88 protein-coding genes and 1 pseudogene (1 of these 89 only partly in view) are annotated in these 115343 nt (G+C 61.5%); 50 read left to right on the top strand and 39 right to left on the bottom strand.

Annotated features, from left to right (window positions below; all coding sequences use genetic code 11):
• The 3 genes from AC0Z8Z_RS06775 to AC0Z8Z_RS06765 form a co-directional block, all read left to right on the top strand.
• Positions 1-795, top strand: the 3' end of a protein-coding gene (locus tag AC0Z8Z_RS06775; RefSeq protein WP_485618536.1) for an ABC transporter ATP-binding protein. Its footprint begins 969 nt before the window's first position; 795 of the gene's 1764 nt are visible here — the last part of the coding sequence; its start codon lies beyond the left edge, outside the window; its stop codon occupies positions 793-795.
• Between the two features lie 217 nt (positions 796-1012).
• Complete coding sequence (locus AC0Z8Z_RS06770) at positions 1013-1507, top strand: CinA family protein (protein WP_485618534.1); 495 nt, start codon at positions 1013-1015, stop codon at positions 1505-1507.
• A gap of 180 nt (positions 1508-1687) precedes the next feature.
• Positions 1688-3037: an APC family permease gene (locus tag AC0Z8Z_RS06765; protein ID WP_485618532.1), complete on the top strand. Its 1350-nt coding sequence runs from the start codon at positions 1688-1690 to the stop codon at positions 3035-3037.
• Between the two features lie 43 nt (positions 3038-3080).
• Here the strand turns inward: AC0Z8Z_RS06765 and AC0Z8Z_RS06760 are convergent, their stop codons facing one another.
• The gene (locus AC0Z8Z_RS06760; protein WP_485618531.1) at positions 3081-3263 is read right to left on the bottom strand and encodes a hypothetical protein; all 183 of its coding nucleotides are present in this window, start codon (positions 3261-3263) and stop codon (positions 3081-3083) included.
• Positions 3264-3541: 278 nt separating this feature from the next.
• On the opposite strand from AC0Z8Z_RS06760, the gene AC0Z8Z_RS06755 reads away from it, so the two are divergent.
• From AC0Z8Z_RS06755 to AC0Z8Z_RS06745, 3 genes are read left to right on the top strand one after another with little or no spacing between them, the layout of a single operon-like run.
• A complete protein-coding gene (locus AC0Z8Z_RS06755; RefSeq protein ID WP_485618529.1) occupies positions 3542-6376 on the top strand; it encodes a type VI secretion system Vgr family protein in 2835 nt (944 codons plus the stop codon).
• Positions 6373-10941 carry an RHS repeat-associated core domain-containing protein gene (locus AC0Z8Z_RS06750; RefSeq protein WP_485618528.1) on the top strand — a complete coding sequence of 1523 codons (4569 nt, stop codon included), beginning with the start codon at positions 6373-6375 and terminating at the stop codon, positions 10939-10941. Before AC0Z8Z_RS06755 ends, AC0Z8Z_RS06750 begins: the two co-directional genes overlap by 4 nt.
• Positions 10938-11198: an Imm32 family immunity protein gene (locus AC0Z8Z_RS06745; protein ID WP_485618527.1), complete on the top strand. Its 261-nt coding sequence runs from the start codon at positions 10938-10940 to the stop codon at positions 11196-11198. The genes AC0Z8Z_RS06750 and AC0Z8Z_RS06745 overlap by 4 nt, the downstream gene beginning before the upstream one ends.
• Positions 11199-11580: 382 nt before the next feature.
• Here the strand turns inward: AC0Z8Z_RS06745 and AC0Z8Z_RS06740 are convergent, their stop codons facing one another.
• Positions 11581-12741: an aminotransferase class V-fold PLP-dependent enzyme gene (locus AC0Z8Z_RS06740; RefSeq protein ID WP_485618526.1), complete on the bottom strand. Its 1161-nt coding sequence runs from the start codon at positions 12739-12741 to the stop codon at positions 11581-11583.
• Positions 12742-12947: 206 nt separating this feature from the next.
• Between AC0Z8Z_RS06740 and AC0Z8Z_RS06735 the strand changes: the two genes are divergently transcribed.
• A complete protein-coding gene (locus AC0Z8Z_RS06735; protein ID WP_122536251.1) occupies positions 12948-13409 on the top strand; it encodes an Lrp/AsnC family transcriptional regulator in 462 nt (153 codons plus the stop codon).
• Positions 13410-13520: 111 nt separating this feature from the next.
• Here AC0Z8Z_RS06735 and pcsA read toward each other — a convergent pair whose 3' ends face one another.
• Positions 13521-14240 carry a phosphatidylcholine synthase gene (pcsA, locus tag AC0Z8Z_RS06730; protein ID WP_122536229.1) on the bottom strand — a complete coding sequence of 240 codons (720 nt, stop codon included), beginning with the start codon at positions 14238-14240 and terminating at the stop codon, positions 13521-13523.
• A 287-nt stretch (positions 14241-14527) separates the two neighbouring features.
• On the opposite strand from pcsA, the gene AC0Z8Z_RS06725 reads away from it, so the two are divergent.
• Positions 14528-14857: a hypothetical protein gene (locus AC0Z8Z_RS06725; RefSeq protein ID WP_122536230.1), complete on the top strand. Its 330-nt coding sequence runs from the start codon at positions 14528-14530 to the stop codon at positions 14855-14857.
• A 54-nt stretch (positions 14858-14911) separates the two neighbouring features.
• Here AC0Z8Z_RS06725 and AC0Z8Z_RS06720 read toward each other — a convergent pair whose 3' ends face one another.
• Entirely contained in the window at positions 14912-16906 is a 1995-nt protein-coding gene (locus AC0Z8Z_RS06720) for a peptidase U32 family protein (protein WP_485618525.1), read from the bottom strand.
• 122 nt (positions 16907-17028) lie between these two features.
• Entirely contained in the window at positions 17029-17409 is a 381-nt protein-coding gene (locus tag AC0Z8Z_RS06715; RefSeq protein ID WP_485618524.1) for a RidA family protein, read from the bottom strand.
• A gap of 451 nt (positions 17410-17860) precedes the next feature.
• Here AC0Z8Z_RS06715 and AC0Z8Z_RS06710 point away from each other — a divergent pair, with 451 nt between their 5' ends.
• On the top strand, positions 17861-18718 hold the full coding sequence (locus AC0Z8Z_RS06710) for an SDR family oxidoreductase (RefSeq protein WP_485618523.1): 858 nt from the start codon (positions 17861-17863) through the stop codon (positions 18716-18718).
• Positions 18719-18814: 96 nt separating this feature from the next.
• Here the strand turns inward: AC0Z8Z_RS06710 and AC0Z8Z_RS06705 are convergent, their stop codons facing one another.
• The 11 genes from AC0Z8Z_RS06705 to AC0Z8Z_RS06655 all read right to left on the bottom strand — a co-directional run bounded on the left by AC0Z8Z_RS06705 (position 18815) and on the right by AC0Z8Z_RS06655 (position 29061).
• A complete protein-coding gene (locus AC0Z8Z_RS06705) occupies positions 18815-19696 on the bottom strand; it encodes a DUF3618 domain-containing protein (protein ID WP_485618522.1) in 882 nt (293 codons plus the stop codon).
• Positions 19623-20372 carry a hypothetical protein gene (locus tag AC0Z8Z_RS06700; protein ID WP_485618521.1) on the bottom strand — a complete coding sequence of 250 codons (750 nt, stop codon included), beginning with the start codon at positions 20370-20372 and terminating at the stop codon, positions 19623-19625. The genes AC0Z8Z_RS06705 and AC0Z8Z_RS06700 overlap by 74 nt, the downstream gene beginning before the upstream one ends.
• Before the next feature lie 293 nt (positions 20373-20665).
• Positions 20666-20884, bottom strand: coding sequence for a PLD nuclease N-terminal domain-containing protein (locus tag AC0Z8Z_RS06695; RefSeq protein ID WP_485618520.1), 219 nt, complete (start codon positions 20882-20884; stop codon positions 20666-20668).
• Positions 20885-20910: 26 nt separating this feature from the next.
• Positions 20911-22146 (bottom strand): zinc-dependent alcohol dehydrogenase, encoded by a 1236-nt coding sequence (locus tag AC0Z8Z_RS06690; protein WP_485618519.1) that lies wholly within the window; start codon positions 22144-22146, stop codon positions 20911-20913.
• A 210-nt stretch (positions 22147-22356) separates the two neighbouring features.
• Positions 22357-22581, bottom strand: a complete 225-nt coding sequence (locus AC0Z8Z_RS06685) for a DUF2188 domain-containing protein (protein ID WP_172612280.1) — start codon at positions 22579-22581, stop codon at positions 22357-22359.
• A gap of 20 nt (positions 22582-22601) precedes the next feature.
• A complete protein-coding gene (gene ligD / locus AC0Z8Z_RS06680) occupies positions 22602-25298 on the bottom strand; it encodes a DNA ligase D (protein ID WP_485618517.1) in 2697 nt (898 codons plus the stop codon).
• A 74-nt stretch (positions 25299-25372) separates the two neighbouring features.
• Positions 25373-25615, bottom strand: coding sequence for a hypothetical protein (locus tag AC0Z8Z_RS06675; RefSeq protein WP_205483302.1), 243 nt, complete (start codon positions 25613-25615; stop codon positions 25373-25375).
• Positions 25616-25757: 142 nt separating this feature from the next.
• Positions 25758-26273: a DUF4142 domain-containing protein gene (locus AC0Z8Z_RS06670; RefSeq protein WP_485618515.1), complete on the bottom strand. Its 516-nt coding sequence runs from the start codon at positions 26271-26273 to the stop codon at positions 25758-25760.
• A 126-nt stretch (positions 26274-26399) separates the two neighbouring features.
• Positions 26400-26723 carry a hypothetical protein gene (locus tag AC0Z8Z_RS06665; protein ID WP_485618683.1) on the bottom strand — a complete coding sequence of 108 codons (324 nt, stop codon included), beginning with the start codon at positions 26721-26723 and terminating at the stop codon, positions 26400-26402.
• Entirely contained in the window at positions 26723-27709 is a 987-nt protein-coding gene (locus tag AC0Z8Z_RS06660) for a methyltransferase (protein WP_485618514.1), read from the bottom strand. Before AC0Z8Z_RS06660 ends, AC0Z8Z_RS06665 begins: the two co-directional genes overlap by 1 nt.
• Complete coding sequence (locus AC0Z8Z_RS06655; protein ID WP_485618513.1) at positions 27706-29061, bottom strand: iron-containing redox enzyme family protein; 1356 nt, start codon at positions 29059-29061, stop codon at positions 27706-27708. The genes AC0Z8Z_RS06660 and AC0Z8Z_RS06655 overlap by 4 nt, the downstream gene beginning before the upstream one ends.
• Positions 29062-29429: 368 nt before the next feature.
• On the opposite strand from AC0Z8Z_RS06655, the gene AC0Z8Z_RS06650 reads away from it, so the two are divergent.
• From AC0Z8Z_RS06650 to AC0Z8Z_RS06620, 7 genes are all read left to right on the top strand, one after another.
• The gene (locus AC0Z8Z_RS06650) at positions 29430-31358 is read left to right on the top strand and encodes a bifunctional sugar phosphate isomerase/epimerase/4-hydroxyphenylpyruvate dioxygenase family protein (RefSeq protein WP_485618512.1); all 1929 of its coding nucleotides are present in this window, start codon (positions 29430-29432) and stop codon (positions 31356-31358) included.
• Between the two features lie 88 nt (positions 31359-31446).
• Entirely contained in the window at positions 31447-32118 is a 672-nt protein-coding gene (locus AC0Z8Z_RS06645) for a TetR/AcrR family transcriptional regulator (protein WP_122536245.1), read from the top strand.
• A gap of 48 nt (positions 32119-32166) precedes the next feature.
• Positions 32167-33561 carry a DHA2 family efflux MFS transporter permease subunit gene (locus tag AC0Z8Z_RS06640; RefSeq protein ID WP_485618511.1) on the top strand — a complete coding sequence of 465 codons (1395 nt, stop codon included), beginning with the start codon at positions 32167-32169 and terminating at the stop codon, positions 33559-33561.
• A 139-nt stretch (positions 33562-33700) separates the two neighbouring features.
• Positions 33701-34468, top strand: coding sequence for a 3-hydroxyacyl-CoA dehydrogenase (locus AC0Z8Z_RS06635; RefSeq protein ID WP_485618510.1), 768 nt, complete (start codon positions 33701-33703; stop codon positions 34466-34468).
• 14 nt (positions 34469-34482) lie between these two features.
• Positions 34483-35694 (top strand): acetyl-CoA C-acyltransferase, encoded by a 1212-nt coding sequence (locus tag AC0Z8Z_RS06630; protein WP_485618509.1) that lies wholly within the window; start codon positions 34483-34485, stop codon positions 35692-35694.
• Between the two features lie 85 nt (positions 35695-35779).
• Entirely contained in the window at positions 35780-36553 is a 774-nt protein-coding gene (locus tag AC0Z8Z_RS06625; RefSeq protein WP_485618508.1) for an enoyl-CoA hydratase, read from the top strand.
• Positions 36554-36745: 192 nt separating this feature from the next.
• Positions 36746-37450 carry a YebC/PmpR family DNA-binding transcriptional regulator gene (locus tag AC0Z8Z_RS06620; protein WP_485618507.1) on the top strand — a complete coding sequence of 235 codons (705 nt, stop codon included), beginning with the start codon at positions 36746-36748 and terminating at the stop codon, positions 37448-37450.
• A gap of 268 nt (positions 37451-37718) precedes the next feature.
• On the opposite strand, the gene AC0Z8Z_RS06615 is transcribed toward AC0Z8Z_RS06620, so the two are convergent.
• Entirely contained in the window at positions 37719-39002 is a 1284-nt protein-coding gene (locus AC0Z8Z_RS06615; RefSeq protein WP_485618506.1) for a leucine-rich repeat-containing protein kinase family protein, read from the bottom strand.
• An 89-nt stretch (positions 39003-39091) separates the two neighbouring features.
• Entirely contained in the window at positions 39092-39640 is a 549-nt protein-coding gene (locus AC0Z8Z_RS06610) for a TetR/AcrR family transcriptional regulator (protein WP_485618505.1), read from the bottom strand.
• A 105-nt stretch (positions 39641-39745) separates the two neighbouring features.
• On the opposite strand from AC0Z8Z_RS06610, the gene AC0Z8Z_RS06605 reads away from it, so the two are divergent.
• Positions 39746-40951: an MFS transporter gene (locus AC0Z8Z_RS06605; RefSeq protein ID WP_485618504.1), complete on the top strand. Its 1206-nt coding sequence runs from the start codon at positions 39746-39748 to the stop codon at positions 40949-40951.
• A gap of 6 nt (positions 40952-40957) precedes the next feature.
• On the opposite strand, the gene tspO is transcribed toward AC0Z8Z_RS06605, so the two are convergent.
• Together tspO and AC0Z8Z_RS06595 are read right to left on the bottom strand one after the other, a co-directional pair.
• Entirely contained in the window at positions 40958-41398 is a 441-nt protein-coding gene (gene tspO / locus AC0Z8Z_RS06600) for a tryptophan-rich sensory protein TspO (protein ID WP_485618503.1), read from the bottom strand.
• Between the two features lie 110 nt (positions 41399-41508).
• Positions 41509-42444 (bottom strand): aromatic alcohol reductase, encoded by a 936-nt coding sequence (locus AC0Z8Z_RS06595; protein WP_485618502.1) that lies wholly within the window; start codon positions 42442-42444, stop codon positions 41509-41511.
• 47 nt (positions 42445-42491) lie between these two features.
• Here AC0Z8Z_RS06595 and AC0Z8Z_RS06590 point away from each other — a divergent pair, with 47 nt between their 5' ends.
• Positions 42492-42983 (top strand): winged helix-turn-helix transcriptional regulator, encoded by a 492-nt coding sequence (locus AC0Z8Z_RS06590; protein ID WP_485618501.1) that lies wholly within the window; start codon positions 42492-42494, stop codon positions 42981-42983.
• On the opposite strand, the gene AC0Z8Z_RS06585 is transcribed toward AC0Z8Z_RS06590, so the two are convergent.
• On the bottom strand, positions 42958-43206 hold the full coding sequence (locus AC0Z8Z_RS06585; protein WP_485618500.1) for a hypothetical protein: 249 nt from the start codon (positions 43204-43206) through the stop codon (positions 42958-42960). The genes AC0Z8Z_RS06590 and AC0Z8Z_RS06585 overlap by 26 nt on opposite strands.
• A 215-nt stretch (positions 43207-43421) precedes the next feature.
• Positions 43422-44486, bottom strand: coding sequence for an aldo/keto reductase (locus AC0Z8Z_RS06580; RefSeq protein WP_485618499.1), 1065 nt, complete (start codon positions 44484-44486; stop codon positions 43422-43424).
• Positions 44487-44642: 156 nt separating this feature from the next.
• Here AC0Z8Z_RS06580 and AC0Z8Z_RS06575 point away from each other — a divergent pair, with 156 nt between their 5' ends.
• Entirely contained in the window at positions 44643-45542 is a 900-nt protein-coding gene (locus tag AC0Z8Z_RS06575; protein WP_485618498.1) for an AraC family transcriptional regulator, read from the top strand.
• A 145-nt stretch (positions 45543-45687) separates the two neighbouring features.
• The gene (locus tag AC0Z8Z_RS06570; RefSeq protein WP_485618497.1) at positions 45688-47283 is read left to right on the top strand and encodes a lactate dehydrogenase; all 1596 of its coding nucleotides are present in this window, start codon (positions 45688-45690) and stop codon (positions 47281-47283) included.
• A gap of 58 nt (positions 47284-47341) precedes the next feature.
• Here AC0Z8Z_RS06570 and AC0Z8Z_RS06565 read toward each other — a convergent pair whose 3' ends face one another.
• Positions 47342-48088, bottom strand: a complete 747-nt coding sequence (locus AC0Z8Z_RS06565) for an anti-sigma factor family protein (RefSeq protein ID WP_485618496.1) — start codon at positions 48086-48088, stop codon at positions 47342-47344.
• Positions 48085-48597 carry an RNA polymerase sigma factor gene (locus AC0Z8Z_RS06560; RefSeq protein WP_485618495.1) on the bottom strand — a complete coding sequence of 171 codons (513 nt, stop codon included), beginning with the start codon at positions 48595-48597 and terminating at the stop codon, positions 48085-48087. Before AC0Z8Z_RS06560 ends, AC0Z8Z_RS06565 begins: the two co-directional genes overlap by 4 nt.
• 186 nt (positions 48598-48783) lie before the next feature.
• Here AC0Z8Z_RS06560 and AC0Z8Z_RS06555 point away from each other — a divergent pair, with 186 nt between their 5' ends.
• Positions 48784-49869, top strand: coding sequence for a catalase family peroxidase (locus tag AC0Z8Z_RS06555; protein ID WP_485618494.1), 1086 nt, complete (start codon positions 48784-48786; stop codon positions 49867-49869).
• Positions 49866-50411, top strand: a complete 546-nt coding sequence (locus AC0Z8Z_RS06550) for a cytochrome b (protein WP_485618493.1) — start codon at positions 49866-49868, stop codon at positions 50409-50411. Before AC0Z8Z_RS06555 ends, AC0Z8Z_RS06550 begins: the two co-directional genes overlap by 4 nt.
• 91 nt (positions 50412-50502) lie before the next feature.
• Here the strand turns inward: AC0Z8Z_RS06550 and AC0Z8Z_RS06545 are convergent, their stop codons facing one another.
• The 3 genes from AC0Z8Z_RS06545 to AC0Z8Z_RS06535 all read right to left on the bottom strand — a co-directional run bounded on the left by AC0Z8Z_RS06545 (position 50503) and on the right by AC0Z8Z_RS06535 (position 53255).
• Entirely contained in the window at positions 50503-51645 is a 1143-nt protein-coding gene (locus tag AC0Z8Z_RS06545; protein ID WP_485618492.1) for a M14 family metallopeptidase, read from the bottom strand.
• Between the two features lie 166 nt (positions 51646-51811).
• The gene (locus AC0Z8Z_RS06540; protein WP_485618491.1) at positions 51812-52351 is read right to left on the bottom strand and encodes a FecR/PupR family sigma factor regulator; all 540 of its coding nucleotides are present in this window, start codon (positions 52349-52351) and stop codon (positions 51812-51814) included.
• Between the two features lie 436 nt (positions 52352-52787).
• Positions 52788-53255: an Lrp/AsnC family transcriptional regulator gene (locus tag AC0Z8Z_RS06535; RefSeq protein WP_282373096.1), complete on the bottom strand. Its 468-nt coding sequence runs from the start codon at positions 53253-53255 to the stop codon at positions 52788-52790.
• Between the two features lie 211 nt (positions 53256-53466).
• Here AC0Z8Z_RS06535 and AC0Z8Z_RS06530 point away from each other — a divergent pair, with 211 nt between their 5' ends.
• Positions 53467-56952 carry an indolepyruvate ferredoxin oxidoreductase family protein gene (locus AC0Z8Z_RS06530; RefSeq protein ID WP_485618490.1) on the top strand — a complete coding sequence of 1162 codons (3486 nt, stop codon included), beginning with the start codon at positions 53467-53469 and terminating at the stop codon, positions 56950-56952.
• 346 nt (positions 56953-57298) lie between these two features.
• On the opposite strand, the gene AC0Z8Z_RS06525 is transcribed toward AC0Z8Z_RS06530, so the two are convergent.
• From AC0Z8Z_RS06525 to AC0Z8Z_RS06495, 7 genes are all read right to left on the bottom strand, one after another.
• Positions 57299-59275, bottom strand: a complete 1977-nt coding sequence (locus AC0Z8Z_RS06525; RefSeq protein ID WP_485618489.1) for an acetyl/propionyl/methylcrotonyl-CoA carboxylase subunit alpha — start codon at positions 59273-59275, stop codon at positions 57299-57301.
• Positions 59275-60096, bottom strand: a complete 822-nt coding sequence (locus tag AC0Z8Z_RS06520; RefSeq protein ID WP_485618488.1) for a gamma-carboxygeranoyl-CoA hydratase — start codon at positions 60094-60096, stop codon at positions 59275-59277. The genes AC0Z8Z_RS06525 and AC0Z8Z_RS06520 overlap by 1 nt, the downstream gene beginning before the upstream one ends.
• Positions 60097-60112: 16 nt before the next feature.
• Positions 60113-61720 carry a carboxyl transferase domain-containing protein gene (locus tag AC0Z8Z_RS06515; RefSeq protein WP_485618487.1) on the bottom strand — a complete coding sequence of 536 codons (1608 nt, stop codon included), beginning with the start codon at positions 61718-61720 and terminating at the stop codon, positions 60113-60115.
• Between the two features lie 16 nt (positions 61721-61736).
• Positions 61737-62900 (bottom strand): isovaleryl-CoA dehydrogenase, encoded by a 1164-nt coding sequence (locus AC0Z8Z_RS06510; protein ID WP_485618486.1) that lies wholly within the window; start codon positions 62898-62900, stop codon positions 61737-61739.
• A gap of 686 nt (positions 62901-63586) precedes the next feature.
• A complete protein-coding gene (locus tag AC0Z8Z_RS06505) occupies positions 63587-64486 on the bottom strand; it encodes a hydroxymethylglutaryl-CoA lyase (RefSeq protein WP_485618485.1) in 900 nt (299 codons plus the stop codon).
• 54 nt (positions 64487-64540) lie between these two features.
• The gene (locus tag AC0Z8Z_RS06500; RefSeq protein WP_485618484.1) at positions 64541-64921 is read right to left on the bottom strand and encodes a MerR family transcriptional regulator; all 381 of its coding nucleotides are present in this window, start codon (positions 64919-64921) and stop codon (positions 64541-64543) included.
• Positions 64922-65230: 309 nt separating this feature from the next.
• A complete protein-coding gene (locus tag AC0Z8Z_RS06495) occupies positions 65231-66178 on the bottom strand; it encodes a LysR family transcriptional regulator (protein WP_485618483.1) in 948 nt (315 codons plus the stop codon).
• 157 nt (positions 66179-66335) lie between these two features.
• On the opposite strand from AC0Z8Z_RS06495, the gene AC0Z8Z_RS06490 reads away from it, so the two are divergent.
• Positions 66336-67568 (top strand): acyl-CoA dehydrogenase, encoded by a 1233-nt coding sequence (locus tag AC0Z8Z_RS06490; RefSeq protein WP_485618482.1) that lies wholly within the window; start codon positions 66336-66338, stop codon positions 67566-67568.
• A 254-nt stretch (positions 67569-67822) separates the two neighbouring features.
• On the opposite strand, the gene AC0Z8Z_RS06485 is transcribed toward AC0Z8Z_RS06490, so the two are convergent.
• Both AC0Z8Z_RS06485 and xthA read right to left on the bottom strand, forming a co-directional pair.
• Positions 67823-69169 (bottom strand): substrate-binding domain-containing protein, encoded by a 1347-nt coding sequence (locus tag AC0Z8Z_RS06485; RefSeq protein ID WP_485618481.1) that lies wholly within the window; start codon positions 69167-69169, stop codon positions 67823-67825.
• Positions 69170-69309: 140 nt separating this feature from the next.
• On the bottom strand, positions 69310-70122 hold the full coding sequence (xthA, locus tag AC0Z8Z_RS06480; RefSeq protein ID WP_485618480.1) for an exodeoxyribonuclease III: 813 nt from the start codon (positions 70120-70122) through the stop codon (positions 69310-69312).
• 221 nt (positions 70123-70343) lie between these two features.
• On the opposite strand from xthA, the gene AC0Z8Z_RS06475 reads away from it, so the two are divergent.
• From AC0Z8Z_RS06475 to AC0Z8Z_RS06430, 10 genes are all read left to right on the top strand, one after another.
• Complete coding sequence (locus AC0Z8Z_RS06475; protein ID WP_485618479.1) at positions 70344-70994, top strand: GNAT family N-acetyltransferase; 651 nt, start codon at positions 70344-70346, stop codon at positions 70992-70994.
• Positions 70995-71060: 66 nt separating this feature from the next.
• Positions 71061-72791: an autotransporter assembly complex protein TamA gene (locus AC0Z8Z_RS06470; protein WP_485618478.1), complete on the top strand. Its 1731-nt coding sequence runs from the start codon at positions 71061-71063 to the stop codon at positions 72789-72791.
• 5 nt (positions 72792-72796) lie between these two features.
• Complete coding sequence (locus AC0Z8Z_RS06465) at positions 72797-76480, top strand: translocation/assembly module TamB domain-containing protein (RefSeq protein ID WP_485618477.1); 3684 nt, start codon at positions 72797-72799, stop codon at positions 76478-76480.
• A 103-nt stretch (positions 76481-76583) separates the two neighbouring features.
• Complete coding sequence (gene tpx / locus AC0Z8Z_RS06460; RefSeq protein WP_172612236.1) at positions 76584-77084, top strand: thiol peroxidase; 501 nt, start codon at positions 76584-76586, stop codon at positions 77082-77084.
• Between the two features lie 197 nt (positions 77085-77281).
• Positions 77282-78622 carry an MdtA/MuxA family multidrug efflux RND transporter periplasmic adaptor subunit gene (locus AC0Z8Z_RS06455; protein ID WP_485618682.1) on the top strand — a complete coding sequence of 447 codons (1341 nt, stop codon included), beginning with the start codon at positions 77282-77284 and terminating at the stop codon, positions 78620-78622.
• A complete protein-coding gene (locus AC0Z8Z_RS06450; RefSeq protein WP_485618475.1) occupies positions 78619-81714 on the top strand; it encodes an MdtB/MuxB family multidrug efflux RND transporter permease subunit in 3096 nt (1031 codons plus the stop codon). Before AC0Z8Z_RS06455 ends, AC0Z8Z_RS06450 begins: the two co-directional genes overlap by 4 nt.
• 112 nt (positions 81715-81826) lie before the next feature.
• Positions 81827-84934 carry an efflux RND transporter permease subunit gene (locus AC0Z8Z_RS06445; protein WP_485618474.1) on the top strand — a complete coding sequence of 1036 codons (3108 nt, stop codon included), beginning with the start codon at positions 81827-81829 and terminating at the stop codon, positions 84932-84934.
• Between the two features lie 8 nt (positions 84935-84942).
• Entirely contained in the window at positions 84943-86421 is a 1479-nt protein-coding gene (locus tag AC0Z8Z_RS06440; RefSeq protein WP_485618681.1) for an efflux transporter outer membrane subunit, read from the top strand.
• A gap of 125 nt (positions 86422-86546) precedes the next feature.
• Positions 86547-88637 carry a putative bifunctional diguanylate cyclase/phosphodiesterase gene (locus AC0Z8Z_RS06435; protein WP_485618473.1) on the top strand — a complete coding sequence of 697 codons (2091 nt, stop codon included), beginning with the start codon at positions 86547-86549 and terminating at the stop codon, positions 88635-88637.
• A gap of 48 nt (positions 88638-88685) precedes the next feature.
• Complete coding sequence (locus AC0Z8Z_RS06430; RefSeq protein WP_122535241.1) at positions 88686-89432, top strand: SDR family oxidoreductase; 747 nt, start codon at positions 88686-88688, stop codon at positions 89430-89432.
• 173 nt (positions 89433-89605) lie between these two features.
• On the opposite strand, the gene mapR is transcribed toward AC0Z8Z_RS06430, so the two are convergent.
• Entirely contained in the window at positions 89606-91042 is a 1437-nt protein-coding gene (mapR, locus tag AC0Z8Z_RS06425) for a GntR family transcriptional regulator MpaR (RefSeq protein ID WP_485618472.1), read from the bottom strand.
• Between the two features lie 232 nt (positions 91043-91274).
• Here mapR and AC0Z8Z_RS06420 point away from each other — a divergent pair, with 232 nt between their 5' ends.
• Complete coding sequence (locus AC0Z8Z_RS06420; RefSeq protein WP_172612231.1) at positions 91275-91820, top strand: MgtC/SapB family protein; 546 nt, start codon at positions 91275-91277, stop codon at positions 91818-91820.
• Between the two features lie 160 nt (positions 91821-91980).
• Here the strand turns inward: AC0Z8Z_RS06420 and AC0Z8Z_RS06415 are convergent, their stop codons facing one another.
• Positions 91981-92157, bottom strand: a complete 177-nt coding sequence (locus AC0Z8Z_RS06415; protein WP_163022162.1) for a hypothetical protein — start codon at positions 92155-92157, stop codon at positions 91981-91983.
• A gap of 340 nt (positions 92158-92497) precedes the next feature.
• Here AC0Z8Z_RS06415 and AC0Z8Z_RS06410 point away from each other — a divergent pair, with 340 nt between their 5' ends.
• The 6 genes from AC0Z8Z_RS06410 (at position 92498) to AC0Z8Z_RS06385 (ending at position 104548) form a co-directional block, all read left to right on the top strand.
• Complete coding sequence (locus tag AC0Z8Z_RS06410; protein ID WP_485618471.1) at positions 92498-94534, top strand: alpha-1,4-glucan--maltose-1-phosphate maltosyltransferase; 2037 nt, start codon at positions 92498-92500, stop codon at positions 94532-94534.
• Between the two features lie 16 nt (positions 94535-94550).
• Positions 94551-97871, top strand: coding sequence for a maltose alpha-D-glucosyltransferase (gene treS, locus AC0Z8Z_RS06405; protein WP_122535248.1), 3321 nt, complete (start codon positions 94551-94553; stop codon positions 97869-97871).
• A gap of 2 nt (positions 97872-97873) precedes the next feature.
• Positions 97874-100123 carry a 1,4-alpha-glucan branching protein GlgB gene (gene glgB, locus AC0Z8Z_RS06400; RefSeq protein WP_485618470.1) on the top strand — a complete coding sequence of 750 codons (2250 nt, stop codon included), beginning with the start codon at positions 97874-97876 and terminating at the stop codon, positions 100121-100123.
• A gap of 443 nt (positions 100124-100566) precedes the next feature.
• A complete protein-coding gene (locus tag AC0Z8Z_RS06395; RefSeq protein ID WP_485618469.1) occupies positions 100567-101250 on the top strand; it encodes a TIGR04211 family SH3 domain-containing protein in 684 nt (227 codons plus the stop codon).
• 194 nt (positions 101251-101444) lie between these two features.
• On the top strand, positions 101445-103172 hold the full coding sequence (gene ggt, locus AC0Z8Z_RS06390; protein WP_485618468.1) for a gamma-glutamyltransferase: 1728 nt from the start codon (positions 101445-101447) through the stop codon (positions 103170-103172).
• A 191-nt stretch (positions 103173-103363) separates the two neighbouring features.
• A complete protein-coding gene (locus AC0Z8Z_RS06385) occupies positions 103364-104548 on the top strand; it encodes an acetyltransferase domain-containing protein (protein WP_485618467.1) in 1185 nt (394 codons plus the stop codon).
• Between the two features lie 36 nt (positions 104549-104584).
• Here AC0Z8Z_RS06385 and AC0Z8Z_RS06380 read toward each other — a convergent pair whose 3' ends face one another.
• Positions 104585-105727, bottom strand: a complete 1143-nt coding sequence (locus AC0Z8Z_RS06380; RefSeq protein ID WP_485618466.1) for a MalY/PatB family protein — start codon at positions 105725-105727, stop codon at positions 104585-104587.
• A 248-nt stretch (positions 105728-105975) separates the two neighbouring features.
• Between AC0Z8Z_RS06380 and AC0Z8Z_RS06375 the strand changes: the two are divergent.
• From AC0Z8Z_RS06375 to AC0Z8Z_RS06335, 9 genes and pseudogenes are all read left to right on the top strand, one after another.
• Positions 105976-108366: pseudogene (locus AC0Z8Z_RS06375) on the top strand (type VI secretion system Vgr family protein); the annotation flags it as partial.
• A gap of 72 nt (positions 108367-108438) precedes the next feature.
• A complete protein-coding gene (locus AC0Z8Z_RS06370; RefSeq protein WP_485618680.1) occupies positions 108439-110001 on the top strand; it encodes a T6SS phospholipase effector Tle1-like catalytic domain-containing protein in 1563 nt (520 codons plus the stop codon).
• Positions 109998-110636, top strand: coding sequence for a DUF2931 family protein (locus tag AC0Z8Z_RS06365; protein ID WP_485618465.1), 639 nt, complete (start codon positions 109998-110000; stop codon positions 110634-110636). Before AC0Z8Z_RS06370 ends, AC0Z8Z_RS06365 begins: the two co-directional genes overlap by 4 nt.
• Positions 110623-111300: a hypothetical protein gene (locus AC0Z8Z_RS06360; protein WP_485618464.1), complete on the top strand. Its 678-nt coding sequence runs from the start codon at positions 110623-110625 to the stop codon at positions 111298-111300. The genes AC0Z8Z_RS06365 and AC0Z8Z_RS06360 overlap by 14 nt, the downstream gene beginning before the upstream one ends.
• Positions 111297-111935 carry a DUF2931 family protein gene (locus AC0Z8Z_RS06355; RefSeq protein ID WP_485618463.1) on the top strand — a complete coding sequence of 213 codons (639 nt, stop codon included), beginning with the start codon at positions 111297-111299 and terminating at the stop codon, positions 111933-111935. The genes AC0Z8Z_RS06360 and AC0Z8Z_RS06355 overlap by 4 nt, the downstream gene beginning before the upstream one ends.
• Positions 111936-112053: 118 nt before the next feature.
• A complete protein-coding gene (locus AC0Z8Z_RS06350) occupies positions 112054-112599 on the top strand; it encodes a hypothetical protein (protein WP_485618462.1) in 546 nt (181 codons plus the stop codon).
• Positions 112596-113234: a DUF2931 family protein gene (locus AC0Z8Z_RS06345; protein WP_485618461.1), complete on the top strand. Its 639-nt coding sequence runs from the start codon at positions 112596-112598 to the stop codon at positions 113232-113234. Before AC0Z8Z_RS06350 ends, AC0Z8Z_RS06345 begins: the two co-directional genes overlap by 4 nt.
• Positions 113235-113577: 343 nt before the next feature.
• A complete protein-coding gene (locus AC0Z8Z_RS06340) occupies positions 113578-114549 on the top strand; it encodes an IS110 family RNA-guided transposase (RefSeq protein WP_485618460.1) in 972 nt (323 codons plus the stop codon).
• A 237-nt stretch (positions 114550-114786) separates the two neighbouring features.
• Entirely contained in the window at positions 114787-115050 is a 264-nt protein-coding gene (locus tag AC0Z8Z_RS06335) for a PAAR domain-containing protein (protein WP_122537003.1), read from the top strand.
• Positions 115051-115343: the final 293 nt, after the last annotated feature.

Below are 115343 nucleotides of genomic sequence, written 5' to 3'. Positions count from 1 at the left end.
AACATCATCGCCCAGCCCCATGCGCTCAGCGATGCTCCCGAGGAACTGGCGCCACCCCGTGGGCATATTCAACTTGTGGACGTCGGCTACACATACCCCGGCGGCGTGCAGGTATTCAGTCACCTGGGCGTGGACATTCCTGCAGGGCAGAGCGTCGGCATCGTCGGTGCGTCTGGATCTGGAAAGTCCACGCTGATCAGCCTGCTGCAGCGTCTTGATGATGTGGGCAACGGCGCGATCCTCATCGACGGACGCGACATCCGCTCGGTCAGCCAGGACAGCCTGCGTCGGCAAATTGCGGTGGTTCCGCAAGAGCCGGCGCTGTTCAACCGCACCGTGCTGGAAAACATTGGTTATGGCCTGCCCGACGCCAGCGAGGAGCAAATCGTCGCCGCTGCGCGCCAGGCCTATTGCGATGAATTCATCCGCGCACTGCCCCAGGGTTACCGAACGCAAGTTGGGGAGCGCGGTGTCATGTTGTCGGGTGGACAACGGCAGCGCCTTGGCCTGGCTCGCGCGTTTCTGAAGGACGCACCCATCCTGATTCTTGACGAAGCCACCTCGGCGCTGGACTCCGATTCCGAAGCGATCATCCAGCGGGCCCTGGCCGACTTGATGCGCGGGCGCACGGTGCTGGCCGTAGCACATCGGTTGTCGACGATTGCCGGTTTTGACCGGGTACTGGTTCTGGAAGGCGGGCAACTGATTCAGGACGGTCCGCCACGAGCGCTGCGGGAGGCGCCGGGTCAGTTTCGCACGCTGTGGCAGCTGCAGAGCATGGCGCCGGAGCGCTGATGCGGGTTCGAGTGGCTCATGGTGATGAGGAGAATGCCGGCAGGCGGCTTCTGGAACGTCTGCTGCGAAGTGCCGGGCCGCCCCGAACTAGCCGGTTTAACGCGGGCCACTGCCTTTCATCTCCTGATTGTCACGCAATCGCAACGCTGCACCGGCGGCAAGGTTCCAGATGCCTGTATCCACAAGGCAATACCGCCGTCATAGGGGGAGCTTAACGATGTCTGCCGAATCCGTTCTGGACTATCTCCGGGAGCATGCGCTCTTGTTGGCCACAGCCGAGTCCTGCACTGCCGGGATGATCATGGCGCTGCTGGCGAAAGTGCCGGGCAGCGGCTCGCTGGTCGAGTGCGGCTATGTGGTGTATTCGCCCGAAGCCAAGCAGCGTTTGCTTCACGTGAGCCCTGAAACCATCGAGCGATGCAACCTCACCAGCGTTGAAGTCGCCGAGGAGATGGCCGTCGGCGCATTGCGCGACAGCCCCGCTAATGTCGCGGTCGCGACAACGGGCGTGTGCGGTCCGGATGACATGGACGGCATTCCCGCCGGCACAGTGTGTTTTGCCTGGGGATTCCTGCATCACGGGGAACTGCGGGTCTCCAGCGAGCAGCGTCTGTTTTCGGGAGATCGGGCGTCGGTGCAACATCAGGCAGCGGTGTACGCGCTTGAGCAGATCCGGCTCCGTCACCAGCGATTGGTCGAAACCCCGCGTTAGATGGACCGAAGCGCAGCGGTGCGGGCTCGCGTTGGGCGTGCAGGCATTGGGCGGTGCCTGAACGTCGGCCTTGGAGATCACCACTCATCGTCGCCGTATCGCCCTGCCACAACTTCCCCGTGCTCAACGGGTCAGCCTTAAGATCATTCCTTTACTATCGCAGCACAGCGGAGCGACCCCATGAGCACACCTCCACACCCGCCAAGCAGGGCACTGAAACGCGCAGTCACTGGCCCGATGCTGCTGCTGTTCATCCTTGGCGACGTCCTTGGTGCCGGGGTTTACGCGTTGGCCGGTACGATTGCCGGTGAAGTGGGCGGTGCGATCTGGGTACCGCTGCTCATTGCGCTGTGCTTTGCCATGCTCACTGCAGGCTCCTACGCCGAGCTGGTCACCAAATACCCCCACGCCGGTGCTTCAGCGGTGTTTGCCGGCAAAGCCTTCAAGTCGCCATTGATCTCGTTTCTGGTGGGCTTCTGCATGCTGGCGGCAGGCGTGACCAGTGCAGCAGGCCTGTCCCTCGCGTTTGCCGGCGACTACATGGCGCCGTTTATCGATCTGCCGGCTCACGTTGTCGCGTTGATTTTCCTGGTGGTCATCGCCTTGCTCAACGCACGTGGCATCAAGGAGTCATTGTCCGCCAACCTGGTGATGACGGTCATCGAAGTATCGGGCCTGCTCCTGGTCATCGTCGCGGCCATCTGGTTCTTCCGCTCCGGCGACGCGGATCTGTCCCGCGCCGTGCAATTCAAGGAGGGGGTCAACCCCGCGTTCGCCGTGCTCGGGGCGGCGTTGCTGGCGTTCTACTCGTTCGTCGGCTTCGAGACCTCGGCCAATCTGGCGGAGGAGGTGCGCAACGTGCGCACCGTCTATCCCCGCGCGTTGTTCGGTGCGCTGTTGATTGCCGGGGCGATCTACATGGGTGTCGGCGTCGCCGCCGCCACCGTCATGCCCATTGAGCAACTGGTGCACTCGTCGGCACCGCTGCTGGAAGTGGTCAAGGCGTCGAACCTCGGGATTCCACCTCGGCTGTTCGCCTTTATTGCGCTGGTTGCCGTGGCCAATGGCGCGCTGCTGACCATGATCATGTCCAGCCGTCTGGCGTACGGCATGTCGCGCCAAGGCCTGCTGCCCCACGTGCTGTCGAACGTGCTGCCGGAACGACGGACGCCGTGGGTGGCCATTGTCGCGACGACAGTGGTCGCGATCATCCTGACACTCACCGGCTCATTGGCAACCTTGGCGGAGACCGTGGTCCTGCTGCTGTTGTTCGTGTTCATGAGCACCAACCTCGCCGTGCTGGTCCTGCGCAAGGACACCGTCGACGTTGACCACTTCCGCGTGCCGACCTGGGTGCCGGTACTGGCGATCGTGTCATGCCTGATCCTCCTGACGCAGCAGAGCGCCGAAACCTGGCTGCGTGCCGGGGCACTGATGCTGGTGGGGGTGGCGCTGTACTTCCTGGCCCGTGTAGGCGGGACGCGGCCAGCGTTCAACACCCATCTGGCGGATGCCGACGCCGAGTATTGATCCAGCGTCCTGAAGATCGGCGGTGCAATCCCGCCGATCCTGATCAGCCGCTTGAACGGCCGGTGCGCGTGCTCACAACTCTGTAATTCCCCATCGCCATCATGCGCAAAAAGTTGCGCAGTCCATGCGCAAAAAAAGCCTGACCATCGCCCTGCAGGCCGCGTATTTGGAGGCCTGCAGAGCAGTGCGCAAGAAGTTGCGCAGAGGTGCGCAACTTCTTGCGCACATTTCCCCGGATTCCTTACCGAATCACCCCCTGATCCCCTTAAGCATTTACCGCAAACCCTTGTGACAGAAGGGCTGCGCCCGCGCTGGCACGCCCCTTGATATCTCCGTCGTCCTCTGGAAACGCGAATACACCCGATCACTCGCGATTTCCGGAAGGCGGAGAGCGCCGTCGACGCCGGCAACGGCAAGGCGGTTCGCTGTCCTTCCACGCATTTGCAGTCGTTGATTGCCCCCTCGGCATCGACTGCTGCCGCAACAGCGCATAAGGAACACGGGATGTTCGCACCGGCCAACCAAGCCTCATTCAGCCTGACCCTCAACGGGCAGGACACGCTGTTCCAAGTGCTGTCCTTCACCGGCCGGGAGCGCCTCAACCAACCGTTCGAATTCGAGGTGGAACTGGTCAGCGAAATGGCTGCGTTGGACCTTGAAAGCCTGCTGCACGGGCAGACGTTTCTGCAACTGGCCGAAGACGGCACCGGTGTCCACGGGCTGGCCTACAGCATCGCCCAGGGCGATGCCGGCAAGCGCCTGACCCGCTACCGGATTTCCCTGCGGCCGCAGCTGGCGTACCTGGCCCACCGGATCAACCAGCGCCTTTTCCAGCAGATGACGGTGCGGCAAATCATCAGTCAGGTGTTGGAAGAGCACGGCATCCTCTCCATCGACTACCGGTTCCAGCTCGGCGCGACCTATCCCGAGCGCGTTTATTGCGTGCAGTACGACGAATCCGACCTGCATTTCATCCAGCGTTTGTGCGAAGAGGAAGGCATTCACTTTCATTTCCAACACAGCGCCAAGGGCCATGTGTTGGTGTTCGGCGACGACCAGACGGTATTTCCGAAACTGGCGCCGGTGCTCTATCAGCAGGACACCGGACTGGTCGCCGACGTCCAGGTGATCAAGCGCTTCGGCCTGCGCATGAACACCCGCACCAGCCGCACGACGCGGCGTGATTACGACTTCACCAAGCCGAAGTTCCAGCTGGAAGGCAGCGCCAACAGTGTGGCCGTCCCGGACCTCGAAGATTATGACTACCCCGGCCGCTTCGCTGATCGCGAACGTGGCCGCCATCTGGCCAATCGCGCCCTCGAGCGCCACCGCAGCGACTACCGGCTGGCCGAAGGCAGCAGCGATCAGCCACGCCTGGTCAGCGGTCATTTTCTCGCCCTGACCGGACACGCCAACCCGCTGTGGAACGACCTGTGGCTGCTGACCGAGGTCTTCCACGAAGGCAAGCAGCCGCAGGTACTGGAAGAAGTCATCATCAGCGACGTCACTGACCTGAAGAGCGATTTCCATCAAGGCTATCGCAACCGTTTCAGCGCCACGCCGTGGGACGTTCATTACCGGCCACCGCTGGAGCATCCGAAGCCGAAGGTGCTGGGCACACAATCCGCCGTGGTCACCGGGCCCGAAGGCGAAGAGATTTACTGCGATCAGCACGGCCGGGTGAAGGTGCAGTTTTTCTGGGACCGGGAAGGGCAGCACAACGACAAGTCCAGCTGCTGGATGCGCGTGGCGTCGAACTGGGCCAGCCAGCACTTCGGGGCGATCAATCTGCCGCGGGTCGGCATGGAAGTCCTGATCACCTTCCTTGAAGGCGACCCCGACCAGCCCCTCATCACCGGTTGCCTGTACCACGGCGCCCACTTGCCGCCGTACAAACTGCCCGATTTCAAGACCCTGGCCACGGTCAAGAGCAAGGAATACAAGGGCAGTCGCGCTAACGAATTGCGCATCGACGACACCACCAGCGAGATCAGCATTGCGCTGCGCAGCGATCATGGCGCCAGTGCCATCAACCTCGGCTACCTGACCCATCCGCGGCCCGCCGGCGGCCAGCCCCGGGGCGAAGGTTTCGAGCTGCGCACCGACCGGCACGGCGCTGTCCGGGCCGCCGCTGGCTTGCTGATCACCACCGAGCCGCGTCCCCACGAATCGAAGCACCACAAGGACCTGCCGGAAACCGCCGAACGCCTGGCCACTGCCGCCGATCAGCAAGACGGCTTCGCGGTGCAAGCCAAGGAATCTCAGGCACAGGAACCTGGGGATCAGGATGACGTCGCCAAAGCCCTGCACGCCCAGCATCAGGGCGTGCTCGGCAGCGGCCCTGCCAACGCAAGTGGCAACGAGTTCCCCGAGTTCACCGAAGCGCATCTGGTGCTCGCCAGCCCGGCGGGCATTGCCCTGACCACACCGCGCTCAAGCCACATCGCCACCGGCGAACACCTGGCGTTGAGCAGCACGGGGCACACCAGTTTTTCCGTGGGTAAACGCCTGCTCGCCAGCGCCAGCCAGGGCATGCGCCTGTTCGTGCAAAGCCTTGGCTGGCGTTTGGTCGCGGCGTCCGGCGACATCGACGTGCGGGCCCTGAAGGACAGCATCAACCTGCTGGCCAAACTCAACATCACCGCCAACGCCGAGCGCATCACCCTCACCGCGAAAACCGAACTGGTGATCCAGGGCGGCGGCAGCGCCACCACCTACAACGCGGCCGGCATCACCCACGTCACCACCGGGCCGTACACCGCCCACGCCGCCAACTTTGCCTACACCTCGGCGCAAAACCTGGCGGGCGTGTTCCCCGAGCCACCAAAGCCGGGCGAGGGCGACCTTGAGTTGTTCAACCAGTACGCGGGGCAGCAAGGCATTCAGGGCGGCGGTTACGAGGTGATCGATGCCCTGGGTAAACGCGTCACAGGGGCGCTCGACGGCAAGGGTTTCATGACCGTTTCCGGTGCTGCGCCGGGGCCGGGAAGGGTGACCTTTGGCAAAGACCCCGCAGACACCTGGACGGATGGCAGCGTCATCGGCAAGCCCGAATGGCCAGCTACGCCGCCCAGTGCGGGAGCCGTTCCGGCGCAGTTGGAGGCGGCAGTCACGGAGGGGTTGCCGAGCAAGAACTGGGATGTGCTTGAGCACGGATTGGCGGCGGTGCAGGGCGCCGGAGCGAGTTTGCCGGCGCAGGCCACCGCACTCGCGCCTCTTGTTTCGAGCGTTCTGAGTGGCGTGATCAAAAGCGGGAAGCTCCCGAGCCTGCCGGCGCCAACTGAGCTGGAGAGCCTGCTTGAGGCTCCGGACTTGCTGGCCGGCGAGAAGTTGTCATGAGCGCGGATATGGGAGCGCGCGAGCCTCAGGTGGCGGTTGTACCGCTTGATCAGATCCAGTTGGAAGACGTTGGTCTTGGCGCGGCGAATGTCGATGCCTGGCTGCAGGAGATCAGTGGCGGGGTTGTCACGCTTGAGCGGATCAAGACCGTGGCCGGCGGGCTGCCGGTGGTGGGCAACATCATGGCGCTGGTTGATGCGCTGAATGACATCGTCCGGCTGGCGACCAGTGACAAGCGCGACCCGCTGGATTGGGTCAGTTTGGGCATCAACCTGATCGGCATGGTCCCCATCCCGCCGGGCATGGCGGCGGCTCGGATGAGCTTGCGGCCGATGCTTTTTTTGGTGCGTCAGGAGATGCGGCAAGCCGGCAAGATGCTGCTGGGTGACGCGCTGATCGAGATTCTGATCGGGCACCTCAATGCCACCATCGTCGGGACCCTTGATGATTTCGTGACCCAGGCGCAGGGGAAGCTGCCCGGGATTCTTGAGGATGCCGGGAAGCTGGGCGAAGGCGTGCTGCTTCAGATCGCTGCTGGCTTGGAGAGCTTGGTAGACCCAAAACTGAACGCCAAGGCCGATTTGCTTGAGGCGGGGCAGTTAGTTCATGCCGCAGGCGATCTTTGGGCCTACGACCCTCAGGCGGCGATTGGCAATATTTTTGTGGCAGCGGCGGAGGTGTGCACTGCTGCGGGCAAGGGCGCAGTTAACGGCGCCGTCGAGCATTTGGTGCCTGACGCAGTCAAGGCGGAGGTGGTTAGACAGGCCAAATTGTTGCGCGCCATGGGGTCAGAGCTTCGGGCCCAGATTAATGGTCTAGCGGATCCTGGGGCTCAAAACTCGATTGGAGCGTTGCTGCAGACGTTGGCTGGAGCGGTTGTAAGTTGGCGTTCCCGCAATGGGCATGGTCAGTCTTTCAACATCAAACCGGGGGTGGTTAATCAGGCCAAGCGACGGGGCAGCGAAGGCAAACTCGAAGTTGTTCAGCGTGAGAAGCCGGCGAAGGGCCGGCCCAACGTACTGAAGAAGTGCACCTGTGCCTGTCCTTGCGCCTGTAACTGCGGCTCAACGGGGAACAGCATCAGCTTTGCGATGGGCTCGGAGTCGGTCAGTCATACCGATTTCAGTTTGCCGGGGCCTTTTCCCATTGAGTGGACGCGCACCTATTGTTCGAGTCTGGATGCTTACGATCAGGATGTCATTGGTGCGCGTTGGATCACGCCGTTTACCACTCGGTTTGATTGTGTGGGTGACGGTTTGGTGTTTCATGACGCCGACGGACGCAGCCATGAATTTCCTCTGCCCAAGTTAAAACTCTTTCACTTCAACGCCATTGAAAACCTGACGGTCGTTCGCCTCAGCAAAGATCGGTTATTGCTGATGCGTGGCCTGAATCATCGGGAAACCTATGTTCGGCGGGGTGATCGTTTTGTCCTGATCAACAAAGTTTTGCCTAATGGCGCCGGGGTGATGCTGCATTACGAGCATCGGCATGATGGGCAATTGGTGCTCTCCGAGCTGGTGACTTACTCCGAAAAAGATGCCAACAAAGTCCATCTTCGCCTTGGCACTTTGATTGATGATCAGGGGCGTCTGACCGGCCTGTGGGAAGTTCGTGACGGCGCCGTCAAACGCCAACTTTGCGCGTATCAGTACGACAATTCTGGCGATCTTGTTCTGGCTCAGGATGAGAACGGCTCGGCCTGGCGTTATCAGTATCAAAATCACCTAATCACTCGCTACACCGACCGTACGAATCGCGGTTTGAATCTTCAATGGCAAGGCTCCGGTCCCGATGCGAAGGCCATCCGCGAATGGGCTGACGACGGCAGTTTTGACACGCGATTGGCGTGGGATGAAAACATCCGTCTGACCTACGTCACTAACGCTTTGGGTCACGAAACCCGGCATTACTACGACGGCCTCGGTTACACCTATCGCATCTGCCACGCCGACGGGCGCTCGGAATGGTTCTTCCGTGATGCCGCCAAGAACATCATCCGCCACGTCCACACCGACGGCAGCACCGACCGCTATCGTTACGACAAGCTCAGCAATCTGACTGAGCACACCCGCGCTGATCACAGCGTGATGAATTACGCCTACGACGACAAAAGCCACCTGATCAAGATCAGCGATGGCGAAGGCGGGTTGTGGAAACGGGACTATGACCATCGCGGAAATCTCGTTGAAGCGATTGATCCGCTAGAGAACGTTACCGAATACGCCTACAACATGTTTGGCCTTCCTACAGCAATCAAGGACGCCAACGGCAATACAAAGGCGTTGGTCTATAACGACGCCGGACAACTCGTTAAGTACACCGACTGCTCGGGTAAGGTCAGTGCGTGGGAGTACGACGAACGCGGCCAAATGGTTCGCTTCACCGATCCTGCTGGGCACAGCACCACATACGAGTACAAAGCCGGCCAGTTGGTCCTGATCAAACATCCGGACAAGACCGAAGAACGCTTTAGCCGCGACGCTGAAGGTCGTTTGCTGGCCCACTCCGATGGCCTTGAACGCTGCACCACATGGCGTTACACCGCCGCCGGTTTTATCGCCGAACGCGTCGACGCCGCCGAGCAAACCCTGCGCTATCGCTGGGACAAACTCGGTCGTCTTGTTGCGCTGGAAAACGAAAACGAGCGCCGCGCGCATTTTCACTACGATACTGTGGGCAGGCTGCTGGAAGAGCGCGGCTTCGACAATCGCTCGACTCGCTATCAGTACGATCCCGAAACCGGCCGCCTTGCCGAGACTATTAACGGCCAGCGCAAGATCGCGCTGACCTTCGACCCAGTGGGCCGTCTCACCGAGCGCCGCGCCACCCTCGGCGAAAAGTCCCAGAGCGAAACCTTTGCCTACGACGGCAATGGCCATCTAGTCATGGCCACCAATACCGCCAGCCGGTTGCAATGGTTCCATGACCCCGCCGGCAACCTAGTGCGCGAGCACCAGCATTATTCGAATCTGGATAAACCCCTGGTTGCCGTCTGGCAGCACGAATACGACGCCCTTAATAATCGCGTCGCGACCATCCGCCCGGACGGGCATCGCGTCAGCTGGCTGACTTACGGCAGCGGCCATCTGCTGAGCCTGAAGCTGGACGAACATGAACTGCTCAGTTACGAGCGCGATGACCTGCACCGCGAGATCAAGCGGCATCAAGGCAATAGCCTGCTGCAAACCCAGTCATGGGACCCGGCGGGGCGTCTGCACGAACAACTGCTAGGACGCACTGACGACAAATCCACGCTCATAAAGCGCGCTTACACCTACGACGCCGCCGGCCAGCTCACCGACATCCACGACAGCCGTCGCGGCCAATTGAGTTACCGCTACGACCCAGTCAGTCGCCTGCTCAGCGCCACGAGTCGCCTGGGTACAGAAACCTTCGCCTTCGACCCGGCCAGCAACCTGCTCAACGACAGCGCCGTCCCCGTCCGTCGTCCACTCGACCCCGAACCTGTCCGCCATAAACTCGTGGACAACCTGCTGCGCGACTACGCCGGCAACCACTACGAGTACGACGAACGCGGCAACCAGACAACGCGCTGGACCAACGGCCTGCGCAGCGAACTGCACTGGGACCTCTTCGATCGCCTCGCGCATTTCCGCGATCCGCGCCTCACCGTCGACTTCGGCTACGACCCACTCGGACGTCGCCTCTACAAACTCTCAAAAGCCCATTACCGCCCACGCCCGGAAGCCGGCACCGGCTGGAACGAAAACGAACACGCCCGCAAAGAACGCGAGCTTGGCTGCGGCTTCACGCTTTACGGCTGGGATGGCGACAACCTGGCCTGGGAAAGCAGCCCGCCGCCATACGTCGGCGCCCTCGGCCGCACGGTGCATTACATCCACGAGCCCGGCACCTTCGTTCCCGTGGTCCAAGCCATCCGACACGAGACCATCCGCCTCGTCAGCCAACCGACTTACACCGGACGCTACAACTTCAAAGAAGACCCGCTGTGGAACTACAAACCCGTCGCGCTACCGATTGATGCACTCGCCTGGTACCAATGCGACCACCTCGGCACCCCCCAGGAAATCACCGACCAGAACGGCAACACCGCCTGGAGCGCGCAATACAAAGCATGGGGAGAAGCAACCGAACAGCGCTCCGAGTTCGCCCAACAAGTCGGCCTGACCAACCCGATTCGATTCCAAGGCCAATACCACGACCACGAAACCGGCCTGCACTACAACCGGCATCGGTACTATGATCCAAGGGTCGGGCGGTTTATCAGTAAGGATCCGATCAGCTACGCGGGCGGATTGAACCTCCATGTTTATGCGCCGAACCCGATATCGTGGATTGATCCGACGGGCTTGGCGAGTTCGGGGCGTTGGGAACCGGTAGGTACAGGCCGAATACGACTCGACCCGCCCCATGTGGAAAACACTAATCAGCAGGTTCATGCTCACTGCCAATGCAAGTCCAGAAAGAAAGAAATTGTTGTAAACCGAGACGGCTCACAGAGTCACGGCTCACGTGGTGATGTGGATGATTTGACGCGTAAAGAGAAAGATTACCTTCGATCGCAGGGATTCAACCTATGAAAAATCTTACGGCTTTTACCGTACATGGCACGGCCATTGGCAGTAATAAAAATATTCAACTTGATGAGATATCAATTATCGCGGATTCCGAAACCATGAGAGCTTTAGGGAATTTTCTAATCAATGCGGCGGACGAAATGGCACAGTTCGGCCTGGAGCACCTCCACCTCCAAGACATAGTTGAAGATTTTTCCCATGAAACCCATGTCGATTTCATCGCCCTGAACCGTGAAATTGTTGAGCCTAAAAAAGGCTAGCCAATGGCTAAAGGGGACAGCCCCTTATGCTGACGAGGATTTAAAGGGGACGGACCCCTTCAACTCGCTAACCAACCATAATGCGGAGGATAAAGGGGACGGATCCCTTTATCTCGTAGGGACGCAATGAAGAGCGCGCAGCGACACGCCCAGGTCCCGCCAGTAAGCAAAGGCGGAGCACGTACAGTGGGGACACACGTACAGTGGGGACAGATTTATTTACAGTAAAAGGGGACGGACCCCTTTAATTGCGCAGATACGAGGGGCAGGGCGCCGCTCCTTAAACTGGCTCAAAGCATCATCGGGGACAGATTAATTTACGGTGAAGCGTTGTAAATAAATCAGTCCCCTATCTGACCTACTCCTTTCTGACTTCAACCCCTCACCAAAACGTCGTAGCCGGCGCGTTCACCTTACCGGCAATCACCGCAATCGCCTTCTCCACATCACCCACTTCGGTATACCGCCCCAAACTCAGCCGCAAGCTGCTGCCCGCCTGAGCCTGACTCAGCCCCAGCGCCAGCAACACGTGGGAAACGCTACTGCTCGCCGAGTTGCAAGCAGAGGTCGAGGACACCGCCAGTTCACTGGCAAGGCTGGCAACGTTAAACCCCGGGCTGTCGATGCAGACGTTCAGGGTGTGGGGAATGCGCTGTTGTGCATCGCCGTTGAGGCTCACGCCGCTCAAGCCGAGCAACCCTTCACGCAGTTGCGCCGATAAGGCGCTGATGCGCCTCACTTCCTCGGCCATTTCAGCGCTGGCCAGTGCGTATGCCGCGCCCATGCCGACGATCTGGTGAGTGGCAAGGGTGCCGGAGCGGTAACCCTGTTCGTGGCCGCCACCGTGCATCTGCGCTTCGAGCAGCGGCTGTGCGCGTTCGCCGACATAGAGCGCGCCGATGCCTTTCGGGCCGTAGGTTTTGTGCGCGGAAAAGGACATCAGGTCCACTGGCAGCGTGCTCAGGTCGATCGCCACTTTGCCAGCGCCCTGGGCAGCGTCGACATGGAACAGGGCGCCGTGGTCACGGACCTGTTGGCCGATGGCGGCGATGTCGGTCACAGTGCCCAGTTCATTGTTGACCAGCATCAGCGAGACCAGCAGGGTGTCGTCGCGCAGTGCCTGGCGCACGGCGTCGGGGTGAATCAGGCCGCGGTTGTCGGGTTCGAGCCAGGTCACCGGGCAACCGGCCTGCTCGAGCTGGCGGACGGTGTCGATGACGGCTTTGTGTTCAATGGTGCTGGTGATGAGGTGGGGGCGGGCGCCGTTGCGTGGGTTGAGCGCGATACCCTTGATCGCCAGATTGTTGGACTCGGTCGCGCCTGAGGTCCAGACCAGCGCGTCGGCACTGCAGCCCACCAGTTCTGCAACCTGACGGCGGGCCAGTTCAACGGCCTGGCGGGCTTGATTGCCGTAGGCGTGAGAAGAGGAGGCCGGATTGCCGAAGGTGCCTTCGCGGCCCAGGCACGTAACCATGGCCTGAATGACGCGGTCATCCACCGGTGTGGTGGCGGCGTAATCGAAATAGCAAGGAAGTGTTTTCATGGGAATTTCTGCGCTGTCCGTCGTGCAGAAAATACTACTAGCGTCAGGATGAAAAAAAATTGATTCCTCCACGGAGATTTACCGTATTTGTAGAATCTATTTCCGATAATGGGGTGCTCGGCGGAATATCATTCCCGGCGCTGTCCATTTTGACCTATCTTTATCACTTCCCGGCATATGGCATCACTGAGGTCACCGCGCATTCCATGGACAAATTCGACCAGGCCATCCTGAGCATCCTGCAAAACGACTGCACCCGCCCGATTGCAGACGTCGCCGACAGTGTCGGGCTTGGCAGCACCGCGTGCTGGCGTCGAGTGCAGAAGCTCGAAGAGCAGGGCGTGATTCGTGGCCGGGTTGCGTTGCTTGACCCGGCGCAGTTGAACGTCGCGGTGACAGTCTTCGCCGCAATCCGCACCAATCAGCACAACGCCCAGTGGCTGGGTCGGTTTCACGACCTGATCGCCACGTTGCCCGAGGTGGTCGAGTGCTACCGCATGGCGGGTGACACCGATTACATGCTGCGAATCGTGGTGCCGGACATTGCAGGCTACGACGCCGTCTACAAAAAGCTCATTCAGCTGTCGGGCATCACCGACATGAGTTCCAGCTTCGCCATGGAGCAGATCAAGTCCACAACCCAGCTGCCGCTGAGTTACACGTCGTGAAATTCGCGGCGCGGTGAATTAACAACACCTGGTCCAAATCCCGCGCAAAAAAAACAGCCATACGACGATGGCTGTTTTTTTATGGCATGGAAGAAGATGGCTTGAGGGAAATCAGACGCGGGCTTTGTCGATCCACTCCATCGAAGTCCGCCAGATGCAGATCCCCAGGAAGTACGCCGACATCGCCAGCCAGACGAACAAGGTTACCGACGCGTTGTACGGGTGGTTCATGACCAACAGGAAGCTGCAGAAAAACCAGACGGCGGTGACTGCGATATTAAGGGCCATGAATCGGCGAACGCGGAAGGGGTGCAGGAACTTCATGCGTGTGACGGTCAGCAGCGCCAGACAGATCACGGTGATAAACGTCAGCCACGGCGCCGGGGAAAGGATGTAGACACACAAGGCGACGACGTTCCAGGCGGCGGGGAAGCCCTGAAAGTAGTTGTCCTTGCTCTTCATCTCGACGTTGCAGAAACAGAACAGCGACGACACCAGGATGATCGAGGTGGTCAGCAACAGGGTGTATTCCGGCAGCGGGATGTAGCGGTAAATGAACAGGGCGGGGATGAATACGTAGGTGAGGTAATCGATCACCAGGTCTAGCACGGAGCCGTCAAAATGCGGCAGCACCGACTGCACGTTCAGCTTGCGCGCCAGTGAGCCATCCACGCCGTCGACGATCAGGGCAAATCCCAGCCACAGCAGGCACGCCTTGGGTTGGTTATCGAACAGGGCAATGGTCGCGAGAAAGGCGAGCACCACCCCCGTGGCGGTAAAACCATGGGCGCCCCAAGCCTTGAGCCAGGCGATGCGTTGGATAGGAATCATGAACGGTCCTTCTGAAAATAAGCGGGTTCGGTCGGGTACGGCAGCGGTCGACAGAACCAGAGGTGCATCTATCGACCGGGGATCGGTCGATAAGGTTCATACGTAGCCCCTACACGGTAGCAGGCGGCGCAGGCTTTCGTTACTCAAATGTGACGCGAGGCCCTTAGACCGCGGCGGCGCAGATGTCATTGGTCGGCTGATCGGGAAAGCAGGCAAAATGCTGGCCCCTCGTTCTGACCTATGCGTTCAGAATCCGCGCCTTATCAGTCAGTTAGGCAGGGAATCGCATGTCGTTTATCAGGATCGCATTAACCTTCTGCCTCCTCGCCACGGTGACTTCCCAAGCGCTGGCCCGGAGCCCCAGCAAGAACGAACGCGATGTCTGCACCTGGGGCGCCGGCATGGCAGCCACCGCTCAGCGGTACAAACTGTCCGGCCTGACGCTGTATGGCGCTCGCAAGAAAATGCAGGCCCAGCACTTTGCGCAGCAATGGATGCGCATGAGCGCGCTGGGTATCACCGAGCAGACCTACGACAGCCCGTCGCGGCTGCGGCCGGAAAGCGTCAAACAGGTGTATTACGAAGGCTGCATCAAGCACGAAGTCGCGCGGCGCTGATCCATCGCGCTGCAGCCCGAAGGGGCGCAGCGCGATAAGCCGGTCGATCCGGAATCAGTGCGGCGCGCGGGGAATGGTCTTCAGCAGGTCCGCCGGGCTGATATGGCCCACCACCTGAACGCCGCTGCCTGGGTGCGGCAGTCCGAGAATGTGGCCTTTGATCTTGCCGATCACGTGCATCTCGCACGGCTTGCAATCGAACTTCAGCGTCAGCACTTCATCGCCATGCACCAGCTGCATCGGCGCCACCTTGGTGCGCACGCCTGTCACGCCCTTGGCCTGCTTGGGGCACAGGTTGAAGGAGAAGCGCAGGCAGTGTTTGGTGATCATCACCGGCACTTCGCCCTTTTCTTCGTGGGCCTCGTACGCGGCGTCGATCAGCTGCACGCCATGACGGTGATAGAAATGCCGCGCCTTCTCGTTGTACACGTTGGCCAGGAACGACAGGTGCGCCTCGGGGTAAACCGGCGGCGGCGAGGTCTCCGGCTTGCGGGCTCCGCGCGGATGCGCCTGGATGCGAGCGGCAGTCAGTTTCTCGATAACCTCACGGCGCAAGGCCTTGAGCTGCGAGTTCGGAATGAAGAACGCCTGCGGCGCGTCCAGTTCGATGGCGGTCGCGTGGTACTCAGTGGTGCCGAGCTGGCCGAGCAGGTCGTGAAGTTGCTCCAGCGCCTGCTCCGGTTTATTGGCAACGCCAAACGGACCGTTCAGCTCGACGCGGGCGCTGATGCCTTCTTCGCTGGTGGCGACCAGTTCCAGACGCTCTTCTCGCAGGCGCGCGACCCATGACAAACCGATGCGGCGTTCCGCCGACGTCTTCTGCAAGGCCTGCTGCCAGTTGTGATCGAGGTTGCGGCTGAGGGGATGGTTCGGCCGCAGTTGCAGGCCTTTGGGCATCTCGTTGGGCTCGACGCGGTAGCGGTAGCGCTTCTCGCCGTCTTCCTCGAACTCGCCCTTGGGCTCGGCAATGTTGGCGCGGAAACCCACCACTTCGCGCTTGACCAGCACATTGAGGCCGTCGCCATTGGACAGCGGCTCATGGGTCACCACCTGCAAATCACGCTTGCCGACTTTCTCGACCACGCCGACCAACAGGCCGGTGAAGGTCGGCGAATCGAAGGCGCCGATGTCGATCTTGCGGTCGGTGACGAAGTAGTCGGTGCTGCCCCGGTGGAAGGTTTTGTCCGGGTCGGGCAGGAAGAAGTGCGCGGTGCGGCCGCTGGAGGCGCGGGACAGGTCCGGGCGGTCTTCCAGAATGTCGTCCAGACGCTGACGGTAGTAGGCCGTGATGTTCTTAACGTAGCCCATGTCCTTGTAGCGGCCTTCGATCTTGAACGAGCGCACGCCGGCGTCTACCAGTGCGCGCAGGTTGGCGCTCTGGTTATTGTCTTTCATCGACAGCAGGTGTTTTTCGTAGGCAACGACGCGGCCCTGATCGTCTTTCAGCGTGTAGGGCAGACGGCAGGCCTGGGAACAGTCGCCACGGTTGGCACTGCGCCCGGTATGCGCGTGGGAAATGTTGCACTGACCGGAGAAGGCCACACACAACGCACCGTGAATGAAGAACTCGATGGCGGCATCGGTTTCGTCAGCGATGGCGCGGATTTCCTGCAGATTCAGTTCACGGGCCAGCACCAGTTGCGAGAAGCCGGCCTGATCGAGAAAGCGTGCGCGCTCCAGCGTACGGATATCGGTCTGGGTACTGGCGTGCAGCTCGATGGGCGGAATGTCCAGCTCCATCACGCCGAGGTCCTGCACGATCAGAGCGTCGACGCCTGCGTCGTACAGCTGATGGATCAGCTGGCGTGCCGGTTCCAGCTCGTTGTCGTGAAGGATGGTGTTGATGGTGGTGAAGACGCGGGCGTGGTAACGGCGGGCGAACTCGACCAGTTGGGCGATTTCGCTGACGTCGTTGGCCGCGTTGTGGCGCGCGCCGAAGCTTGGGCCGCCGATGTAGATCGCGTCAGCGCCATGCAGTATGGCCTCGCGGGCAATGGCCACGTCGCGGGCGGGGCTGAGCAATTCCAGGTGATGTTTAGGCAGAGACATATGTTTTTAGTCGGCACGGTCACGGTCAAGGCGCGCATTGTAGCGGCGAAACGCTTGACCGGCACCCGTCTGCTGCCCGATGGCGCCTGCGGGTGGAGCGGGGCGCCAGAATCACCGCGTGATCAGCCCTTGGCGGCCATCGCCGTGACTTCCACGCGCATGCCTTCGACGGCCAGCGCGGCAACGCCAACCGCAGCGCGCACGGGCCAGGGTTTGGCGAAAAAGCGTGTGTAGACTTCGTTAAATGCGGCGCGATCGGCCATGTCGGTAAGGTAGATGGTCAGGTGCAGGACGCGGTCCATGGAACTGCCGGCCCTTTCCAGCGCCACTTTCAGCGCCTGCAGGGTGCATTCGCTCTGCTCGACGATCCCGCCCAGTTCCAGACTGCCGTCGGCGCGGGTGGGGATCTGTGTTGAAACCAGCAGACCGCCGAAACCGGCGACGTCCGAGGAGATCGAGTCGGCGTCTGGGTCGGGCGTGAAGGTGATGTCGTGATTGGCCATGGAGGAGGTCTCTTCAACGAGTAGGTGGATGACGGGCCGGGAAACGGCCGGCGGTCATGATGTCCGACTCGGAAGGGAAAAGGGAGGCTTGACAGGGTTGCAGCCTCCCGGTTCGACACGGGACCCGATCAGAACGCTAGCGGATGGATCAAGGGGGGGCAGCGCACAAAAGCGAGCCGCCCTCACGTTATCTCTGACGTGAAGGCGGCTCCGGGGGGGGTTGTCAAATCGGCGGATTTAACGTGTTTGAAAGTAGCAGTGGCGTATACCGTTAGCTAGCTATCATTTCGCAATACAGTATTGCCGATGCGGAAATAATCGAGCCCCTCGCTCGCGCACCTCGCGAAACCGCCCGGTGCCACTGCTGCAAAAAACTCCGAACTCATCCCCCGGTCGTTCAGTCCACCCTTAACGCTGACCGTTTGCGTTGGACTATTTCGAGGAGAGCCCCATGACTGATTACCCGAAACCGCCTTTCAAACCTCAACAGCAAACCGTTCCTGGCGATCAGAGCAGAATGGACCCTTACCCGGATTGCGGCGAGACCACCTACAAGGGCTCAGGCCGCATGAGCAACAAGATCGCGCTGATCACTGGCGGCGACAGTGGCATCGGGCGCGCCGTGGCGATTGCCTATGCCCGTGAAGGCGCCGACGTGGCGATCTCGTACCTCGACGAACACGAAGACGCCAAGGAAACCGCGCGCTGGGTGGAGGAGGCGGGCCGTCAATGCCTGCTGCTGCCGGGCGATCTGGCCGAGAAAGCCCAGTGCCTGTCTATCGTCGACGAAACCGTGAAGAAATTCGGCCGCATCGACGTGCTGGTCAATAACGCGGCGTTCCAGATGTCCCACAAAACCCTCGAAGAAATCCCTGACGAGGAGTGGGTGAAGACCTTCGATATCAACATTACCGCGATGTTTCGCATCTGCAAGGCCGCCGTGCCCCACATGGCCGCGGGCAGTTCGATCATCAACACCAGCTCGGTCAATTCCGATTCGCCGAAGCCGACGCTGCTGCCCTATGCAGCCACCAAAGGCGCCATCGCCAACTTCACCGCCGGGCTTGCCCAGTTGCTGGGTGAGCGCGGTATTCGCGTGAACAGCGTCGCGCCCGGCCCGATCTGGACGCCGCTGATCGTGTCGACCATGACCGACGAAGACGTGAGAAGCTTCGGCGAAGAAACGCCACTTGGGCGGCCGGGTCAGCCGGTTGAAGTCTCGCCGATCTATGTGCTGCTGGGCTCCGACGAAGGCAGCTATATCTCGGGGACACGTTATGGCGTGACCGGCGGCAAGCCGATCTTGTAACGGCTCCAACCGCTGCGCATACCTGCTCGGCGAGTAGCGCGCATGAAAAAGGGCTGCCAACGCAGCCCCTTTTTTCGTCCCTCGTTGCGTTCGCCGTCAAACGCCTTTAGCAGTGTTCTTCAGGTCGTCGGCCATGTTCTTGCCGGCGTCCGATACCGTTTCCCATGTCTCGCTGACCGTCGCCTTGGCTTTCTGCGTAAGGTTGTCACTGGCCTTGCCGAACGCCTTGTTTTCCTTCTCCGTGCTCGGCAACGCAGCGCCGAGGGCCGCCCCCAGCGCGATGCCCATCGCGGCGAGTGCCAACGGTTGCTCGCGCAGCATGTACTGGAAGGTGCCTTGCAAATTCCGACCCTGCCGCAGAAGCGCTTCCTGGGCATTGCCGGCTGAAGATGACAGCGTGTCTTTCATTGCCGCCGTCTTCTCGCTGGCCTGATGCATGAGATCGTCCAGGGTGTGGCTGGCGGATTCACCAAACTCCCCGACCTTGTCGCTGGCCTGGTGCGCCGATTCCCGTGCCTGATCCGTCGCGCCGCTGAACGTCTCGCTCACGCTCTGCGCAGCACCGCTGAGCTTCTCGCCCAGTTGCCCGAACATTGACGCGCCACCACTGCTGCCTGACGTATGGCCGGGCTTTTGATTCTGCCCAAGCATCAGCCAGGAAATGCCCACGGTGGTCAACAGCATCGGCATCGGGTTGTTCTTGATCGAGGTGCCGAGGTTGCCGAAAAACTCGCCGCCGTTTTCCCGGGTGAATGCCAGCGCCTGATCAATCAGTTGCCCGGGGGACAGCTTGCTCTCCAAGGCGTCGACCAGGTTTTCAATGTTGGCCCTGCGCGCATCGATGTTGCGCTCGATCGCGTCCGGACTTTTCGCCAGGAGCGGGTCGGGGATGTCGCGGTTCAGTTCATCTTCGCTGGCAAAGCTGCTGTCGAGGTGAATGGGTGGGCGCCGGGCTGGAGGCTGTTCCGGGGTCAGCATTGAAACTGCCCAGTTCCGCGCCGGATTGCTGAATCCCGCCGTCAACATCTGTGGCGGCTGAACCCTGGGCGGTGGGGTTGTGTGGGGCCAGTGGATCCGGCGTCTGGATCGGTGTGCCGCGGGAGGCAGCACCTTCGTACGGGTGACGAGCATTCAGACCTTCGTCTTCGCCTGCCTTGAAGCCGCCATCGCTTTCCCCTGAAGGGTATTGCGGCGAGTCGGGGGCGGAGGACGACGTGGATGAGGTCGACGCCGTCAAGTCCGGGCTGCTGGCGCGGAGGAATCGGGACAGCCCGAAGCCTACCGCAACACTGCCGGTCACAAACAGCGCAGGGTTTTCCCGTGCCAGACGACCCGCCTGCTGCAGCATCTCCTCGGCGCTTTTGCCGCGCATGCTCGTCGCGAACGCGCTCAGGCTCTCGGCGATGTCGCTGATGTAATGGGAGATGCCCAGGGTGTCCTTGTCCTGCAGCTCTTCCGCCGCAGCGCTCGCCGTTTTCGCCAGGTTTTCGATCTGCTCGGCAGCGCTGTCGCGGTAACTGCCAAACTGCTCGGTGCCGTGTTCGCGGGCCGTGCCGAGCAAGTCTTTTGCGTTGTCTTGCAGAGTGTGCAGCGCCTCGCCTGGAGACGCGGGGCGCGGTTGAGCGCCTGCGGTGTCTTCGCTGAATGTAGGCATTTGATCATCATCCTTAAATCAATCGGGACATCATTCGCGGCAAAGGCACACTCGGGGACGGGCGCACCTGGCCATCTCACGCTGCAGGGAATCTGCGCGCTGTGTAAGGGTGGAGGGGCTTGGCGAAGCGGGAGTTCGGGGGCGGAGACGAACGGTTGCACGGTTGATCCGAATGAGGGAAACGTGCGGGGATAATCGAGCCGTCAGTGCGCAGGTCGATTCAAGTGAGGGGAAGGGCGCAGTAAGCAAAGGCGCGCGATCATTGCGATCGCGCGCCGGATCAAAGGCCAGCCTCAGCCTTTGCTGTGCTCGTTGGACGTTGGCGCTTCGGCGATCCCCCGTGGCCCGGCGATGCCCCAGATGGCGACGCCAATGACCGGGAAGATAAAGATCAGCACCGCCCAGCCGATTTTCGTGCCGGACGATTTGGTGCTGCGCCAGACACTGGCGATGGCCCACACGTCGACCAGAAGGATGATGACCGCCAGGGCGATCGAGAAGAGCGTTTCCATTGCGTGTACCTCTCTACCGCAAGCGGTTACATGGCAGGGATGCCGGTCACCGTCTGGGTGCCAGTGGCGGTTTCAGTCAGGGGGATTTCAGGGCTGCCGGGGGTCAGAATGACCTTGCGGCAGTCTTCCTGTTTCTTGTCGAAAATCTTGTAACCCTCGGCGGCCTGCTCCAGGGACAGGCGATGGCTGATGATTGCTTCCGGCGCGAGACGGCCGGCTTCGATGTGTTCGAGCAGTTCCGGCAGAAAACGCTGGACATGGGTCTGGCCCATTTTGAAGGTCAGGCCCTTGTCGAAGGCATCGCCAAACAGGAAACCGTGAATGAAGCCGGCGTACACGCCCGGCACGCTGACCACGCCGCCACGGCGAACTGCCGCGATGCACTGGCGCAACGCCTTGCCGCTGCTGCCTTCCATCTTCAGATTGGTCAGGATGGTTTCCGTGGTGCTGCCCTTGGCTTCGAAACCTACCGCATCGACTACGCCGTCAACGCCGCGCATGCCTTTGGTCTGACGGATGATGGTGTCCGCCGGATCGTCGTCTTCATCGAAATTGATCGGAATCACGCCATAGGTCGCCTGAGCGTATGCCAGGCGGTAAGCGTGGTGGTCGACCATGAAAATCTGATCGGCGCCCAGCATCCGGGCCACGGCCGCGGCCATCAAACCAACAGGCCCGGCGCCGTAGATGGCGATGCTCGAACCCTGGCCGATGCCGGTATTGAGGACTGCCTGATAACCGGTGGGCAGGATGTCAGACAGGAACAGCACTTTCTCGTCCGACAGCGTGCCGGGGACCTTGAACGGGCCGGTGTTGGCCTTGGGCACGCGCACGTATTCGGCCTGGCCGCCCGGAATTCCGCCGTAGAGGTGGCTGAAGCCAAACAGCGCAGCCCCTGGCGGAATGGCCTTTTTATTCATGATCGCGCCGCGACCGGTGTTGGTGGTCTCGCAGGCGGCGTACAGGTCCATGTTGCAGAAGAAGCATTCGCCGCAGGCAATGACAAAGGGAATCACGACCCGGTCACCGCGCTGCACGGCGGTCACGGACGAACCGGTGTCTTCGACGATGCCCATGAATTCGTGGCCGAAAATATCGCCGTGTTCAACGGTAGGGATCTTGCCGCGGTACAGGTGCAGGTCAGAACCGCAGATCGCCGTGGCGGTCACGCGCAGGATGATGTCGTCAGGTTGCTCGATGACCGGGTCCGGAACCGTGTCGACTTTCACATCATGGGCGCCGTGGTAGGTAAGTGCTCTCATTGTGGTTTTTCTCCGCGATTAAGAATGAACATCTAAATAGCGGAGCAGGCCACGAGGGGTTTAGTTCAGGTCATAGCAGAAGCGGGGGGATTAGCGGTAGGTAAATGCCCCATCAGCCCTGCCACGGGCCTTTCCGGTCAAAGCCGGTCCTGCCGAACGGCGTGTCCGGAGGAACGGCTTAGCCCGGGAAGAGGCGAGCTGGAAGCGATCTCAGCCCTTGGTTTTGGTAGGGTCGGCGCTGCGTGGGTAGGTGCGCTCTTCCTGAATGGTGCCGTCCTCCTTGTGGATCTTCAGCGAGGCTGTCTTGCCGTCGAGAAATTCACTTGCCGCACTGATGATCTCAGCCTTGGTGTCGGCGGTTTTCGACGCGCGGGCGGCGCCTTCCCGGGTCAGCGCCCAGCCATTCTCGGATTTTGTGATGTGGTAGTTATCCATAGCATTCTCCAGTTGATGAATCATTTAAGGCCGACGCGCTTGCGCATGTCTGCCGTGATGGTCTGTCGGGTTTTGCCCAGGTCCGCCCAGGGGTCGCTGTCGAGTTCGGCGAGGCGTTCGTGGACGGTGTGGATGTCCCAGGCGTTGGCACCTTTGATTTCCAGCAATTCTTCGCGATAGATCGGCACTGACACCGGCAGGCCCTCGCGTGTGCGCACCGAGTACGCGCAAATGGTGGTAGCGCCGAGGCCGTTGCGCAGGTAATCGATGAAGATCTTGCCAATGCGGTTCTTCGGCCCCGACACCGCCGAAAACCGCTCCGGCAGCAGCCGGGCGATGTGCTTGACGATGGCGTGGCTGAAGTCCTTCACAGCGTCCCAGTCGGCCTTCGGCGTCAGCGGTACGACCACATGAATGCCCTTGCCGCCGCTGGTTTTCAGGAACGATTTGAGCCCCAGTTCATCCAGCACGGCGAGCGTCAGCTGCGTGGCTTCCACCATGGTTTTCCAGGGCAGCGCCGGATCAGGGTCGAGGTCGAGAATGAAACGGTCCGGCCGCTCAAGGTTCTTGGCGACCGCGTTCCAGGTGTGCAGCTCCATGGCGCTCATCTGCACGGCGCCGATCAGCGCCTCAACGTTATTGATCAGCATGACCGGATGGCCGGTGTATTCCTTGCCCATGGTCTCGATGCCGGGGATGGCGAGGCGGTCGGCGTTTTTCTGGAAGAACAGTTCGCCGCCGATGCCCTCCGGCGCCCGCACTAGCGCGACGGGGCGTTGGGCCAGTTGCGGCAGGAGCCAGTCGGATATGCGGACGTAGTAATCGGCCAGATCACGCTTGGTCGCGCCGCTGATGGGATCGATCACCCGCTCGGGGTGGGTCAGGCGGATCTTGCCGGTTCTGGTATCGGCGGCGTCGGATTCACGCGGACCCACTTGCGCTTTGACAGGTTTGGATGCCTTCGCGCGATTGCGTGGGGGCGCAGGTGTTGGCGTGTCTTCCAGCTGTTCTTCTGGCACGTCTGACGCCTGCGCGGACTCCGACGATTGATCGTCAGAAGGCGCCGATGCCGGAAGCTCTTCGGTGATCGATTCCGCAGGTTTGTCGGTGCGCAGGCCATGGAACACCGCGTGGCGCACCGATCCTTCTTTGGTGATCTCGGCGAAGGCGACTTCCGCCAGCAACGCCGGTTTAAGCCAGTGCACGCCTTTGGCCTCGAAACCGGTGGGTGGATTGACCACCGCGGCCTTCTTCGCGTGGAGCGGTGTCAGCTGGTCGTAAATCGTGCCCAATGTCGCTTCATTGAAACCGGTGCCGACCTTGCCGGCGTACCGCAGCTCGCCACTGTCGGCGTCGTGCAAACCCAACAGTAATGCGCCGAATTTGCTGCGTGCGCCCTTCGGATCGGTGTAGCCCACAACAACGAATTCCTGGCGACGTTTGCACTTGAGCTTGATCCAGTCACCGCTGCGGCGCGACACATAAGGGCTGCCGGCGCGCTTGCCGATCAGCCCCTCCATCTTCATCTGGCAGGCGCTGTTGAGCAGGACTTCCGGCACTTCGGCGAAGTCTTCGGAGTACCTGAGCACCTCGTCGTCAGTCCGCTCAAGCACCTTGGACAGGGCGGTGCGGCGCTGTTCCACCGGCACCTCACGCAGGTCCATGCCGTTCAGAAAGGGCATGTCGAACAGGTAATAGATGATGTTGCCGCTGCGGCCGGCTTCGAAGGCGTTCTGCAGGGCCTGGAAGTCAGGCACGCCGTCATCGTTGGCAACGACCATCTCGCCGTCGAGCCAGGCCGACTCCAGACCCAGACCGGCGATGGCCTCGGCCGGGCGCGGCAGCTTGTGGGTCCAGTCATGGCCATTGCGGGTGAACAGCTGCACCTTGCCGTCGGCGACCCGAGCCATGACCCGGTAGCCGTCGAATTTGATCTCGTAGCGCCAGTCGCCTTCAGGGGCAGATTCCACCAAAGTGGCCAGTTCGGGCTTGATGAGATCCGGCAGCTCGGCGGGCTCGGCGCCCACCAGCTGCGCCTTGGCGGATTTTTTCCGAGGGGCGGGGACTTTCTCCACGGGCTCTGGCTTCTCAGCCGTGGACTTCGCCGACTTGGCAGACGCTGGCTTTGCGCCGCGCTTTCTGGGAATCAAAGTGCGCTCGCTGAGCACGCTGTCGGGCAGCGCCTTGACCACATCGTAGTCAGCTTCCGGGCGGGCGAATTCGTCCTGATGCTTGATCAGAAACCACTGCTCCTGCTTGCCGGGGATATGGGTCTTGACCAAGTTCCACACGCCGCCAAGCTTCTCACCCTGCAATTCAAATTTGAGCTTGCCCTTGGCATAGGCGTCGGCAGGGTCGGAGAGGGGTGTCCACACGCCGCGGTCCCAGACGATGACGTCGCCCGCACCGTAATGCCCCTCGGGAATGTTGCCCTCGAAGGTGGCGTACTCAACGGGGTGATCCTCGACGTGCACCGCCAGGCGTTTGGCCTTGGGGTCCAGCGACGGCCCCTTGGGCACGGCCCAGCTTTTCAGGGTGCCGTCGATTTCGAGGCGGAAGTCGTAATGCAGGCGAGATGCGTCATGTTTCTGGATACAGAACTGCAGGGCGTGCGCGGCCTTCCTGGACGAGGCGCGTTTTTTCTTCGTGTTGCCTGACGGCTCAGATGTCGCGTTGAAATCGCGCTTGCGGTTGTATTCGTCCAGTCCGGCGCTCATGGAAATCCCTCACACTGCGGCAATGTCTGTTAAACCCAGAGTGCGCGGCACGCGCAGAGTTCCGGTCATGCCGCTCAGACAACTCCACGCTGCTCGGTCGCTTCCGCCAACATGGCCAGGGTTTGTTCCATGTCCAGAATGGAGGCTTCCAGGGTGGCGAAACACTGGTTGATGCTCTGTTTATCGTCCACGGTCTGGTGCCCGGTTAATTCCGTGACTTCAGATAGCTCCAACCTGAACAATTCGTTCACGCTGCCTCGAAGTTCGTTTAATTGATTGAGGACAACAGCCATTTGATTGCGGGTGGCATTGCTCATGTCGGGCCTCACATTAGAGTGGCGCGTAGTCGGTCGGGCGTGTGGTGCAATGCCCCTGTGACAGATATGAAAAAGGCAGAGTCTCTAGACCCTGCCTTTCTCAACTAGACATTCGAGCCGCCTGTGACAGGCGTGATCCGAATTATTTGGCAGCGTCACCACCGTGCGCCTTGGCCAGAGCTTTAGCGTGGGTCAAATGCTCTTCCAGCTTAGGCAGGGTTGCAGTCGCAAACGCTTTCAGATCAGCGTCTTTGCCTTCAGCCGCTTCTTTCTTGAACAGCGCGATGGTTTGTTCGTGAGCAACAACCTGGTTGTTCGCGTAAGCCTGATCAAACGACTTGGCGCTGCGCAGTTCGAGGATCATCGCCTTGGCTTTGTCCATCAGCATGGCGTTGTCGGAAACTTCCAGCTTTTTGGTGTCAGCAATGCCTTTCAGTTTGTCGTTCGCCGCAGTGTGATCTTTGACCATCATTTTTGCGAATTCTTTAACGTCGGCGGAAGTGCCTTTTTCAAGCGCAAGCTTACCGGCTTCGACTTCTGCCACACCTTTGGCGGATGCATCTTCAACAAAGTCATCATTGTCCTGCGCCGCGAAAGCGCCTTGGCTGCCAACAGCCATCAACAATGCGAATGCAGAAGTCTTGAATAGATTTGTCATCGTGAAGTTCCTCTTCTTTTAAAGTGACGCGGGGTAAGTGCCCGTATTGTTTCCGACTGGAAGCAACGGCCAATCGTTCAGAGAATTTTTAAAAAACACCGCGGATGGGCAAGTTGCAGCGTCCGGTCAGGCATCTTGCTCTTCCAGTCCCTCAAACCAGTCCCGGTAGGGCGTATTGACCGCCTTGTAACGGTTGAAGTCGGGTGTGCCATCCGACCACCAGACCGGACCGCGTTCACCCAATGCAATCTTCGCAGCGTTGACCGAGCCCCGCGCCGCCTTGAGTGCAGCAGCGTCCTCGGCGCGTTTCGCGGCTTTGACAGCCTGCCGAGCCTTCATCAGGTCGTTAACCCGCGATTGGCGCGCTTCCTCGTCAAGTGCCGGATTGCTACAGCGCCACAGCTGGCCCTTGACGACAAAATAGCGACCGTCCGGCGTGGTCGGATAAATCACTGGATTCGCGTGACCGTCAGCACCACCGCAGCAATGCGGTCAGCCTCGTGATAGGTCTCGGTTTCCAGCTCCTCACCAAACACATCGGGGTCCATCTCGCGGTAAGACCAGGCGAGGTCAGCCCGGTCGATGAGCTTGCGCGCCTGTTCAAGGAAGAGGTCAACGCCATCGACCGAAGGCGCACCGGTGTACAGCAACACGCTGCCGCCCGGCGCCAGTCGTTCGATGGCTTGGGCCAGAATACGAACGGACAGTTGCGAACCCAACTGATCGCCTCCGTGGCGATAGGCACGCTCCTGACTGTCCTTCATGTACGGCGGATTGGCGACGATCAGGTCGAATTCGCCTGTGGTGCCCGACAGGATGTCGCTGTGATAGGCGACCACATTATCCGCCTTGGCCAATGATGCGTTGACTGCCGTGAATCGCAGGGCCGTCGGATTAATGTCGACCGCGAGCACCTGAGCATCCCGCCGGGCACGCCCGATGAGGATCGCGCCGACGCCACTGCCGCAGCCGATATCAACGGCGGTGCGAATGGAATGCGTCGAGGTGCGCAAGTGCTCTTCAATGGCTTGGGCGAAGCGGTAGGTATCAGGCCCGAAAAATACTGAATCGTGAGCCACGGTAGGAAAGGCGGAGTGCACGAACAGTAAGTCGTCCAGGCTCGACCAGCGCACTTCGCTAGCCCACATCCCGGCGTGGGCCCGTAACACGCCGGCGGCCAGCAACGTTTCGAGTTCGGCTTCGTCCAGCAAGCCCGTCTCGAAAGGGCGGCTCCAGCCAAACACATCCCGCAGGCTACGCGCTTTGCGGTTCTGCTCACGCCCGTTGACCCGCTGATGAGTCAGCGGTGTAACGGTCATGAAACGATAATCCTCGGACTGGAGGCGTTGCCCCAACTGCAGCAGGGCGAGGTCATGGTTTTCGTCGGTCGTTTCCAGTGTATCGAACGGGCTCTCAAGCGCAGTCTGCGTGCTCATCGTGTCAGGCTTCCTTGCGCCAGCTGGCGGGCGTAGATCCGGGTCGCCGCCAGACCTTCCGGCGTCGGGTGTGCGTCGGGCGCGATCAGTTCGACCAGTTTCTCCAACGGCAGTGAAGAGGTGTTACGCGGCTGTGGGGCATCATTGCTCCCCACATGGCGACGACGGAAACGCGTGCGGAACGGGTTGCTCTGCTCCGACGCCTGCCAGTCGCCCGCGATCCAGTCCTTCAGCAGCTGCATTTCATAACCGCTGAACACACCGAACATCACCGCACCGGGTCCATCGATCAGCTGCCAGAAACGGCTGTCCTGCGGGTCCTGGTTGCGCTTGATCCAGCCACGGTCCTCCAGCGCGCTCAACAGCTGACGACTCTGGCCTGGGGTGGCAAGCCAGTCATTGATCGTGCGGCCTTCGAGGCGGCAGTAGTCGGAATGCATGTGCTGGCCGAAAGTGCTCTTGGTCTCCAGCATCGAGACCACTTCTTCTTCCAGATCGAAGGCGCGGACGATATCGGTCGAGCCGATCCCCAGATCGTTCAGCAAATAGCCGGCGCGCAGACGCTTGAGGAATTCATCCTTGCTGTCGTCATTCGGCAACAGATCCAGCACCGACTGCACGGCCTTCTGGGCGTGGCCCGAGCTGGCATTGTCGATGGTCACGTGCAGGGTGAAGTAATAGGGATCGATACCCAATTCACTCAGCTCGAAAGCGGTGATCAGCAAATGCAGCGGCAGTTGCTCGTAGCCCAGGTTGTAGCCGAGCACTTCCGGCAGGAACTCGTCGCTCAAATGGCCGAGGCCCAACTGGATGGCGCCTTGCAGATACAGGGCATCGTCGAGGGGCGCGATGGGGGCACAGTCGTGTTCAGTCAGCAGGTTGCGGTACAGGACCACATGGTTCAACGCAGGCTCGCCGTCACCCAGCTCTTCGAGGTAGGTGCGGATCAAGCCATGGTAGCGCCAGTCGTCCGCATGCTTGACGGTGCCATACAGCCACGCGCCATCCACCAGCTTGCTTGGCGCAACGCTTTGCAGGAAATACAGCGCGTGAGCTTTGTTGGTGAAGAATTGTCGAGGCCTGCCGGCGCGGCGTTCCTCCAAATAGACGCGGTAACGCTCGGCCACCGCATGACTGTTGCCGGCTACCCAGGTGGACAGGTCGTTCAAGTCAGCAGGCAGGTTCGACGGCAGCGTTTTCGCGATTTCCAGGTGCTCCTGGAGAAAATCACGGACGTTATCCCGCTCTGCTGCCACCTGTCCACGCAGCAAACGGGAGTACAGCGAGTAATGGGCACCGGTGGATAGGTGCGCCGTGGCAGAACGCTCGGAAAGTAGCTGTAAAGAGGTCATGGGTAGCCTGCTGACTTTTCTTGATATGTAGGTCAGAGAGAGGCAGTTCCCGAAAATTCCATCGAGTTGCACCACAGTCGATGATCGACACTTGCGCCGGACGAAAGGCCTGGATTCTCGATTCGATCGACTACTGAATGCACACCAATCGTACAGGCCAGGCAACCAACATTTCTCCAGGTCTCAGTCTGGCACGTGGCGCCGATCAAGGCGGTGAATACGCAAAGTCCGAACAGGCGCAAAACTAACCGGACGGTTCATTTCATTTGATCTGCTGGCCAGCGGCGCGAATAATCCCCCGCACACTCGCCAGGCTCGGGCCCTCATTTAGGTGCCGGGCGCCCTGTATTTATCCGGAGTTCCCCCGCATGCAGCGCTCGATCGCCACCGTTTCCTTGAGCGGCACCCTGCCGCAAAAGCTGCACGCTATCGCCGCGGCAGGTTTCGATGGCGTGGAGATCTTCGAAAACGATTTGCTCAATCACAACGGCGGCCCCCGCCAGGTGCGGCAGCTTTGCGCTGATCTCGGCATCGCCATCACGCTTTTTCAGCCTTTCAGCGACTTTGAAGGCTGTCGCCGCGAGCATCTGCAGCGCCACCTCGACCGCGCCGAGCAAAAATTCGACCTGATGCACGAACTGGGCACCGACCTGATGCTGGTGTGCAGCAACACGGCCACGGATTCACTGGGCGACCACGACCTACTGCTTGAGGACTTGGGGTTGCTGGCCGAGCGGGCGGGCGCGCGTCAACTGCGCGTGGGGTATGAAGGGCTGGCATGGGGACGTCACGTCAACACCTGGCAGCAGGTCTGGGATCTGGTCCGGCAGGTCGACCATCCGGCCCTCGGCGTGCTGCTCGACAGTTTCCACACACTGTCGCTCAAAGGTGACCCGAGCGCCATCGCGCAGATCCCCGCTGAGAAGATCTTCTTCGTGCAGATGGCCGATGCGCCACGGCTGAACATGGGCGTGTTGGAGTGGAGCCGGCATTTTCGTTGTTTCCCGGGGCAGGGCGCGTTTGATTGTCCCGGTTTTCTCGCGGCGATTCTGCGCAGCGGGTACACCGGCCCGCTGTCGCTGGAGATTTTCAACGACGTGTTTCGCGCCGCGCCCACTCAGTCAACCGCCGCCGACGGCTTGCGTTCGTTGTTGTACCTGGAAGAGAAAACACGCGGGCTGCTGGAGCAGCAGCCTCAAACCGTTGCGCCGTCATTATTGTTCCATCCGCCGGCGCCGAGCCCCTGCCACGGCGTGGAGTTTCTCGAGTTCGCCGTTGATGACGGCCACGGCGCACGGCTGACCCAATGGCTGCACGGCCTGGGCTTCTGCACGTTGGGTCACCACCGGAGCAACGCCGCGACCTTGCTGGGGCAGGGCGATATCAGGATTGTGTTGACCGCCGGGCATGATTCCCTCGCTGAGTCGCTCTTCGCTCGACCGCCCTTTGCCCAGTCTCACCTCGAAGTCCACGGCGCGTCGCTGCGCTCAATGGCGTTGCAGGTGGACGACAGCGCTGCCGGGCTGGAGCGGGCGCGTCAGTTCAACGCCGAAATCTGCGGCGGTCCCCTCGGCTCTGATCAACCAGGATTTCCAGCCGTGCGCGCGCCGGACGGCAGCCTGATTTATCTGGTCGAGCCCGCCCCACCGGGGCAATCGTTCTGGGACAGGGACTTCACGTTGAGGCCGCTCCCTTCGGCGCACAACGGTTTGCAACGCGTCGATCACGTGGCCATGGCGTTGCCGGCCGACGGCCTGGACAGTCAGGTCCTGTTCTTCAAGAGCGTGCTGGATTTCCAGGCCGATGCCGACGTGCTGCTGTCCGACCCTCATGGCCTGGTGAGGAGTCGGGCGTTGCGCAGCCGCTGCGGCAGCGTGAGCCTGCCGCTGAACACGTCGGATCGTGGCAACACCGCGATCGCCCGCGCGTTGAAGAGCTACGGCCGCTCAGGTGTTCATCACATTGCTTTTGCCTGTGACGACATCTTCGTGCAAGTAGCCCGCGCCAAGGCGGCGGGCGTGCCGTGGCTGGCGATTCCGCTGAACTACTACGACGATCTGGCGGCGCGCTTCGGTTTTGACGAGGCGTTCCTCAGCAAGCTGGCTGCTCACGACGTGCTGTACGACCGCGACGCCGACGGTGGCGAGCTGTTCCACGCTTACACCCAGGCGTTCGAGGAGCGATTCTTTTTTGAAATCCTTCATCGCAGGAACGGCTACGCCGGCTATGGCGAGGCGAATGCATCGGTGCGCCTTGCAGCGATGGCCAGGGCTTGCGGCGATTCAGCCTCGCTCTGATGGCTCGCACCGCGTTCGTACGCGCCGCTTCCGTAACGCTCGGGTGCAGCTCATAATCCCGCGATTACCCCGTGGTTGTGAGCCCCGCATGAAAACCGTTGACGACAGCCTCGCCGACCTGCCCGTAGAGGCGCCCCGCAAGACCCGCAAGCACAATCCGGAAAAAACCCGCGACGACATCCTTCAGGCGGCCGTCGCCGAGTTTGTCTCCCAGGGGCTTTCCGGCGCACGAGTGGATGCCATTGCCGAGCGCACGCAAACCTCGAAACGGATGATCTATTACTACTTCAACAGCAAAGAGCAGCTCTACACCGAGGTGCTCGAGAAACTGTACGGCGACATCCGCAACACCGAGAGCAGCCTCAGGCTGGACGTCCTCGCGCCGGAAGAGGCGATCAGGCGGCTGGTGGAATTCACCTTCGATCACCACGACCGGAACGTCGATTTCGTGCGCATCGTGTGCATCGAGAACATCCACAACGGCGCCAACGTCAAACAGTCCTCGACCATCCGCGCGCTCAGCCGCAACGTGCTGCAGGCGCTGGACGAGACGCTGCGCCGGGGCGAGCAGCAGGGTGATTTCCGCCCAGGCGTTCAGGCAGTGGACCTGCACATGCTGATCAGCTCGTTCTGTTTCTATCGGGTCTCCAACCGTCACACCTTCTCGGAAATCTTCCAGATCGACCTCGAAGATGCGCAGATCAAGGCACGCCAGAAGGCCATGATCTGTGACTCGGTGGTGCGCTATCTGATCCCGTGACCAGGCGAGCACTGAAGCGTAACGCCACGCCTGCCTGAGGACCCAACGATGTCGCAACGCCAATCCACGCTGATCGCCTTGCTGGTGGCCGTCACCTTTTTCATGGAAAACCTCGACGCCACGGTGATCGCCACGGCGATGCCGGAAATGGCCCGGACGTTCGGCGTCGCGGCGGTGGACCTGAATATCGGCATGAGCGCCTACATGCTGGCAATCGCCGCGTTCATTCCCCTCAGCGGCTGGCTCGCGGACCGTCTCGGTTCACGGCGGGTGTTCGGCGGCGCCATCGTGTTGTTCACCCTGTCTTCGATGTTGTGCGGCCTCAGCGACAGTCTGGAAACCTTCGTCGCCGCCCGCGTCCTGCAAGGCATGAGCGGCGCGATGATGGTCCCGGTCGGGCGCCTGGCGGTCATGCGTGCCACCGAAAAGAAGGACTTGGTGCGGGCGATCTCGCTGATCACCTGGCCCGGGCTGGTGGCGCCGATACTTGGGCCGCCCTTGGGCGGGTTCATCGTCACCCACGCATCCTGGCCGTGGATTTTCTACCTCAACCTGCCCCTCGGCGTGCTGGCGTTGGCCGCTACGCTGGTCCTCATTCCCAAGCGCAATGAAGTCAGCAACCGGGCGTTCGACCTGAAAGGTTTCCTGTTGCTGGGCGTGGCCTGCACGGCGCTTTTGTTCGGGATGGAACGGCTGGGGCAGGGCCATGGCAGTCAGTGGCCCGGCCTATTGATAACGGCGCTCGGGGTGGTCTGTGGCGTGCTGGCCTGGCGACACATGCGCCGGCACCCGCAGCCGCTGCTGAACGTCGAGGTGGTGCACATCCGCACCTTCAGCGTCAGCCTGCTGGGCGGTTCGGTGTTTCGGATCGCCATCAGTACGCTGCCGTTCCTGCTGCCGCTGATGTTCCAGCTGGGTTTTGGTCTGTCCGCATTCGACGCCGGGCTGCTGGTGCTGGGGGTGTTCGCGGGCAATCTGGCGATGAAGCGCTTTACCAGCAGCATCATGCAGCGCTGGGGCTTTCGTCAGGTCCTGCTGGTCAATGGTTGCATCGGCGTGGCAGCGATTGCCGCCTGCGCGCTGCTCGATCAGGCCATGGGCTGGCCGCTGATCCTGCTGATTCTGTTCATCGGCGGGCTGTCGCGCTCGATGCAGTTCACCGCGTTCAACACGCTGGGTTTCGCCGACGTACCCAAGCCGCAGATGAGCGATGCCTCGACGATGTTCAGCATGTGCTTCCAGCTGAGCATGGGCCTGGGTGTCGCCATCGCCGCTTTACTGTTGCGTGGTGCGATGGTCCTGCATGGCAACGACGGGCACGCCGTGACGGCGGATTTCCAGCTGACCTTTATTGGCGTTGCGCTGATCGCCGCCCTGGCCCTGCTGGATAATCGACGGGTCTCGGCGCAGGCCGGCGCCGCGCTGCTGCAACCCAAGGCCTGACCCGCCGGCAACCCGCTGACCCTGACGCGCCACTGGCCGAAACCACCAGACGTTCTGCGCGCTTTGACTATTGCCCATCGGCGCTGCAGAGCGGAGTATTTCGCCACTCCAACAATAAAAGTGTAAGGACGACACAATCATGCAGATCGAAGGCAAGGTGTTTCTGGTCAGTGGCGGCGCGTCCGGGCTGGGTGCGGCCACCGCACGGATGCTCGTCGACGCAGGGGCCAGCGTGATGCTGGTGGACGTCAACGCCGAAGCGCTTGCGGCACAGGTGGAAAAACTCGGCGGCAACGCCCGCGCCAGTGTCAGCGACATCACCCAGGAAAGCGCCGTTCAGGCCGCAGTGGATGCGGCGCGCGTTGCGTTTGGCCAGATCAACGGCGTCATCAACTGCGCGGGCATCGTCGGCGCCGAAAAAATCCTCGGTAAAGAAGGCCCCCACGGCCTCGACAGTTTCAGTCGGGTGATCAACGTCAACCTCATCGGCAGCTTCAACCTGATGCGCCTGGCCGCCGTGGCCATCGCCGAAAGCACGGCGGATGCCGGCGACGAGCGTGGCGTCATCATCAATACCGCTTCAGTGGCGGCCTATGACGGCCAGATCGGCCAGGCGGCGTACGCGGCCTCCAAGGGCGCCATTGTCAGCCTGACCCTGCCCGCCGCCCGTGAACTGGCCCGCTACGGCATTCGCGTCATGACCATCGCTCCGGGCATTTTCGAAACCCCCATGATGGCCGGCATGACTCCGCAAGTGCGCGAAAGCCTGTCCGCTGGCGTGCCATTTCCGCCACGCCTGGGCCAGCCCGAAGAATACGCCGCGCTGGCGCGACACATCATCGAAAACAGCATGCTCAACGGCGAGGTGATCCGTCTGGACGGCGCCTTGCGCATGGCCGCTCGCTAATCGAGGAAACCATTATGTCTTTGAACAAACGCCAGACGTTGAACGACGACCCCGTGGTGATCGTGAGCGCTGCGCGCACGCCCATGGGCGCCTTTCAGGGCGATCTGAAAAGCCTGACCGCGCCGCAACTGGGCGCCGCTGCGATTCGCGCTGCCGTCGAACGAGCCGGCATCGAGCCGGGGCAGGTCGATGAGGTGCTGTTCGGTTGTGTATTGCCCGCAGGGCTGGGACAAGCGCCGGCGCGCCAGGCGGCATTGGGTGCCGGGCTCAGCGACGCCACGACCTGCACGACCCTGAACAAGATGTGCGGGTCGGGGATGCAGGCCGCGATCCTCGGCCACGACATGTTGCTGGCGGGCAGCGCCGACGTGGTCATCGCCGGCGGCATGGAAAGCATGTCCAACGCACCCTATCTGCTGGAAAAAGCCCGCAGCGGTTACCGCATGGGCCACGGCCAGATCATCGACCACATGTTTCTCGACGGCCTGGAAGATGCTTACGATCGAGGCCGCTTGATGGGCACCTTCGCCGAAGAGTGCGCCGGGCTTGAAAATTTCAGTCGGGAGGCCCAGGACGGTTTTGCGGTCGCTTCGCTGACCCGGGCCCAGGAGGCCATGACCCGGGGCTGGTTCGACGCTGAAATCGTTCCGATGGAAGTGACCGTTGGCAAGGAGCGCAAGACCATTCGCCAGGACGAGCAGCCGCCCAAGGCGAAGCTGGACAAGATCCCGCAGTTGAAACCGGCGTTTCGCGAGGGCGGCACCGTCACGGCGGCCAACTCCAGCTCAATCTCCGACGGCGCTGCGGCCTTGACCCTGATGCGTCAGTCCGAAGCGCAACGACGCGGGATCAAGCCGCTGGCCGTCATCCATGGCCACGCCGCCTATGCCAACGAACCGGGTCTGTTTCCCACCGCACCGGTCGGCGCCATTGACAAGCTGATGAGCAAAACCGGTTGGTCCCCGGACGAGGTGGACCTGTTCGAGATCAACGAAGCATTCGCCGTCGTCGCGCTGGTCACCATGGCCCGCCTGGAACTGCCCCATCACAAGGTCAATGTGCATGGCGGCGCTTGCGCGCTGGGTCATCCCATTGGTGCATCGGGGGCGAGGATTCTGGTGACCTTGCTGTCGGCGTTGAAGCAGCGGGGACTGAAGCGAGGTGTCGCGGCCATCTGCATCGGCGGGGGCGAGGCAACTGCTATGGCTGTCGAGCTTGTCGTTTAATATCAATGGGTTGCGCCATGTTTCGCAGGTTGGATCTGGAATAGCGGATGACTGGCGCTCTACATAATAAAAGGTCTATAAAACAATGAATTACACGACAATCCTCAAAGAGGTCAAAGGTCGCGTTGCACTCCTGACCCTCAATCGTCCAGAGGCGCTTAACGCCCTGAATGCGCAGCTGATTAGCGAACTTAACCATGCCCTCGATGAGCTGGAGCGCGATCATGGCATCGGCTGCATCGTCCTGACGGGCTCGGCGAAAGCGTTCGCTGCCGGGGCGGACATCAAGGAAATGGCCGAACTCAAGTACCCGCAGATTTACCTGGATGATCTGTTCAGCGACAGCGATCGGGTGGCCAACCGCCGCAAGCCGATCATTGCCGCCGTCTCGGGCTTTGCCTTGGGCGGGGGCTGCGAGCTGGCGCTGATGTGCGACTTCATCCTCGCCGCCGACAACGCGCGTTTTGGTCAGCCGGAAATCAAACTGGGCGTATTGCCGGGCATGGGCGGCACCCAGCGCCTGACCCGCGCGGTCGGCAAGGCCAAGGCCATGGAAATGTGTCTGACCGGGCGCCTGATCGACGCCGTCGAAGCGGAGCGTGCCGGGCTGGTGGCGCGCATCGTGCCGCAGGATCAGCTGCTGGATGAGGCGATGAACGTCGCGGCCGGCATTGCGGCTAAGTCATTGCCAGCGGCCATGATGGTCAAGGAAAGCGTCAATCGCGCTTTTGAAGTCAGCCTGGCCGAGGGTATCCGTTTCGAACGCCGTGTGTTCCATGCAGCGTTTGCCAGCGAGGACCAGAAGGAAGGCATGGCGGCGTTCATCGAGAAGCGCGAGCCGGCGTTCAAGCACCGCTGAGTCAGGTCAGGGTGGTGGTGCGTTTCAGGGGTGTCTTCTGGCCTCAGCCTGTATAAAATGCGCCGGTCGCCGCGGCTCACCCCCGGCCTGTCATCATCGATCACCCTATTTTCAGCGTTTATCGTCATCGGCCCGGCGTGCAAGACGCGTCGGATCCGAGCGATCTATCGCCACCGGCACAAGAGAACAGTCATGGGCGCACAGTGGAAGGTCAAACACAAAGAAGCGGCAGCCAACGCCAAGGGGCGTATTTTCGGCAAGCTGTCCAAGGAAATCATGATTGCCGCGCGCTCCGGCGCTGACCCCGACATGAACGCGCGCCTGCGTCTGGTGGTCGAGCAAGCCAAAAAGGCGTCGATGCCTCGCGAAACTTTGGAGCGCGCCATCAAGAAAGGTGCCGGATTGCTCGGCGAGCACGTGCACTTCGAAAAACTCACCTACGAAGGCTTTGCGCCGCACAAAGTGCCGGTCATCGTGGAATGCCTGACCGACAACATCAACCGGACTGTCTCCGAGATCCGCGTGCTGTTCCGCAAGGGCCAACTGGGCGCTGAAGGTTCAATTGCCTGGGATTTCGACCACTTGGGCATGATCGATGCGGTTGCCGCATCACCCGAAGCCGACGCCGACGAGGCTGCCATCGAAGCGGGCGCTCAGGACGTTGAACAAGGCGAAGAGGGCGTTGCGACGTTTTACACCGACACCACCGACCTCGACGCCGTGTGCAAGGCGTTGCCTGAGTTCGGCTTCACCGTTGAGTCCGCCAAGATCGGCTACCGCCCGAAAAACCCGGTGGAAGGCCTGAGCGAAGAGCAGATGGCCGAGGTGGAAGCCTTCCTCGAAGCCATCGACAGCCATGATGACGTGCAAAACGTCTACGTCGGTCTGGCGGGGTAAGGCTGACCGGGCCAGTTGATTGAATTCGCTGGTTGTAGGACCGGCTTTAGCCGGGAAAGCGTCGGTGGGCACACCGCGAAACTCAGGATGTTCACGCTGGCCTCTTCCCGGCTAAAGCCGGTCCCACAGGTGCGCGGCGTGCTCAAAGCTGGGTCCCACAAGTTGCGCGGCGTGCTCATGACAGGGGCTCACTGACACGCCGCGTGCGGTTAGTGGGACCGGCTTCAGCCGGGAAAGCGTCGGTGGGCACACCACGAATATTCAGGCCTCAAAACTGCCGCTCGATCTCCGCAAAACCAGGCCGCTGCATCACATCAGCCTGCACGCACCGCCGCTCCAGCTCCCGCCACCTGGCAACTTGCGAATCATTATCCTCGCAGCAGTCCACCAATTCCCCCAGCAATATCCCGAACGCCCGCACCTCTATGCGCTCCAGCCTCCTGCCCGTTTCTTCATCCGGGTAGAACGCCGCCGCGCCGAAATCCCCCAGCAGACTGTCTCCGGACTCGTTCCAGAGAATGTTGTGGGCATACAGGTCGCCGTGGTTAATGCCGTGGCCGTGTAAATGGGCGCAGGCCGCTGCGATCCCGGCGGCCATGCGCTTCACGGTCGAAACGCTCAGTCGTGCGCCTGCGTAAGTGTCGCGTGTGCAGGATTCCAGGGTCGGCGGGCGGGCGAGGGTGAGGAAAGAAGGAGAAATCAGCGCCATCACCAGGCCGCGAGCGCCCTGCGGGTGGTCCTGAATCTGCCCGAGCACCGGAATCAGATGGTCATGACGCCCGGCCGCAATGCACGCCTGCATCTCGTTCAAGGGCGAGCCGTCGCTGGTGACGTCGCCCTTGTACAGCTTCACCGCAACGTCCAGCGCGGCGGCCTCTTCATTGGCACGCCATTGCGCCTGCTGGATTACACCGGACGCACCTTCGCCCAGCACCTGTTGCAGCGCCAGTTGCGGCCACGGAATCTGCCGGATCGGCTCTTCGGTGTGGATGTCGTTCAGCGGGTTGCCGGCAAACGCCAGCCAGGCCAGCGCGGGCATTTCCAGCAGCCAGCGCGGCAGTTCATGGAAATCGTTGACCGCGATCCGCACCAGTTCCAGGCGCTGGCAGCGTGCCAGTGATTCCGGCAATTGCCGCAGCCGGTTCCCTGCCAGCATCAGCTTCTGCAAGTGTGAACAGTCGCCTATCGCTTCGGGCAGGGTCTCGATGCAGTTATCGGTCAGCACCAGCGAGCGCAGCGAGGGTGGTAGCGCTTTAGCAGGCACATTGACGATCTTGCAGGCCTTGAACCCGACGAAGAACAGCTGCTCGCACTGGCCCAGGCATTCCGGCAGGCGGGTAAAGGGATTATTGGAACAGAACAGGATTTTCAGGCGCTTGAGGCGGTGGAGGTCGGCGGGCAGTTCGGTCAGCCGATTACCGCTGAGGTCCAGCACCTCCAGGGAATCGGCGAGGCTGAAGATTTCCTCAGGGAATTCGCCGAGGTCGGCACTGAGAGTGAGCCGCGTGATGCCTGCCAGTTTGCCGGCACGCAGGTCTGCAAGGGTGTGCATGGGGGGAAGGGCGCCAGTGATCAATGAGCGGCCATGATACCCAGTCGTCGGGGCCAGTGCTCGTTGGTCGCGGCGCGACGGGAGACGAATCAGCTCAGGCAGCGGTCCAGCAATTGATGCATCCGCTCAAGGGACGGTGCCGACTCGGCGTACAAAATGCGGTAAACCATGGGCGCCACAACAGCGTCGACCAGTTCATCGGCCGAGGGACTCTGTTCCCCGCGTTCCCGGGCCCGGTCGATGATGATCTGCAGTTGATCGCGAACCATGTTCAGGCACTTGCCGGAGCACAGGGTCGCGCTGCTGGCGACCACGTCGCGCATCATTTCGCGGCCTGGCGCCGAGTTCGTTTCTTCAAGATAGACATCAACCCACGTGCGCAAGTCGTCACGCAAGTTGCCGCAGTCCACGGGTTCGTCCGGACGCAGACGCTCGACAGCGGCATCGGCGAGCAGCGAAGTCAGGTCACCCCAGCGCCGATAGATGGTGGACGGCGTGACACCGGCGCGGGCCGCAATCATGGGCACGCTGAGGGCCGAACGCTCCTGCTCCTGAAGCAGATCGCGAACCGCCGCGTGAATCGATGTCTGCACCCGGGCACTGCGGCCGCCGGTGCGAATGCCTTCTTTGATAGCCATGCTGCGGACCCTAACACAAAGTATTTGCTTTAAGCAGACGCTGCTTGCACACTGCTAACGCTAATTCATAGCTTTTGTGGCGTGCTTTTTCGGGAGAGTGTACTCGTGTCTGATTCTTTGCAGAACCCGCAAGTCGATGGTCGGGGGACGAGCCACTTGGGATTTCTGGCGTTCGTGCTGCTGTGTTTCTTCGCGGCGTCCAGTGCGCCTACGCCGCTTTACCACCTCTATCAACAGGCGTGGGGCTTCTCTCCGGTGCTGTTGACGGTGATTTTTGCGGTCTACGCCCTGAGCCTTCTGGCAACGCTGCTGGTCTTCGGCTCGCTGTCGGATTATCTCGGACGTCGCCCGGTCATCTGGATCGGACTGCTGCTGGAGATCGTCTCGATGCTGCTGTTCATCGCCGCCACCGACGTCACCTGGCTGATCGCCGCCCGGGTGCTGCAGGGCGTGGCGACCGGCATTGCCACCAGCGCGTTGGGCGCCGCGATGCTCGACAGCGACGCGCAGCAAGGGCCGCTGCTCAACAGCATCACGCCGATGTTCGGCATGGCGCTGGGTGCACTGGGCACCAGTTCGCTGGTGGAATACGCGCCGCTGCCCATGGGCCTGGCCTATGGTTTGCTCCTCGCAGCATTCGTGGGCCAGGCGTTTTACCTGCTGCGGGTGGCTGAAACCGTGACGCCGCAGCCAGGCGTGCTGAAAACCCTGCGCCCGCGGCTTGCCGTGCCGGCGCAGGCGAGGGGAACGTTGTTACTGGTGTTGCCGGCCGACATCGCGGCCTGGGCGCTGGGCGGATTTTTCCTGTCACTGGCGCCGTCGCTGCTGACGGCCGCGACCGGTTCGACCTCGGTACTCAACGGCGGCTTTGCCGTGGCAGCGCTGACCCTCAGTGGCGCGATTTCTATCCATACCCTGCGCCTGCGCGCGCCCCGGCTGGCGTTGCTCGTGGGCTGCAGTTTTCTGGCGATCGGGGTTTCGGTGATTCTGGCGGCGGTGAACCTGGGCTGGTTGTGGCTGTTCTTCACCGGTGCCGTGGCGGCGGGGGTCGGCTTCGGGGCAAGTTTCCTCGGCGCCCTGCGGATGTTGCTGCCGCTGGCCCACGCCCACGAGCGGGGTGCGCTGATGGCGGCGTTTCTGGCCCTGAGTTATCTGGCGTTCTGCATTCCGGCGCTGCTGGCCGGCGTGTCGATCAAAACGGCGGGGCTGGTGACCACCACCAATGTCTACGGTGGCGTGGTGGTCTTGCTGGCGGTGTCGGCGCTGGCCGGTCTGCTGATTCAGCAGGCCGGCCGGGCCAGGGCTGCCTGATCCGCGTTACCGGTTATGACGCAGAATCGAAAAATTCAGCGCCGAGGCTATGGTGAGCCACACCAGATAGGGGAACAGGATCAACCCGGTGATGAGGTCCAGCTGAATCCCCAGCACGACCATGGCCGCGACCACCAGCCACAGCAGCGAAATGATGATCATGCCCGCCAGGATGCGGTGGGCGCCAAAGAACACCGGCGTCCACAGCGTGTTCAAGGCAATCTGCGCCGCCCACAACGCCAGCACGGTTTCGCTGCCGGGAATCAGGGTCAGGCGATAACCGGCCCAGGCCAGCAGCAGATAGATCGTCGTCCAGGCCACCGGAAACAACCAGTTTGGCGGGGTGAATCGTGGCTTTTGCAGCGATTCATACCAGCTGCCCGGCTTGAAAATGATGCCGGTGCTGGCCGCAGCGGCGCAGGCGATGAGGAAGATATAGAACGTCATGTGGGGTCCTTTGCTGAAACCATTCGAAGTGCAGGCCGTGGGGCCGTCTCGGCATTGGATACATCTGCGCGGGAAAAATCCTGTGCGTACTCAGAGAGATTGACCGCGAGTCAGCCGCGAGCCAGGTTAAGCCGTGCCCAACCCTCGGCATCGGTCACCGCAATACCGTGCCGCCCATTGAACGTCTGCGCCACATCCCACGCCACGCCTTGCCCCAGGGCGAACACCGCCCGGTACTTGCGCAGATTGTCGTCGGGCATTTCCTCAAGGGCCGCCAGTAACTGCTGCACGCTGGAGGCTCGGCGGCAGAATGTCCGTCCGGTAACGCGCTCAAGTACATCCGCCAGATCATCGTAGGTCAGGGTGTCGCCAGCGGTGTACACCACCTGATTGATCAAGCGAGGGCTGTGCAGGACGATCGCGGCGGTGAGGGTGCCGATGTCTTCCGGCGTGGTTACCGTCACCGCCGTGTCCAGACTGCCCAGGGCATTGACCCGCCCGGCCTGCAGATCCACCACCCCGAATGCCGGATCGAACAGAAAGCTGGTGAACATGCCGGTTGAGATGATCAGCCATTCCGTGCGGGACTGGGCGCGCAACAGGTCGCGCACCTCCAGTTGCTCATCGAAGAGGTCTTGGGGGCTGCCGCGTCCGATCACGTCGTAGTCGACACCGAATTGCCAAGGGACGTAGCGCTTGACGCCCGAAACGAGGGCAGCCTCTGTGAGCTTGCGCTGGGTGCCCCGACCGGCACCGAAACCCACGCAACTGATCACCGTGTCGAAGCGGCCGAGCACCGCCGCCAGTTCCGCCACCGAGGCGTCGGCGATGTCGGCCACCTCAATGGCTACACCGAGAGACCTGATTGCGGCGATTTCCTTTTGCTTTTCCAGAGACGGACTCTCCACGCGGGTCTGGCGCAGGAGCACGCTGATACTCCCTGATTCAGTCCCGCGCGCGGTCAGTCCACGCAGTACGGCAAGACCCAGTTCGCCGGCGCCGAGGACCAGAATGTGTTGTTTGACGTTTGAAATACCAGCCTGCATGGTGAGCCCCTGTTTGACGCACTTAACGTGAGGCTGGGGATCTTGTCATGGACATCGGCGGGCAAAAAGTAGGCACAGCGGTGATACCGAGCGGCCTGGATGCTCAGGAAATCGTTCGGCGTTCGCAGGACGCCTGTCGTGCGCTCAGCGACGATGAAGACGGGCTCAAGCGCGATATCCTCGGCCACTCCGGCAACCGGTGGTCACTGGGCGTGGTGCATGCGCTCGGCGTGAGCAGCCCGTTGCGTCACGCCGAGTTGCGGCGACAGCTGCACGGCGTCACCCAACGCATGCTGACCCACACACTGCGGCAGTTGGAGCGCGACGGGCTGATCAGTCGTCATGACTTCGGCGAGAAACCCTTGCGCGTCGAGTACGGGCTGACCGAACTGGGCATGGGCTTGCTGGTGCAGATGATCCCGCTGTGGACCTGGGTCATCGAACAGGCGGAGGGCTTTACGGCTGCGCGCGAACGCTACGACGCGCAGGTGAGGGGGGTTGCGGCCAATCCGGTCAGGACCGATCCGCCAGTTGGCTGAGCCGTGCCTGCACGGCGTCGTCAAAGATCATGTACAGCGTTTCTACATCGGCCGGGCGCAGGCGTTTGCTGGTCTCAAGGCTGAGGATGAAGCTGATTTCCATGGCGGCCTCGCGTTCGAGTTCTTCCTTGGTGGTGGCGGCGTTCAACGCGCGCACCAGATCATCGATCGCACCTTGAATGGGTTTGGGAAGCCGAAGTGCAGCGATTCGCTCTTGAGGCATTGTTGAGTCCTGGGGGTGTCGGGTTTTGCGGCGAACCGAAAGGCGTAAAGCCCTGGAGCCTGGGATCGGTGCGTATTGTGGCCGAGTTAGGGCGCAGATCCCACCAGCGGAAACAAAATAATGAAGTGACACCCCTTGCTGCCATCGCTTTCGGCGTTTTATTGCGATCAAGAGGGCCATCAAGTGCCCCCCCCACGTGAGGGGGGCGCTCCGGTTTATTTGCGCACGGGGGCGCCGCCGAATATCAACTGCTGAACCATCGGCTGGTTGACGAATCGGCCCGGGAATATCGGCTCCGGCGTGCTGGCCTCGTTCAGGCGCGCGACGTGTTCGGGGTTCAGACCCAACGCCAGAGCCCCAAGGTTGTCGTGGGCCTGGGCAAGGGTTCTTGCGCCCATGACCGGCGCGACCACCGCCGGGTTGAGGAGCGTCCAGGCCAGAGCCACCTGGGAGGGTGTGGCGCCGATGTCATGAGCGACGTCGACCACGGCGCTGGCGATCTGCAGGGACCGCTCGTTCATATGGCCCGACGAGCTGATCACTCCTTTGCGGGTCGCGGATACGCCGGCTTCGCTCGGTTGCTGCAAATCTTCTCGGGTGTATTTGCCGGTCAGAATGCCGCCGCCCAACGGCGACCACGGCAACACGCCAAGGCCCATCGCCTGTGCCATGGGCATCAGCTCATGCTCGACACTGCGCTCGACCAGGCTGTATTCGATTTGCAGGGCCACCAGCGGCGCCCAGCCCCTGAGGGTTGCGAGGGTCTGCAGCTCGGCGACTTTCCACGCCGGGGTGTTACAAATGCCGAGGTACAACACCTTGCCGGCGCGAACGAGGTCATCCAGTGCACGCATGACGTCATCGGCAGACGTGGTGAAATCCCACGCATGCAGGTAGAGCAGCTCGATCCGGTCGGTGTCCAGTTGCTTCAGGCTGGTCTCCACCGAACGAGTGAGGTTCATCCGATGATTGCCGCCGGAGTTGGGATCGCCCGGGTCGCGAGCCATGGTGTACTTGGTGGCGACCACCAGACGATCCCGTTTGTGCTTGAGAAACTGGCCGAGGATTCGCTCGGACGCGCCGTTGGTGTAGTTGACGGCGGTGTCGATGAAGTTGCCGCCGTGGTCGACGTAGGTGTCGAAAATCTGCCGGGCCTCGGCTTCATCGGAACCCCAGCCCCAGTCGGAGCCGAACGTCATGGTGCCAAGGGAAAGGGGTGAAACGCGCATCCCCGATCGTCCGAGCAGGCGGTAGTGGTCGAGTGCATTGAGAGTGGGCATGATGGCTTCCTTGAGTGATGGAGTGGAATGCTTCAGGGCCTCAGTCTGCCGAACACTGCGAATCACGCCGTAGGCGGATCGTCCCGCGCTCTTGCACGATTATCCGATCGGTGGCTTCTTTGCCGGCCTCTGCTTTATCCGTACAACGGAGCAACCATGACCGCGTTGTCCACACTGGTTGACCTCATCAGCCGCCATGCTGCAGAGGATGGCCTGCATTCAACGGCCATTCCGGGCGTAAGCCTGGCGCGGGCCGCTGCACCTACCGTGGCGATGCCAGTGGTCTACGAACCGACGCTGTGCCTCATCGCCCAGGGTCGCAAGCGCGTGATCGCCGGCGGCCGGTCTTTTGTCTACGACGCCGCCAGTTACCTGGTGGCCTCCATCGACGTTCCGGTCATGGGCTCGGTGATTGAGGCCAGCGAGCGCGAGCCTTACCTGTGTCTGGTGCTTGACCTGGACATGACGGCCCTGAGCGATCTGGCGTTGCGACACCCGGCGCCAGCTGACAGGAGCGCCGTGCCGGCGGCCGGTATCGAACTCAACGACACCAGTCCCGAGCTGTTCGAGGCGGCAGTGCGGCTTGCCCGCCTGCTGGACACGCCCCAACACATCGACGAGCTCGCACCCCTGGCCGTGCGCGAGATTCTCTACCGGTTGCTGACCGGCAGCGGCCACGGCGTGCTCCGCCAACTGGCCAACGCCGACAGCCGTCTGCGCCAGATTGCCAAGGCCATCGCCTGGCTGCGCGGGCATTACACGGAGGGCTGTCGGATCGAGGACATGGCCGAGGTGGCGGGCATGAGCCGCTCGACCTTTCACACGCATTTCAAAGCAGTAACGTCCATGAGCCCGCTGGCGTTTCGCAGTCAATTGCGACTGCAGGAAGCGCAACGGCTAATGGTGGCAGAGGCTGTTGATGCGGCGGCCGCTGGCTACCGCGTCGGGTATGAAAGCCCGTCGCAGTTCAGTCGGGATTACCGGCGCCTGTTCGGTGTGCCACCGGCACAGGATGCGCGACGTCTGCGTCAAGAGGCGCCGGTGGCCCTGTCCTGAGTTGACTCCGGTTTCAATCTCGAGAGGCCCACTGCACGACGCTCACCGGTGCCGGTGTGGCTCGGGTTTGTATCGCTCAAGTTACAAAAGTGTCCGCCGACACCCTGTTCAGGAAGTCTATTACTCACTTGAACAGGGAAGTGCCATGTCAGCGATTTCTTCGGTCATTTCAACCGCCCAGTTGATGCCGGTGATCAAGCCGGCGGCCACCGTCGCGCTCAATGAGAACGCCGCTGCTGCCACCACCAGTGCCACGCCGTCGTCCGTTGTCATGCTCGGACAGGACAACACGGTCAGCGCCCCGTTGGTCTACAACGTCCGAGGCCTGATGCCCGACGCCAGCGTCCCGCCGGCCTGGGAGTACACCCGGCAGGACAACGTCTCGCTGGCCATGACGGGCAATTTCAGCACCTCCGCTACTGCGGGTCGCTTCCAGGGCCTGGGTGCAACGCTGCTCAGTCAGTTGGCCCAGACCGGCCAGAATATTTCCCAATCGGTGCTGCGTTCCTCCACCGGTAAAGCGCTGGAGCCTGCAGAGCTCGCTGCTGCCCAGGACCGCCTGCGCAGTAATCCGGCCAACAGCATCAGCCTGACCCTGAAAACCGCCAGCGGCAAAACCATCGAGCTGAGCCTTTCCAGTCAGGACGACGGTCTGGCGGTGCAGGCCCAAGTGAGCGGCGGCGACCTCAGCGACGACGAGATGAGCGCACTGAACGCCATGGCGGACGGTTTTCAGTCGGCCATCGACGGCCTGACCTCGAAACCGCCGACCCTGAAGCTGGACGCCCTGACCCATTTCGACGCCAAGGCTTTCGCCTCCGTCGATTTGAAAACCAGCCTCAAGCTTGAAGACGGCAGCGCCCAGACCCTTGAACTGCACGCCGATGCCGACCAGCGTTCGGTGCGCATGAATGGCGCGCTGGGCAATCTCGATCTTTCGGTGGACCTGAAAAACGCGGCCATTCGTGGTGACAGCGGCCAGCAGGCCAGGGCGCTGGAGGGCTATGTCAGCCAGATCGACGCGGCGCGCAAACGCGGTGACGGCGACGCGCAGCTGCTGTCCATGTTCGAGGACGCGTTCAAAACGCTGCACTCCAATTACCCCGAAACCCGCGTTTCAGCAGCGCCGCAGACGGTGAGTTCCATCGAGCTGACCGACACGGACCACGGCCTGTTGACCGGGCTGGGCGACTTCAGCGCGTCGGTCAGCGAGAAGAGTGTCGAAGGCAACCCGGGTCGGCCCGGTGAGCTTGATTCCTTTGCCTATACCTTGTCCCAGGCGACCCAGTCCAAAGGCCGCGACCAATTGAATCGCACCATTGTCCAGGCCCAGCAATCCCAGCTCACGGCGAGTTTTCACAAGCCACTGCCCGGCGGGCAAAAGCTGGACCTGAGCACCGACCCGAAAACGCAGAATTACCTGTATTACCAGATCAGCGACCAGGCCAGCAGCAAGACCAGCATCGGCTATAAGAAAGGCGAGCTGGTGGACGCGACGGTGAGTCAGTCGGCCAGCCAGTCGACGCGTATTTCCAAGTATGTGCTGGGCCGCCTGGAAAAAGAGACGCACACGCCGATCTCCACCTCCAAGACCCAGAACTTCCTCAGCGTGCTGCAACAGGCGTTGCAACAGGACAAAGAAGCCAGACAGGGCCGCGGGACCTCGACCCTGAAAGACACCCTGGCCGGGATTCATGCCAGGGTGCTGCTGCAGAGCGAGCCGTCGAGGCTCAATGGCTGACAGCGCTACAGCCTCGGTTGTGCAGCGCGCTGTCCGACACCTTCCCGGCCAACGCCGCTCAAAAAGCCCGGCGCGCCGCCTGCGCCGCCGGGTCGTCGGCGGGTCCGACCACTGCATAGTTATAGCCACCGCCTGACCAGTAATCCGCTTGCAGGTCGCCGTCGCGACGGGAGCCACGGGGGAGCAGCTTGTTTAATTCGCCGGGCGGGCGGATGTAAAAACTCAAGGCGCGACCCTGTTCGTCCCGGTACACCACCATGGCTGCCGGGCCCTGTTCAGTGGTGGTGAGGCGTCCGCTGACCGGTTTAAACCCTGCCGACGCCAGATCCGGCAGCCGATTGGCCCGGGCGAAGTGGGTGTCGAGCCAGCCCTGTACGTCGCGGGTTTTCGTGGCGCTCCAATCGCTTGCCATCTCCGCGTTGCCCGCGAACAACCGGTAAGCCTGCACGGCATCGGCCATCGGCGGATTGGCGTGGCCTATGGACATATTCCTCGCTTGCCAGCCGCCGGCGCCGCCGAGACTCACGGCAACCAACAGCGCTGCCGCCGTTGCAATCCGACGCGTACGTTGCTGTGCGATCCGCCGGCGAATCGCGCTCGGGTCCAGCTGCGGATTGGGCATCCGATGCAGCTCGCCGCTCAATCCGGCGCGCAGGCTGTGGGCGTCCTGCTGCCAGCCTTGAAGCCGTTGCAACAACGCCGGGTTTGCGGCGAGGTAAGTGTCCATCGTCGCCCGGTCGGCCTCATTGAGCTGGCCATCGACGTAAGCATTAAGATCGCGTTCGCTAGGGGGCAGTGTGATCATTTGAGTATTCGCAGGGCAGGGGTGGTGATCTCGCCTTCGCTGAGCAGGCGCAACGCCTGACGCGCGCGGGACAAACGAGACATGACGGTGCCAATGGGCACATCGAGCATCAGCGCCACTTCCTTGTAGCTCAAGCCTTCGACCGAAACCGCCAGCAGCAGCGCGCGCTGTTCGGCGCTCAGGCTCTCGAACGCCTGCAACGTGGTCTGAGCCACGATCGTGCGCTCCGCCGACGGCGTGTGTGGGTCGTGCGAATTCCCGGTAAACAACTCCAACATCCGGCTATATCGGCGCGAGCGCCGATGGGCGTCGAGAAATTGCCTATAAAGAATGGAGAACAGCCACGCACGCAGGTCACCCTCGGGCCGTTTGCCGCTCCAGGATGACAGGGCTTTTTCGAGACTCGACTGGACCAGATCATCGGCACTGCTGGGGTCACGGGTCAGTGAAACCGCGAAACGGCGCAGGCGTGGCAGCAACTCGCGTAGTTGGTCATCGACATCGTGCATGGGCGTTTCCTGAGCGATCGACAGGATCGGTAGGCCGTAGTAGCGACCTGGCAAAGTAGAAAGACGCACAACGCAGCAAGATATTCCCTTGTTGCAGAAATAAAGTTCGGTGCCTGGAATAAAGACGTGCTCAGTGCGTCCCACATCACCCGCAGTTCAAGAGGCTAGAAGCCCGGAGTATTATCGATGATTGACCGTGAACCACCATCCCCCCGTAAACCGCCGTTGAGCACATCGGCAAAACTGGCGCGCCTGGGCGGCATTGGCCTGATCGTACTGATTGCTGCAGGTGCTTTCGCCTACGTCAATGGCAGCCTCGACCCACAGCGACTGACGCCGGCGCGCGTCGTTGACGTGTTCGAACGCAACAATGGTGTCCACCCCGGTTACCGTCGCAACCACCCGAAAGGCATCTGTGTTGCTGGCTACTTCGAGAGCAACGGCGCCGCTGCCAGCCTGTCCAAAGCTGAAGTTTTCGCCAGCGGGCGCACCCCGGTGATAGGGCGTCTGGCGGTGCCCACCGGCAACCCTTATTCCCCCGACAGCGCCGCGCCGTTGCGCAGCTTTGCCGTGCAGTTCACCCAGCCCAACGGTCAGCAATGGCGCACCGGCATGAACAGCATGCCGGTGTTTCCGGTCGCGACGCCCGAGGCGTTTGTCGATCTGCAGATCGCCACCGGGCCTGACCCGAAAACCGGCAAGCCCGACCCGGCGAAACCCCCGGCGTTCTTTGCCGCGCACCCGGAAGCCCAGCCGTTTCTGGCCTGGGTCAAGACCGCCAAGCCTTCGGCCAGCTTCGCCACTGAAACTTACAACAGCATCAACGCATTCGTGCTGGTGGATGCCAGCGGCAAGCGTCAGGCCGTGCGCTGGAGTCTGGTGCCGGAAGCCACGGATACGGCGCCTGCGCCCGACGCCAAGGAATATCTGGACAAGGACCTCAGCGAACGACTCGCCAGTGGCCCGCAACGCTGGAAGCTGGTGCTGACGCTGGCCAACCCTCAGGACCCGACCAACGATGCGTCCAAGGCCTGGTCCGGTGAGCACAAGACCGTCGACGCCGGGACGCTGGTCGTCAATGCCGACAGCCCGCAACTGAGCGGCGACTGCCGCGATATCAATTACGATCCGTTGATCCTGCCCAATGGTATTGAAGGCTCGGATGACCCGCTGCTCGCTGCGCGTTCGGCCGCCTACGCCGCGTCGTACATGCGTCGCACCGGTGAAGTCGATCAGCTGAAAGCCGAACCTGCCCAGGAGAAACAGCCATGAGTACGCCCGTCAAGCATTTCGCCCCACTGGCGCGGCTGTTGCACTGGCTAATGGCGCTGATGGTCATCGCCATGCTGTTCATCGGCGCCGGCATGGTCGCCTCGGTGTCCGAGCGGCACGAGTGGCTGCTGAACCTGCACAAGCCCTTGGGCATCGCGATTCTGCTGCTGGTCATCGTCAGGATCATCGTCCGTGTGACCACTCAGACGCCGCCGCTCCCGGCTGACTTGCCGGCCGTGCAGGCACTGGCGGCCAAGCTGTCCCATTACGTGCTGTACGCGCTGATGCTGGCGATGCCGCTGATTGGCTGGGCGATGATTTCCGCCGCCGGGGATCCGGTCATGCTCGGCAGTTCGGTGCGCCTGCCGTCCATCGTCTCGGCCAACCCGGACACCTTCGCGCTGCTGCGCAAGGCCCACGCCTATTTGGCGTACCTGTTTTTCCTGACAATTCTGGCGCATCTGGCCGCCGCGCTGTTTCACGGCTGGGTGAGGAGGGATGAGGTGCTGGACAGCATGCTGCGGGGGAAATCGCGGGATTAATGCGTGTCGTCACTGCGATTGACGCCATCGCCAGCGGGCACACCCTGCTGGCGATGCTGTTTCTGGATGCTGAGAACTGTCAGCTCACGCCTCAGCGCAGCACCGACACCATCTGCCCCAGCGTGGTCAGCACATCACGGGCCAGCTGTTTCGAGCGCTGGCCTGACCAGCCGGTGACGACATCCGGCGCGTCATCGTTGTCCTTGAACGGCATTTCCAGGGTCAGCGACAGGCACTTGTAGCGCTCGCCGACGCTGTTGCACGCCAGGTTCATGTTGGCCTGGCCCGGCGCCGATTTCGGATAGCCATATTTGCTTTGAAAGTCCCGGGTCAGGCCGCTCAACCGCGCGCGGAAATCCGCTTCCAGTTGCGCCTGCTTGTCGGTGTACCCCGGATTGCCTTCGCAGGCAGCGGTGAAGACGTAGGGGATTTCCTCATCGCCGTGGACGTCGAGGAACATGTCCACGCCATATTTTTCCATCTGCGCTTTGACGAAGAACACTTCCGGGCTGAGCTCGGGGGTCGTGTCCTGCCATGCGCGATTAAGGTCCTTGCCGTGGGCGTTGGTGCGCAGATGCCCGTGGAACGAACCGTCCGGGTTCATGTGCGGCACCAGATACAGGTCCGCCGAGGCCAGCAAGGCCTGCAACTCAGGGTCGTTTTCCTGTAGCCGTTCGATGATGCCTTCCATGAACCACTCGGCCATGTGCTCGCCGGGGTGCTGCTGCGCGATGATCCAGATGTTGCGTTTGCCCGCAGCGCCGTCGCCCTTGCGCAGCAGCGGAATGTCTCGGCCCTCGACGCTCTTGCCGGTGGCCAGCAGCTCGGTGCCGGCCTTGTTCAGCGCCTCTTCCACCAGCCAGTCGTGGCGCTCGCGGCTGTAGGGTTCGAAGTAGGCGAACCACACCTGGGATTCGCTGGGCGTCAGCTCGAAGTTCAGCGCCTTGCCGTTGAACTGGCTCGGTACGCGGAACCAGGTTTTCTGGTCGTAGGAGGCCACTGCGTTGTAGCCGGTCCAGGCGCCGTTGTAGCTGGACTCGCCGGCGTTGGTCAGGCTGAAGCCGTGGGGCTCGCCGATGTGCAGGCCTTCAGCCTTGAAATGGAACCACTGGAAGTGCGCGCTCTTGGTGTCAGGGCGAATCGCCAGTTGCACCGCTTTCGGGTTGCTGGCGTCGAGCATGACGATGTTACCGCTGTCGAAATCGGCGGAGATGGTAAGGGCGGTTTGAGTCACGGGAGCGTCCTGAGTACGTGGTTATCATTGCGAGGCCGTCGCAACGCCATCGGGAGGCAATCGACGCAGGGCCTGATTGTCTCGCTGGGCTGTTATGACGGTTACTTTACACGCATCAGGTTGAAGGACCGCGACAGAATATTTCGCGAAAGAGTCAGGGTTTGCCTCAGCTGTAGGCCTCGGCGGTGACCAGCAGACCACACAGCAGCACCGTGACCAGCAACCAGCCGACGTAGGCGCGCGGTTTGCGCCGATGCCAACCACTGGCACCCAGAATCGCGGCCGGTGCATGGAGCGTGCGCCAGAACTGCTCGCTGTGCTGAAACGCCGCCAGGTGCCGAGGGTCGGCGTCGAGCCAGTGACGAAACTCGATGCGCTGACTGGCCGTGGCCTGGGGACTTTGCAGGTGCACGTACCAGCGCAACGCTTGCAGCAGAATCGCACGGGACGGGTCATGTCCGGCGGTCTCGCTGACGCAGTGCTCAAGCGCAACCGTCATGCAGCGTTCGACGGTGCTGGCGTCCACGTCAAGCAGGCGGGCGATATCGGTGTAAGACAGGTCGTCGAGGCGGCTCAGCAGAAAGACCTGCTGAACCCTGCGCGGCAGACGCTGCAGACGGCGTCGGTACAGGTCGGTTTCGGCGCTTGTGCCCAAGGCGGGCGACACGGGAGAGTTGGTTATCAACGAGTCGAGGAGCTGAGTCATGGCGTCTTGCTCACTGTTTGAATAGCGGCGGTCGCGGAAAACAACGTCGTGAATTCGGAAGTTCTTACTGAATGTGTCAATTTTTGACAGCGGCAACAGCCCATCGCTCGATCCATTTGCTATGATGCGCGCCATCGAAAAGACAGATCACTGTCGAACCCTCTTCATTAGCCTGAAGACGCAACACCCGACCGAACCCAGACCCGAAAAGGGCATAAAAAAAAGACCCGGCTATGAGCCGGGTCAAAAACCGTGATTAGCCTGATGAGGAGATAATCCGGAAGCCGACCTAAGGCTTCTGGGTTACCAACCAGTCTCGCGACCGGTTGCGCTCAATAATAATCATTCCCATTTGAGAGTCAATGCTTTTTTCGCGCCCCAGTGAAAAGAGTTTTCCCGTGGGCGGCTTTTGCCTCCGCCTCAGTCCATCGGCAGCCTAGTCGATTGGCAATTCTGTCGTGCGCTTCACCACGCTCATCGCAATGTTCGAATGCGCTTCGTGCACATGGGGGCTCTGCAGCAGGTGATCGCGCAGAAATCGCTCGTAGCTGGCGATGTCCTGCACCACCACCTTGAGCAGGAAATCCATGTCCCCGGCCATGGTGTAGCACTCCAGCACTTCGCGAAATCCGGTGATCGCCTCTTCAAATTCGGTCAGGTATTTGCGCCCGTGGCCGGACAGCTTGACGTCGACGAACACGGTCATGGTCAGCCCGAGCTTGGCCGGGTTAAGCAGGGCGACCTTGCGTTCGATGATGCCTTCTTCTTCCAGACGATTGATGCGCCGCCAGCAGGGGGATTGGGAGAGTTCGACACGCTCGGCGATCTCCGCGGCGGAGAGATTGGCGTCGTGCTGCAACAGACGGAGGATCTTGCGATCGATGGGGCTGAGCTTAACCTGCATGAATTGACCCTTTTTTATTCTTGAACGGGAACGGGCATGCACGATATGAGCAGATTTGCATCGATTTAGGAAGAAAAAGCCTCCGTCGGGCAGGCAGTATTTTGTCTGTGACCGTTGGGCTGAACCGTCCTGACGGCGAGGCGCTCGTAAGGCTGCAAACGCCGCTGGCGCCGCATTCAAAACGCACTAATAAAAATAAAGGAGTGCCTGAATGTCCCTGGCCGATATTCGTCTGGACGATAAGTACCGACTCGCAACCGGCAATCTGTACCTGACCGGAACCCAGGCGCTGACCCGCCTGCCGATGCTGCAGAAGCAGCGCGACGAAGCCCGCGGGCTCAACACCGCCGGCTTTATCTCGGGCTATCGCGGCTCGCCGCTGGGCAACCTCGACAAGAGCCTCTGGGACGCCAAGGATTATCTCCAGCAGAACGCCATTCATTTCCAGCCCGGCGTCAACGAAGAGCTCGCCGCGACGGCGGTCTGGGGCAGTCAGCAAGTCAATCTATTCCCACACGGCAAATACGACGGCGTCTTCGCCCTGTGGTACGGCAAGGGACCGGGCGTTGACCGTTGCGGCGACGTGTTCAAGCACGGCAACTCGGCCGGCGTCGCCGAAAAGGGCGGGGTGCTGATCCTCGCCGGCGACGACCACGGCTGTAAATCCTCGACCATTGCGCACCAGAGCGAACACGCCTTCATCGCCTCGATGATCCCGGTGCTCAACCCCAGCAACGTCCAGGAAATCCTCGATTACGGCATCATCGGCTGGGAGCTTTCGCGCTACAGCGGTTGCTGGGTGGCGATGAAAACCATCGCCGAAAACGTCGATTCCTCGGCCGTGGTTGAGGTCGATCCGCTGCGCATCCAGACGCAGATCCCCGAAGACTTCCAGATTCCCGAAGGCGGCCTGCACATTCGCTGGCCCGACCCGCCCCTCGCTCAAGAGGCGCGCCTCAACACCTATAAAATCTACGCCGCCCGCGCGTTCGCCCGGGCCAACAATCTCAACAAGGTGGTGATCGATTCGCCACAGCCGCGCCTGGGCATCATTACCACCGGCAAGTCGTACCTCGACGTGCGTCAGGCCCTGGAAGAGCTGGGCATCGACGAAGACCTGTGCGCGTCGGTGGGCATTCGTGTGCTCAAGGTCGGCATGAGCTGGCCGCTGGAGCCGGTGTCGGTGCACGGCTTCGCGGAAGGCCTGGACGAGATCCTGGTGGTCGAGGAAAAACGCAGCGTGATCGAGGATCAGCTCACCGGTCAGCTGTACAACTGGCCGGTGGATCAGCGCCCCCGTGTGGTCGGTGAGTTTGATGAAGAAGGCCGTTCGCTGTTGCCGAACCTGGCCGAACTGACGCCGGCGATGATCGCCCGGGTCATCGCCAAACGCCTTGCGCCGATCTACAGCAGCCCGAAAATCGACGCCCGCCTGCAGTTTCTCGCCGACAAGGAGAAAGCCCTGGCCGCGCCGCTGTTCAAGACCCAGCGCACGCCGCACTTCTGTTCAGGCTGCCCGCACAACACCTCGACCCGCGTACCGGAGGGCAGTCGCGCCCTGGCCGGTATCGGCTGCCATTACATGACGATCTGGATGGACCGGGAAACCGAGACGTTCACCCAGATGGGCGGCGAGGGCGTGACCTGGATCGGCCAGGCGCCGTTCACCGAAACGCCCCACGTGTTTCAGAATCTGGGCGACGGCACCTACTTTCACTCCGGGCATCTGGCGCTGCGGGCGGCGGTCGCGTCCAAGGTCAACATCACCTACAAGATTCTCTATAACGACGCCGTCGCCATGACCGGCGGCCAGCCCATCGACGGCGTCTTGCGCGTCGATCAGCTCAGCCGGCAGGTGTTCAACGAGGGCGTACAGCGTATTGCCCTGGTCTCGGACGAGCCGGAGAAATACCCGAGCCGCGAGCAGTTTGCGCCGATTACCACTTTCCACCATCGCAGCGATCTGGACGCGGTGCAGCGCGAGTTGCGTGAGTTCAAAGGCGTGTCGGTGATTATTTACGATCAGACTTGCGCCACGGAAAAACGCCGTCGCCGCAAGCGCGGCACGATGGTCGATCTGGACAAGCGCGCCATCATCAACCCGGCCGTGTGCGAAGGCTGCGGCGATTGCGGCGTCAAGTCGGGCTGTCTGTCGGTGCTGCCGAAGGAAACTCCGGAAGGGCGCAAGCGCGAGATCGACCAGAGCGCGTGCAACAAGGACTTCAGCTGCGTCGAGGGTTTTTGCCCAAGCTTTGTGACCGTCCACGGCGGCAAGCTGCGCAAGCCGCAGTTGCCCAAGCAGGCCCAGGCGTTCGCTGAACTGCCGCAGCCGACGCTGCCAAGCCTCGCTGAGCCCTACAACATTCTGTTGCCGGGAGTGGGCGGTACGGGCGTGACCACCGTGGGTGCGATGCTCGGTTACGCGGCCAATCTGGAAGGCAAGGGCTGCAGCGTGCTCGACCAGGCCGGTCTGGCACAAAAGTTCGGCCCGGTGGTCAGCCACATTCGTATCGCCGCGCGCCAGGAAGATCTGTTCGCCGTGCGCATCGCGGCCGGTGAGGCGCATCTGCTGCTGGGTTGTGATCTGCTGGTGGCATCAGGCCCTGATGCCATCGCCAAGCTCAACAGCGCAAAAACCCATGCGGTCATCAACAGTCAGCAGACGCCGACCGCTGAGTTCACCCGAAACCCCGACGCGGAGTTCCCCGCCGAAGCGATGATGCAGACCATCCGCGAAGCCGTCGGCGCCGACAAAACGCACTTTGTGCAGGCGACGGACCTGGCGACCAAATTGATGGGCGACAGCATTGCCAGCAACCTCTTTATGCTGGGTTATGCCTTTCAGCTGGGGCTGATTCCGTTGACCTCTGCGGCCATCGAAAAAGCCATCGAGCTTAACGGCGTGGCGGTCAATCTGAACCAGCAAGCGTTTCTGTGGGGGCGCCGTGCAGCGTTTGACCTCCCTGCGGTGCAAGCGGCCGCCAATCCGCAGAGCCAGCCAACGCCGGACCCCGAACACCTGACCCTTGAGGAGCGCGTCACACGCAACGTCCATGGTTTGATCGCCTATCAGAACGGCGCGTTGAGCGAGCGTTACCTGACGCTGGTGAATCGGGTGCGGGATGCCGAAGCGCGGCTGTTCCCGGGCCAGCCGCCTGCGTTGACCGAGGCGGTGGCCTTCAACTACTTCAAGCTGCTGGCCTACAAGGACGAGTACGAAGTGGCGCGGCTGTACAGCAACGGCGACTTCACCCGTCAGCTTGAAGCGCAGTTTGAGGGCGATTACCGCATCGAGTTTCACTTGGCACCGTCCTGGCTGGCCAAGCGTGATCCGAAGAGTGGCGTGCCGCGCAAACGCAGCTTCGGGCCGTGGATGTTGAAGGCATTCGATGTGCTGGCGCGTTTCAAATTCCTGCGCGGCACGGTGCTCGATCCGTTCGGCCGCAGCGTCGAGCGTCGCCAGGAGCGCGAGCTGATTGATGCGTACGTGGGCGACATCGAGCTGATCCTCGGCCACCTGAGCGCGAGCAACCGGCAAACGGCACTGAGTCTTGCGCGGCTCCCGGAACGCATTCGCGGTTATGGTCACGTCAAGGAAAGCGCCATGAAGGCAGGGGCACTGCAGGCGGCGCGGATGCGCCAGAGCCTGGTCAGTGGCGAAGTTGAAGTGCTTAAGTTGTATGAGGTAGCGGCATAAGGAATGGGAGGAGGTCGGTCAGGCCTCCTCCTACCGCAATGGATGCATCGCTTGGTAGGACTGGCTTTAGCCGGGAAGAGGCCAGTGTGCGCACCCTCAATCTCGCGGTGCAACCACTGTCGCCTTCCCGGCTAAAGCCGGTCCTACATTTGAGTTCACGCTCGATCTCATTGCATGCCCGCGATGCGTGGGTGAAACCCACACAATCTCACTGGTTGCACGCTGTGCAATAGTAGGACCGGCTTTAGCCGGGAAGAGGCCAGTGTTAACACCCTCAATTGTGTGGTGTCCCCACTGCCGCTTTCCCGGCTGAAGCCGGTCCTACATTACGGGAGTCGGCAGCCTGTCATTCGCCGTCTACCACAGCGGCGAGCTCCACCAGCACTGTCCCTTCCTTGACCATCTCGCCTTCGGCACAATACAGCGCTGCAACGGTGCCCGCTGCGTTCGCGCGGATGCTGTGTTCCATTTTCATTGCTTCCAGCACCACCAGCGGCGTGCCGATCTGCACCTGTTCGCCCACGCTGACCAGCACCCGAACGATGCTGCCGTTCATGGGGGCGGTGAGGCCGCCTTGATGACCTTGGCTCACATCCACCTCGGCAATCGGGTCAACCGAGCGGATCGCATGCACATCGCCCTGCCATTGCAGGTAAAGCGTGTCGGCCCGACGGATTGCGATGGTCTGCCGGCGCACGCCATCCCGCTCGATCACCAAGTGCTCGCCGCTCAAACGAACGCCTTGCTGCGAATCACTCCGCATCACCATGCTTCGGGACTCTGCACCACACGCCAGGTGCAATGTCACTTCGCTTGGGCCGCCAAGTCGCAGACCGCGGGTGGTCAACCACGGCGAATGGGCGTCGTCGGATCTGATCGTCACCGCCGCAGTGATCAGGTACGCCTGCGCCGCCAGCTGCCAGAATTCCTCGGTCAAGCCCTCGGCCGCTGGCAGCAGATCTTCCTGGTAACGAGCGATAAATCCGGTGTCCAGCTCGGCTTGGGCGAAGGCCGGGTGCGCGATAATGCGGCGCAGAAACGCAAGATTGGTCCTCAGGCCGCCGATGGCGAATTCGTCGAGCATCGCCAGCAGCCGCAAGCGCGCTTGTTCACGGGTCTCGCCCCAGGCGATCAGTTTGCCGAGCATCGGGTCGTAGAACGGCGAAACTACGTCACCTTCCGCGACGCCGCTGTCGACGCGACGGCCCGGCCCCGGCGACGATTCGCGATACAGCGCCAGCGTCCCGGTGGCGGGCAGAAAGTCGTTGGCCGGGTCTTCCGCATACAACCGCACTTCAATCGCGTGACCGTTCAGCGGCACTTCGGCCTGGGTGATCGGCAGCGGCTCGCCCTCGGCCACCCGAATCTGCCAGGCCACCAGGTCCAGCCCGGTAATCGCCTCGGTCACCGGGTGCTCGACTTGCAGGCGCGTGTTCATTTCCATGAAGAAGAAATCGCCCCGGGCGTCCAGCAGAAACTCCACCGTGCCGGCACCGACGTAGCCAATCGCCTGAGCCGCACGCACCGCCGCTTCGCCCATGGCCTGACGCATCTGTGGTGTCAGGCCCGGCGCCGGGGCTTCTTCGACGACCTTCTGGTGACGGCGCTGAATCGAGCAGTCGCGCTCGTTGAGGTACAAGCAGTGCCCGTGCTGGTCAGCGAATACCTGAATCTCCACGTGGCGTGGCTTGAGCACGTACTTTTCGACAAGCATGCGGGAATCGCCGAAGGACGACTGTGCCTCCCGTTGCGCCGAGGCCAGCGCTTCGGCCAGGTCCTCGTCGCGCTCGACCACCTTCATGCCTTTACCGCCACCGCCGGCCGTGGCCTTGAGCAGCACCGGATAGCCGATGCGGGCGGACGCTTCGCGGAAGGTCGCGGCATCCTGCGCGTCACCGTGGTAGCCGGGCACCAGCGGCACGCCAGCGGTTTCCATCAGCGACTTGGCCGCCGATTTGCTGCCCATGGCGTCAATGGCCGAGGCGGGCGGGCCGAGGAAAATCAGTTCGGCCTGTTCCACTGCCCGGGCAAAGCCTGCGTTTTCCGAGAGAAACCCGTAACCGGGGTGAATGGCCTGGGCGCCACTGGCCTTGGCGGCCTCTATCAGCTTGTCAATTTGCAGGTAGCTCTCGCTGGCCTTGCTGCCACCGAGATTCACTGCGATGTCGGCCTCGCGAACGTGCCGCGCGTTGCTGTCGGTGGCGCTGTGCACGGCGACAGTGGTCAGGCCCATGACCTTGGCCGTGCGCATGACGCGGCAGGCGATTTCGCCGCGGTTGGCGATCAGCACCGAAGTCAGCGGTTGGGTGTGCGGGACGCTCATCAGTGCGACTCTCTTTGTGGGTTGCGTGGCTGGCCGCGCCAGGCGGGCTCGCGCTTTTGCAGAAACGCCCGCAGACCCTCCTGGCCTTCGGCGCTGACGCGGATGCGCGCAATGGCGTTTTCGCAATAGCGGCGCAGGGCAGGGGTCAGCTCACCGTCGGCGACTTCGCGCAGCAGGCCTTTGCTGACCCGCATGGCCTGGGGGCTGTTGAGCAGCAGGTTGGCGATCCAGTGTTCCAGGTGCTGCTCCAGCTCGGCGGCCGGGTAACACTCGGCTAAGAGGCCGATTTCCCGCGCCCGGGTGCCGTCGAAGCGTTCGGCGGTCAGCGCATAGCGTCGCGCATGACGTTCGCCGATGGCTTGCACCACAAACGGGCTGATCACCGCCGGGGCGAGCCCGATCTTCACTTCCGAGAGGCAGAACTGGGCGTCTTCAGCGCCGATGGCCATGTCGCAGCAACTGATCAGGCCCAGCGCGCCACCATAGGCCGCGCCTTGCACCACGGCGAGGGTCGGCGCCTTGAACTTGGCCAAGTTGTACATCAACTCGCCGAGTTCGCGGGCGTCGCCCAGGTTGGTGTTGTAGTCGAGGTTGGCCGACTCCTGCATCCAGGCGAGGTCGGCACCGGCGCTAAAGTGTCGGCCGCGTCCCCGCAACAGCAGAAATCGCAGGCTGTCGTCCCGCTGCAGCTGATCCAGAGCAATGATCAGCTCGCGAATCATCTGCGCGTTGAACGCGTTGTTCTTCTCCGCCCGATTGAGCCAGAGCGTGGCGAACCCGCGTGGGTCGAGGGCGATGTCGAGGGTGGCGAAATCATTCATGGGCGATTCTCTCGGGTCACATCCGGAACACGCCGAAGCGGGTCGGTTCGATGGCGGCGTTGAGCGAGGCGCTGATGGCCAGGCCGAGAATGTCGCGGGTCTGGGCGGGGTCGATGACACCGTCGTCCCACAGCCGGGCGCTGGAATACCAGGGATGACCCTGATGCTCGTACTGATCGAGAATCGGCTGGCGCAGCGCGGCTTCTTCCTCAGCGCTGAAGGTCTGGCCGCTGCGTTCAGCCTGCTCGCGCTTGACCTGCACCAGCACCCCGGCCGCCTGTTCGCCACCCATGACGCCGATCCGCGCGTTGGGCCACATCCACAGAAAGCGCGGGTCATAGGCGCGGCCGCACATGCCGTAGTTACCTGCGCCGAAGCTGCCGCCGATGATCACTGTGAACTTGGGGACTTTCGCACAGGCCACGGCGGTGACCAGCTTGGCGCCGTGCTTGGCGATACCGCCGGCCTCGTACTTCTGGCCAACCATGAAGCCGGTAATGTTCTGCAGAAACAGCAGCGGAATGCCGCGCTGGCAGGCCAGTTCGATGAAGTGCGCGCCTTTCTGGGCAGCCTCGGCGAAAAGGATGCCGTTGTTGGCGAGGATGGCGATCGGGTAACCGTGCAGGTGGGAGAAGCCGCAGACCAGCGTGGTGCCGAACAGCGCCTTGAATTCATCGAACACCGAACCGTCCACCAGCCGCGCGATGACTTCTCGCACGTCGAACGGCTGCTTGGCGTCTGCCGGGATCACGCCGTACAGCTCGTCATCGGCATACAGCGGTGCCTGGGGCGGGCGGGTCTGCAACTGGCCAAGCTTGCGCCAGTTCAGGTTGGCCACGCAGCGTCGTGCCAGGGCCAAGGCGTGATCATCGCTGTCGGCGTAGTGATCAGCAACGCCGGAAACCCGGCAATGCACATCGGCCCCGCCAAGGTCCTCGGCGCTCACCACTTCGCCTGTGGCGGCTTTCACCAGCGGCGGCCCGGCAAGGAAGATGGTTGCCTGCTCGCGGACCATGATGGTTTCGTCGGCCATGGCCGGCACATAGGCGCCGCCAGCGGTGCAGGAGCCCATGACCACGGCGATCTGGGCGATACCTTCGGCGCTCAGGTTGGCCTGATTGAAGAAGATCCTGCCGAAGTGTTCGCGGTCCGGGAACACTTCGTCCTGGCGGGGCAAGTTGGCGCCACCGGAGTCCACCAGATAGATGCACGGCAAGCGGTTTTGCTGGGCGATGGTCTGGGCGCGAAGGTGTTTTTTCACCGTGAGCGGGTAATACGTGCCGCCTTTCACCGTCGCGTCGTTGGCGATGATCATGCATTCGACGCCTTCAACCCGGCCAATGCCGGCGATCAGCCCGGCGGCCGGGACGTCTTCGCCATACACGTCATGGGCGGCGAGCTGGCTGAGTTCGAGGAAGGGCGAGCCGAGGTCGAGCAAGCGATTGATCCGCTCCCGGGGCAGCAGCTTGCCCCGGGAGGTGTGGCGTTCCTGCGCCTTCGCACCGCCACCGCGCTGGACGTGGTCGAGCAGGCTGTGCAGGGCGTCGAGTTGCGTGCGCATGGCGTCACTGTTGCTGGCGAATTCCGGCGAACGCGGGTTGATCCGGGTGTGCAGAATGGTCATGGAGCCTCCGGCGCGGTCAGCGGGTTTCGTTGAACAGCTCGCGGCCGATCAGCATGCGGCGGATCTCGCTGGTGCCGGCGCCGATCTCGTAGAGCTTGGCATCACGCAGCAGTCGTCCGGCCGGGAATTCGTTGATGTAGCCGTTGCCGCCGAGAATCTGGATGGTGTCCAGGCCGAACTGGGTCGCCCGTTCGGCGGTGTAGAGGATCACCCCGGCGGCGTCCTTGCGCGTGGTCTCGCCGCGCTCGCAGGCCTGGGCTACGGCGTACAGGTAGGCGCGGCTGGCGTTGAGCTGGGTGTACATGTCAGCGACCTTGCCCTGGATCAGCTGGAACTCGCCGATGCTCTGGCCGAACTGTTTGCGGTCGTGAATGTACGGCAGCACCACGTCCATGCACGCCTGCATGATCCCGACCGGCCCGCCCGAAAGCACAACGCGCTCGTAATCCAGGCCGCTCATCAGCACCTTCACTCCACCGTTGAGCGTGCCCAGCAGGTTTTCTTCCGGCACCTCGACGTCATCGAAGAACAGCTCGCAGGTGTTGGAGCCGCGCATGCCGAGCTTGTCGAACTTGTTGCCGCGAGAGAAGCCGTGCCAGTCGCGCTCGACGATGAACGCGCTGATGCCGTGGGCGCCTTTTTCCAGGTCGGTCTTGGCGTAGATCACGTAAGTGTTGGCGTCAGGGCCGTTTGTGATCCAGGTTTTGCTGCCGTTGAGCACGAAACGGTCGCCGCGTCGGTCGGCGCGCAGCTTCATCGAGACCACGTCGGAACCGGCGTTGGGTTCGCTCATGGCGAGGGCGCCGACGTGCTCGCCGCTGATCAGCTTGGGCAGGTAGCGGGCTTTCTGTTCGGGCGTGCCGTTGCGGTTGATCTGGTTGACGCAAAGATTGGAGTGAGCGCCGTAGGACAACGCCGCGGAGGCGGAGCCCCGGCTGATTTCTTCCATGGCGATGACGTGGGCCAGGTAGCCGAGGCCGGCGCCGCCATACTGCTCATCGACGGTAATACCCAGGAGGCCCATGTCGCCGAACTTGCGCCACATGTCGGCGGGAAAGAGATTGTCTTTGTCGATCTGGGCAGCGCGCGGGGCGAGCTCGGCGGCCACGAAGGCGCGCACTTGGTCGCGCAGCATGTCGAGGGTTTCGCCGAGGCCGAAGTTGAGCGTGGGGTAATTCATGAACTGCATCCCGTGTTGTTATTGGAGGGCTGTCAGGAGGGAATAAACGGTGTCACCTTTACGTTAACGTAAGCCTGCGGTCGGGTTGATGTCAACGGGGGCGAGGTGCTGGCCGCTGGAACAGGTAGAAGGGGAGGTTTACAAATGCCGGATAGCACGAAGGGGAGCCTGGGCTCCCCTTCAATTTCAACTGCATGCTCTTTTTATTATTAGGTGGCCTGTTGTTATTTTTGGCAGCCAGCCTTTTTTGCTTTTTTTGAGCGACCCCATAGGGGGCCAAGAGCAAACGTATTTTTTTGAGCGCTGATCCGCTTCGATCTTTCGATCCGACTCGCCTGGTAGCTGCCTGAACGCAGTTTTATTGTTCTCAGTACGATCGTGAGGCCAAAGCCCCAAGTAGAGCGATCCACTCCAAAAAAATCAGTTAGCTGCGTCTCTGTCCGTGTTGTTCTTGTTATGTCAGAGCCGATACGTCTTGTTTTTATTGGGTTATTGCATTTGTTATTTTTGTTGTACGTAAGACATAGCAGAAGCCATGCCAACTTTTCAGAGTTCCCGGATTCCGGGGCTTTGCGGATTTCACCGGCCTGGATTCACTGCTGAATCTGTGCCGGGTGTTTCCGTGTTACCCGTTTCCCTGAACGTGATGGCGGGCAGGGTAACACTGTGTGACAACTTGTCGCACATCAGGCCGACAAACGTGCCTTTGCCACCCGCGAGCCGTTTGCTCGACCGAGGATGTCGCTGATGCGTTGACCGGCGGTAATGAGCTTGTCCAGATCGATACCGGTTTCGATGCCAAGGCCGTGCAGGAGGTAAACCACGTCCTCACTGGCCACGTTGCCGGTCGCGCCTTTGGCGTAAGGGCAGCCGCCGAGGCCGGCCACCGAGCTGTCGAACACGTGAATTCCTTCCAGCAGGCTGGCGTAGATATTGGCCAGTGCTTGGCCATAGGTATCGTGGAAGTGCCCGGCCAGCTTGCCGCGCGGAATCTGCCCGGCCACCACGTCGAACAGCGTGCGGGTGGCGCCCGGCGTGCCGGTGCCGATGGTGTCGCCGAGGGAAACCTCGTAGCAGCCCATGGCGAACAGCTCGTTGGCGACTGCCGCCACTTGCTTCGGCGCGATGTCACCTTCATAGGGGCAACCGAGCACGCAGGACACGTAGCCGCGCACGCTGATGCCGTGCAATCGCGCGGCTTCCATGATCGGCAGAAACCGGTCCAGGCTTTCGCTGATCGAGCAGTTGATATTGCGCTGGGAGAATGCCTCCGAGGCAGCGGCGAAGACGGCCACTTCTTTCACGCCGGCGGCCAGCGCGTCTTCGAAGCCGCGCAGGTTGGGGGCCAGCGCGGCGTAGATCACGCCGTCCTTGCGCTGAATGCCGGCGAACAGTTCAGCGGAGCCGGCCATCTGCGGCACCCATTTCGGCGACACGAAACTGCCCGCTTCGATGTAGCTCACGCCAGCGTCGGTCAAATCCTGAACCAATTGAAGTTTGTCGCTGACGCTGACTGGGTGGGATTCGTTCTGAAGGCCATCCCGAGGGCCGACTTCAACCAGACGCACACGTTGAGGGAGAGACATAGCGGCATCGTTCCTGAGAGTTTTGACTTTAGGTTCTTGTGCTAGCGGGTTGAATCAACTGGATGTTTCCAGTGCGGCCTTGCAGCGTTCCTCTGCCGTGTCGAGCTCCAGCTGCATCTGCTGAATATCCAGCAGCTGCTGATCCAGTTGCGCGCGACGCTCGGCGATTTTTTCGAGCATGGTGCTCAATTGTTTGTGATTGCCACCGGCAGGGTCATACAGACCGATGAGGTCGCGGCATTCCGCCAGGGAAAAGCCGATGCGCTTGCCCCGCAGAATCAGCTTGAGGGTTACCTTGTCGCGGCCCGAATAAACCCGCTCCAGCCCACGGCGTTCGGGGCTGAGCATGCCTTGTTCTTCGTAGAAGCGAATGGTGCGGGTGGTGATGTCCAGTTCGCGGGCGAGGTCGGAAATACTGTAGGTGGTAGCGGTCATGGCAGTGCTCGATACAGAAGGCATGGGCGTAACGTAAGTTGGGCTTTACGTTAACGTCAAGGGGCGTTATCAAACACTGCACAGCTTTTGCCAATCGTAGGACCGCGTTTTAAATGTAGGACCGGCTTCAGCCGGGAAAGGGCCAGCAGCCACACCGCATAATTGATGGTGTCTACAGCGACCTCTTCCCGGCTGAAGCCGGTCCTACAAAGGCCGCGTCGGCGGCAGCACCTCAAAATTGATGGTGCTCATACGGGCGTCTTCCCGGCTAAAGCCGGTCCTACAGTGGCCGCATGCGCCGCTGAACGCCTACTTCACCGCTGCTTCAAGGGTCTTGCCCAACTTGCGCTCCTGCGCAGTCACCAACTGACAAAGCTCGATGATCTGCTCGCGCATCCAGCGGTTCGCCGGGTCCTGGTCGGTGCTTTCGTGCCAGTACAGGTGCGTCTCCACGGTCGGCACGTCGTTCACCGGCAAATACACGAAATGCAGGTCATTGCGTCGGGCGAAGCGCTCGGGGACGGTCATCACCATGTCGGTCTGCTGCAACACTTGCGAAGCCATCAGGTAGTGCTGCGAACGCAACGCGACCTTGCGCTGAATGCCCATTTTTCCCAAAGCCAGGTCCACATAACCCAGGCCACTGCGTCGACTGGAAATATGAATGTGCGCAACACCGAGGTAGTCATCCAGGCTGATGGCCTCCTTGTTTGCCAGCGGATGGCCGCGGCGCATGGCGCACACATAGTGGTCTTCCATCAGCTTGACGTGGCGCACTTGTGGGTCGGTGTTCAGCGGCGCATCCACCGCGAAATCCAGCCGGCCCGCCGCGAGTTCCTTGGTCGTTTCCCGGCGCTTGGACAGAAAGCTTTCGATGGTGACTGTGGGCGCCAGCCGCCGCAGCCGCTGGAAAAGCGCCGGCAGAATCACTGCCTCGGTGAGGTCGGTCATGCTGATGCGGTAGTTCTTGTTGGCCTGCAGCGGATTAAAGATCCGGCTTTCCTGCACCGACACCCGCAGCAACGAGAGGGCATTGCGCACCGGGCCGATGATGTTCTGCGCCATGGGCGTGGGCACCATGCCCTGGGCCGTGCGCACGAACAGCGGATCGTTGAAGGTTTCGCGAAGGCGCGACAGGGCGTTGGACACTGCAGGCTGGGTGATGCCGACGATCTGGCCGGCGCGGGTCAGGTTGGCTTCAGTGTAGATGGCGTCAAACACAATAAAGAGATTGAGATCGACCTTGCTCAGGTTCATTGCTGTGCGCCTCGTGCGTTTCTTGTTGTTTGGAATGCGCCGAATCATATATCGGTTATGAATGTTAATACACGCCGAGAATAGGTTAGATAAATGGGGATCGCTGTTCTAGCATCGGATCACGACCTGACAACACCTCATAGAAGGCAGCAGCCCCATGGATTTCGCTTACTCCCCCAAGGTTCAGGCACTGCGCGAGCGCGTGACCGCCTTCATGGACGCCTACGTGTATCCCGCCGAGCCGGTGTTCGAGCGTCAAGTGGCCGAAGGCGACCGCTGGCAGCCAACCGCCATCATGGAGGAATTGAAAGCCAAGGCAAAAGCCGAGGGGTTGTGGAACCTGTTCCTGCCCGAATCCGAGCTCGGGGCAGGGCTGTCGAACCTCGAATACGCGCCGCTGGCGGAGATCATGGGCCGCTCGCTGCTGGGACCGGAGCCCTTTAACTGTTCCGCGCCGGACACCGGCAACATGGAAGTGCTGGTGCGCTACGCCAATGACGCGCAGAAGCAAGAGTGGCTGGAACCCTTGCTGCGCGGCGAGATTCGCTCGGCGTTTGCGATGACCGAACCCGACGTGGCGTCCTCGGATGCCACCAACATGGCCGCTACGGCAGTGCGCGATGGCGATGAGTGGGTCATCAACGGCCGTAAATGGTGGACCTCCGGGGCCTGCGACCCGCGCTGCAAGATCATGGTGTTCATGGGCCTGAGCAACCCGGACGGCCCGCGTCACCAGCAGCATTCAATGATTCTGGTGCCGACTGACGCGGCCGGCGTGAAGATCGTGCGACCGCTGCCAGTCTTCGGCTACGACGATGCCCCCCACGGTCACGCCGAAGTGCTGTTCGAAAACGTGCGCGTGCCGTACGAAAACGTTCTGTTGGGTGAAGGACGTGGCTTCGAAATCGCCCAGGGTCGCCTTGGCCCGGGAAGGATTCACCACTGCATGCGCTCGGTCGGCATGGCGGAACGCGCGCTGGAATTGATGTGCAAACGCTCGGTTCAGCGCACGGCGTTCGGGCGGCCGCTGGCCCGACTGGGCGGCAACATCGACAAGATCGCCGACTCTCGGATGGAAATCGACATGGCGCGCCTGCTGACGTTGAAGGCCGCGTACATGATGGACACCGTCGGCAATAAGGTGGCAAGAAGCGAGATCGCGCAGATCAAAGTGGTCGCACCGAACGTTGCGTTGAGGGTGATCGACCGGGCAATCCAGATGCACGGCGGAGCCGGGGTGTCCGGCGATTTCCCGCTGGCCTATATGTACGCCATGCAGCGCACCTTGCGCCTGGCCGACGGCCCGGACGAAGTGCACCGCGCGGCGATTGGGAAGTTTGAGATCGGCAGATATGTGCCGAAGGAGATGATGCGCAGCGAGCATCGGTGATCGATGGGCGGAGTCGCCAGCGAGCGGGATTTCATCGAGCGCGGCGGCACCGCAAATTTTTCTGATGGCAAGCAATTTGTGGGAGCGAGCTTGCTCGCGAAGAAGTCGGTAAATCTTTCACGTTTTCAGCGCCTGAAATGCCTTTTTCGTGAGCAAGCTCACTCCCATATAGACCCCGTTCGCAGCGCGATTGCGGAGGTATCCCACGACAGGATAGTGAATGGTTTGCACAGTAACTGCGTGCCTCAACCGCATCACTCCACCCAAACCTCCACCCGGCGGTTCTTGATCCGGCCTTCATCGCCATCGTTGGCAGCCACGGGCATTTCGTCGCCGAACCCGCGCACGTCACGCAGCACCACCTGATGTTTCAGCAGTTCCCGGCGCACGGCCATGGCCCGCAGTTTTGACAGCAATTGCGCCCGCGCCGGGTCGCTCTTGGCATCGCCAAACCCCGCCAGCGTTACCTTCTTATCCAGCTTGTCATGGGCCTTCAGGTACTCGACCACTCGCTTCAGATCGAGCATTGCCTTGGTGTCCAGCGCCGCGCTGCCCTGGGCAAAACGGAAATTCACCGACAGCCGCTCGGCCTCACGGGCAAGGTTCTGATATTCCAGCGGCATCTGTGCTGTCGCCCGCACTTTCACCGCTTGAACCGTCTGCGCCACAAACCCGTTCTGCGCGACGATGGACTGGCCCTGTGGACTCTGGGCGAACCGCACCAGCGCCTTGGCCCAGCGCTGCCTCGAATCGGGCGGCAAGTAGAAATACAGGCGGCGAGACAGTGGGTAATCTTCGGTGGCAATCAGGCTGGCCGTGGGCAGCATCGGTTTCGACTCACCGTCGATGATCGCCACGGCTTTGGCCTGGCGGATGTAGGGAAGGCCGATGAAGCCGATGCCCTGACGGTCCTGACTGACCTGATCGGACAATTCCTCACTGGACTCGAAGCGCCTGGCCTCCTTCGACAGCGTCTTGCCTGACCTGGCCAGCACCAGCTCATTGAAGGTGTCGTACGTGCCGGACTGCTGATCCCGTGCGTATAAATGGATAGGCCCGGACGGGCCACCCAATTGCTCCCAGTCGCGAATCTCCCCGGAAAAGATTTTCGCCAGTTGCGCCGTGCTCAGTTCGCGCAGCGGGTTGCCGGGGTGAAGGATCACTGCAACGCCGTCGATGGCGATCACCTGTTCGGCCTCATGACTGCGCAGATCGCCCAGGGCCGCCAAGTCGGTGGCTTCGTTGTTCTTGATGGGGCGTGAAGACGCGGCCACATCGGCAAGCCCGTCCTTCAGCGCCACAAACCCGGTGCTCGATCCGTGGGCAGCGATGTCGATGCTGACGTCCTGGCCCGAGGGCAAACGAGCGATGAGACGCATCTCGTTGGGGTTCGGGCCGGGTTGTTCCTGAACTGCCTGCGCGCCTTGCTGAGCCAGCAAGCCTTTGACCAGCGCCGGCCCCAGCTGCGCACCAATCGTGTTCGAGCCCTGAATGCGCAAGGCGGGTGAGCCGTCAGTGGGCGCGGGCAGGGCAGCCGCGTGCGTGTCTATTGAAAGCGCGAAAAGCGAAGCGAGCAGAACGAATACACGAGTGCGCAGCATGTGCGGCATCTTTATGTGAAAGGAAGTGGTCGGAGAATAAGACAGGCGAATGACGGCCAGATGACAGCTCGCGGCTTGTTGCGCGTTGGACGATCGAGCCGCACGCACGGCGCCGCGCGGCTCATCGTTTAAAGGTCCGGTTACTCCAGCTCAAGCCAGATCGGCGCGTGGTCGGACGGTTTGTCCATCGACCGCAGGTGATAATCTACGCCGGCGGCCTTGATGCGCGGTTGCAGCCCGTGGGACGCAAGGATCAGGTCGATGCGCAGGCCGCGCTTGGGCTCGTCTTCAAAACCGCGACTGCGGTAATCGAACCAGCTGAATTGATCGACCACTTCCGGGTACAGGTGGCGGAAGCTGTCCACCAAGCCCCAACTCTTGAGTTTGCCGAGCCACTCGCGCTCTTCCGGCAGGAAGCTGCACTTGCCGGTTTTCAACCAGCGCTTGGCATTGTCGGCGCCGATGCCGATGTCGCTGTCCTCAGGGGAAATGTTGACGTCGCCCATCACCACCAGCGGCTGGTCATTGCTGAAACGCGTCTCCAGCAGGTTCTGCAAATCCGCATAGAAACGCAGCTTGGCCGGGAATTTAGTCGGGTGATCACGGCTTTCGCCCTGTGGGAAATAGCCATTCATGACCGTCACCGGATTGCCGTTGCGATCGGCGAACGTGCCCCAGATGAAACGGCGCTGGGCCTCCTCATCGTCGTTGTCGAAGCCCTTGTGAATAGACAGTGGCGCCTGACGCGAAAGGAGGGCGACGCCGTAATGACCTTTCTGACCGTGGAAATGCACGTGGTAACCCAGCGCTTCGATATCGGCCTGGGGAAATTGCTCGTCGGAGACCTTGGTTTCCTGCAAGCCAATGACGTCGGGTTGATGCTTCTCGATCAACGCCGCCAGTTGATGCGGTCGGGCGCGAAGGCCGTTGATATTAAAAGACACAAGTTTCATGGGCGGCGCTCCTGGCAGCTCCTTACAAATACAAACGGCGATGCTAGCCGACCTGCCGGGCGACGGCCAGCGCCCGGTTCACTCGGCAGGATCGCAAACGGCGGGTGGGCATTTCTGAACGATGGCCACATCGCGGGAACTGCGCTTGCAGGCGGCGACTCGAACCCTTGAAGACCACTACCCGAGCGGCCGCCCCGGGGCTCATCAAAAGGACGAACACCATGCCAGAACTGCCTAGCGAAACGGCGGAGATCCGTCAGCTCGACAGCGGCTACTCCCGCGAAACCCGCTCGCTGCTGTACCTCGCCTACCGTCAGGAGCCAAGCTTCGCCCACCTCTTCGAATCTGGCCGATCCGGTTACGAGCACCGGGTCAGGTCGACCATCCGCCAATTGGTCAAGCAGCACTTTCTTCAGGAAATGCCTGCGTTGGGCCTGTTCGTCGCAGACCGGCTGGTAGGCGCTGTGCTGATTGCCCCGCCGCAACGGCGGCTGGGCATCACCGAAAGCTGGGCCTGGCGCATTCGCATGTTGATGAGCACCGGCCTGCGTGGAACCCAGCGCTATCTGGAGTATTACCACGATGTGCTGGCCTGCGCGCCGTCCGAAGCGGTGCACGTGCTGCCGTTGTTCGGAGTCCACCCTGATTTCCAGGGCCAGCGCTACGGCGAGCAGTTGTTGCATGCGCTGCATGACTGGTGTGCCGAGGACAAGAACTCGGAAGGGATCGTTCTCGACACCGGTAATGGCCACTACCTGGAGTTCTATCAACGACAGGGTTATGAGGAAATCGGCGAGGTCACAGTAGGACCTGTCCGAGAACGCATATTTTTCCACCCAAACCCCCAGGTTTCATTGGGTTCTGTGGCTTGAGCTACGCAAGCTCCTCAATTTCAGCGGGTTCCAGCAGCCCGCGTTGCTCGTGTAGCATTCGCGCCTATGAAGTTTCCCCGTCGATACACCAGTGGCTTTGTCTTGATGTTGTCCAGCTGCGCGGCATTCGCCGATGCGCAGCTGGAGGTCCGGATCAAGCCGTCCAATGCCGCGCTCAAATCCAACATCGAAGGGTATGTGGGCAGTCTCGGCGAGCGCGACGAGCCGGCCCTCGAACGCTTCAGCGTGGGGGCCGTCGAGCAGGCGCTGAAGGCTGCTCAGGCCCTTGGCTATTACCAGGCGCAGATTGACAGCGAAGTCCGCCACGTCGACAACAACCTGCGACTGCTGCTGAAGGTCGAGGCCGGCGAGCCTGTCCACCTGCGCAACGTGTCCATCCGCGTAACCGGGCAGGCCACCCAGCTCAAGAGCTTCCGCGTGCCTAAAGGCGACGCCCTGAAACCCGGCGCAGTACTCAACCATGGTGTCTACGAGGACGCCAAACACCTGATCGAAACCCAGGCCGCGCGCTATGGCTTTTTCAATGGCCGGTTTGTGACCCAGCGCCTGTCCGTTGACCCCCGTGCCGGTGTCGCAGACATCGAGCTGGTTTACGACAGCGGGCCACGTTTCTCGCTGGGGAAAGTGACCTTCAGCGGCGACGCGCCGTTCGATGAAGACTTGCTGCAGCGAATGGTGCCTTTCAAGCAGGACACGCCCTACGACTCTGAACTGATCGCCGAACTCAACCAGGCCATGCAGGCGAGCGGCTATTTTGAAGGCGTGCGAGTCAATGCAGCGCCTACAGACGCCCAGGCTCAGGTCATTCCGGTCGACGTCCAACTGCAGACCCGCAAGCCGCGGACCATGGGACTGGGCGTGGGCTATTCGACCGACGTCGGCCCACGGGTGAAGGCCAACTGGACGCGCCACTGGGTCAATCCACAAGGCCACAGTTATGGCGCTGAAGCCGAAATCTCCGCCCCTCGGCAGAACGTCGGCCTGTTCTACGACATTCCGCTGGACCCGCCCCTGACCGACAAACTGCGTTTCGCCGGTGGCTACCAGTATGAAGAAATCGCCGACACCGACAGCCTGAGCAAACTGCTGACCGTCGGGCCCGAATGGCACAGCAAGCTGCCCAGCGGCTGGGAGCGGGTGATCTCGCTGAAGTGGCAGCGCGAAGAATACCGACTGGGCAATGACGAAGGCCTGAGCACCTTGCTCATGCCCGGTATCAGCTACTCATACCTGCGCAGCGATAACCGGATCGACCCTCACAATGGCTACCGGCTGCAGTTCGACACCCAGGTCGCCAAGGAAGGGCTGGGCTCGGATGCCAACCTCTTGCACGGTACGGTCATGCTCAAAGGGCTGACCACCGTGGCGCAGAATCACCGCTTCCTCGGCCGGGTGCAGGTCGGCGGCAGCGCCACCAACGGCTACAAATCCATCCCGCCGTCCCTGCGCTTTTTTGCCGGTGGTGACCAGAGCGTGCGCGGCTATGACTATCAATCGCTGTCACCGGAAAACTCCGACGGCGACAAGATTGGCGGCCGCTACATGATCGCCGGCAGCGCCGAATATCAGTACTCGATCGCCGAAAAGTGGCGCGTGGCGGCATTCGTCGATCAGGGCAACTCGTTCAATTCTCTGGACCTGCCAAGCCTCAAGACCGGCGTGGGCATCGGTGTGCGCTGGGTGTCACCGGTCGGGCCGCTGCGGCTGGACCTCGCCCACGCGCTGGATGAAGAAGGCGGTATTCGTCTGCACTTCTCGATGGGACCTGAACTGTGACGAACATGGCTGTTTTGAAACGCACCCTGGCTATAACGGCGATTACGCTGCTGTCGTTGGCGATCCTCTTGGGGCTGACATTAACGCTCCTTCTCGGCACTCAAAGCGGCAGTCGATGGGCTCTCGGGCTTGTTCCGGGCCTGTCGGTCGAGGGGTTTTCGGGTCGGCTCGGCGGCGCATGGCAGGCGGATCACCTGGTCTGGCAGCAAGACCAGAGCAAGGTCGAAGTCGACGCGCCGGTATTCGACTGGTCCCCGGCGTGCCTCGCCCGCATGACGCTGTGCATCGACAACCTGCAAACCGGCGACATCCGCCTGCAATTCCCGCCTTCGAGCGACGAAGCCAGCAGCGGCCCCATTAAACTGCCGGATCTCAAGCTGCCCCTGGCGTTGCAACTGGGGCGCGTGCAGATCGGCAGCCTGCACCTGGACGGCACCGAACAGGTCCGCGACGTGCAACTGGCGGCGCACTGGACTGCTGAAGGCCTGAGAATCGACTCGCTGCACGCTGGTCGTGATGACATCGCGCTTGACCTGACAGGGCTGCTCAAACCAGAGGGGGACTGGCCGCTGACCGCCGAGGGGCAGCTGAAACTGCCAGACGTCAGCGGTCAGCCGTTATCTTTGGCGCTTAATGTTCAGGGCGATCTGCTCAAGACATTGACGCTCAATGCGCAGAGCAAGGGCTACATTGACGCTCATCTCGTCGGTGAGCTGCAGCCCTTGGTTGAGCACCTGCCAGCAAACATCGCCATCACCAGCGACGGGTTCAAACCGAGTGCCGAGTTGCCGGACACGCTGCAGCTCAATCAGTTGGTTCTCAACGCCAAGGGCGACCTTTCTCAAGGCTATGCCATCACCGGCAGCGCAAGCCTGCCTGCTGAAAAAGGCCCGGTGGCGTTGGCGTTGCAAGGCCGGGTCGACGCCAAGGGCGCGGACATCGCGGCGCTGGACCTGACCGCCAGCGAAAATCAGCGTCTCAAGGCCAGCGGCAAGCTGGACTGGCAACAGGGCCTGCGCGCCGACGCAAAAATCGACTGGCTCGACTTCCCCTGGCATCGCCTGTACCCGCTGATCGACGAGCCGCAGGTCAGCGTGCACGCGTTCACTGGGGAGGTGTCCTACACCGACGGCAAATACCTCGGCCATTTCTCCGGTGACTTCAAAGGCCCGGCCGGCCCCTTCACGTTGCAGAGTCCGTTCAGCGGCGATCTGCAGCAGATCTTCCTGCCTCAGCTCGAACTGGCGGCCGGGCAGGGCAGGGCGAGCGGTCATCTGAACCTGCAATTTGCCGACGGCATCGCCTGGGACACGGCGCTGGATCTCAGCGCCATCGATCCCGCGTACTGGGTCGCAGAACTGCCAGGCTCCCTGGCGGGTCCGCTGCGCAGCAAAGGGTCGCTGCGTAACGAGCAATTGAACCTGAACGCCGTCCTGGATCTGAAAGGTCGCCTGCGTGGTCAGCCTGCGGTGCTGCAGGCCAAGGCCGATGGCGCCGACAACATATGGAATCTCAACGCCCTTGAGATTCGCCTGGGCGATAACCGGATTCAAGGCTCGGGCAAGCTGCAGCAGAAAATCGCCGGACAGCTGGACATCAACCTCCCGCGACTCGGTCAGCTGTGGCCCGGGTTGCAAGGCCAGATGAAGGGGCGCGTCGACGTTGCCGGCACCGTGCAGGCGCCCCAGGGGCAACTGACTTTGCAGGGCACTCAACTGGCCTTTGAGGCGAACAAGCTGCAGGCCCTTACGTTGGCGGCCAAGCTCGACAACGCCCAGCGCGCGACCTTTGATCTGAAGACCACCGGCATTCAAGCGGGCGACACCGCGCTGGGTGCCTTGAATGTGAACGGCCAGGGCGACATCAAGCGTCAACAAGTCAAATTCGATCTTAAAGGGCCGCTGCTCAAACTGGCCCTTGCGCTGGATGGCAACCTGGACAAAGGCAACTGGCGCGGGCGTCTGGCCAGCGGTGACATCCAGAGCGGCGGGCAGGACTGGAAGTTGCAGCAGCCGGCCAAACTGGAGCGCCTTGCAGACGGCAAGGTCAACTTCGGTGCCCATTGCTGGGTGTCGGGGCCTGCGAGTCTGTGCGGCGAAGATCAGCGTCTGATGCCTGAGCCGCGCCTGCGTTACCACCTCAAGCGCTTCCCGCTGGAAAGCCTGGCGCAATGGCTGCCCAAGGATTTCGCCTGGAAGGGTGCATTGAATGCGGATATTCAGCTAGACGTGCCGGCTGCCGGCCCCAATGGTCAGGTGGTCATCGACGCCAGTGGCGGAACACTGCGGGTCAAGGACAAGCGCCAGTGGCTGGACTTCCCCTACGACACGCTGAAGTTGACCAGCAGCCTGACGCCGAAGAAAGTCGACACCAGCCTGAATTTTCGTGGTGGCAAGCTCGGCGAGTTGTTGGCCCGATTGAGCATCGACCCGATCGCCAAAAACAAGCCCGTCACCGGCGACTTCAACCTGAGCGGCGTGGACGTGTCGGTTGCACGGCCGTTTGTGCCGATGGTGGAAAAACTCAATGGCAAGCTCAACGGCAGCGGTCGGGTTTCGGGCGGCTTGCTGGCGCCGCAGATCAACGGCAATGTGGCACTCACCGACGGCGAGGTCTCCGGTCCGGAGGTACCCGTGAGCTTTGAAAAGCTCAACGTTCAAGCCCTGATTGCCGGCGAGCGCGTCGATTTGACCGGCAAATGGAACAGCGGCCCGACTGGTCAGGGCAGCATTGGCGGGCATGTGGCCTGGGCCGACGCACTGGATGTCGACGTAGCGTTGAAAGGCACGCGCCTGCCGATAACGGTTGAACCCTACGCCAAGCTGGAGGCGGCCCCGGACCTGAAGATCACCCTGCAGGGCGACCGGCTTGCGGTGTCGGGCAAAGTCCTGATTCCGAAAGGCGAAATCACCGTGCGTCAGTTGCCGCCCTCGACCGTGAAGGTCTCCGATGACACGGTGATCGTCGGCCAGCAGACCAAACAGGGCAAAACCCCGCTGGCCATCGCCATGGACGTCAACGTCGAAGTGGGCCAGGAGACCTTGAGCTTCACAGGCTTCGGCCTGACCGCCAATCTCGCCGGCCACGTGCACATCGGCGACAACATGGACACGCGGGGCGAGTTGAACCTCAACGACGGCCGCTACCGCGCGTACGGTCAGCGCCTGACCATCCGCAAGGCCCGCCTGTTGTTTGCAGGGCCGGTTGACCAGCCGTATCTGGACATCGAAGCCATCCGCCAGACTGACGACGTGATTGCCGGCATCCGCCTGAGCGGCAGCGCCGAACAGCCCACCACCACGGTGTTTTCCGAACCGGCCATGAGCCAGGAGCAGGCGTTGTCCTATCTGGTGCTGGGCCGTCCGCTGAGCACAAATGGTGAAGACAGCAACATGGTCGCCCAGGCTGCGCTGGCACTGGGCCTGGCCGGCGGTTCGTCGACGGCGGGCAAGCTGGCGTCCGGGCTGGGCATTCGGGATTTCGATCTGGACACCTCGGGCAGCGGCGACAAGACAGCGGTAGTCGCCAGCGGCAAGATCACCGACAAGCTCAGCCTGCGCTATGGCGTTGGGGTATTTGAACCGGCCAACACCCTGACCTTGCGCTACCTGTTGAGCAAGAAGGTGTATCTGGAGGTCGCAGGCGGCGTGGCGAGCTCTCTGGATATTTTTTACAAGCGTGATTTTTAACGGCCGCGGCACTGTCAGAATATTCATTCCCGGCGGTAGGTGACCCTGTGTTTTCATGGTTAACTTCCGCCCTTGCATGCCACCTCAAACAAGGAATCAGCTCATGCCACAAGTGACTCGTAAAGGCTCCCCGGTACAGATCAGCGGCGAACTGCCGAACGTCGGAAGCAAGGCGCCCGCCTTCACGCTGGTGGCGGGCGACCTGTCTGACGCAACCCTGGAAACCTTCGCCGGCAAGCGCAAGGTGCTGAACATTTTCCCGAGCGTCGACACGCCGACCTGCGCCACCTCCGTCCGCAAATTCAACGCCCAGGCCAACGAGCTCAGCAACGCTGTTGTGCTGTGCATCTCCGCCGACCTGCCGTTTGCCCAGGCACGTTTCTGTGGTGCGGAAGGTCTGGAAAACGTGAAGAACCTGTCCACCATGCGCGGCGCGCAGTTCATGCAGGATTACGGCGTTGCCATTGCCGACGGCTCCATGAAGGGCCTGACCACCCGTGCCGTGGTGGTGCTGGACGAAAACGATATTGTCCTGCATAGCGAGCTGGTACCGGAGATCGGCCAGGAGCCGAACTACGACGCAGCGCTGGCCGTATTGAAGTAAGCTCCCCGACGGCGTATTGCCATCATTGGATGGCAATACCCGGCAACCTCCAGGCGGCCTGACTCCCTCAGGCCGTTTTTTATTGGTACGTCAGCACCTTATCCAAAGTAAGCACTAGGTAAATTGCCGGTAAAGGCCCTTTGCCCCGCTGATTTCTGTGCTTATTGTTCAGCTTCCCGAAGACGCTCACGCGCACACTGGTTGATTTATTCATGCAATCGTCTGGCCCCCGTAATTCCCGTCGCTGGCTGATAAGCCTGTTGGTTCTGTTGATCGTCGCTGGCCTGTGCTGGCGCTTCTGGCCAGGCTCTGCGTCGAAGCCGGACACTGCCGCTCAGAAAACCGATCAAGCCCAGGCCAGCGCGAGCCGCAGCAGCGGGAACGGCAAAGCGGCGGCCAAGCGTCCCGGTTTCGGCGGCTCGACCGTTCCAGTGCCGGTGCGGGTGGCGGCTGCTACCACCGGTGATTTCCCCATCTACTACAAAGCCCTCGGCACCGTGACGGCGCTGAACACGATCAATGTGCGCAGCCGCGTGGCGGGGGAATTGATGAAGATCAATTTCCAGGAAGGCCAGCAGGTCAAGGCCGGCGATCTGCTGGCGGTGATCGACCCGCGCAGCTACCAGATCGCGCTGCAGCAGGCGGAGGGCACGCTGATGCAGAACCAGGCGCTGCTCAAGAATGCTCAACTCGACGTACAGCGTTATCGGGGCCTGTACAAAGAAGACAGCATTGCCAAGCAAACCCTGGACACGGCCGAGTCCCTCGTCGGTCAGTATCAGGGAACCATCAAGACCAATCAGGCGGCCGTGGGCGACGCAAAGCTCAATCTGGAGTTCTCCCAGATTCGGGCGCCGATCTCGGGTCGTATCGGTCTGCGCCAGCTGGACGTTGGCAATCTGGTGGCGGCCAATGACACCAACCCGTTGGTCGTGATCACTCAAATCAAGCCAATCACCGTCAACTTCACGCTGCCGGAAAAAGACCTGGCCGAGGTGCTCAGCCGCTACCGCAGCGGTGACAAACTGCCGGTCGAAGCGTGGGATCGCGGTGACCTCAAGCTTCAGGCCACCGGCGTGCTCGCCAGCATCGACAACCAGATCGACATCACCACCGGCACGTTGAAGTTCAAGGCGCGTTTCGATAACGACAACGAAGCGCTGTTCCCCAATCAGTTCGTTAACGCGCGCCTGCTCGCCAATACCCTGAAAAACGTGGTGCTGGTGCCGTCGGCCGCCGTGCAGTTCGGCGTCAACGGCACCTTTGTGTACGTGATGGACGGCGACAAGACCGTGCGCATTCGCCCGCTCAAGACCGGGCCGAGCGACGAGAACGCCACGGTGATCACCGAAGGTCTGGTGGCCGGGGACCGCGTGGTGCTCGAAGGCACCGACCGCCTGAAAGACGGCAGCGCGGTAGACGTGGTCAACGACAGCAAGGACGTTCCGGCCACGCCGGGCCAGCAGTTGCAGGGCAAGCCCTCGAAGGAGCCCGGTGAGTCGGCCAATGCCGGGACGGCGAAGAAAGGCAACGTATGAACCTGTCACGGCTGTTCATCCTCAGGCCGGTCGCCACTACGCTGAGCATGCTTGCCATCGTGCTCGCGGGTCTGATCGCGTACACGCTGCTGCCGGTGTCGGCATTGCCCCAGGTGGATTACCCGACCATTCGGGTGATGACGCTGTACCCGGGCGCCAGTCCACAAGTGATGACCAGTGCCGTGACCGCGCCCCTTGAGCGCCAGTTCGGGCAGATGCCGGGCCTGACCCAGATGGCCTCGACCAGCTCAGGCGGCGCCTCGGTCATCACCCTGCGTTTCAGCCTCGACATCAACATGGACGTGGCCGAGCAGGAAGTGCAGGCGGCGATCAACGGCGCGACCAACCTGCTGCCAAGCGACTTGCCGGCGCCGCCGACGTACAACAAGGTCAACCCAGCCGACACACCGGTCCTGACCCTGGCGATTACCTCGAAGACCATGCTGCTGCCCAAACTCAACGATCTGGTCGACACGCGCATGGCGCAGAAGATCGCGCAGATCAGCGGAGTGGGCATGGTGACCATCGCCGGCGGCCAGCGTCAGGCGGTGCGGATCAAGGTCAACGCTGACGCACTGGCGGCCAACGGCCTGAACCTGGCAGACGTGCGCACGTTGGTCAGCGCATCCAACGTCAACACCCCCAAGGGTAATTTCGACGGCCCGACGCGGGTGTCGATGCTCGACGCCAACGACCAGCTCAAGTCCCCCGAGGAATACGCCAACCTGATTCTGGCGTACAACAACGGCGGCCCGCTGCGGCTCAAGGACGTCGCCGAGATCGTCGACGGCGCCGAAAACGATCGCCTCGCCGCCTGGGCCAACGAAAACCAGGCCGTGCTGCTGAATATCCAGCGTCAGCCGGGCGCCAACGTCATTGACGTGGTCGACCGGATCAAGGCGCTGCTGCCCAGCATCACCGAGAACCTGCCCGCCGGGCTGGATGTCACCGTGCTGACCGACCGCACGCAGACCATCCGCGCCTCGGTCAGCGACGTGCAACACGAGCTGATGATCTCCATCGTGCTGGTGGTGCTGGTGACCTTTCTGTTCCTGCGGCGCTTCAGCGCGACGATCATTCCGTCGGTGGCCGTGCCGCTGTCGTTGATCGGCACTTTCGGCGTCATGTACCTCGCTGGTTTCTCGGTCAACAACCTCACTTTGATGGCGATGACCATTGCCACCGGTTTCGTGGTGGACGACGCCATCGTCATGCTGGAGAACATTTCCCGGCACCTGGAGGAGGGCGAGACCCCCTTGCAGGCGGCGCTCAAAGGCGCGCGACAGATCGGTTTCACCCTGATCTCGCTGACCATTTCCCTGATCGCCGTGCTCATTCCGCTGTTGTTCATGGCCGATGTGGTCGGGCGGCTGTTCCGCGAATTCGCCATCACCCTTGCGGTGGCGATCCTGATTTCCCTCGTGGTGTCCCTCACGTTGACGCCGATGATGTGCGCGCGCCTGCTCAAGCGTGAGCCGAGAGAAGAAGAGCAGGGCCGCTTCTACCGGGCCAGCGGTGCGTGGATCGACTGGCTGGTGGCCGCCTATGGGCGCAAGTTGCAGTGGGTGCTCAGGCATCAGCCGCTGACCCTGCTGGTGGCCATCGCCACCCTCGGCATTACAGTGCTGCTGTATCTCGCCGTGCCCAAGGGCTTCTTCCCGGTGCAGGACACCGGCGTGATTCAGGGCATTTCCGAAGCCCCTCAGTCGGTGTCGTTCGCCTCCATGAGCCAGCGTCAGCAGGCCCTGGCGAAAATCATCCTCAAGGATCCGGCCGTCGCCAGTCTGTCGTCTTACATCGGCGTAGACGGCGACAACGCGACCCTCAACAGCGGCCGCATGCTGATCAACCTCAAGCCCCATGGCGACCGGGATGTCACGGCGTCCGAAGTGATCCAGCGCTTGCAGCCCGAGGTGGATCAGCTGTCGGACATCCGCCTGTTCATGCAGCCTGTGCAAGACCTGACCATCGAAGACCGGGTCAGTCGAACTCAGTACCAGTTCAGCATGTCGTCGCCGGACGCCGACTTGCTCAATCTGTGGAGCGGCAAGCTGGTGGAGGCGCTGGTTCAGCGTCCGGAATTGACCGATGTCGCCAGCGACCTGCAGGACAAGGGTTTGCAGGTGTTTCTCAACATCGACCGAGATGCTGCGAGCCGGCTCGGCGTGACCGTTGCCAACATCACCGACGCGCTGTACGACGCCTTCGGCCAGCGGCAGATTTCCACTATCTACACTCAGGCCAGCCAGTACCGCGTGGTGCTGCAGGCAGATTCGCGCAGTGAACTCGGGCCCGAGGCGCTGGAGCAGATTCACGTCAAGACCACCGACGGGGGGCAGGTCAAGCTGTCGAGTCTGGCCCGGGTCGAGCAGCGCCAGGCGCAACTGGCAATCGCCCACATCGGGCAGTTTCCGGCGGTGATGATGTCGTTCAACCTGGCGCCGGGCGTTGCGCTGGGCAAGGCCGTGGAAGTCATCGAGCAGGTGCAAAAAGACATCGGCATGCCAATCGGTGTGCAGACGCAATTCCAGGGCGCGGCCGAAGCCTTCCAGGCCTCGCTATCCAGCACGCTGCTGCTGGTGCTGGCGGCGGTGATTACCATGTACATCGTGCTGGGCGTGCTCTATGAGAGCTACATCCATCCGATCACCATTCTGTCGACCCTGCCGTCGGCGGCCATCGGTGCGCTGCTGGCGCTGATCATCAGCGGCAACGATCTGGGCATGATCGCCATCATCGGCATCATCCTGCTGATCGGTATCGTCAAGAAGAACGCGATCATGATGATCGACTTCGCCCTCGACGCCGAACGCAACCGTGGGATCGACCCGCAGACCGCCATCTACGAAGCGGCACTGCTGCGCTTCCGGCCCATTCTCATGACGACCCTGGCGGCACTGTTCGGCGCGATCCCGCTGATGTTCGCCTCGGGTTCCGGCGCCGAGCTGCGCCAGCCCCTGGGTCTGGTGATGGTCGGTGGCCTGCTGGTCAGCCAGGTGCTGACGCTGTTCACCACGCCGGTCATCTATTTGTACTTTGATCGGTTGGGGCGTCGGTTTGCGCGGCAGCCCAAGACCGAGGCGGCGCTATGACCGGCCAGCTGCAAGCCTCAAGCTTCAAGCTGCAAGCTAGAAGCAGCCATGCGCTGGCCGGGGCTTTTGCCTTCCCTTGCAGCTTGAAGCTTGCCGCTTGGAGCTCCCGCCCATGAATCTGTCCGGGCCCTTCATCAAACGTCCTGTAGCGACGATGCTCCTGAGCCTGGCGATCATGCTGCTGGGCGGGATGAGCTTCGGTTTGCTGCCGGTGTCGCCGCTGCCGAACATGGATTTCCCGGTGATCGTGGTCAGCGCGTCGTTGCCTGGCGCCAGTCCGGAAATCATGGCGTCCAGCGTGGCGACGCCGCTGGAGCGCTCCCTCGGGGTGATCGCCGGGGTCAACACCATGAGCAGCCGTTCGAGCCAGGGCTCGACGCGGATCATTCTGCAGTTCGACATGGACCGCGACATCAACGGTGCTGCGCGGGAAGTGCAGGCGGCCATCAACGCATCGCGCAGCCTGCTGCCCAGCGGGATGCGCAGCATGCCGACCTACAAGAAGGTCAACCCGTCCCAGGCGCCGATCATGGTGCTGTCGTTGACCTCCGACGTACTGGAGAAGGGCGAGCTGTACGACATGGCCTCGACGATCCTGTCCCAGAGCCTGTCCCAGGTGAACGGCGTCGGCGAAGTGCAGATCGGCGGCAGTTCGCTGCCCGCCGTGCGCGTGGAGCTGGAACCCAAGCTGCTGTCCCAGTACGGCGTGTCGCTGGATGAAGTGCGCACCACCATCTCCAATGCCAACGTGCGCCGCCCGAAAGGCTCGGTGGAGAACAGCGAGCATAACTGGCAGGTGCAGGCCAACGACCAGTTGGAAAAGGCCAAGGATTACGAATCGCTGATCATCCATTACGCCAATGGCGCGGCGTTGCGGCTCAAAGACGTGGCCAAGGTCAAGGACTCGGTGGAAGACCGCTACAACAGCGGCTTCTTCAATGACAAAGCCGCGGTGCTGCTGGTGATCAACCGCCAGGCCGGCGCCAACATCATCGAAACCGTGGCGGCGATCAAGGCGCAGTTGCCGGCGTTGCAGGCGGTGCTCCCCGCCAGCGTCAAGCTCGACCTGGCCATGGACCGCTCGCCGGTGATCAAGGCCACGCTGCACGAAGCCGAGATGACTTTGCTGATCGCCGTGGTCCTGGTGATCCTGGTGGTGTTCCTGTTTCTCGGAAACTTCCGCGCCTCGCTGATCCCGACCCTGGCGGTGCCGGTGTCGCTGGTCGGCACCTTCGCGATCATGTACCTGTACGGTTTCTCGCTGAACAACCTGTCGCTGATGGCACTGATTCTCGCCACCGGGCTGGTGGTCGACGATGCCATCGTCGTGCTGGAAAACATCTCCCGGCACATCGACGCAGGCGTGCCGCCCATGGAGGCGGCTTATCTCGGCGCCAAAGAAGTCGGCTTCACGCTGCTGTCGATGAACGTCTCGCTAGTGGCGGTGTTTATCTCGATCCTGTTCATGGGCGGGCTGGTGGAGAGCCTGTTCCGCGAGTTTTCCATCACGCTGTCGGTGTCCATCGTTGTTTCGCTGGTGGTCTCGCTGACCCTGACGCCGATGCTCTGCGCGCGCTGGCTCAAGCCCCACGTGCCGGGCACGGAAAATCGCCTGCAACGCTGGAGCCAGCGGGTCAATGACCGCATGGTCGCAGGCTACGACCGCAGCCTGCGCTGGGTGCTGCGCCATCGGCGCCTGACCCTGCTCACGCTGCTGTTGACCATCGTCGGCAACGTCGCGCTGTACGTTGTGGTGCCAAAGACCTTCCTGCCGCAGCAGGACACCGGCCAGTTGATGGGGTTTGTGCGGGGGGATGACGGCCTGTCGTTCTCGGTGATGCAGCCGAAGATGGACACGTTCCGCTCGGCGATCCTCAAAGACCCGGCCGTGGAAAGCGTCGCGGGCTTCATCGGCGGCAACGGCGGCACCGGCAACGCGTTCATCATCGTGCGTTTGAAGCCGATCAAGGAACGCAACATCGGCGCCATGGAAGTGGTCGAACGGCTGCGCAAGGAAATGCCCCTGGTGCCCGGCGGGCGCCTGTTTCTGCAACCCGATCAGGATTTGCAATTGGGCGGCGGTCGCGAGCAGACCACTTCGCAATACCAGTACATCCTGCAAAGCGGCGACCTGGAAACCCTGCGCCTGTGGTACCCGAAGATCGTCGCGGCACTGAAGTCACTTAAAGAACTGACTGCCATCGACGCCAACGACGGCGGCGGTACCCAGCAAGTGACGCTGATCGTCGACCGCGATGCGGCCAAGCGCCTGGGCATCGACATGAACATGGTCACCACGGTCCTGAACAACGCCTACAGCCAGCGTCAGGTGTCGACCATTTATGACCCGCTGAACCAGTATCAGGTGGTCATGGAGGTCAACCCGAAATACGCCCTCGACCCGACCACGCTGGAGCAGGTTCAGGTGATCACTGCCGACGGCGCGCGGGTGCCGCTGTCGACCATCGCCCGTTACGAGCGCAGTCTGGAGGACGACCGGGTCAGCCATGACGGCCAGTTCGCCTCGGAAAACATCTCCTTCGACCTGGCCGATGGCGTCACCCTCGATCAGGCCAACGTCGCCATCGAACGCGCAGTCGCGGCGGTGGGCCTGCCCGAAGACGTGATCGCCAAGATGGCCGGGACCTCCGACGCCTTCGCCGCGACCCAGAAGAGCCAGCCATGGATGATCCTCGGGGCGCTGGTGGCGGTGTATCTGGTGCTGGGCATTCTCTACGAAAGCTACATCCACCCGCTGACCATTCTCTCGACGCTGCCCTCGGCCGGGGTCGGCGCGCTGTTGAGCATCTACCTCACCGGCGGGCAATTCAGCCTGATCTCGCTGTTGGGCCTGTTTCTGCTGATCGGCGTGGTGAAGAAGAACGCGATCCTGATGATCGACCTCGCGTTGCAACTCGAACGCCAAGGCGGCATGACCCCGGTGGAATCGATTCGCAACGCCTGCCTGCAGCGTCTGCGGCCCATTCTGATGACCACGCTGGCGGCGATCCTCGGTGCCGTGCCGTTGTTGCTGAGCAGCGCCGAAGGCGCGGAAATGCGCCGGCCACTGGGCCTGACCATTATCGGCGGGCTGATCCTCAGCCAGATCCTCACGCTGTACACCACGCCCGTGGTTTACCTTTATCTCGACCGTCTGCGCCATCGTTTCAACACATGGCGCGGGGTGCAGACGGATGCTGCCCTGGAAACTCCGCTATGAACGACTCGATGAAAACGCCTGACCTGCGGCGGACGTTGCCGTTTCGCCGGAGCTTCGGCGTGGCCCTGTGCGCGCTGCTGCTGAGTGCCTGTGCCGTCGGCCCTGATTACCAGACGCCGGACATGCCGACCCCGGCGCACTTCAAGCAAGCCGAGGGCTGGACCCAGGCCAACCCGAGTGATGCGATAGCGCGCGGCGCGTGGTGGGAAATCTATGGCGACGCCCAGCTCAACGCCCTGGTCGAGAAGCTCAACACGTCCAACCAGACCGTGGCGCAATACGAGGCGCAGTACCGGCAGGCTGCGGCACTGGTGCGCAGTGCGCGTGGCGCGTTTTTTCCGACCCTTGACCTGACCACCAGCAAAAACCGCTCAAGCCAGGGCACCGGCAGCAGCAGTTCGAGCCTGAGCAGTTCCAGCAGCGGCATCCGGGACACCTACAACGCACAGTTGGGCGTGAGCTGGGAAGCCGACGTGTGGGGCAAGTTGCGCCGCGGCCTGGAAGCCGACAAGGCCAGCGCCCAGGCCAGCCTCGCCGATCTGGCGTCGATGCGCCTGAGCCTGCAGTCGCAACTGGTGCAGAGCTACCTGCAACTGCGGGTAATCGACGAGCAGAAACGTTTGCTCGAAGCAACGGTCGATGCCTACCAGCGCTCGCTGACCATGACCCAGAACCAGTACCGCGCCGGGATTTCCGGCCGGGATGCCACCGCCCAGGCGCAGACGCAACTCAAGAGCACTCAGGCCGACCTGATCGACCTGCAATGGCAGCGCGCCCAGTTCGAAAACGCGATTGCCGTGCTGATGGGCCAGGCGCCGGCGGACTTCAGCCTCGCAGCCACGACGTCGATTCCCGCTGTGCCGCAGATCCCGGCGCAGCTGCCGTCGCAATTGCTTGAGCGCCGCCCGGACATCGCCGCCGCCGAGCGATCGGTGATGACCGCCAACGCCAATATCGGCGTGGCCAAGGCCGCGTATTACCCGGACCTGACCCTGAGCATGAGCGGTGGCTACAGCAGCAGCACGGTCAGCAACTGGATTTCCCTGCCCAACCGCTTCTGGTCGGTCGGCCCGCAGTTGGCGATGACCCTGTTCGATGGCGGCCAGCGCGCTGCCGAAGTGGACCGCACCGAAGCCGTGTACGACCAGACCGTCGCCCAGTACCGCCAGACCGTGCTCGACGGTTTCAAGGAGGTCGAGGACTACATGGCGCAGCTGCGCGTGTATGAGCAGGAAGCGGGCGTGCGCGACGAGGCCCTGCAATCGGCGCGTGATTCGTTGCGCCTGACCAACAACCAGTACAAAGCCGGGCTGATCGGTTATCTGGACGTGGTCAACGTGCAGACCACGGCCTTGAGCAACGAACGCAGCGTGCTGAACGTGCTGGAAAGCCGGCTGGTTGCCAGTGCTCAACTGATCGCGGCACTCGGCGGTGGCTGGGACGTGGCGACCGGGCTGACGCCGGGCAAGGACATATCGGAGCGCTAGGTGCTTGCGTAGCGATGTGCCATCTTTGCGACGGAGTGTCGGGACTTTTTCGCGAATTTCGGTACAATCGCCGCCCCATTCATCAGGGCTGAAAAGCCGAATTCCGTTGAGCCAAGGGCCAGCCCATGTTGATAGGCCATTACACCTACTCGCTGGTTCTGATTTCAGTCCTGGTAGCGATTCTCGCGTCCTATACGACCCTTGATCTGGCGGGGCGCATTGCCTCGGCCAGCGGTCGGGCACGAATGCTGTGGGTGTGCGGCGGCGCGCTGTCGATGGGTGTCGGCATCTGGTCCATGCATTTCATCGGCATGCTTGCGTTCACGCTGCCCATCCCGCTGGCGTACGACATCCCGCTGACGCTGCTGTCGCTGCTGATCACCATCTTTACTTCCGGTCTCGCGTTGTGGCTGGTCAGTCACGATCGCGTTCCGGTGTTGAACATTGTCTTCGGCGCATTCGTCATGGGCCTGGGCAGCAGCACCATGCATTACACCGGCATGGCGGCAATGCGCATGCAGCCGGGCATCGACTACGACCCCACCTTGTTCGGCCTGTCGCTGGTGATTGCCGTCACCGCGTCAGCCGCAGCGCTAAGCATCGCCGTGCGGCTGCGCAAGGAAACCCCTTACGTGCGTCTGGCCCGCAGCGGCGCGGCGGTGATCATGGGCTTCGCCATCCTCGGCATGCACTACACCGCCATGACCGCCGCCAACTTCCCGGCCGGCAGTTTCTGCGGCGCGATTCCCGGTGGCTTGCTTCCCGACGGTCTGGACAAGCTGGTATTGATCACCAGCCTCACGGTGCTGGGCATTACCTTGTTGACCTCCGTACTGGATGCGCGCATGGCGGCGCGTACCGCCCAATTGTCGCTGTCGCTGAAAGAAGCCAATCGCGAGCTGACGCAACTGGCCCTGCACGACAACCTCACCGGGTTGCCTAACCGCATTCTGCTGGCCGATCGCATCGATCAGGCCATGCATAAAGTGGACGCCCAGGGCGGCATGTTCGCGCTGATGTTTCTGGATCTGGACGGCTTCAAACCGGTCAACGACGCATTCGGCCATCACGTCGGCGACCAGCTCCTGCGGGCGGTGGCCGTGCGCATGCGCGAAAACTTTCATCGCCACGACACCCTGGCGCGCATCGGCGGCGATGAATTTGTGCTGCTGGTCGAACTGGATGATGGCGAAGAAGCGGTCAGCGTCGCCTCGCGTCAGGTAGCCCTGGTCAGCCAGCCGTTCAGCGTGCAGGAACATGACCTTCAGGTGACGGTGAGCATCGGCATCAGCCTGTACCCGGGCAACGGCCGCACCCAGCAGGAACTGCTGATGAACGCCGACGCCGCCATGTACCACGCCAAGAGCGCCGGGAAGAACGGCTACAGCTTCTTCGACGCGTCGATGAACACCAACGCGCGCAATCAGTTGCAGCTGTTGCAGGACCTGCGCCTGGCGCTGCGCGAAGGGCAGTTCTGCCTGCATTACCAGCCAAAGTTCTCTGCAGGCACCCACCGGCTGATCGGTGCCGAGGCATTGATGCGCTGGAATCATCCGCAGCTCGGGCTGCTGATGCCGGATACATTCATGGGTCTGGCGGAAAAAACCGGGTTGATCATCCCGATCGGCGAGTGGGTACTGAACGAGGCCTGCCGGCAGATGAAGCGCTGGTACGACGCTGGCTACACCGACTGGCGCATCGCGGTGAACCTGTCGGCGTTGCAGTTCAGTCACGTCGGGCTGGTCGAAACCGTCACAGACGCACTGGCCACCCATGGGCTGCCGGCCAATTGCCTGACCCTGGAAATCACCGAAACCACCGCGATGAGTGACGCCGACGCCAGCATGACCGTGCTGCAGAAGCTGTCGGACATGGACGTTGACCTGTCCATCGACGATTTCGGCACCGGTTATTCCAGCCTCATGTACCTCAAGCGCCTGCCGGCCAACGAGTTGAAGATCGACCGCGGTTTCGTCCGCGATCTGGAAGACGACAGCGATGACGCCGCCATTGTCTCGGCCATCGTTGCGCTGGGCCAGGCCCTGAACCTGCGCATCGTCGCAGAGGGTGTCGAGACCGCCAGCCAGCAAAGTTTTCTCACGCGACTGGGTTGTGACTCGTTGCAGGGTTTTCTGTTGGGTCATCCGCTGCCGGCCGAGCGCTTCATGGCGGACATTGAAGCCTCCCGGCGTCGACTCAGCGAAATCACCGATTGAGTGCCAATGCCCACCCCACCTTTACGCAATGATCGACTGGGAACGTTTATGGATAAAAATCTCCTCATCACGGGCGGCTCCCGGGGCATCGGGGCCGCCACGGCGGTTCTGGCAGCGGCGCAGGGTTATCGCGTGTGCATCAACTATCTGTCCGATCACGCGTCGGCCGAGCGGCTGTGCGGGCAAATTCGCGAAACGGGTGGGCATGCCATTGCGGTGCAGGCAGACGTCAGCAACGAGGACGAAATCATTCGGCTCTTTGGCCGGGTCGATTCCGAGCTGGGACGGATCACTGCATTGGTCAATAACGCCGGCACGGTGGGCGAGGCCTCGCGGCTGGACACGATGTCCGAATTTCGTCTGCTGAAGATCATGATGAGCAACGTCGTCGGGCCGATGCTGTGCAGCAAACACGCGCTGCTGCGCATGCTGCCTCGCCATGGCGGTCGCGGCGGCAGCATTGTCAACGTGTCGTCCGTGGCCGCACGGCTCGGCTCCCCCGGCGAGTATGTGGATTACGCGGCGTCCAAAGGCGCGCTGGACACCTTTACGGTCGGGCTGGCCAAGGAAGTCGCGGGCGAGGGCGTACGAGTCAATGCCGTACGCCCCGGTTACATTTTCACCGAATTCCACGCCCTGAGCGGCGACCCCCACCGTGTCAGCAAGCTGGAGCCGACCATTCCCATGGGCCGTGGCGGACTGGCCGATGAAGTGGCGGAAGCGATTTTGTGGCTGCTGTCCGACAAGGCGTCGTATTCGACGGGTTCGTTCATCGACCTGGGCGGCGGTCGCTAGGTGATACCCCTGACTCACCCGCTTCACCCCAAAGACGTGCGCCGACTTGCTATCCCGATCAGTGCGTCGAACCTGTGGGAATGAGCTTGCTCACGAAGGGGCCGGAACATTCAGTCAATGCTCTGGAGGCTGAAAGCAGGCCTTCACGGGCAAGCTCACCACACTCGCAATGCCTAACCCATCATCGAGCGAATGATCTTCCCCAGCGTCTCCATCGCCCGTTCAGACGTTTCACCCCAAGGGCTGCCGTAGTTCAAGCGGATGAAGTGTTTGAAGCGCCGCGTCGGCGAGAACATCGGCCCGGGCGCGATGCTGATGCCCTGGGCGAGTGCGGCCTGGAACACCTTCAGCGAGTCGATCTGTTCCGGCAGTTCAACCCACAGGAAATACCCGCCGGTGGGCTGGCTGACGCGGGTCTGCGCGGGGAAGTGCCGGGCGATGGCGCCAAGCATCGCGCGCTGCTGATCTTCCAGGCTGTGGCGCAATTTGCGCAGGTGGCGGTCGTAACCACCGTGTTGCAGGTAATCGGCAATGGCGGCCTGGGCGGGCATTGAGGCGCACAGCGAGGTCATGATTTTCAGCCGCTCGACCTTCTGCGCATAACGCCCGGCGGCCACCCATCCCACCCGATAACCAGGCGCGAGGCTCTTGGCGAACGAGCCGCAATGCAGCACCAAACCTTCGGTGTCGAACGCCTTCGCCGGTTTCGGCGCGTGCTGGCCGTAATACAGCTCGGCGTAGACGTCATCCTCGATCAGCGGCACTTCATGCCTGCGCAAAAGCTCGACCAGCTCCCGTTTGCGCACCTCGGGCACCGTCGCCCCGGTCGGGTTCTGGAAACTGGTCATGCTCCAGCAGGCCTTGATCGGGTAACGCTCCAGCGCCTGTTCCAGCACCGCCAGGTCAATGCCCTGTTGCGGGTGCACCGGAATTTCCACCGCTTTGAGCTTGAGCCGTTCGAGCACCTGCAGGCAGGCGTAGAACGCCGGGGCCTCGATGGCCACCAGATCACCGGGCTCGGTCACCGCTTGCAGGCACAGATTCAGGGCCTCGAGGGCGCCGTTGGTGATCAACAGTTCGTCCATGGGCAACATCTGCCCGGAGACCATGTAACGCAGCGCGATCTGCCGGCGCAGGGCCGGATTGCCGGGTGAGAGGTCGCTGACCACCATGCTGGGGTCCATGTCGCGGGTGGCACTGGCGAGAGAGCGGGCCAGGCGCTGCAGCGGGAACAGCCCGGCGCTGGGAAAGGCGGAGCCGAATGACACGATGTTCGGGTCCTTGATCGATTCAAGTACCGAGAACACCAGGTCGCTGACGTCGACTTCGGTGGATTCGCTCACTTGGGGCGCATGGCGCGCATCCTGCTCCGGCGCCGGATCGCCCAGGCCTTGCAGGCGGACGCTGTCGTTGACGAAGTAGCCTGAACGCGGGCGCGCCCGGATCAGACCCCGCCGCTCCAGCAGATAATAGGCCTGGAACACCGTCGACGGGCTGATGCCGTGTGTCTGGCTGGCATAGCGCACCGACGGCACGCGCTGACCTGCAGCCAGCACCCCGGTGCGAATCAGCTCGGCAATGTCATCGGCAAACTTTTCATAACGCTTCATGGTGGGCTCGTGCAGAGTGGCTTTAGGGTGCAGCAGCCATGCATGGCCGGCCAGCGGAAGGGCGGATGACCCGTTTGCAGTGTCGGAATATGCTCGCGACGCGCGGATTAGTACAGATGCAGATTGGCGCACAACAACCGGATCAGGCGCCAGGGCTCGATAAGGCCTCCTGCACTCTCGAAACGCGCTGCGGTCCATACCGCACTGACGGTGAATGAGGGGGAATGCACTGATGAATGCCTGGTGGGAAGAAGTCGTGGAAACACTGCAGGCCGAGTTTTCTGATATCACGGATGCCGGGCAGATCACCCGCGTGACCATACGCCTGGTGATCGCGGCCCTGCTGGGCGGGATTCTGGGTTTCGAGCGGGAGCACAAGGGCAAGGCCGCCGGGGTTCGCACCCACATGCTGGTGTGCATGGGCGCCGCGCTGTTTGTGCTGGTGCCACGCATGGCCGGTGCGGACGACGCCGCACTCAGCCGGGTGGTGCAGGGCATTGTCGCGGGAATCGGCTTTCTCGGGGCCGGGACCATCCTCAAGGGCGATGCGCTCAACGCGACACAAGTGAAGGGCCTGACCACGGCAGCCGGCCTGTGGATGACGGCGGCCATCGGTATCGCGGCGGGAATGGGCAGGGAAATGACGGCGGTGCTGAGCACATTGCTGGCGCTGGGGATTTTCAGTCTGATGCCGCGGATTGTGAGGCGCTTTGAATCGCCGGAAGAACGCGCCAAGGACCCGGCCCGCCGCACCGGTGGCGATGCGCAGGAACCGTAAATTGGTCGTTAGTCAGGATATCGCGGGTGTGAAGGCTGATTAATAGTGGGACCGGCTTCAGCCGGGAATGGGCCAGTTGGCGCACCCTCAAAAACGCGGCGTGCCATCCAAAAGCTTCCCGACTGAAGCCGGTCCTACAACACCGCGTCGGGTCAGTGAATCACTCAGGAAACGTGTCATCCAGAATCGCCGGGGGCTCGCCGCTCGGCGGATCACCTACCGGCGGCTCGATCACCGGAGGCATGAGCGGGGAAGGTGGCTCCTCGGGCTTGGGCACTGGCAGTTCGGGATCGTCTATGTTCGGATCGGGCGTTTCTGCGGGCACGGGAATGCTCATGGTCGTCGCTTCCTTGGGTTCGTTGAGAGGGGCGTGTCAGGTGACGCGGCATCACACCCGCCATCACGCAAATATGTCGACCGCAGCGCCCTGACAATGATTCACTCAATCCGCCCGGTCACCCCGCGGCGCCGGAGCACTTGGCCTGCCATCATCGCCGCAGTGGCCTGATCAAACGTCACGCAAGCTGTTTGAACTTTTGCCCGACGCTGGCGTTCGGAACCTATGCTGCCACGTCCGGATGCGTTGATCCCGTGGCTCTCTCTTATGTTATGGACAAAGACGCTGAAGCAATGGACGCCCCACGGTGGGCGTCCCTGGGCGTGAGGAGTGATGCTCGATGAATGATACTGCTGATCAGCCGTACGGTCCGGATTCCCTGGCCAACGATGTTCTCCACTCTATCCACCCGATACCCCTGACCCAAGCCTTGCAGCTGCCGCGGATCGTGATCGAGGACACCCAGCCGGTGATCGATAACGGTCAGCTGGCGGCCAAGGCCGTTGTCGGTCAGCCGGTCACGGTCACCAGCAAAATTTACGCGGACGGCCACGACAAGATGGCCGTACGTATCGTCTACCGTGCCGTTGACGATGAAGAATGGCAGTCGGTGCCCATGCGCGAGCTGGGCAATGACAGCTGGGTGGGCGAATTCACCCCGCCGACCTTTACCCGCTATGTCTATCGCCTTGAAGCCTGGATCGATCAGTTCGGCAGCTACCGCTACGAGCTGGAAAAGAAATACGCTGCTGGCGTGACCATCGATCTGGAGCTGGAAGAAGGGCGCCTGCACCTGGTGCACGCCGCCGAGCGCAGCACCCTGGAATTGCGCGGCCAGCTCGACAGCCTGATCAAGCGCCTCGGTGAAGCTACGGAAAACGAGGCCAAAGTCGCTTTGCTGTTGAGCAGTGAAGCCGCTGCCATTATGGCGAAGGCGGATAACCACGCGTTCCTCAGCCGCAGCCTCGAATTCCCGCTGGACGTCGAACGTGAGCTGGCTCAGTTCGCCAGCTGGTACGAGCTGTTCCCGCGCTCGATCACCGACGACAAAAAGCGCCACGGCACTTTCAAGGACGTCCACTCGCGCCTGCCGATGATTCGCGACATGGGCTTCGACGTGCTGTATTTCCCGCCGATTCACCCGATCGGCCGCGCTCACCGCAAAGGCCCTAATAACTCCCTGACCGCCGGGCCGGATGATGTGGGCAGCCCCTACGCCATCGGCAGCGAGGATGGGGGGCATGACGCGATTCACCCGCAATTGGGTACCCGCGAGGACTTCCGCGAACTGGTCGCCGCAGCGGCTGAACACGGCCTGGAAATCGCCCTGGATTTCGCCATTCAGTGCTCCCAGGACCACCTGTGGCTCAAGGAACACCCGGGCTGGTTCTCGTGGCGTCCGGACGGCACCATCCGATATGCGGAAAACCCGCCGAAGAAATACCAGGACATCGTCAACGTCGATTTCTATGCGCCGGATGCCATTCCGGGCCTGTGGACCGAGCTGCGTGACGTGATCCTCGGCTGGGTGAAGGAGGGCGTGAAGATCTTCCGCGTCGACAACCCGCACACCAAGCCGCTGCCGTTCTGGCAATGGATGATTGCCGACGTGCGCAGCAAGCACCCGGAAGTCATGTTCCTGGCTGAAGCCTTCACCAAGCCGGCGATGATGGCGCGCCTGGGCAAGGTCGGTTATTCCCAGAGCTACACCTACTTCACCTGGCGCAACACCAAGGCCGAGCTCAGCGAGTACTTCACTCAGCTTAACGAGTCGCCATGGCGCGAGTGCTACCGCCCGAATTTCTTCGTCAACACGCCGGACATCAACCCGCCGTTCCTGCACGATTCAGGGCGCCCGGGCTTCCTGATCCGCGCGGCGCTGGCGACCATGGGTTCGGGCTTGTGGGGCATGTATTCGGGCTTCGAACTGTGTGAATCAGCGCCGGTGCCAGGCAAAGAGGAATATCTGGATTCCGAGAAGTACGAAATCCGTCCTCGCGATTTCACCGCACCCGGCAACATCATTGCCGAGATCGCCCAACTGAACCGCATTCGCCGTCAGAATCCGGCGCTGCAGACCCACCTGGGCTTGAAGGTCTATACCGCGTACAACGACAACATCCTGTACTTCGGCAAGCGCACCGCGGATAGCAGCAACTTCATTCTGGTCGCCGTGAACCTCGATCCGCGCAACGTGCAGGAAGCGACGTTCGAGCTGCCACTGTGGGAAATGGGCCTGCCTGATGACGCCGCGACTTTGGGCGAAGACTTGATGACCGGGCATTCCTGGACCTGGTATGGCAAGTACCAGTTCATGCGCCTGGACCCGTCTTACCAGCCGTTCGGTATCTGGCGCATCAAAGCCACAAACCAATAATTCAAAGGATGTGGTCATGGCAAAGAAACCCCGCAACGCTGCCTTTATCGAAGACCCGCTCTGGTACAAGGATGCGGTGATTTACCAGGTCCATGTGAAATCGTTTTTCGATTCCAACGACGATGGCATCGGTGACTTCCCCGGCCTGATCGCCAAGCTCGACTACATTGCCGAGCTGGGCGTCAACACCATATGGCTGCTGCCGTTCTACCCGTCGCCACGCCGCGACGATGGCTATGACATCTCCGAATACCGTGGCGTGCACAGCGATTACGGCACCATGGCCGACGCGAAGAAGTTTATCGCCGAGGCCCACAACCGCGGTCTGCGGGTGATTACCGAACTGGTCATCAACCACACCTCGGACCAGCACGCGTGGTTTCAGCGCGCGCGCCACGCCAAGAAAGGCTCCAAGGCGCGGGATTTCTACGTCTGGTCCGATGACCCGCAGAAATATGACGGCACCCGGATCATCTTTCTCGACACCGAGAAGTCCAACTGGACCTGGGACCCGGTGGCTGAGCAGTACTTCTGGCACCGTTTCTATTCCCACCAGCCGGACCTGAACTTCGACAACCCGCAGGTCATGAAAGCAGTGATCGAGGTCATGCGCTATTGGCTGGACATGGGCATCGACGGCCTGCGTCTGGATGCGATTCCGTACCTGATCGAACGCGACGGCACGAACAACGAAAATCTGCCGGAGACCCACCAGGTCCTCAAGCAGATCCGCGCCGAGATCGACGCCAACTACCCCGACCGCATGCTGCTGGCCGAAGCCAACCAATGGCCGGAAGACACTCAGCTGTACTTTGGCGATCGCAAGGGCAAGGACGGCGACGAATGCCACATGGCATTCCACTTTCCGCTGATGCCGCGCATGTACATGGCGGTGGCCCAGGAAGACCGTTTCCCGATCACCGACATCCTGCGCCAGACCCCGGAAATCCCGGAGAACTGCCAGTGGGCGATCTTCCTGCGTAACCACGATGAACTGACGCTGGAGATGGTCACGGACCGCGAGCGCGATTACCTGTGGAATTACTACGCCTCGGACCGTCGCGCGCGGATCAACCTGGGCATTCGTCGTCGCCTGGCGCCTCTGCTGGAACGTGACCGCCGCCGGGTGGAGCTGCTGAACAGCATGCTGCTGTCCATGCCCGGCACGCCGACCCTGTATTACGGCGACGAAATCGGCATGGGCGACAACATCTACCTCGGCGACCGCGACGGTGTGCGTACGCCGATGCAGTGGTCGATCGACCGCAATGGCGGCTTTTCCCGCGCCAACCCGGCGAGCCTGGTGCTCCCGCCGATCATGGACCCGCTTTATGGTTACCAGTCGGTCAACGTCGAAGCGCAGGATCATGACCCGCATTCGCTGCTGAACTGGACCCGGCGCATGCTCGCCGTGCGCCGGCAGCAGAAAGCCTTCGGCCGCGGCACCCTGAAAATGCTCTCGCCAAGCAACCGCCGCATCCTGGCCTACACCCGCGAATACACCGGGCCAGACGGCAAGACTGAAATCATCCTCTGCGTCGCCAACGTTTCGGCCGCGTCTCAGGCTGCCGAGCTTGAACTGGCGCCGTACGCCGGGACAGTGCCGGTCGAAATGCTCGGCGGCAGCGCCTTTCCACCCATTGGCCAGCTCAATTACCTGCTGACGTTGCCACCTTATGGCTTCTACTGGTTCTTGCTGGCCGCGGAGAATCAAATGCCCAGCTGGCACGTTGAACCGGCCCAGAGCATGCCGGACTTCCCGACCCTGGTGCTCAAGCAGCGCCTGGAAGAATTGCTCGAAGAACCCCTGCGCCAGACCATGGAGCAGCAGTCGCTGTCGGTTTATCTGCCGAAACGCCGCTGGTTCGCCGGCAAGGGCACGGCCATCGACAGCATTCACATTGCCTACGCCGTGCGCTTCGGCTCCACGGTGCGGCCGGCGTTGCTGAGCGAAATCGAAGTGACCTCTGGCGGCGAAACGGTGCGCTACCAGTTGCCGTTTGGCCTGTTGCCGGAAGACGACATCAGCAGCGCCTTGCCGCAACAGTTGGCCCTGTCTCGCGTGCGACGTGGCCGTCAGGTCGGCTTGATCACCGATGCGTTCACCCTTGAGCCGTTCATTCGCAACGTCATCAAGGGCATGCAGGACAACACCGTGCTGGCGACGCCGGACGGTGAGCTGCAGTTCCAGAGCACGTCGCAACTGGCGCCACTGGGGCTGAACGAAGAAGCCGAAGTGCGTTACCTCTCGGCCGAGCAGTCCAACAGCTCGGTGGTGGTCGGCAAGAAGCTGGTGCTGAAAATGATTCGCCGTGTCGCGGCCGGTACTCACCCGGAACTGGAAATGGGCGCGTACCTGACCGAAGCCGGCTACCCGCACATCTCGCCGCTGCTGGGCGCGGTCGTGCGCGTCGACGGGCAGGGCGAGAAGAACCTGCTGATGATCGCCCAGGGTTACCTGAGCAATCAGGGCGACGCATGGGAATGGACCCAGAACAACCTCGAACGCGCCGTGCGTGATCACATGGCCCATGGTCAATCGGCGCTGGAGCAACAAGCCAACGCGCTGATCGAACTGAAAGACTTTGCCGGCCTCCTGGGTCAGCGTCTGGGTGAGATGCACGTGATCCTCGGCGCGCCGACGGACAACCCGGACTTCAAGACCGAAGTCACCAGCGTCAAGGACAGCGAAGCCTCGGCGAAGAGCGTGTCGGCGCAGATCGAGCGTGCCTTGCAGCTGCTTGAACAGCACCGCGACTCCCTGGAAGCCCAGGATCAGCAGCTCATCACCGAGCTGCTGGGCAAGCGCAAGGCGCTGCTGGCCCAGGTCAAGACCCTGGCGAAACAGTCCGTTGGCGGCTTGAGAATGCGCGTCCACGGCGACTTGCACCTTGGTCAGATGCTGGTGGTGAAGGGCGATGCCTACCTGATCGACTTCGAAGGCGAACCGGCGCGTCCGCTGCAGGAACGTCGGGCCAAATATAGCCCGTTCAAAGATGTCAGCGGCGTGCTGCGCTCCTTCGATTACGCTGCAGCGATGGCCATGCGTAACGCGCAAAGTGCGGACACCTCGGCACAGGCTGAAACCGCTCGCCAGCAAGTGGCCGAAACGTATTTGAAGCAGGCGCGGGAAGCCTTCCTCGACGGTTATCGCAAGGCCACCGTTGAAGTGGGTCACGACTGGAAAGATGCCAAAGGTGAGGCTGCTGCGCTGGCGCTGTTCACCCTGGAAAAAGCCGCTTATGAAGTGGCCTACGAGGCCGAGAATCGGCCGACATGGTTGTCGGTTCCGCTTCAAGGCTTGCGCGGGCTTCTAGACCTGTCTGATGGAGAATGAAAATGAGTGCGTCTGACCAATTCGGTAATGGCAACCACGCGATATTGCCCAGCGCCGTCGACCTGGACGCGTTGATCCGTGCGGAGCACCGCGACCCGTTCTCGATGCTCGGCCCCCACAGCGATGGCGCTGAAGGCCAGGTGATCCGCGCCTACCTGCCCAATGCACTGGCGGTGCGCGTGCTGTCTCGCGATGGCGAACGTGACCTCGGCGAGCTGAGCATGACCGAAAAGCCGGGCTTCTTTGCCGGTCAGTTTCCGGTGCGCGAACCCTATCTGCTGAAAATCTCCTGGGCCACCGGCGAGCAAATCACCGAAGACCCGTACAGCTTCGGCGAGCAGCTGGGCGAGATGGACTTGTACCTGTTCGCCGAGGGCAACCACCGCGACCTGAGCAGCGCCCTGGGCGCGCAGGTCAAGAATGTCGATGGCGTCGACGGCGTGCGCTTCTCGGTGTGGGCACCGAATGCCCGCCGTGTTTCGGTGGTCGGCGACTTCAACAGCTGGGACGGCCGTCGTCACCCGATGCGCCTCCGTCACCCGACCGGTGTGTGGGAAATCTTCATCCCGCGCATCGGCCCGGGCGAAGCGTACAAATACGAAATCCTCGGCCAGCACGGCGTTCTGCCGCTCAAGGCTGACCCGATGGCCCTGGCAACTCAGTTGCCACCTGCTACCGCTTCGAAAGTCGCGGCGCCGCTGGCCTTTGAATGGCAGGACCACGACTGGATGCAGTCACGGGGCGACAAGCACGACATTCATCAGCCGCTGTCGATCTACGAGCTGCACGCCGGCTCGTGGCAATGGCACCACGGCGGCGATGACGAGCCGGATCGCCCGTACGACTGGCGCGAGCTGGCAGAGAATCTGATTCCTTACATCACGGAACTGGGCTTTACCCACATCGAACTGATGCCGATCATGGAGCACCCGTTCGGCGGTTCATGGGGTTATCAGGTGTTGTCGCAATTTGCACCGAGTGCGCGCTATGGCAAACCGGAAGACTTCGCTGCCTTCGTTGATGCCTGCCACCGTAACGACATCGGCGTGATTCTTGATTGGGTGCCGGCGCACTTTCCGACCGATGCACACGGTCTGGCCCAGTTCGACGGGACCGCGCTGTACGAATACGCCAACCCCCATGAAGGTTTCCATCAGGACTGGAACACCCTGATCTACAACCTGGGTCGCACCGAAGTCCACGGCTTCATGATTGCCTCCGGTATCCATTGGCTGAAGAACTTCCACGTTGATGCGTTGCGCGTGGATGCGGTGGCGTCAATGCTGTACCGCGATTACTCCCGCAACGCCGGGGAGTGGGTGCCGAACCGTTACGGCGGTCGCGAAAACCTGGAAGCCATCGATTTCCTGCGCCACCTCAACGACGTGGTTGCGATCGAAGCGCCTGGCGCGCTGGTCATAGCCGAGGAATCAACCTCGTGGCCGGGCGTTTCTCAGTCCACACAACAGGGCGGTCTGGGTTTCTCGTACAAGTGGAACATGGGCTGGATGCACGACACGCTCAAGTACATCGAGCAGGACCCCATCCATCGCCAGCACCACCATTCCCAGCTGAGCTTTGGCTTGGTCTACGCGTGGTCCGAGCGGTTCGTGCTGCCGATTTCCCACGATGAAGTGGTGCACGGCAAGCATTCGCTGATCGACAAAATGCCTGGCGACCGCTGGCAGAAATTTGCCAACCTGCGCGCGTACCTGTCGTTCATGTGGACCCACCCGGGCAAAAAGCTGCTGTTCATGGGCTGCGAGTTTGCCCAGTGGCGCGAGTGGAACCACGACACCGAGCTGGACTGGCATTTCTTGCAGTACGCCGAGCACAAGGGCGTGCACACGCTGGTCAGCGACCTCAACCGGTTGTATCGCACGGAAAAGGCGCTGCACGAGCAGGACTGTCAGCCACAGGGTTTCCAGTGGGTCATTGGTGACGACGCCGGCAACAGCGTCTATGCCTACCTGCGCTGGAGCAAGGAAGGCGAGCCGTTGCTGGTGGTCGCCAACCTCACGCCGGTGCCGCGAGCAGCCTACCGCGTTGGCGTTCCGTTCAGCGGCAAGTGGGCCGAGCTGTTTAACAGCGATGCGGGGGTCTATGCCGGTTCCAACTTCGGCAACGGCGGCGGCGTGCGCACCGACGAGATCAAGAGTCACGGCCAGGCGTTCTCGCTGTCCTTGAACCTGCCGCCGCTGGGCGTGGTGATTCTCAAGCCGACCGTGGAGCAGTTGCAACACGATGAGTGATAACGCCTTGCATTGAGCCGTGTTTGGTCTCGACACTGTGCAATAGCTGAACGGCTGAACGGCTGAATAGCTGATAGGCAGGAAACCTGTGGGAGCGAGCTTGCTCGCGAATAGCTTTCTTTCAGTCGACATGATCGTCTGATAAAGCATTCGTCAGCGGACTCGCTCCCACAGTCGTTTCAGCTCTTCCTACAGACGTTGTGGGACCTTTCCCTGGCGAATGTCATCCCTCGCCACTGAACCTGACATCTTTTCAATGGTCTGTTGACCACTGCGCGCGCAGTACGCCCGGGTTACGGCCCGCGACGTCCGGCTGAATTTCGCCCGCGCCAGAGGCCTATTCCAGCAGTTGCAGCGCGTTGTTCGTCGCTGTCCGACCAGGCGTTATTCCCTTGCATGCGGCCCGCCCATCGGCCTTCTTTTCAATTTGTCGAAGATTATCCATGCCTATTTCTCCCTCCGATGCCTCCCTTCGCTTGACCCCTGTGCCGGGCGTTCGACGCCGTTTGCTCAATGCCGGCCTGCTGACCACCTTGATAACCGCCGCCGTAGCCAGCCCGTTCGCACTGGCCGAAACTACGAGCAAGGATCGCTGGGTCAGTGACACCCTGAGCACTTACGTACGCAGCGGTCCCACCGACGGCTACCGCATCGTCGGCACCTTGAAGTCCGGGCAGAAAGTCGAGCTGATCAACACCCAGGGCGACTACAGCCAGGTGCGAGGAAGCACGGGCGACAACGTCTGGATTCCCACCGCTGACCTGCAGGAAGTGCCGGGGCAGGCCGAGCGCTTGCCGCAATTGACCCAGAAGGCCGCTGACCTCAGCGCGCAACTGAAGACCATCGACGACGACTGGAAGACCAAGGTTCAGGGGATGCAGGAAACCCTGGAGTCGCGCAAGAAACTGGTCGACGAGCTCGAAGCACGGACCAAGGACCTGAACGCGCAGCTGGCCAGCGCCCAGTCCGATTTGCGCACGACCCAGGCAAAGCTGGGTGATGAAAACAATCAGGTGCTGATGCGTTACATGGTGTACGGCGGCAGCATCGCCGGCGCCGGACTGTTGCTGGGCCTGATCCTCCCGTCCCTGACCAAGGGCCGCAAGCGCAACGATCGGTGGTTCTGAGTCCGCTTCGTCCTACCTTCTAAACGCGCACTGAACCCGGCATTCCCCATGCCGGGTCTTATCCCGGGGCTTGGGCAAAAACCTGGCCCGCGTCTCTGGCAATAACTGGCAACTTTCCCCCCATGCGCTAGTTTAGTGCGGGGCGTCCTCTGCCCACCGCTGTCTCCCACCACAAGAAAAAAGAGAAACTGCCCATGAAGTACGAACCCTTCGCCCAGTCGCTCCTTGCGACGTTGCTCACCCTTGGTCTGTCCTGCGCCCACGCCGCTTCCGTGGCCCCGGCCGCTGCTGAAAACGGCATGGTCGTCACCGCTCAGCATCTGGCCACCCATGTGGGTGTCGACGTACTCAAATCCGGCGGCAACGCGGTGGATGCAGCCGTTGCCGTGGGTTACGCCCTGGCGGTGGTCTATCCGGCTGCTGGCAACCTGGGCGGAGGCGGTTTCATGACCATCCAGTTGGCGGACGGACGCAAGACCTTCCTCGACTTCCGCGAAAAAGCGCCGCTGGCAGCCACCGCCAACATGTACCTGGACAAGGACGGCAACGTCGTGCCGGACCTGAGTTCCAAGGGGCACCTGGCCGTCGGCGTGCCCGGCACTGTGTCCGGCATGGAGATGGCGCTCAGCAAATACGGCACCAAAAAACGCGCTGAAGTCATTGCGCCGGCGATCAAACTCGCTGAAAACGGCTTCGCCCTGGAGCAAGGAGACGTCGACCTGCTCGGTACCGCCACCGATGAGTTCAAGGCCGATGCAAAGGATCTCGGCACGATCTTCCTGAACAAGGGGCAGCCGCTGCAAGTCGGTGACACCCTCGTGCAAAAAGACCTCGCCAGGACCCTCAAGGAAATCTCCGCCAAAGGCAGCGATGGTTTCTACAAGGGCTGGGTGGCCAAGGCCATCGTCGATTCGAGCCAGGCAGGGAAGGGCATCATCACCCAGGCGGATCTCGACAAATACGCAACCCGTGAACTCGCGCCTATCGAATGTGATTACCGCGGCTACCACGTGGTCTCGGCGCCGCCACCGAGCTCCGGCGGCGTGGTCATCTGCGAGATCATGAACATCCTCGAAGGCTACCCGATGCAGGAGCTGGGCTATCACTCCGCCCAAGGGCTGCATTACCAGATCGAGGCCATGCGTCACGCCTACGTCGACCGCAACAATTACCTGGGCGATCCGGATTTCGTCAAAAACCCGATCAGTCATCTGCTTGATCGCGACTACGCCGCCAAGCTCCGCGCCGCCATCGAACCGCAGAAAGCCGGCATCTCCCAGAACATCAAACCCGGCGTCGCGCCCCACGAAGGCAACAACACCACCCACTATTCCATCGTCGACAAGTGGGGCAACGCGGTTTCTGTCACTTACACCCTCAACGACTGGTTCGGCGCTGGCGTAATGGCCAGCAGCACCGGCGTGATCCTCAACGATGAAATGGACGACTTCACCTCCAAGGTCGGCGTACCGAACATGTATGGCCTGATTCAGGGCGAAGCCAATGCCATCGCCCCAGGCAAGTCGCCGTTGTCGTCGATGAGCCCGACCATCGTCACCAAGGACGGCAAGACGGTGATGGTGGTCGGCACGCCGGGCGGCAGCCGCATCATCACCGCTACCTTGCTGACCATGCTTAACGTGATCGACTACGGGATGAACATCCAGGAAGCGGTCGACGCGCCACGCTTTCACCAGCAGTGGATGCCGGAAACCACCAATCTGGAGGCCTTCGCCGTCAGTCCGGATACCCAGAAGATCCTCGAAAGCTGGGGCCACACGTTTGCCGGTCCTCAGGACGCCAATCATCTGGCTGCCATTCTCGTCGGCGCGCCGGCGCTGGGCGGCAAACCTGTGGGCAACAACCGTTTCTACGGTGCCAACGATCCGCGTCGGAGCACCGGCCTGTCCCTCGGTTATTGATCTGAGCGCGAGCCGAGTCACCGGACGGGCAGGGTGCTCGCGTCCGGTGACGTGTGCTGCGGTGCTCCTCAGGCAAGACCCTGCGCGTGATTTTGGTTGCGCGTAGGGCGCTCTGAAGTGTTATGTTATAACCAGATTTTGCAGGCCATCCACTGGCCTGCCGGTTATCGCGCTTCGAGAGTCCATCGCGTATGCAAACCCTGTCTGTCCCCTTGCAATCTCCCGCTACGTCTATTGCCCATCCCGGCCGCCTGCAATCGATCGATGCCCTGCGTGGACTGATCATCGTGTTCATGCTGCTGGATCACGTGCGCGAGACCTTCTTTCTGCACCATCAGGTCAGCGACCCGATGGACGTCGCCCAAACCAGCGTCGATCTGTTCATCAGCCGCACCCTCGCGCATTTCTGCGCGCCGCTGTTCGTGTTCCTGACCGGGCTTTCCGCCTGGCTGTACGGCGAACGGCATGCGGGCAAGGGCGCGGTGGCGGGGTTTCTATTCAAGCGCGGGCTGGTATTGATCGCGCTTGAACTGACGCTGGTGAACTTCGCCTGGACGTTCCAGTTTCCGCCGACGGTGATTTACCTGCAGGTCATCTGGGCGATTGGCCTGAGCATGATTGCGCTGTCAGCGATGGTGGTACTGCCGCGCGGGGTGCTGGCGGCGCTGGGACTGGCGATCATCGCCGGGCATAACCTGCTGGATGACGTGCACTTTGCCGTGGGCTCGGCGATGCACATTCCGTGGGCGATTCTGCATGACCGCGGCTGGATCGAGGTCGGCGACAGTCTGCGCCTGCGCACGTCGTACCCGCTGCTGCCGTGGATCGGCGTGATTGCCGTGGGTTACGCCGCCGGGCCGTGGTTTGGCCGCGACGCGAATGGGGAAAAGCGTGAGATCAACCTGATTGCCTGGGGGTTTGGCGCACTGACGCTGTTTCTCGCCCTGCGCGGCATCAACGGCTATGGCGAGAAGCCGTGGGTGGAGGGTGACACCACGGCGCAGACCCTGATGAGCGTGCTCAACGTCACCAAGTACCCGCCGTCGCTGCTGTTCATCAGCCTCACGCTGGGCGTCGGCTTGCTGGTGCTGGCCTGGCTTGAGCGACAACAGGGCCGGGCCTGGCTGCGACCGCTGGTGACCTTTGGTGCGGCGCCGATGTTTTTCTACCTCCTGCACTTGTACGTGCTGAAGCTGCTGTATGTCGGCGCGGTGGCGATCTGGGGCACCACCCAAGGCCAGTACTTCGGGTTCACTTCGGTACTGGGCCTGTGGGGCTGCGCCGCGGTGCTGACCGTCGTGTTATGGCCGGCGGTGAGTTGGTTCGCGGCGCTCAAGGCGCGTCGCCGGGACATCGCCTGGCTCAAGTACTTCTGACCACGGCATGTAGGGCCGGCTTTAGCCGGGAAGGTGTCAGATGTCGCGCAGGCTGCGTTCCATGCGCGCCAAGCCTTCCTCCAGCATGGGCCGTGGGCAGCCGAAGTTCAGACGTACGAACTGGCCGCAGTCGTCGCCGAATTCCAGTCCGTCGCTGAGCGCCACTTTGGCGTGTTCGAGGAAGAACTGCTGCGGGCTCTCCAGCCCCAGACCCGAGCAATCCAGCCACGCCAGGTACGTGCTCTGGGGCAGGTGCATCGTGATCCCCGGAAAGCGGTTTTTGATGGCATCGGCCAGGTAATCGCGGTTGTCCTGCAGATACGCCACGACTTGTTCCAGCCAGGGAGCGCCTTCCCGATAAGCGACTTCGGTAGCCTCCAGGCCCAGGGCGTTGACGCTGTCCACCAGCCCCAGGCGCCCGGCATTGAAACGTTGGCGCAACTCGGCGTTCTGCACCACGGCGAATGCAGTCTTCAACCCGGCGATGTTCCACGCCTTGCTCGCCGACATCAGCGTCACGCTGCGCGCCGCGATCTCCGGGCTCAGGGAAGCAATCGGCGTGTGCTGACGACCGTCGAACAGCAGGTCGGCGTGGATCTCGTCGGAAATGATCAGCGCATCACGCCGCACACAGGCTTCACCGATGGCGAGCAATTCGTCGCGTTCGAATACCTTGCCCAGCGGGTTGTGGGGATTGCTCAGCAGCAGCGCGCCATGGTCGGGCAGGGCGCGTTCCAGCGCCGCGACGTCGGTGGGGTATTCGCCCTGGGCGTCAACATGGAAGGGCAGATCGATGCGCGGCAGTTTCCAGTTCGCCGGCGCGTGCAGCAACGGTGAATAGTTGGGCGTCTGCACCAGCACCGCGCTGGACGGCGAGACCAGTGCATGGAGCGCCATGTTCACGCCGGGCTCGACCCCGGGTAGGAACACCAGGTCCTGCGCCTCGATCTGCCAGCCGTACCGGTCAGCGAGATGCTTGACCAGGGTTTCCCGCAGCGCTTGCTGGGGCACGGAATAACCCAGCAGCGGGTGCTCCAGACGGTTCTTCAGCGCCTGCACAATGGGGGTGGCCACGGGGAAATCCATGTCTGCCACCCACATCGGCAGCACGTCTTCGGGGTACTGGCTCCACTTCTTGCTGCCGGTGTTCAAGCGCTGAAAAACGTTATTCAGATCCATGTTCTGGCCTGTCCTGCTCGAAAAAAGAGGGGATTGTGCCAGAGAAAGCGGGGTTGGGTTTGCTGCCGATTTTGGGTTTGTAGGATTAGTCCGTAAATGCCGCTGGAACCGTCTCCTTCGTGCCTCCCCCTCTGGAGTCACACTTTGAAATGCCGCATCTTCGCCCGCTTCAGCCCCTGTCATGGATGAGTTGATCGGTTCTTTATGGACCGGTCGGGGGCGCATTTTCCTGCCAGGGACGCTCATTCATGCTTAACGCAATGCCGCCTTTCTTCGATCACAGTCGCCATAAGCTTGTTGTTCATGGTTTGCCCATTACGCTCGATGTTTTAGCCTTTGAAGGTGAAGAACAGCTGAGTCAGCCGTTTCTTTATCGCGTGGAATTCACTTCGGTTGAGCCGGACATCGGTGCCGAGCGGATGCTGGGCAAGACAGCACAGTTCAGTCTGCATGCTGCGGCACATACGTTGCCTGTTGCGATTCGTGGGTTGCCGGTCCCTCGGGTTGAAGTGTTGCGGACGTTGCATGGGGTGGTCACCGGGTTCAAGCGACTGTCGGGTTCTGCTGACGAAGCGCGTTATGAAGTGACGCTGGAACCGCGCTTGGCGTTGCTGGCCCGTGGGCGGCAGTTCCGGATTTATCAGCATCAGTCGGTGCCGCAAATTGTCGAGAGCATTCTGCGTACGCGGCATGATTTTGAGGGGCAGGATTTTCTATTCACGCTGGTGCGGGAGTATCCGAAGCGTGAGCAGGTGATGCAGTACGGCGAGAGCGATCTGGCGTTTATTTCGCGGTTGTTGGCCGAGGTGGGGATCTGGTATCGCTTCACTAACGATGAGCGATTGGGGATTGCGGTCGTCGAGTTTCATGATGATCAGCGGCATTACGTTCGGCCTCGGATCAGTCTGCCCTACCGGCCTCAGTCGGGGCTGGGCAGCAGCGGTGCGGACGGGGTTTGGGGGCTGCAGGTCAGTCATGGGGTGGTGGAGCAGAGCGTTCACTTTCGGGCTTATCACCATCGGGATGCCAGTGCTTGGCTGGATGGGGATGTTGATCAGACGCGGGGGGATTCCACGACTTATGGCGAGGCTTATCACTATGCCGAGCCGTACAAGGTGCTTGGCGACAAGCTGGATCAGGATGAGGATTTAGAAGGGGAAAGCGGGTTTTTCTATGGGCGGTTGCGTCATGAGCGATATCTGAATGATCAGACTCGGCTAAGTGGCGTGAGCAGCAGCGCTTCGTTGGGATTGGCGCAGGTGCTGGCGATTTCCGGCGGAGCGCCTCAGGCGTTTGAACCGGGGGCGGTGATCACTGGATTGAAGCTGCGTGCGGCGCGGGATCGCGGTTTCGAGCTGAGCTTTGAAGCGATTCCGTATTCGGAGAGCGTGTGCTTTCGGCCGCCTTTGCTGGCAAAGCCTGAGATAGCGGGCACTGTGCCAGCGCGCGTGACCAGTTCGCTGGCCAACGATCCCTACAGCCACATCGACAGCGAAGGTCGTTACAAGGTCAGCTTTCTGTTCGACCGCGATAGCTGGAAACTCGGTGAGGAAAGTCTGTGGCTGCGGCTTGCCCGTCCGTATGCCGGGGACACCCACGGCTTGCATCTGCCGCTGGTCTGCGGGACCGAAGTGGCAATTGCTTTCGAGCAAGGCGACCCGGATCGACCCTACATCGCCCATGCGCTTCACGACAGCCGACACCCCGATCACGTCACCCTCACGCGCAGCGATTACAAACGCAACGTCCTGCGCACGCCTGCCAACAACAAGCTGCGCATGGAAGATGATCGCGGCAAGGAACACATCAAACTCAGCACCGAACACAGCGGCAAGAGCCAGTTGAATCTCGGGCATCTGGTCGACAACGAGAAGGACAAGCGCGGCGAAGGGTTTGAGTTGCGCACCGATGGCTGGGGCGCGATTCGGGCGGGAAGCGGGCTGTTTATCAGTGCGGATGAACAGACCGAAGCCCACGGTCAGCAGCTGGACATGGACGCGGCGATCGACCAGCTTGAAACCGCGCTTTCCTTGGCCCGCACCATGGCCCAGGCCGCGAGAAGTGCGGGCGCCATTCCCGCCGATACGAGCGGCCAAACGCAACTGAACGATGCGCTCACCAATCTCACCGAGCCCGGCCTGCTGCTACACGCACCGGCCGGCATCGGCATCGTCACTCCTGAAGCGATCTGCCTGTCCTCCGGTCGCGAAAGCGTCGCCATCACCTCGTCACGCTCAACCGACCTCAGCGCCGGACGCAACATCACCGGCACCGCCGAAGGCGCGATCAGCCTGTGCGCCGTCACCAAGGGTCTGCAAGTAAAAGCGGTTCAGGGCGACGTTCAGATTCATGCCCAAAGTGCCGCACTGCACGCGCTTGCCCAAGACGGCATCAAGATTGAAAGCCTCGCCGGCCGGATCGAAATCAGCGCCCCGGAAGAGCTCCTCCTGAATTGCGGTGGCGCATTCATCCGTATCAAGGATGGCGAGATCGAGCTGGGGGCGCCCGGCAACATCTATCACCGTGCCGTTTACGTGCTAAAGGGCGGTGCCACCACGCTGACGACACCGGTGACGCCAATACCTTATGGCTATGGGGCGGGGTACACCCTGGTCGACGCGCAACAGGCCGCCGCACGCTTTGTCCGTTACCGGATCACCACGCAGAACGGCGAAGTGTTCAACGGCGTGACCGACAAGGACGGCAGAACCATGCCCGTCCACACGATGTTGCCTGGAAACATCGCGATCGACTTTCCGCAGCCTGAAGAGTGGCTGACGCCGCGTCCCGCACCTGAACCGGAGGAGGAAGAAGAGGAAGAGGAAATCACCGAAGGCATCACGCTGCGCATCGGGTTGTTCTTTGACGGGACCGGGAATAATCAGAGCAATGCGGCGGCGACCGCGCAATGTCGACAATCGGATTTGGACAGTTTCAGTCGCGAAGAGCTTGAGAGCATTGCGGCGACGTGCAAGCAGTATGGGTTTGGGGAGTTTGACGGGAGTGCGTTTAACAGCGCGCCGAATAACAGTTACGGGAATGCACCGAGTAACGTGGCGTATTTGTATGACTTGTATCCGGATAACACCGCGACGCCAGTCAGTAAAGACGCGGAAATCGGTTACATCAGGGCATACATCGAAGGAATTGGTACCCGTAGCGGTGGCAAAGATGACGTGCTGATTGGGCAAGCTTTAGGGCAAGGAGAGACAGGGGTGGTTGCTCGGGTGAGACAGGCGCCCGCAATTGCTGCTAAACAGTTTGAACGTTTTTTTCAAGCTAACCCCAATGCCATTGTTAAACGCATCGAGTTCGACATCGTCGGTTTCAGCCGCGGGGCGGCTGCCGCACGTCATTGCACTAACGAACTGCTTAAACCTCAGCGCGGTGTATTTGCAGATTTGCTAAGAGGTGGCCGACCCGGCCTTTTAAAAAGCTTCGATCCCGCATCCGACACCTGCATAAACCTGGTCGGTTTGTTCGATACGGTGGCCGCAATCTCGACCCCCTTGAGCGGCGACTTCAGTCCCGGCGATGACATCAATCGCGGCGTTAATCTTTATCTTCCTCCCGATTGCGCCAGACAGGTCATTCAGTTGCATGCCCTCAATGAATATCGAGCCGACTTTTCTCTCAAGAACGTACACCACACGCACCTCCAGATAGGCCTGCCGGGCGCTCACTCCGATGTCGGCGGGGGCTATCTCCCACGAGCACGAGAAAAGTTGTGGATGACGCAGCCCTGCAAGGCCAGCGTTCCGACCGGCCAAAGGGTTGAGTTCCACGCGGCTTGGGCCCGTGCAGAGGCCGACGCCAAGGCATTGCGCGAATCAGGCGTGGCTCGCGACGGCTACGTTGCGGTGAAAGCCTGGCCCGCAGCAACTAACCCTCGCGGCAAAGCCGCGTCGGTCATGGAGGACTACTGGATAACCGTACTGCTCGAACGCCCCGTGCATGGCGAACTGAGCTTGATTGCACTGCGCGTCATGCGAGAGCTGGGGATGCGTCACGGCGTTCCCTTCAAAGGTCTGGAGGAGCGGCCTGAACTGACACTGCCGGGTGAACTCAAGTCCATCGCCGAGCGAATCTTGCAGCAGGTCATGGCGGATCGGCTCGTAAGACTTGAACCCGCGCAAGAGGCATTGCTACGAGCACGCTACATCCACATTTCCGCGCATTGGACCCCGGAGGGCCCCTTTCTTTTCAGCAAACCGGCACCACTCAATCGTAGGAATGTGCATCTCAACCGCCCGCAAAAGGGGTATCCAGAATGAAGCGTTTGGTCTTCGCAGCGGGATTGCTCATCAGCCTAAGTGCCTGCGCAACGGGAGGGTCAGTACCTCCACCTGTCAAGCTGCCATATCCAGCGTGGTACGTAGGCTTTGCCGCACCCAAGCACATGGAAGTGTGGGTGGAAAGCGTCGATGTGCTTGATCAGCGAGGATACGTTTTCTTCAATGTGCATGCCGGAGTCGCCGGCTACACGCGTAAGCCTAGGGGTTGGCATAAGGGCACATCCGGGGGAAAACCCATCACCAACGTCGACTTGCCGGACCAACTCCTTCTACGCTGGCAGTCACTTGTGGAGCCTCAGGCTTACAAAATCAGCATCCGGATACCGCAATGGGTCCGTGATGAGATGGTTAGGCCAGAGCGTGTTCTTTGCCAGTGGAATCAGCAATGGAAAACAGACTATCGGGAGACGATCACGCTGGGCATGGCACCCGGCGGAATCGTCAAAGTGTTGGTAGGGGGATCTTGTTTGGATTTCAAGGAAGTCGGCCGTTACCAAGCTAAGGTCGAGCTGCTCGGCCCATACCGTGGCGCAAGCAAGGGCAAGTACATCCCACTCGAACCTGAAAACAAAGCCTACGTCGACCAGCACGGAATTCCCTATGGCAGTTGGTAACGCTGCTGCGGCCTCGCACCCATCGCGCCACCGCACAGATGAACGTCTCAGAACCCACTGCGGCGAGTATTCCGATGTCGGCGGGGGCTATCTCTCACGAGCACGAGAAAAGTTGTGGATGACGCAGCCCTGCAAGGCCAGCGTTCCGGCCGGCCAAAGGGTTGAGTCCCACGCGGCCTGGGCCCGTGCAGAGGCAGACGCCAAAGCCTTGCGCGAATCAGGCGTCGCTCGCGATGGCTACATTGCGGTGAAAGCCTGGCCTGCAGCAACTAACCCTAGCGGCAAAGCTGCGTCGGCCATGGAGCACTACTGGATAACCGTGCTGCTCGAACGCCCCGTGCATGGCGAACTGAGCCTGATTGCATTGCGTGTCATGCGTGAGCTGGGGATACGTCACGGCGTTCCATTCGACGTAATCACCAATACGGATAAACGATTCATGTTGCCCGATGAACTCGTGCCAATCTCGAAGCGAATCTTGCAGCAGGTAATGACAGACCGGCTTGTACGACTTGAACCTGCGCAACAGAAATTACTCCGAGCGCGTTACATCCACCTGTCCGCGCACTGGACCCCTGAGGGTCCCTTCCTATTCAGCAAACCGGCACCACTTAATCGTAGGAATGTGCATCTCAACCGTCCGCAAGAAGGTTACCCCGAATGAGGCATCTGATATTTGCGGTTGGTTTATTGATCAATCTCAGTGCCTGCGCGAGTGGGCCAAGATTACCACCAGCCCCCAAGCTGCCGTATCCGGCCTGGTACATAGGTTTCGCTGCACCCAAGCACATGGAAGTCTGGGTGGAAACCGTCGATGTTCTGGATACGCGTGGACTCGCTTTCTTCAGGGTGCACGGCGGCGTCGCGAGTTATACAGGGAAAGTCGAGGGTTGGCACCAAGGGGTGTCGGGAGGAAAACCTATAAATAACGTCGATCTACCCGACCAGATTTTCCTGCGTTGGCAGTCACTGGTAGAGCCTCAGGCTTACAAGATCAAAATACAAATACCCCAGTGGGTACGCGAAGAGATGATTCGGCCAGAGCGAGCGTTTTGTCGATGGGCAGCCGAGTGGAAGAAAGACTATCGAGAGACAATCACGCTAGGCATGGCGCCCGGCGGAATTGTAAAAGTGTGGCTAGGCGGATCGTGCCTGGACTTTAAAGAAGTCGGTCGCTACCAAGCTAAAGTCGAACCGCTCGGCCCCTACCGTGGCGCAAGCAAAGGCAAGTACATCCCGCTCGAACCGGAGAACAAAGCTTACGTAGAACAACACGGCATTCCCTATGGCAGTTGGTAACGCTGCTGCGGCCTCGCACCCATCGCGCCACCGCACAGATGAACGTCTCAGAACCCACTGCGGCGGGTATTCCGATGTCGGCGGGGGCTATCTCTCACGAGCACGAGAAAAATTGTGGATGACGCAGCCCAGCAAGGCCAGCGTTCCGACCGGTCAAAGACCTGAATCCCACACCGCCTGGGCCCGTGCAGAGGCGGACGCCAACGTATTGCGCGAATCAGGCGTGGCCCGCGATGGCTACATTGCGGTGAGAGCCTGGCCTGCAGCAACTAACCCTCGCGGCAAAGCTGCGTCGGCCATGGAGCACTACTGGATAACCGTGCTGCTCGAACGCCCCGTGCATGGTGAACTGAGCTTGATTGCACTGCGTGTGATGCGCGAGCTGGGTGTGCGTCATGGAGTGCCATTCGACGTCATTACCGATACGGATAAACGCTTCAAGTTACCAGATGAACTCATGCCAATCTCCAAGCGAATCTTGCAGCAGGTAATGACCGACCGGCTCGTGCGACTTGACCCTGCGCAAGAGGCACTACTCCGGGCACGTTACATCCACCTGTCCGCGCACTGGACCCCTGAGGGTCCCTTTCTATTCAGCAAACCGGCGCCGCTGAATCGCAGGAACGTGCACCTCAACAGTCCGCAAGAAGGTTATCCGGAATGAGGTGCCTGGGTTTTGCAGTCGGATTCCTACTCAGCCTGAGTGCCTGTGCCACGGGTGGCTCAGTACCCCCACCTGTCAAGCTGCCATATCCGGCGTGGTATATCGGCTTCGCCGCGCCCAAACACATGGAAGTGTGGGTGGAAAGCGTCGATGTGCTCGATCAGCGGGGATACGTTTTTTTTAACGTACATGCCGGGGTCGCCGGTTACACGCGAAAGCCCGAGGGCTGGCACAAGGGCACATCTGGTGGCAAACCCATCAACAACGTCGACTTACCAGACCAACTCCTTCTGCGCTGGCAGTCACTAGTGGAGCCTCAGGCTTACAAAATCAGCATCCGAATACCGCAGTGGGTACGCGATGAGATGGTTAGGCCAGAGCGCGTCTACTGCCGTGGCTCAAAAGAATGGATAGACGACTACCGTTTCGCGATTACGTTGGGAATGGCTCCGGGAGGTATCGTGAAAGTTTGGGCCGGTGGGCCCTGTCTGGGTTTCAAGGAGGTCGGCCGCTACCAAGCCAAAGTCGAGCCCCTCGGCCCCAACCAAGACGGAAAAGGGTTGTTTTACCGAGCACCCAGTCCAGCGGCGCAAGCCTGGATAGACCGGCACGGCGTTCCTTATGGAAGTTGGTAATTCGATTGTCAACGTTCCAAGACGCCGCTTGCGAGTTAATCGTCCTGGCCGTAAGACGCCCTAGGATCACGTTGGCTGATACAACGCGTTCGCCAGCAAGCCGGCTCCTTGTATCTCGACTTTGTCTTCTCAGAAGGTAAAGTTCTCGACTGATCATCGAGGGAAAGGCGTGAAGACGACCGGCTCCTAGTGGCGTTATAGCCTGCGAAGTAGATCCATTCTCCGCCTTTCCAACCTCACTCATTGAGCTCGTACGATATCTAGAGCCACGCTGTGAGCTCGCATTTACAAGGTCGAAGCCGAGTGACGCGATGATTGATCTTCAGTTGAAAAGGAGAACAGCATGTCTGCATTCGTTGGCGTTGACATGGCCAAGAATACTTTTGATGTTGCGACGCCGTTGGAAAATGGCAAACACCGCACCAAGGGCAAGTTGAGCAATGATGCCAAGGGATTTGCCGAGTTCGAGTCCTGGCTCCAGAAGCATGCCACCGCCGATGCGCTGATTGTCATTGAGGCCACGGGTAACTACCACGAAGCGCTGGCAGATTTCCTTTTCCAAAAGGGATATCGGCTTCATATCGCGAACCCTGCCACCACCGCCGCTCATGCCAAGTCGGAGTTGTCACGCAACAAGACTGACAAGACTGATGCCAAACTCATCTCCGATTTCGCCATGCAGAAGCATCGCAAGCTAAGGCTTTGGGTGCCTGAGCCACAGTCGCGGCGCCGCCTGAGGGCGTTGGTCCGCCGTCTGGAAGATCTCAACGAGATCCGTCAGATGGAGAAAAACCGCTTGGAAGTTGCCAGCCCGAACGTCGTAACGTCGATCGAATCGGTGATTGCTCATGTCTCGGAAGAAATCACCGAAACCGAAAAAGCGATCAAGCAGCACATCGACGATGATCCTGACCTGCGCGGCAAGAGCGAGTTGATGACCTCCATCAATGGTCTAGGCGAGAAAACTGCCGCGCTGATCCTCGCGGAACTGGGAGACCCTCTGGATTACGAGGGGCCGAAAAAGCTCTCTGCCTTCGCTGGATTATCGCCCCGACAGGACCGCTCTGGAGGCTACGTGGGTCCAACCCGCATAAGCCGAACCGGGTCGTCGCGGCTCAGGGGCGGTCTTTACATGCCCGCGATCGTAGGAATTCAACACAATGAGGTGCTGAGAGAATTCGCCAAGAGATTGAAGGCGAACGGAAAGGCTCCCAAGCAAGTTATCTGTGCAGTGATGCGCAAGATGTTGCACCTGATCTATGGTGTGCTTAAGAGCAACAAGCCATTCGACCCTGGAATTGCTTTGGCCGCTTGAAGGCTGATCGACTAGGACTTGGATGGCCAAGGGGTCGTTGCCGGGTGAGCTGCGGAGGTACCTTCGTGCCTTACTAAAAGCAGCAGCGCTAACGCGCTGCTGGGGTTGCAGTCGAGATATCAAGACGATATCTACAGTCAGGGGTACTACGAGATAGTTGGCAGTGCTGAGCAGCTTATAACCAATCACCGTAGACAGATAATTACTCAATCAAACTAACCGAGAGTCTTCACAACTATGAAAGACATCATCCGCCTAGGCGATCTCACTACTCACGGCGGCGTTGTGCTTCAGGCCTTTTCGCACACCGACCTCAACGGCAAGCCCATCGCCGGTGTAGGACACAACGTCAGTTGCCCGTTATGCAAAGGTATTTTCCCCATCGCCGAAGGCAGCAGCACGTACGCGGTGGATGGAATCCCCGTTGCGCTGGACGGCATGAAAACCGCGTGTGGTGCGGCACTCATTGCCAGTGGCCCTAAGGGCGCCGTTACCCGCTGAAATCAAACTGCGCTGGTCACCGAAGGGTCTCGCAAAAAAAACACGGAGAAATCGACGGTGCAATGCCGTCGGTTTTGCACTGCTCTGCGCTGCTGCAGGTCGATTGCGGTCACCCCTCCAAGGTTGGCGGAGCCTTCAAGAAATCAACACGCCGCCTGTCGGAACACAATCGACCGTTATTAAACTTTTCGCGCCAAACCACTTGTCGGGTCCATCTTCGCTTTCCTGAATTCGAGCTTCAGGCACCTCTCTTTATATCTGTGCGTTCTGCTTAGTTGACCGATCGCTGTAAT

It is taken from the genome of Pseudomonas sp. 1L-C-7-B-C1 (assembly GCF_057291635.1).
Note: the sequence above shows the minus strand (reverse complement) of the source record. Positions and strands in the feature narration are given on the sequence as shown.

What these genes read in the sequence shown, in the direction of transcription:
- AC0Z8Z_RS06615 (WP_485618506.1), bottom strand. Translation starts at nt 39,002, where the DNA reads ATGCACACCCTTGCAGACCTGCGTGCCGGCAAACTGGCAGGCATCACG.
- AC0Z8Z_RS06355 (WP_485618463.1), top strand. Translation starts at nt 111,297, where the DNA reads ATGAGGCATCTGATATTTGCGGTTGGTTTATTGATCAATCTCAGTGCC.
- AC0Z8Z_RS06345 (WP_485618461.1), top strand. Translation starts at nt 112,596, where the DNA reads ATGAGGTGCCTGGGTTTTGCAGTCGGATTCCTACTCAGCCTGAGTGCC.
- AC0Z8Z_RS06685 (WP_172612280.1), bottom strand. Translation starts at nt 22,581, where the DNA reads ATGGATAACTACCACATCACAAAATCCGAGAATGGCTGGGCGCTGACC.
- AC0Z8Z_RS06745 (WP_485618527.1), top strand. Translation starts at nt 10,938, where the DNA reads ATGAAAAATCTTACGGCTTTTACCGTACATGGCACGGCCATTGGCAGT.
- AC0Z8Z_RS06740 (WP_485618526.1), bottom strand. Translation starts at nt 12,741, where the DNA reads ATGAAAACACTTCCTTGCTATTTCGATTACGCCGCCACCACACCGGTG.
- AC0Z8Z_RS06465 (WP_485618477.1), top strand. Translation starts at nt 72,797, where the DNA reads ATGGCTGTTTTGAAACGCACCCTGGCTATAACGGCGATTACGCTGCTG.
- AC0Z8Z_RS06410 (WP_485618471.1), top strand. Translation starts at nt 92,498, where the DNA reads ATGAATGATACTGCTGATCAGCCGTACGGTCCGGATTCCCTGGCCAAC.
- AC0Z8Z_RS06755 (WP_485618529.1), top strand. Translation starts at nt 3,542, where the DNA reads ATGTTCGCACCGGCCAACCAAGCCTCATTCAGCCTGACCCTCAACGGG.
- AC0Z8Z_RS06695 (WP_485618520.1), bottom strand. Translation starts at nt 20,884, where the DNA reads ATGGAAACGCTCTTCTCGATCGCCCTGGCGGTCATCATCCTTCTGGTC.
- AC0Z8Z_RS06475 (WP_485618479.1), top strand. Translation starts at nt 70,344, where the DNA reads ATGCCAGAACTGCCTAGCGAAACGGCGGAGATCCGTCAGCTCGACAGC.
- ligD (WP_485618517.1), bottom strand. Translation starts at nt 25,298, where the DNA reads ATGAGCGCCGGACTGGACGAATACAACCGCAAGCGCGATTTCAACGCG.
- AC0Z8Z_RS06670 (WP_485618515.1), bottom strand. Translation starts at nt 26,273, where the DNA reads ATGACAAATCTATTCAAGACTTCTGCATTCGCATTGTTGATGGCTGTT.
- AC0Z8Z_RS06495 (WP_485618483.1), bottom strand. Translation starts at nt 66,178, where the DNA reads ATGAACCTGAGCAAGGTCGATCTCAATCTCTTTATTGTGTTTGACGCC.
- AC0Z8Z_RS06550 (WP_485618493.1), top strand. Translation starts at nt 49,866, where the DNA reads ATGAGTACGCCCGTCAAGCATTTCGCCCCACTGGCGCGGCTGTTGCAC.
- AC0Z8Z_RS06470 (WP_485618478.1), top strand. Translation starts at nt 71,061, where the DNA reads ATGAAGTTTCCCCGTCGATACACCAGTGGCTTTGTCTTGATGTTGTCC.
- AC0Z8Z_RS06580 (WP_485618499.1), bottom strand. Translation starts at nt 44,486, where the DNA reads ATGCCCACTCTCAATGCACTCGACCACTACCGCCTGCTCGGACGATCG.
- AC0Z8Z_RS06445 (WP_485618474.1), top strand. Translation starts at nt 81,827, where the DNA reads ATGAATCTGTCCGGGCCCTTCATCAAACGTCCTGTAGCGACGATGCTC.
- AC0Z8Z_RS06505 (WP_485618485.1), bottom strand. Translation starts at nt 64,486, where the DNA reads ATGTCTCTCCCTCAACGTGTGCGTCTGGTTGAAGTCGGCCCTCGGGAT.
- AC0Z8Z_RS06705 (WP_485618522.1), bottom strand. Translation starts at nt 19,696, where the DNA reads ATGCTGACCCCGGAACAGCCTCCAGCCCGGCGCCCACCCATTCACCTC.
- AC0Z8Z_RS06520 (WP_485618488.1), bottom strand. Translation starts at nt 60,096, where the DNA reads ATGAATGATTTCGCCACCCTCGACATCGCCCTCGACCCACGCGGGTTC.
- AC0Z8Z_RS06555 (WP_485618494.1), top strand. Translation starts at nt 48,784, where the DNA reads ATGATTGACCGTGAACCACCATCCCCCCGTAAACCGCCGTTGAGCACA.
- AC0Z8Z_RS06635 (WP_485618510.1), top strand. Translation starts at nt 33,701, where the DNA reads ATGCAGATCGAAGGCAAGGTGTTTCTGGTCAGTGGCGGCGCGTCCGGG.
- AC0Z8Z_RS06720 (WP_485618525.1), bottom strand. Translation starts at nt 16,906, where the DNA reads ATGTCTCTGCCTAAACATCACCTGGAATTGCTCAGCCCCGCCCGCGAC.
- AC0Z8Z_RS06380 (WP_485618466.1), bottom strand. Translation starts at nt 105,727, where the DNA reads ATGGATCTGAATAACGTTTTTCAGCGCTTGAACACCGGCAGCAAGAAG.
- AC0Z8Z_RS06450 (WP_485618475.1), top strand. Translation starts at nt 78,619, where the DNA reads ATGAACCTGTCACGGCTGTTCATCCTCAGGCCGGTCGCCACTACGCTG.
- AC0Z8Z_RS06435 (WP_485618473.1), top strand. Translation starts at nt 86,547, where the DNA reads ATGTTGATAGGCCATTACACCTACTCGCTGGTTCTGATTTCAGTCCTG.
- AC0Z8Z_RS06610 (WP_485618505.1), bottom strand. Translation starts at nt 39,640, where the DNA reads ATGGCTATCAAAGAAGGCATTCGCACCGGCGGCCGCAGTGCCCGGGTG.
- AC0Z8Z_RS06575 (WP_485618498.1), top strand. Translation starts at nt 44,643, where the DNA reads ATGACCGCGTTGTCCACACTGGTTGACCTCATCAGCCGCCATGCTGCA.
- tpx (WP_172612236.1), top strand. Translation starts at nt 76,584, where the DNA reads ATGCCACAAGTGACTCGTAAAGGCTCCCCGGTACAGATCAGCGGCGAA.
- AC0Z8Z_RS06595 (WP_485618502.1), bottom strand. Translation starts at nt 42,444, where the DNA reads ATGCAGGCTGGTATTTCAAACGTCAAACAACACATTCTGGTCCTCGGC.
- glgB (WP_485618470.1), top strand. Translation starts at nt 97,874, where the DNA reads ATGAGTGCGTCTGACCAATTCGGTAATGGCAACCACGCGATATTGCCC.
- AC0Z8Z_RS06645 (WP_122536245.1), top strand. Translation starts at nt 31,447, where the DNA reads ATGAAAACCGTTGACGACAGCCTCGCCGACCTGCCCGTAGAGGCGCCC.
- AC0Z8Z_RS06770 (WP_485618534.1), top strand. Translation starts at nt 1,013, where the DNA reads ATGTCTGCCGAATCCGTTCTGGACTATCTCCGGGAGCATGCGCTCTTG.
- AC0Z8Z_RS06535 (WP_282373096.1), bottom strand. Translation starts at nt 53,255, where the DNA reads ATGCAGGTTAAGCTCAGCCCCATCGATCGCAAGATCCTCCGTCTGTTG.
- AC0Z8Z_RS06735 (WP_122536251.1), top strand. Translation starts at nt 12,948, where the DNA reads ATGGACAAATTCGACCAGGCCATCCTGAGCATCCTGCAAAACGACTGC.
- AC0Z8Z_RS06370 (WP_485618680.1), top strand. Translation starts at nt 108,439, where the DNA reads ATGCCCGTCCACACGATGTTGCCTGGAAACATCGCGATCGACTTTCCG.
- ggt (WP_485618468.1), top strand. Translation starts at nt 101,445, where the DNA reads ATGAAGTACGAACCCTTCGCCCAGTCGCTCCTTGCGACGTTGCTCACC.
- AC0Z8Z_RS06515 (WP_485618487.1), bottom strand. Translation starts at nt 61,720, where the DNA reads ATGACCATTCTGCACACCCGGATCAACCCGCGTTCGCCGGAATTCGCC.
- AC0Z8Z_RS06650 (WP_485618512.1), top strand. Translation starts at nt 29,430, where the DNA reads ATGCAGCGCTCGATCGCCACCGTTTCCTTGAGCGGCACCCTGCCGCAA.
- AC0Z8Z_RS06510 (WP_485618486.1), bottom strand. Translation starts at nt 62,900, where the DNA reads ATGAATTACCCCACGCTCAACTTCGGCCTCGGCGAAACCCTCGACATG.
- AC0Z8Z_RS06490 (WP_485618482.1), top strand. Translation starts at nt 66,336, where the DNA reads ATGGATTTCGCTTACTCCCCCAAGGTTCAGGCACTGCGCGAGCGCGTG.
- AC0Z8Z_RS06415 (WP_163022162.1), bottom strand. Translation starts at nt 92,157, where the DNA reads ATGAGCATTCCCGTGCCCGCAGAAACGCCCGATCCGAACATAGACGAT.
- AC0Z8Z_RS06640 (WP_485618511.1), top strand. Translation starts at nt 32,167, where the DNA reads ATGTCGCAACGCCAATCCACGCTGATCGCCTTGCTGGTGGCCGTCACC.
- AC0Z8Z_RS06430 (WP_122535241.1), top strand. Translation starts at nt 88,686, where the DNA reads ATGGATAAAAATCTCCTCATCACGGGCGGCTCCCGGGGCATCGGGGCC.
- AC0Z8Z_RS06725 (WP_122536230.1), top strand. Translation starts at nt 14,528, where the DNA reads ATGTCGTTTATCAGGATCGCATTAACCTTCTGCCTCCTCGCCACGGTG.
- AC0Z8Z_RS06385 (WP_485618467.1), top strand. Translation starts at nt 103,364, where the DNA reads ATGCAAACCCTGTCTGTCCCCTTGCAATCTCCCGCTACGTCTATTGCC.
- AC0Z8Z_RS06335 (WP_122537003.1), top strand. Translation starts at nt 114,787, where the DNA reads ATGAAAGACATCATCCGCCTAGGCGATCTCACTACTCACGGCGGCGTT.
- pcsA (WP_122536229.1), bottom strand. Translation starts at nt 14,240, where the DNA reads ATGATTCCTATCCAACGCATCGCCTGGCTCAAGGCTTGGGGCGCCCAT.
- AC0Z8Z_RS06565 (WP_485618496.1), bottom strand. Translation starts at nt 48,088, where the DNA reads ATGATCACACTGCCCCCTAGCGAACGCGATCTTAATGCTTACGTCGAT.
- AC0Z8Z_RS06765 (WP_485618532.1), top strand. Translation starts at nt 1,688, where the DNA reads ATGAGCACACCTCCACACCCGCCAAGCAGGGCACTGAAACGCGCAGTC.
- AC0Z8Z_RS06630 (WP_485618509.1), top strand. Translation starts at nt 34,483, where the DNA reads ATGTCTTTGAACAAACGCCAGACGTTGAACGACGACCCCGTGGTGATC.
- xthA (WP_485618480.1), bottom strand. Translation starts at nt 70,122, where the DNA reads ATGAAACTTGTGTCTTTTAATATCAACGGCCTTCGCGCCCGACCGCAT.
- AC0Z8Z_RS06660 (WP_485618514.1), bottom strand. Translation starts at nt 27,709, where the DNA reads ATGAGCACGCAGACTGCGCTTGAGAGCCCGTTCGATACACTGGAAACG.
- AC0Z8Z_RS06440 (WP_485618681.1), top strand. Translation starts at nt 84,943, where the DNA reads ATGAAAACGCCTGACCTGCGGCGGACGTTGCCGTTTCGCCGGAGCTTC.
- AC0Z8Z_RS06420 (WP_172612231.1), top strand. Translation starts at nt 91,275, where the DNA reads ATGAATGCCTGGTGGGAAGAAGTCGTGGAAACACTGCAGGCCGAGTTT.
- AC0Z8Z_RS06525 (WP_485618489.1), bottom strand. Translation starts at nt 59,275, where the DNA reads ATGAGCGTCCCGCACACCCAACCGCTGACTTCGGTGCTGATCGCCAAC.
- AC0Z8Z_RS06485 (WP_485618481.1), bottom strand. Translation starts at nt 69,169, where the DNA reads ATGCTGCGCACTCGTGTATTCGTTCTGCTCGCTTCGCTTTTCGCGCTT.
- AC0Z8Z_RS06700 (WP_485618521.1), bottom strand. Translation starts at nt 20,372, where the DNA reads ATGCCTACATTCAGCGAAGACACCGCAGGCGCTCAACCGCGCCCCGCG.
- AC0Z8Z_RS06655 (WP_485618513.1), bottom strand. Translation starts at nt 29,061, where the DNA reads ATGACCTCTTTACAGCTACTTTCCGAGCGTTCTGCCACGGCGCACCTA.
- AC0Z8Z_RS06715 (WP_485618524.1), bottom strand. Translation starts at nt 17,409, where the DNA reads ATGGCCAATCACGACATCACCTTCACGCCCGACCCAGACGCCGACTCG.
- AC0Z8Z_RS06395 (WP_485618469.1), top strand. Translation starts at nt 100,567, where the DNA reads ATGCCTATTTCTCCCTCCGATGCCTCCCTTCGCTTGACCCCTGTGCCG.
- tspO (WP_485618503.1), bottom strand. Translation starts at nt 41,398, where the DNA reads ATGACGTTCTATATCTTCCTCATCGCCTGCGCCGCTGCGGCCAGCACC.
- AC0Z8Z_RS06540 (WP_485618491.1), bottom strand. Translation starts at nt 52,351, where the DNA reads ATGACTCAGCTCCTCGACTCGTTGATAACCAACTCTCCCGTGTCGCCC.
- AC0Z8Z_RS06360 (WP_485618464.1), top strand. Translation starts at nt 110,623, where the DNA reads ATGGCAGTTGGTAACGCTGCTGCGGCCTCGCACCCATCGCGCCACCGC.
- AC0Z8Z_RS06530 (WP_485618490.1), top strand. Translation starts at nt 53,467, where the DNA reads ATGTCCCTGGCCGATATTCGTCTGGACGATAAGTACCGACTCGCAACC.
- AC0Z8Z_RS06710 (WP_485618523.1), top strand. Translation starts at nt 17,861, where the DNA reads ATGACTGATTACCCGAAACCGCCTTTCAAACCTCAACAGCAAACCGTT.
- AC0Z8Z_RS06750 (WP_485618528.1), top strand. Translation starts at nt 6,373, where the DNA reads ATGAGCGCGGATATGGGAGCGCGCGAGCCTCAGGTGGCGGTTGTACCG.
- AC0Z8Z_RS06585 (WP_485618500.1), bottom strand. Translation starts at nt 43,206, where the DNA reads ATGCCTCAAGAGCGAATCGCTGCACTTCGGCTTCCCAAACCCATTCAA.
- mapR (WP_485618472.1), bottom strand. Translation starts at nt 91,042, where the DNA reads ATGAAGCGTTATGAAAAGTTTGCCGATGACATTGCCGAGCTGATTCGC.
- AC0Z8Z_RS06340 (WP_485618460.1), top strand. Translation starts at nt 113,578, where the DNA reads ATGTCTGCATTCGTTGGCGTTGACATGGCCAAGAATACTTTTGATGTT.
- AC0Z8Z_RS06690 (WP_485618519.1), bottom strand. Translation starts at nt 22,146, where the DNA reads ATGAGAGCACTTACCTACCACGGCGCCCATGATGTGAAAGTCGACACG.
- AC0Z8Z_RS06675 (WP_205483302.1), bottom strand. Translation starts at nt 25,615, where the DNA reads ATGAGCAATGCCACCCGCAATCAAATGGCTGTTGTCCTCAATCAATTA.
- AC0Z8Z_RS06620 (WP_485618507.1), top strand. Translation starts at nt 36,746, where the DNA reads ATGGGCGCACAGTGGAAGGTCAAACACAAAGAAGCGGCAGCCAACGCC.
- AC0Z8Z_RS06570 (WP_485618497.1), top strand. Translation starts at nt 45,688, where the DNA reads ATGTCAGCGATTTCTTCGGTCATTTCAACCGCCCAGTTGATGCCGGTG.
- AC0Z8Z_RS06350 (WP_485618462.1), top strand. Translation starts at nt 112,054, where the DNA reads ATGACGCAGCCCAGCAAGGCCAGCGTTCCGACCGGTCAAAGACCTGAA.
- AC0Z8Z_RS06625 (WP_485618508.1), top strand. Translation starts at nt 35,780, where the DNA reads ATGAATTACACGACAATCCTCAAAGAGGTCAAAGGTCGCGTTGCACTC.
- AC0Z8Z_RS06590 (WP_485618501.1), top strand. Translation starts at nt 42,492, where the DNA reads ATGGACATCGGCGGGCAAAAAGTAGGCACAGCGGTGATACCGAGCGGC.
- treS (WP_122535248.1), top strand. Translation starts at nt 94,551, where the DNA reads ATGGCAAAGAAACCCCGCAACGCTGCCTTTATCGAAGACCCGCTCTGG.
- AC0Z8Z_RS06560 (WP_485618495.1), bottom strand. Translation starts at nt 48,597, where the DNA reads ATGCACGATGTCGATGACCAACTACGCGAGTTGCTGCCACGCCTGCGC.
- AC0Z8Z_RS06500 (WP_485618484.1), bottom strand. Translation starts at nt 64,921, where the DNA reads ATGACCGCTACCACCTACAGTATTTCCGACCTCGCCCGCGAACTGGAC.
- AC0Z8Z_RS06365 (WP_485618465.1), top strand. Translation starts at nt 109,998, where the DNA reads ATGAAGCGTTTGGTCTTCGCAGCGGGATTGCTCATCAGCCTAAGTGCC.